Annotated in this window: 111 protein-coding genes, 6 tRNA genes, 3 other RNA genes and 1 riboswitch; of the genes, 82 read left to right on the top strand and 38 right to left on the bottom strand. The window is 60.9% G+C overall.

The genetic code is table 11. From position 1 onward, the window contains the following. The first annotated feature begins 60 nt into the window (after positions 1-60). The 3 genes from odhB (at position 61) to sucD (ending at position 3,439) form a co-directional block, all read left to right on the top strand. The gene (gene odhB, locus ACJ8MK_RS05095; RefSeq protein WP_033637469.1) at positions 61-1,278 is read left to right on the top strand and encodes a 2-oxoglutarate dehydrogenase complex dihydrolipoyllysine-residue succinyltransferase; all 1,218 of its coding nucleotides are present in this window, start codon (positions 61-63) and stop codon (positions 1,276-1,278) included. A 122-nt stretch (positions 1,279-1,400) separates the two neighbouring features. Continuing rightward, positions 1,401-2,567, top strand: coding sequence for an ADP-forming succinate--CoA ligase subunit beta (sucC, locus tag ACJ8MK_RS05090; RefSeq protein WP_015376978.1), 1,167 nt, complete (start codon positions 1,401-1,403; stop codon positions 2,565-2,567). After that, positions 2,567-3,439, top strand: coding sequence for a succinate--CoA ligase subunit alpha (sucD, locus tag ACJ8MK_RS05085; RefSeq protein WP_442517568.1), 873 nt, complete (start codon positions 2,567-2,569; stop codon positions 3,437-3,439). The genes sucC and sucD overlap by 1 nt, the downstream gene beginning before the upstream one ends. A gap of 72 nt (positions 3,440-3,511) precedes the next feature. On the opposite strand, the gene ACJ8MK_RS05080 is transcribed toward sucD, so the two are convergent. After that, a complete protein-coding gene (locus ACJ8MK_RS05080; RefSeq protein WP_421085031.1) occupies positions 3,512-5,410 on the bottom strand; it encodes a bifunctional metallophosphatase/5'-nucleotidase in 1,899 nt (632 codons plus the stop codon). 683 nt (positions 5,411-6,093) lie between these two features. On the opposite strand from ACJ8MK_RS05080, the gene cydA reads away from it, so the two are divergent. From cydA to pnuC, 22 genes are all read left to right on the top strand, one after another. Then, complete coding sequence (gene cydA / locus ACJ8MK_RS05075) at positions 6,094-7,662, top strand: cytochrome ubiquinol oxidase subunit I (protein WP_442517567.1); 1,569 nt, start codon at positions 6,094-6,096, stop codon at positions 7,660-7,662. Positions 7,663-7,676: 14 nt separating this feature from the next. After that, positions 7,677-8,816 carry a cytochrome d ubiquinol oxidase subunit II gene (gene cydB / locus ACJ8MK_RS05070; protein ID WP_019454033.1) on the top strand — a complete coding sequence of 380 codons (1,140 nt, stop codon included), beginning with the start codon at positions 7,677-7,679 and terminating at the stop codon, positions 8,814-8,816. Positions 8,817-8,833: 17 nt separating this feature from the next. Continuing rightward, positions 8,834-8,947, top strand: coding sequence for a cytochrome bd-I oxidase subunit CydX (gene cydX, locus ACJ8MK_RS05065; protein ID WP_004939868.1), 114 nt, complete (start codon positions 8,834-8,836; stop codon positions 8,945-8,947). Then, positions 8,947-9,243 carry a cyd operon protein YbgE gene (gene ybgE / locus ACJ8MK_RS05060; RefSeq protein ID WP_033647158.1) on the top strand — a complete coding sequence of 99 codons (297 nt, stop codon included), beginning with the start codon at positions 8,947-8,949 and terminating at the stop codon, positions 9,241-9,243. The genes cydX and ybgE overlap by 1 nt, the downstream gene beginning before the upstream one ends. 130 nt (positions 9,244-9,373) lie before the next feature. After that, positions 9,374-9,778, top strand: a complete 405-nt coding sequence (ybgC, locus tag ACJ8MK_RS05055; RefSeq protein WP_025160034.1) for a tol-pal system-associated acyl-CoA thioesterase — start codon at positions 9,374-9,376, stop codon at positions 9,776-9,778. Next, positions 9,775-10,458 (top strand): Tol-Pal system protein TolQ, encoded by a 684-nt coding sequence (gene tolQ, locus ACJ8MK_RS05050; protein ID WP_004939862.1) that lies wholly within the window; start codon positions 9,775-9,777, stop codon positions 10,456-10,458. Before ybgC ends, tolQ begins: the two co-directional genes overlap by 4 nt. Positions 10,459-10,470: 12 nt before the next feature. Then, positions 10,471-10,899, top strand: a complete 429-nt coding sequence (gene tolR, locus ACJ8MK_RS05045) for a colicin uptake protein TolR (protein WP_004939859.1) — start codon at positions 10,471-10,473, stop codon at positions 10,897-10,899. An 81-nt stretch (positions 10,900-10,980) separates the two neighbouring features. After that, on the top strand, positions 10,981-12,207 hold the full coding sequence (gene tolA, locus ACJ8MK_RS05040) for a cell envelope integrity protein TolA (RefSeq protein ID WP_442517566.1): 1,227 nt from the start codon (positions 10,981-10,983) through the stop codon (positions 12,205-12,207). A 132-nt stretch (positions 12,208-12,339) separates the two neighbouring features. Beyond that, positions 12,340-13,632, top strand: coding sequence for a Tol-Pal system beta propeller repeat protein TolB (gene tolB / locus ACJ8MK_RS05035; protein WP_004939856.1), 1,293 nt, complete (start codon positions 12,340-12,342; stop codon positions 13,630-13,632). A 44-nt stretch (positions 13,633-13,676) separates the two neighbouring features. Continuing rightward, entirely contained in the window at positions 13,677-14,186 is a 510-nt protein-coding gene (gene pal / locus ACJ8MK_RS05030) for a peptidoglycan-associated lipoprotein Pal (protein ID WP_025160033.1), read from the top strand. Positions 14,187-14,195: 9 nt separating this feature from the next. Further along, positions 14,196-14,990 (top strand): cell division protein CpoB, encoded by a 795-nt coding sequence (gene cpoB, locus ACJ8MK_RS05025; RefSeq protein WP_033647153.1) that lies wholly within the window; start codon positions 14,196-14,198, stop codon positions 14,988-14,990. Between the two features lie 178 nt (positions 14,991-15,168). Then, positions 15,169-15,244 (top strand) — tRNA-Lys (locus ACJ8MK_RS05020). Positions 15,245-15,273: 29 nt separating this feature from the next. Then, positions 15,274-15,349, top strand: a tRNA-Val gene (locus tag ACJ8MK_RS05015). 7 nt (positions 15,350-15,356) lie between these two features. Beyond that, a tRNA-Lys gene (locus ACJ8MK_RS05010) sits at positions 15,357-15,432 on the top strand. A 15-nt stretch (positions 15,433-15,447) separates the two neighbouring features. Next, positions 15,448-15,572: non-coding RNA, RtT sRNA (locus ACJ8MK_RS05005), on the top strand. A gap of 156 nt (positions 15,573-15,728) precedes the next feature. After that, positions 15,729-15,804: transfer RNA gene (locus tag ACJ8MK_RS05000), tRNA-Lys, on the top strand. A 69-nt stretch (positions 15,805-15,873) separates the two neighbouring features. After that, positions 15,874-16,009: non-coding RNA, RtT sRNA (locus tag ACJ8MK_RS04995), on the top strand. 36 nt (positions 16,010-16,045) lie between these two features. Beyond that, positions 16,046-16,121 (top strand) — tRNA-Val (locus ACJ8MK_RS04990). A gap of 6 nt (positions 16,122-16,127) precedes the next feature. Further along, a tRNA-Lys gene (locus ACJ8MK_RS04985) sits at positions 16,128-16,203 on the top strand. Positions 16,204-16,278: 75 nt separating this feature from the next. Beyond that, positions 16,279-16,403: non-coding RNA, RtT sRNA (locus tag ACJ8MK_RS04980), on the top strand. Between the two features lie 323 nt (positions 16,404-16,726). Next, positions 16,727-17,788: a quinolinate synthase NadA gene (gene nadA / locus ACJ8MK_RS04975; protein ID WP_015376982.1), complete on the top strand. Its 1,062-nt coding sequence runs from the start codon at positions 16,727-16,729 to the stop codon at positions 17,786-17,788. Between the two features lie 20 nt (positions 17,789-17,808). Next, positions 17,809-18,534, top strand: coding sequence for a nicotinamide riboside transporter PnuC (gene pnuC, locus ACJ8MK_RS04970; RefSeq protein WP_033637475.1), 726 nt, complete (start codon positions 17,809-17,811; stop codon positions 18,532-18,534). Positions 18,535-18,569: 35 nt separating this feature from the next. Here the strand turns inward: pnuC and zitB are convergent, their stop codons facing one another. The 3 genes from zitB to ACJ8MK_RS04955 are packed head-to-tail and all read right to left on the bottom strand — an operon-like array spanning position 18,570 to position 23,334. Further along, positions 18,570-19,532 carry a CDF family zinc transporter ZitB gene (gene zitB / locus ACJ8MK_RS04965; RefSeq protein ID WP_033637476.1) on the bottom strand — a complete coding sequence of 321 codons (963 nt, stop codon included), beginning with the start codon at positions 19,530-19,532 and terminating at the stop codon, positions 18,570-18,572. Next, the gene (locus ACJ8MK_RS04960) at positions 19,532-22,732 is read right to left on the bottom strand and encodes an ATP-binding protein (protein ID WP_442517565.1); all 3,201 of its coding nucleotides are present in this window, start codon (positions 22,730-22,732) and stop codon (positions 19,532-19,534) included. Before ACJ8MK_RS04960 ends, zitB begins: the two co-directional genes overlap by 1 nt. Beyond that, positions 22,729-23,334 carry a response regulator gene (locus ACJ8MK_RS04955; protein ID WP_074026693.1) on the bottom strand — a complete coding sequence of 202 codons (606 nt, stop codon included), beginning with the start codon at positions 23,332-23,334 and terminating at the stop codon, positions 22,729-22,731. Before ACJ8MK_RS04955 ends, ACJ8MK_RS04960 begins: the two co-directional genes overlap by 4 nt. Positions 23,335-23,546: 212 nt before the next feature. On the opposite strand from ACJ8MK_RS04955, the gene aroG reads away from it, so the two are divergent. From aroG to ACJ8MK_RS04940, 3 genes are all read left to right on the top strand, one after another. Further along, complete coding sequence (aroG, locus tag ACJ8MK_RS04950) at positions 23,547-24,599, top strand: 3-deoxy-7-phosphoheptulonate synthase AroG (protein WP_060387392.1); 1,053 nt, start codon at positions 23,547-23,549, stop codon at positions 24,597-24,599. Positions 24,600-24,862: 263 nt separating this feature from the next. Beyond that, positions 24,863-26,053: a YjgN family protein gene (locus ACJ8MK_RS04945; RefSeq protein ID WP_033647495.1), complete on the top strand. Its 1,191-nt coding sequence runs from the start codon at positions 24,863-24,865 to the stop codon at positions 26,051-26,053. Between the two features lie 7 nt (positions 26,054-26,060). After that, complete coding sequence (locus ACJ8MK_RS04940) at positions 26,061-27,095, top strand: M48 family metallopeptidase (protein ID WP_442517564.1); 1,035 nt, start codon at positions 26,061-26,063, stop codon at positions 27,093-27,095. Positions 27,096-27,144: 49 nt separating this feature from the next. Here the strand turns inward: ACJ8MK_RS04940 and gpmA are convergent, their stop codons facing one another. From gpmA to modE, 9 genes are all read right to left on the bottom strand, one after another. Further along, complete coding sequence (gpmA, locus tag ACJ8MK_RS04935; RefSeq protein WP_033647147.1) at positions 27,145-27,897, bottom strand: 2,3-diphosphoglycerate-dependent phosphoglycerate mutase; 753 nt, start codon at positions 27,895-27,897, stop codon at positions 27,145-27,147. Between the two features lie 216 nt (positions 27,898-28,113). Further along, positions 28,114-28,461, bottom strand: a complete 348-nt coding sequence (locus ACJ8MK_RS04930; protein WP_033637480.1) for a PsiF family protein — start codon at positions 28,459-28,461, stop codon at positions 28,114-28,116. Positions 28,462-28,658: 197 nt separating this feature from the next. Continuing rightward, the gene (gene galM, locus ACJ8MK_RS04925) at positions 28,659-29,702 is read right to left on the bottom strand and encodes a galactose-1-epimerase (RefSeq protein ID WP_039566918.1); all 1,044 of its coding nucleotides are present in this window, start codon (positions 29,700-29,702) and stop codon (positions 28,659-28,661) included. Then, a complete protein-coding gene (gene galK, locus ACJ8MK_RS04920) occupies positions 29,696-30,847 on the bottom strand; it encodes a galactokinase (RefSeq protein ID WP_047568850.1) in 1,152 nt (383 codons plus the stop codon). Before galK ends, galM begins: the two co-directional genes overlap by 7 nt. After that, positions 30,844-31,896, bottom strand: a complete 1,053-nt coding sequence (gene galT / locus ACJ8MK_RS04915; RefSeq protein ID WP_161726959.1) for a galactose-1-phosphate uridylyltransferase — start codon at positions 31,894-31,896, stop codon at positions 30,844-30,846. The genes galK and galT overlap by 4 nt, the downstream gene beginning before the upstream one ends. A gap of 285 nt (positions 31,897-32,181) precedes the next feature. Continuing rightward, positions 32,182-33,000 carry a CPBP family intramembrane glutamic endopeptidase gene (locus tag ACJ8MK_RS04910; RefSeq protein ID WP_047568848.1) on the bottom strand — a complete coding sequence of 273 codons (819 nt, stop codon included), beginning with the start codon at positions 32,998-33,000 and terminating at the stop codon, positions 32,182-32,184. A 166-nt stretch (positions 33,001-33,166) separates the two neighbouring features. Next, positions 33,167-33,739 carry a cysteine hydrolase family protein gene (locus ACJ8MK_RS04905; RefSeq protein WP_060387396.1) on the bottom strand — a complete coding sequence of 191 codons (573 nt, stop codon included), beginning with the start codon at positions 33,737-33,739 and terminating at the stop codon, positions 33,167-33,169. A gap of 95 nt (positions 33,740-33,834) precedes the next feature. Then, a complete protein-coding gene (modF, locus tag ACJ8MK_RS04900; RefSeq protein ID WP_060421718.1) occupies positions 33,835-35,322 on the bottom strand; it encodes a molybdate ABC transporter ATP-binding protein ModF in 1,488 nt (495 codons plus the stop codon). Positions 35,323-35,412: 90 nt separating this feature from the next. Further along, on the bottom strand, positions 35,413-36,204 hold the full coding sequence (gene modE, locus ACJ8MK_RS04895) for a molybdenum-dependent transcriptional regulator (RefSeq protein ID WP_049195922.1): 792 nt from the start codon (positions 36,202-36,204) through the stop codon (positions 35,413-35,415). Positions 36,205-36,392: 188 nt separating this feature from the next. Between modE and ACJ8MK_RS04890 the strand changes: the two genes are divergently transcribed. The 9 genes from ACJ8MK_RS04890 (at position 36,393) to modC (ending at position 45,099) form a co-directional block, all read left to right on the top strand. Further along, positions 36,393-38,555 carry a TonB-dependent siderophore receptor gene (locus tag ACJ8MK_RS04890; RefSeq protein WP_440481841.1) on the top strand — a complete coding sequence of 721 codons (2,163 nt, stop codon included), beginning with the start codon at positions 36,393-36,395 and terminating at the stop codon, positions 38,553-38,555. Positions 38,556-38,559: 4 nt separating this feature from the next. Beyond that, the gene (locus tag ACJ8MK_RS04885) at positions 38,560-39,549 is read left to right on the top strand and encodes an ABC transporter substrate-binding protein (protein WP_342133884.1); all 990 of its coding nucleotides are present in this window, start codon (positions 38,560-38,562) and stop codon (positions 39,547-39,549) included. A 1-nt stretch (position 39,550) separates the two neighbouring features. Then, entirely contained in the window at positions 39,551-40,306 is a 756-nt protein-coding gene (locus tag ACJ8MK_RS04880) for a class I SAM-dependent methyltransferase (protein WP_033647137.1), read from the top strand. Position 40,307: 1 nt separating this feature from the next. After that, positions 40,308-41,333 (top strand): FecCD family ABC transporter permease, encoded by a 1,026-nt coding sequence (locus tag ACJ8MK_RS04875; protein ID WP_041033936.1) that lies wholly within the window; start codon positions 40,308-40,310, stop codon positions 41,331-41,333. Then, positions 41,330-42,118, top strand: coding sequence for an ABC transporter ATP-binding protein (locus tag ACJ8MK_RS04870; RefSeq protein ID WP_197779190.1), 789 nt, complete (start codon positions 41,330-41,332; stop codon positions 42,116-42,118). The genes ACJ8MK_RS04875 and ACJ8MK_RS04870 overlap by 4 nt, the downstream gene beginning before the upstream one ends. 145 nt (positions 42,119-42,263) lie before the next feature. Then, positions 42,264-42,413: an AcrZ family multidrug efflux pump-associated protein gene (locus tag ACJ8MK_RS04865; RefSeq protein ID WP_004939813.1), complete on the top strand. Its 150-nt coding sequence runs from the start codon at positions 42,264-42,266 to the stop codon at positions 42,411-42,413. Between the two features lie 158 nt (positions 42,414-42,571). Further along, positions 42,572-43,345: a molybdate ABC transporter substrate-binding protein gene (gene modA / locus ACJ8MK_RS04860; RefSeq protein WP_033647133.1), complete on the top strand. Its 774-nt coding sequence runs from the start codon at positions 42,572-42,574 to the stop codon at positions 43,343-43,345. Next, on the top strand, positions 43,342-44,031 hold the full coding sequence (gene modB / locus ACJ8MK_RS04855; protein ID WP_033653514.1) for a molybdate ABC transporter permease subunit: 690 nt from the start codon (positions 43,342-43,344) through the stop codon (positions 44,029-44,031). Before modA ends, modB begins: the two co-directional genes overlap by 4 nt. Then, on the top strand, positions 44,032-45,099 hold the full coding sequence (gene modC, locus ACJ8MK_RS04850; protein ID WP_442517563.1) for a molybdenum ABC transporter ATP-binding protein ModC: 1,068 nt from the start codon (positions 44,032-44,034) through the stop codon (positions 45,097-45,099). It abuts the gene before it with no gap. A gap of 31 nt (positions 45,100-45,130) precedes the next feature. Here the strand turns inward: modC and ACJ8MK_RS04845 are convergent, their stop codons facing one another. Next, complete coding sequence (locus ACJ8MK_RS04845; RefSeq protein ID WP_047571674.1) at positions 45,131-45,949, bottom strand: pyridoxal phosphatase; 819 nt, start codon at positions 45,947-45,949, stop codon at positions 45,131-45,133. A 178-nt stretch (positions 45,950-46,127) separates the two neighbouring features. Here ACJ8MK_RS04845 and pgl point away from each other — a divergent pair, with 178 nt between their 5' ends. Further along, complete coding sequence (pgl, locus tag ACJ8MK_RS04840) at positions 46,128-47,123, top strand: 6-phosphogluconolactonase (protein WP_033637496.1); 996 nt, start codon at positions 46,128-46,130, stop codon at positions 47,121-47,123. A gap of 67 nt (positions 47,124-47,190) precedes the next feature. Here the strand turns inward: pgl and ACJ8MK_RS04835 are convergent, their stop codons facing one another. Beyond that, on the bottom strand, positions 47,191-47,673 hold the full coding sequence (locus ACJ8MK_RS04835) for a kinase inhibitor (RefSeq protein WP_033637497.1): 483 nt from the start codon (positions 47,671-47,673) through the stop codon (positions 47,191-47,193). Positions 47,674-47,829: 156 nt separating this feature from the next. Here ACJ8MK_RS04835 and ACJ8MK_RS04830 point away from each other — a divergent pair, with 156 nt between their 5' ends. Next, the gene (locus ACJ8MK_RS04830; RefSeq protein ID WP_016928691.1) at positions 47,830-48,231 is read left to right on the top strand and encodes a YkvA family protein; all 402 of its coding nucleotides are present in this window, start codon (positions 47,830-47,832) and stop codon (positions 48,229-48,231) included. A 4-nt stretch (positions 48,232-48,235) separates the two neighbouring features. Here the strand turns inward: ACJ8MK_RS04830 and bioA are convergent, their stop codons facing one another. After that, positions 48,236-49,510, bottom strand: coding sequence for an adenosylmethionine--8-amino-7-oxononanoate transaminase (bioA, locus tag ACJ8MK_RS04825; protein ID WP_033637498.1), 1,275 nt, complete (start codon positions 49,508-49,510; stop codon positions 48,236-48,238). Positions 49,511-49,598: 88 nt separating this feature from the next. On the opposite strand from bioA, the gene bioB reads away from it, so the two are divergent. From bioB to bioD, 4 genes are read left to right on the top strand one after another with little or no spacing between them, the layout of a single operon-like run. Then, positions 49,599-50,636 (top strand): biotin synthase BioB, encoded by a 1,038-nt coding sequence (gene bioB / locus ACJ8MK_RS04820; RefSeq protein ID WP_033653544.1) that lies wholly within the window; start codon positions 49,599-49,601, stop codon positions 50,634-50,636. Beyond that, positions 50,636-51,787 carry an 8-amino-7-oxononanoate synthase gene (gene bioF, locus ACJ8MK_RS04815; protein ID WP_197839255.1) on the top strand — a complete coding sequence of 384 codons (1,152 nt, stop codon included), beginning with the start codon at positions 50,636-50,638 and terminating at the stop codon, positions 51,785-51,787. The genes bioB and bioF overlap by 1 nt, the downstream gene beginning before the upstream one ends. After that, positions 51,771-52,538, top strand: a complete 768-nt coding sequence (gene bioC / locus ACJ8MK_RS04810; protein WP_033647122.1) for a malonyl-ACP O-methyltransferase BioC — start codon at positions 51,771-51,773, stop codon at positions 52,536-52,538. Before bioF ends, bioC begins: the two co-directional genes overlap by 17 nt. Continuing rightward, positions 52,531-53,205, top strand: a complete 675-nt coding sequence (gene bioD / locus ACJ8MK_RS04805) for a dethiobiotin synthase (protein ID WP_033653509.1) — start codon at positions 52,531-52,533, stop codon at positions 53,203-53,205. Before bioC ends, bioD begins: the two co-directional genes overlap by 8 nt. A 26-nt stretch (positions 53,206-53,231) precedes the next feature. On the opposite strand, the gene ACJ8MK_RS04800 is transcribed toward bioD, so the two are convergent. Further along, positions 53,232-53,954 carry an ATP-binding cassette domain-containing protein gene (locus ACJ8MK_RS04800; RefSeq protein WP_049195911.1) on the bottom strand — a complete coding sequence of 241 codons (723 nt, stop codon included), beginning with the start codon at positions 53,952-53,954 and terminating at the stop codon, positions 53,232-53,234. A gap of 144 nt (positions 53,955-54,098) precedes the next feature. Here ACJ8MK_RS04800 and ACJ8MK_RS04795 point away from each other — a divergent pair, with 144 nt between their 5' ends. The 3 genes from ACJ8MK_RS04795 (at position 54,099) to ACJ8MK_RS04785 (ending at position 57,442) form a co-directional block, all read left to right on the top strand. Further along, on the top strand, positions 54,099-54,278 hold the full coding sequence (locus ACJ8MK_RS04795) for a hypothetical protein (protein WP_139639887.1): 180 nt from the start codon (positions 54,099-54,101) through the stop codon (positions 54,276-54,278). A 784-nt stretch (positions 54,279-55,062) separates the two neighbouring features. Next, positions 55,063-57,075, top strand: coding sequence for an excinuclease ABC subunit UvrB (uvrB, locus tag ACJ8MK_RS04790; RefSeq protein ID WP_033647115.1), 2,013 nt, complete (start codon positions 55,063-55,065; stop codon positions 57,073-57,075). 100 nt (positions 57,076-57,175) lie between these two features. Next, a complete protein-coding gene (locus ACJ8MK_RS04785; protein WP_004939783.1) occupies positions 57,176-57,442 on the top strand; it encodes a VF530 family DNA-binding protein in 267 nt (88 codons plus the stop codon). Positions 57,443-57,448: 6 nt separating this feature from the next. On the opposite strand, the gene yvcK is transcribed toward ACJ8MK_RS04785, so the two are convergent. Further along, entirely contained in the window at positions 57,449-58,366 is a 918-nt protein-coding gene (gene yvcK / locus ACJ8MK_RS04780; RefSeq protein ID WP_033637504.1) for a uridine diphosphate-N-acetylglucosamine-binding protein YvcK, read from the bottom strand. Positions 58,367-58,625: 259 nt separating this feature from the next. Beyond that, a riboswitch (molybdenum cofactor riboswitch) is annotated at positions 58,626-58,770 on the top strand. Between yvcK and moaA the strand changes: the two genes are divergently transcribed. From moaA to ACJ8MK_RS04750, 6 genes are all read left to right on the top strand, one after another. Next, positions 58,757-59,743 carry a GTP 3',8-cyclase MoaA gene (gene moaA / locus ACJ8MK_RS04775; RefSeq protein WP_041033959.1) on the top strand — a complete coding sequence of 329 codons (987 nt, stop codon included), beginning with the start codon at positions 58,757-58,759 and terminating at the stop codon, positions 59,741-59,743. Its footprint overlaps the riboswitch before it by 14 nt. Before the next feature lie 24 nt (positions 59,744-59,767). Continuing rightward, positions 59,768-60,283: a molybdenum cofactor biosynthesis protein B gene (moaB, locus tag ACJ8MK_RS04770; RefSeq protein WP_033637505.1), complete on the top strand. Its 516-nt coding sequence runs from the start codon at positions 59,768-59,770 to the stop codon at positions 60,281-60,283. A gap of 3 nt (positions 60,284-60,286) precedes the next feature. Continuing rightward, the gene (gene moaC / locus ACJ8MK_RS04765) at positions 60,287-60,766 is read left to right on the top strand and encodes a cyclic pyranopterin monophosphate synthase MoaC (protein ID WP_428948788.1); all 480 of its coding nucleotides are present in this window, start codon (positions 60,287-60,289) and stop codon (positions 60,764-60,766) included. Continuing rightward, positions 60,763-61,008 (top strand): molybdopterin synthase sulfur carrier subunit, encoded by a 246-nt coding sequence (gene moaD, locus ACJ8MK_RS04760; protein WP_019453985.1) that lies wholly within the window; start codon positions 60,763-60,765, stop codon positions 61,006-61,008. The genes moaC and moaD overlap by 4 nt, the downstream gene beginning before the upstream one ends. A gap of 2 nt (positions 61,009-61,010) precedes the next feature. After that, entirely contained in the window at positions 61,011-61,478 is a 468-nt protein-coding gene (gene moaE / locus ACJ8MK_RS04755) for a molybdopterin synthase catalytic subunit MoaE (RefSeq protein WP_004939764.1), read from the top strand. A gap of 130 nt (positions 61,479-61,608) precedes the next feature. Beyond that, a complete protein-coding gene (locus tag ACJ8MK_RS04750) occupies positions 61,609-62,319 on the top strand; it encodes a Bax inhibitor-1/YccA family protein (protein WP_033637508.1) in 711 nt (236 codons plus the stop codon). A 75-nt stretch (positions 62,320-62,394) separates the two neighbouring features. Here the strand turns inward: ACJ8MK_RS04750 and ACJ8MK_RS04745 are convergent, their stop codons facing one another. The 5 genes from ACJ8MK_RS04745 to cecR are packed head-to-tail and all read right to left on the bottom strand — an operon-like array spanning position 62,395 to position 68,112. After that, entirely contained in the window at positions 62,395-63,501 is a 1,107-nt protein-coding gene (locus ACJ8MK_RS04745; RefSeq protein WP_033647114.1) for an ABC transporter permease, read from the bottom strand. 11 nt (positions 63,502-63,512) lie between these two features. Then, a complete protein-coding gene (locus ACJ8MK_RS04740; RefSeq protein ID WP_033637510.1) occupies positions 63,513-64,667 on the bottom strand; it encodes an ABC transporter permease in 1,155 nt (384 codons plus the stop codon). Next, the gene (locus ACJ8MK_RS04735) at positions 64,664-66,400 is read right to left on the bottom strand and encodes an ATP-binding cassette domain-containing protein (protein WP_049235001.1); all 1,737 of its coding nucleotides are present in this window, start codon (positions 66,398-66,400) and stop codon (positions 64,664-64,666) included. The genes ACJ8MK_RS04740 and ACJ8MK_RS04735 overlap by 4 nt, the downstream gene beginning before the upstream one ends. Positions 66,401-66,408: 8 nt before the next feature. Beyond that, positions 66,409-67,395 carry a secretion protein HlyD gene (gene hlyD / locus ACJ8MK_RS04730; RefSeq protein ID WP_033647110.1) on the bottom strand — a complete coding sequence of 329 codons (987 nt, stop codon included), beginning with the start codon at positions 67,393-67,395 and terminating at the stop codon, positions 66,409-66,411. Between the two features lie 18 nt (positions 67,396-67,413). After that, a complete protein-coding gene (gene cecR / locus ACJ8MK_RS04725; RefSeq protein WP_442517562.1) occupies positions 67,414-68,112 on the bottom strand; it encodes a transcriptional regulator CecR in 699 nt (232 codons plus the stop codon). A 297-nt stretch (positions 68,113-68,409) separates the two neighbouring features. On the opposite strand from cecR, the gene rhlE reads away from it, so the two are divergent. From rhlE to dusC, 3 genes are all read left to right on the top strand, one after another. Continuing rightward, on the top strand, positions 68,410-69,786 hold the full coding sequence (gene rhlE / locus ACJ8MK_RS04720) for an ATP-dependent RNA helicase RhlE (protein WP_033637514.1): 1,377 nt from the start codon (positions 68,410-68,412) through the stop codon (positions 69,784-69,786). A gap of 114 nt (positions 69,787-69,900) precedes the next feature. Then, a complete protein-coding gene (locus ACJ8MK_RS04715) occupies positions 69,901-70,860 on the top strand; it encodes a D-2-hydroxyacid dehydrogenase family protein (RefSeq protein WP_103829744.1) in 960 nt (319 codons plus the stop codon). An 84-nt stretch (positions 70,861-70,944) separates the two neighbouring features. After that, positions 70,945-71,877 carry a tRNA dihydrouridine(16) synthase DusC gene (dusC, locus tag ACJ8MK_RS04710; RefSeq protein WP_442517561.1) on the top strand — a complete coding sequence of 311 codons (933 nt, stop codon included), beginning with the start codon at positions 70,945-70,947 and terminating at the stop codon, positions 71,875-71,877. A 41-nt stretch (positions 71,878-71,918) separates the two neighbouring features. Here the strand turns inward: dusC and ACJ8MK_RS04705 are convergent, their stop codons facing one another. From ACJ8MK_RS04705 to ACJ8MK_RS04670, 8 genes are all read right to left on the bottom strand, one after another. Continuing rightward, positions 71,919-72,185, bottom strand: a complete 267-nt coding sequence (locus ACJ8MK_RS04705) for a hypothetical protein (RefSeq protein WP_033637517.1) — start codon at positions 72,183-72,185, stop codon at positions 71,919-71,921. 246 nt (positions 72,186-72,431) lie between these two features. After that, the gene (fbpC, locus tag ACJ8MK_RS04700) at positions 72,432-73,478 is read right to left on the bottom strand and encodes a ferric ABC transporter ATP-binding protein (protein WP_442517560.1); all 1,047 of its coding nucleotides are present in this window, start codon (positions 73,476-73,478) and stop codon (positions 72,432-72,434) included. 11 nt (positions 73,479-73,489) lie between these two features. After that, a complete protein-coding gene (locus tag ACJ8MK_RS04695; RefSeq protein ID WP_442517559.1) occupies positions 73,490-75,568 on the bottom strand; it encodes an ABC transporter permease in 2,079 nt (692 codons plus the stop codon). 67 nt (positions 75,569-75,635) lie between these two features. Further along, entirely contained in the window at positions 75,636-76,667 is a 1,032-nt protein-coding gene (locus ACJ8MK_RS04690) for an ABC transporter substrate-binding protein (protein WP_442517558.1), read from the bottom strand. Then, positions 76,664-77,992: an MFS transporter family glucose-6-phosphate receptor UhpC gene (uhpC, locus tag ACJ8MK_RS04685; RefSeq protein WP_225845470.1), complete on the bottom strand. Its 1,329-nt coding sequence runs from the start codon at positions 77,990-77,992 to the stop codon at positions 76,664-76,666. The genes ACJ8MK_RS04690 and uhpC overlap by 4 nt, the downstream gene beginning before the upstream one ends. Positions 77,993-78,052: 60 nt before the next feature. Beyond that, positions 78,053-79,594, bottom strand: coding sequence for an MASE1 domain-containing sensor histidine kinase (locus tag ACJ8MK_RS04680; protein WP_103829742.1), 1,542 nt, complete (start codon positions 79,592-79,594; stop codon positions 78,053-78,055). After that, positions 79,594-80,223, bottom strand: a complete 630-nt coding sequence (locus ACJ8MK_RS04675; protein ID WP_103798836.1) for a response regulator transcription factor — start codon at positions 80,221-80,223, stop codon at positions 79,594-79,596. Before ACJ8MK_RS04675 ends, ACJ8MK_RS04680 begins: the two co-directional genes overlap by 1 nt. Positions 80,224-80,346: 123 nt before the next feature. Further along, positions 80,347-81,111 (bottom strand): arylamine N-acetyltransferase family protein, encoded by a 765-nt coding sequence (locus ACJ8MK_RS04670; RefSeq protein WP_164096812.1) that lies wholly within the window; start codon positions 81,109-81,111, stop codon positions 80,347-80,349. Positions 81,112-81,262: 151 nt separating this feature from the next. Here ACJ8MK_RS04670 and ACJ8MK_RS04665 point away from each other — a divergent pair, with 151 nt between their 5' ends. Beyond that, positions 81,263-82,015: an SDR family NAD(P)-dependent oxidoreductase gene (locus ACJ8MK_RS04665; RefSeq protein WP_033653492.1), complete on the top strand. Its 753-nt coding sequence runs from the start codon at positions 81,263-81,265 to the stop codon at positions 82,013-82,015. On the opposite strand, the gene ACJ8MK_RS04660 is transcribed toward ACJ8MK_RS04665, so the two are convergent. Beyond that, positions 82,000-82,896, bottom strand: coding sequence for a LysR substrate-binding domain-containing protein (locus ACJ8MK_RS04660; protein WP_077038871.1), 897 nt, complete (start codon positions 82,894-82,896; stop codon positions 82,000-82,002). The genes ACJ8MK_RS04665 and ACJ8MK_RS04660 overlap by 16 nt on opposite strands. 116 nt (positions 82,897-83,012) lie before the next feature. Between ACJ8MK_RS04660 and ACJ8MK_RS04655 the strand changes: the two genes are divergently transcribed. Next, complete coding sequence (locus ACJ8MK_RS04655; RefSeq protein WP_442517557.1) at positions 83,013-83,792, top strand: HalD/BesD family halogenase; 780 nt, start codon at positions 83,013-83,015, stop codon at positions 83,790-83,792. Positions 83,793-83,829: 37 nt separating this feature from the next. Here ACJ8MK_RS04655 and ansP read toward each other — a convergent pair whose 3' ends face one another. Further along, positions 83,830-85,296, bottom strand: a complete 1,467-nt coding sequence (ansP, locus tag ACJ8MK_RS04650; RefSeq protein WP_033637529.1) for an L-asparagine permease — start codon at positions 85,294-85,296, stop codon at positions 83,830-83,832. Positions 85,297-85,732: 436 nt separating this feature from the next. Beyond that, on the bottom strand, positions 85,733-86,170 hold the full coding sequence (locus ACJ8MK_RS04645; RefSeq protein ID WP_033637530.1) for a PACE efflux transporter: 438 nt from the start codon (positions 86,168-86,170) through the stop codon (positions 85,733-85,735). Between the two features lie 112 nt (positions 86,171-86,282). Here ACJ8MK_RS04645 and ACJ8MK_RS04640 point away from each other — a divergent pair, with 112 nt between their 5' ends. Then, on the top strand, positions 86,283-87,176 hold the full coding sequence (locus ACJ8MK_RS04640; RefSeq protein WP_060420076.1) for a LysR family transcriptional regulator: 894 nt from the start codon (positions 86,283-86,285) through the stop codon (positions 87,174-87,176). A gap of 16 nt (positions 87,177-87,192) precedes the next feature. Here the strand turns inward: ACJ8MK_RS04640 and ACJ8MK_RS04635 are convergent, their stop codons facing one another. Both ACJ8MK_RS04635 and ACJ8MK_RS04630 read right to left on the bottom strand, forming a co-directional pair. Then, a complete protein-coding gene (locus ACJ8MK_RS04635) occupies positions 87,193-87,756 on the bottom strand; it encodes a DedA family protein (RefSeq protein ID WP_033647075.1) in 564 nt (187 codons plus the stop codon). 50 nt (positions 87,757-87,806) lie between these two features. Further along, positions 87,807-88,484, bottom strand: a complete 678-nt coding sequence (locus ACJ8MK_RS04630; RefSeq protein WP_161764967.1) for a DJ-1/PfpI family protein — start codon at positions 88,482-88,484, stop codon at positions 87,807-87,809. A gap of 91 nt (positions 88,485-88,575) precedes the next feature. Between ACJ8MK_RS04630 and ACJ8MK_RS04625 the strand changes: the two genes are divergently transcribed. The 3 genes from ACJ8MK_RS04625 (at position 88,576) to pbpG (ending at position 91,750) form a co-directional block, all read left to right on the top strand. Beyond that, positions 88,576-89,520: a GlxA family transcriptional regulator gene (locus ACJ8MK_RS04625; RefSeq protein ID WP_033653487.1), complete on the top strand. Its 945-nt coding sequence runs from the start codon at positions 88,576-88,578 to the stop codon at positions 89,518-89,520. Positions 89,521-89,565: 45 nt separating this feature from the next. Then, positions 89,566-90,669, top strand: a complete 1,104-nt coding sequence (locus ACJ8MK_RS04620; RefSeq protein ID WP_442517556.1) for an adenosylhomocysteinase — start codon at positions 89,566-89,568, stop codon at positions 90,667-90,669. A gap of 151 nt (positions 90,670-90,820) precedes the next feature. After that, positions 90,821-91,750 (top strand): D-alanyl-D-alanine endopeptidase, encoded by a 930-nt coding sequence (pbpG, locus tag ACJ8MK_RS04615; protein ID WP_041033978.1) that lies wholly within the window; start codon positions 90,821-90,823, stop codon positions 91,748-91,750. 34 nt (positions 91,751-91,784) lie between these two features. Here pbpG and ACJ8MK_RS04610 read toward each other — a convergent pair whose 3' ends face one another. Next, positions 91,785-92,240, bottom strand: coding sequence for a GNAT family N-acetyltransferase (locus ACJ8MK_RS04610; RefSeq protein ID WP_033647069.1), 456 nt, complete (start codon positions 92,238-92,240; stop codon positions 91,785-91,787). Between the two features lie 75 nt (positions 92,241-92,315). Here ACJ8MK_RS04610 and ACJ8MK_RS04605 point away from each other — a divergent pair, with 75 nt between their 5' ends. The 21 genes from ACJ8MK_RS04605 (at position 92,316) to ACJ8MK_RS04505 (ending at position 111,478) form a co-directional block, all read left to right on the top strand. Beyond that, positions 92,316-92,720 (top strand): VOC family protein, encoded by a 405-nt coding sequence (locus ACJ8MK_RS04605; RefSeq protein ID WP_442517555.1) that lies wholly within the window; start codon positions 92,316-92,318, stop codon positions 92,718-92,720. Between the two features lie 259 nt (positions 92,721-92,979). Then, positions 92,980-93,549: a methyltransferase family protein gene (locus ACJ8MK_RS04600; RefSeq protein WP_442517554.1), complete on the top strand. Its 570-nt coding sequence runs from the start codon at positions 92,980-92,982 to the stop codon at positions 93,547-93,549. A gap of 14 nt (positions 93,550-93,563) precedes the next feature. After that, on the top strand, positions 93,564-93,845 hold the full coding sequence (locus ACJ8MK_RS04595; protein ID WP_073529472.1) for a 2TM domain-containing protein: 282 nt from the start codon (positions 93,564-93,566) through the stop codon (positions 93,843-93,845). 4 nt (positions 93,846-93,849) lie between these two features. Beyond that, entirely contained in the window at positions 93,850-94,095 is a 246-nt protein-coding gene (locus ACJ8MK_RS04590; protein ID WP_442517553.1) for an acyl carrier protein, read from the top strand. A 7-nt stretch (positions 94,096-94,102) separates the two neighbouring features. Beyond that, positions 94,103-94,879: a hypothetical protein gene (locus ACJ8MK_RS04585; protein ID WP_442517552.1), complete on the top strand. Its 777-nt coding sequence runs from the start codon at positions 94,103-94,105 to the stop codon at positions 94,877-94,879. Further along, a complete protein-coding gene (locus ACJ8MK_RS04580) occupies positions 94,866-95,558 on the top strand; it encodes an ABC transporter ATP-binding protein (RefSeq protein ID WP_442517551.1) in 693 nt (230 codons plus the stop codon). The genes ACJ8MK_RS04585 and ACJ8MK_RS04580 overlap by 14 nt, the downstream gene beginning before the upstream one ends. Then, on the top strand, positions 95,551-96,231 hold the full coding sequence (locus ACJ8MK_RS04575; protein WP_442517550.1) for a hypothetical protein: 681 nt from the start codon (positions 95,551-95,553) through the stop codon (positions 96,229-96,231). The genes ACJ8MK_RS04580 and ACJ8MK_RS04575 overlap by 8 nt, the downstream gene beginning before the upstream one ends. Before the next feature lie 36 nt (positions 96,232-96,267). Continuing rightward, on the top strand, positions 96,268-97,161 hold the full coding sequence (locus tag ACJ8MK_RS04570) for an alpha/beta hydrolase (RefSeq protein ID WP_442517549.1): 894 nt from the start codon (positions 96,268-96,270) through the stop codon (positions 97,159-97,161). Next, on the top strand, positions 97,158-98,387 hold the full coding sequence (locus ACJ8MK_RS04565) for an ABC transporter permease (RefSeq protein WP_393961789.1): 1,230 nt from the start codon (positions 97,158-97,160) through the stop codon (positions 98,385-98,387). Before ACJ8MK_RS04570 ends, ACJ8MK_RS04565 begins: the two co-directional genes overlap by 4 nt. A 79-nt stretch (positions 98,388-98,466) precedes the next feature. Then, entirely contained in the window at positions 98,467-99,150 is a 684-nt protein-coding gene (locus tag ACJ8MK_RS04560; protein WP_193138568.1) for an outer membrane lipoprotein-sorting protein, read from the top strand. Positions 99,151-99,159: 9 nt separating this feature from the next. Continuing rightward, positions 99,160-100,077: an alpha/beta hydrolase gene (locus ACJ8MK_RS04555; RefSeq protein ID WP_442517548.1), complete on the top strand. Its 918-nt coding sequence runs from the start codon at positions 99,160-99,162 to the stop codon at positions 100,075-100,077. A gap of 13 nt (positions 100,078-100,090) precedes the next feature. Continuing rightward, a complete protein-coding gene (locus tag ACJ8MK_RS04550) occupies positions 100,091-101,239 on the top strand; it encodes a hypothetical protein (RefSeq protein ID WP_442517547.1) in 1,149 nt (382 codons plus the stop codon). 64 nt (positions 101,240-101,303) lie between these two features. Next, positions 101,304-102,779, top strand: coding sequence for a class I adenylate-forming enzyme family protein (locus ACJ8MK_RS04545; protein WP_442517546.1), 1,476 nt, complete (start codon positions 101,304-101,306; stop codon positions 102,777-102,779). A 36-nt stretch (positions 102,780-102,815) separates the two neighbouring features. Further along, on the top strand, positions 102,816-103,967 hold the full coding sequence (locus tag ACJ8MK_RS04540; protein ID WP_442517545.1) for a hypothetical protein: 1,152 nt from the start codon (positions 102,816-102,818) through the stop codon (positions 103,965-103,967). Further along, positions 103,954-105,015: a hypothetical protein gene (locus ACJ8MK_RS04535; RefSeq protein WP_442517544.1), complete on the top strand. Its 1,062-nt coding sequence runs from the start codon at positions 103,954-103,956 to the stop codon at positions 105,013-105,015. Before ACJ8MK_RS04540 ends, ACJ8MK_RS04535 begins: the two co-directional genes overlap by 14 nt. Continuing rightward, positions 105,008-105,835, top strand: a complete 828-nt coding sequence (locus ACJ8MK_RS04530; RefSeq protein ID WP_442517543.1) for a hypothetical protein — start codon at positions 105,008-105,010, stop codon at positions 105,833-105,835. The genes ACJ8MK_RS04535 and ACJ8MK_RS04530 overlap by 8 nt, the downstream gene beginning before the upstream one ends. Then, positions 105,835-106,356, top strand: a complete 522-nt coding sequence (locus tag ACJ8MK_RS04525; protein WP_442517542.1) for a hypothetical protein — start codon at positions 105,835-105,837, stop codon at positions 106,354-106,356. Before ACJ8MK_RS04530 ends, ACJ8MK_RS04525 begins: the two co-directional genes overlap by 1 nt. A 2-nt stretch (positions 106,357-106,358) precedes the next feature. After that, positions 106,359-107,330 carry a hypothetical protein gene (locus ACJ8MK_RS04520; protein ID WP_442517541.1) on the top strand — a complete coding sequence of 324 codons (972 nt, stop codon included), beginning with the start codon at positions 106,359-106,361 and terminating at the stop codon, positions 107,328-107,330. A gap of 10 nt (positions 107,331-107,340) precedes the next feature. After that, positions 107,341-109,152, top strand: coding sequence for an acyl-CoA dehydrogenase (locus tag ACJ8MK_RS04515; protein WP_442517540.1), 1,812 nt, complete (start codon positions 107,341-107,343; stop codon positions 109,150-109,152). Further along, complete coding sequence (locus ACJ8MK_RS04510) at positions 109,145-110,461, top strand: hypothetical protein (protein ID WP_442517539.1); 1,317 nt, start codon at positions 109,145-109,147, stop codon at positions 110,459-110,461. Before ACJ8MK_RS04515 ends, ACJ8MK_RS04510 begins: the two co-directional genes overlap by 8 nt. A gap of 96 nt (positions 110,462-110,557) precedes the next feature. Beyond that, positions 110,558-111,478 (top strand): DUF808 domain-containing protein, encoded by a 921-nt coding sequence (locus ACJ8MK_RS04505; protein WP_033653484.1) that lies wholly within the window; start codon positions 110,558-110,560, stop codon positions 111,476-111,478. A gap of 42 nt (positions 111,479-111,520) precedes the next feature. Here the strand turns inward: ACJ8MK_RS04505 and ACJ8MK_RS04500 are convergent, their stop codons facing one another. Further along, positions 111,521-111,604: a membrane protein gene (locus ACJ8MK_RS04500; protein ID WP_016928643.1), complete on the bottom strand. Its 84-nt coding sequence runs from the start codon at positions 111,602-111,604 to the stop codon at positions 111,521-111,523. Between the last annotated feature and the right edge of the window lie 64 nt (positions 111,605-111,668).

Here is a 111,668-nt window from a genome sequence, read left to right as displayed (position 1 = left end):
CGCTCGCTTGCCGGCCGAGGGGCCGGCAAGCAGATGATAAAAAACTTAAGGGAAAGCTAAATGAGTAGCGTAGATATTCTGGTTCCTGACCTTCCTGAATCGGTTGCCGATGCGACCGTAGCCACCTGGCACAAAAAACCGGGCGACAGCGTGCAGCGTGATGAAGTCCTTGTTGAAATCGAAACCGACAAAGTGGTGTTGGAAGTGCCGGCCAGTGAAGCGGGCATTCTCGATGCTATCGTGGAAGAAGAGGGCGCGACCGTACTGTCTCGCCAACTGCTCGGCCGCATCCGTCCGGGCGACAGCTCCGGCAAGCCGACCGCTGAAAAGAGCCAGGAGAAAGAAGCCACGCCTGCCCAGCGCGCTACCGCGAGCCTGGAAGAAGAAAGCAATGACGCGCTCAGCCCGGCGATTCGCCGCCTGATCGCCGAACACGATCTCGATGCCGGCGCCATCAAAGGCACCGGCGTGGGTGGCCGTATCACGCGTGAAGACGTGGAAGCGCACCTGGCCAAAGGCGGCGCCGCTGCCAAACCGGCCGCCGCCGCTGAAGCCGCACCGCAGCCTGCTCTGGCCGGCCGCAGCGAAAAACGCGTGCCGATGACTCGCCTGCGCAAACGCGTCGCCGAGCGTCTGCTGGAAGCGAAAAACAGCACCGCGATGCTGACCACCTTCAACGAAATCAACATGCAGCCGATCATGGATCTGCGCAAGCAGTACGGCGAAGCCTTCGAGAAGCGTCACGGCGTGCGTCTGGGCTTCATGTCCTTCTATATCAAGGCGGTGGTTGAAGCGCTGAAGCGCTTCCCGGAAGTGAACGCGTCGATCGACGGTTCCGACGTGGTTTACCACAACTACTTCGACATCAGCATCGCGGTTTCTACTCCGCGCGGCCTGGTGACGCCGGTATTGCGCGATGTAGACGCCATGAGCATGGCTGACATCGAGAAGAAAATCAAAGAGTTGGCCGTTAAGGGCCGCGACGGCAAACTGACCGTGGAAGAGCTGACCGGCGGTAACTTCACCATTACCAACGGCGGCGTATTCGGCTCCCTGATGTCCACCCCGATCATCAACCCGCCGCAGAGCGCCATCCTGGGCATGCACGCCATCAAAGATCGCCCAATGGCGGTCAATGGTCAGGTGGTGATCCAGCCGATGATGTATCTGGCGCTGTCTTATGACCACCGCCTGATCGACGGTAAAGAATCCGTCGGTTATCTGGTGACGGTCAAAGAGATGCTGGAAGATCCGGCTCGTCTGCTGCTGGACGTCTAGTAACCCTTGCCGGGCGCGGCATGCCGCGCCCGCACTCTGTGCTATGTGGCCGGAAAACCATGCGGTTTACCGCGTAATAATGGTCCGGCTAAAAACCTTCAGAACTGAATGGATAGAACATCATGAATTTACACGAATATCAGGCAAAACAGCTGTTTGCTCGGTATGGCATGCCGGCACCAACCGGTTACGCCTGTACCACTCCGCGTGAAGCAGAAGAAGCCGCATCCAAAATCGGCTCCGGCCCGTGGGTGGTGAAATGTCAGGTTCATGCTGGCGGCCGCGGTAAAGCGGGCGGCGTTAAAGTCGTCAACAGCAAAGAAGATATCCGTGCCTTCGCGGAAGCCTGGTTGGGCAAGCGTCTGGTGACTTACCAGACTGACGCGCTGGGCCAGCCGGTTAACCAGATCCTGGTAGAAGCGGCGACCGACATCGATAAAGAACTGTACCTGGGCGCCGTCGTAGACCGTGCGACCCGTCGCATCGTGTTCATGGCGTCTACCGAAGGCGGCGTGGAAATCGAGAAGGTGGCGGAAGAAACCCCAGAACTGATCCACAAAATGACCATCGATCCGCTGGCGGGTCCACAGCCTTATCAGGGCCGTGAGCTGGCCTTCAAACTGGGCCTGACCGGTAAGCAAGTCAGCCAGTTCGCCAAGATCTTCATGGGCCTGGCGACGCTGTTCCTGGAGCGTGACCTGGCGATGGTTGAGATCAACCCGCTGGTGATCACCAAGCAGGGCGATCTGGTGTGTCTGGACGGCAAACTGGGCGCCGACGGCAACGCCCTGTTCCGCCAGCCGGAACTGCGTGAAATGCGTGACCCTTCCCAGGAAGACGAGCGCGAATCCCGTGCGGCTCAGTGGGAGCTGAACTACGTTGCCCTCGACGGCAACATCGGCTGCATGGTTAACGGCGCCGGCCTGGCGATGGGCACCATGGACATCGTTAAACTGCACGGCGGCGAACCGGCCAACTTCCTGGACGTTGGCGGCGGCGCGACCAAAGAGCGCGTGACCGAAGCGTTCAAAATCATCCTGTCCGACGACAAGGTGAAAGCGGTTCTGGTTAACATCTTCGGTGGTATCGTACGTTGCGATCTGATCGCCGACGGCATCATCGGCGCAGTGGCCGAAGTGGGCGTTAACGTCCCGGTGGTGGTGCGCTTGGAAGGGAACAACGCCGAACTGGGCGCCAAGAAACTGGCGGACAGCGGCCTGAATATCATTGCTGCGACCAGCCTGACTGATGCGGCTCAGCAAGTTGTTGCAGCAGTGGAGGGTAAATAATGTCCATTTTAATCGATCAGAACACCAAAGTAATTTGCCAGGGCTTCACCGGTAGCCAGGGGACTTTCCACTCCGAACAAGCTATCGCTTACGGCACCAAAATGGTTGGCGGCGTAACCCCGGGCAAAGGCGGCACTCAGCACCTGGGCCTGCCGGTGTTCAACACCGTGCGCGAAGCGGTTGAAGCGACCGGCGCCACTGCCTCGGTCATCTACGTTCCAGCGCCGTTCTGCAAAGACTCCATCCTGGAAGCGATCGATGCCGGTATCAAACTGATCATCACCATCACCGAAGGCATCCCGACCCTGGACATGCTGACCGTGAAAGTGAAGCTGGACGAAGCCGGCGTGCGCATGATCGGGCCGAACTGCCCAGGCGTGATCACCCCAGGCGAGTGCAAAATCGGCATCATGCCTGGCCACATCCACCTGCCGGGCAAAGTGGGCATCGTTTCCCGCTCCGGCACCCTGACCTATGAAGCGGTGAAACAAACCACCGATGCCGGTCTGGGCCAATCCACCTGCGTGGGCATCGGCGGCGACCCGATCCCGGGCTCCAACTTCATCGATATCCTGAAGATGTTCCAGCAGGATCCGCAGACCGAAGCGATCGTGATGATCGGTGAGATCGGCGGCAGCGCTGAAGAAGAAGCAGCAGCTTACATCAAAGAACACGTCACCAAACCGGTTGTCGGCTACATCGCCGGCGTAACCGCGCCGAAAGGCAAGCGCATGGGCCACGCGGGCGCCATCATTGCAGGCGGCAAAGGCACGGCGGACGAGAAGTTTGCTGCGCTGGAAGCGGCGGGCGTGAAAACCGTTCGCAGCCTGGCGGACATCGGCGACGCGGTAAAAGCGGTGCTGAAGCGCTAAGCATTTAGTACGAAATAACACTATCTCGACATGTTTGGCCACCCATTGGGTGGCCTTTTTTATGGGCGACGATCAGAAGCCGTTGAGCGCCTTGATCAGCGCGATCCGATCCTGCAGGCGGCGCTGTTGCACCGGATCCACGGCGGTTTGGCGCTGTTGCTCCAGCGAGGTGAGGGCGGCGCGGTAATCGTCGGCGTTGCGGAACAGCGCGTTTTTGACGTTGATCGACGCGACGTTGGTGTAGCGGCCGTCGTCGGTGGTCGGTACCTGGATAACGCCCTCATTGAGCAGCCGTTTGACGATCGCCCGCTGCGGTTCGTAACCCTCCATGCCGACCAGCTTCCAGCGCTGCGGCGCCACGCCCTGATACTGGCCGTGTTTCACTTCCGTCAGGTAGCGCAGGGTCAGGTGGCGAATGGTGCCTTCTTCTTCACCGTATTGCGCTTTGCTGTCGAACAGCACCGGGAAGGATTGCCCCTCCAGCGCGCCACCCTTTTGCGTCAGGTGGCCCATGCGGTAACTGTTCATGCCCAGACGGATCGGCATATCGTCGGTGACCGGCGTGCCGTCCGTCAGGCGCAGATCGACGATGCGCGCGCCGGCGGGTTGGCGCAGATCGATGGTGTAAGTGACGCCGTCGAAGAAATCGTTGGTGGAATATTTGGACGATCGCCGCGCCGGGTTAAAGCTGTAGGTGACGTCGCCCGGCTGCAGCTGATTGAAATAGTCGGCGGACCACTCCATGTAGCGTTTAAGCGCTTTGCCGTTGAGCTGATACACGGTGATCTCGCCGCCGGCGTATTGGTAGTTAAAGGCGATGTCCTTGGCCTTGATGTCGCCGACGTCCAGTTTGGCGCGATCGTTGTCGATCTGCAGGGCGATCACCTGCGCCAGCGGCGCATAGTGGCGGGCGGCCTGCTGGAACAGCGCGCTGATGCCGGTATCCTGCACGTGCACCTGGGGAATGCCGCGGAATTCGTCGGCGGGCACCAGATCGCTGCCGCTCAGCTTCGCCACGACCCGGTTGGCATTGGCGCGCAAAATGTCATGGTACGGCTGGTAGAGAGCCTGCATGGCGCTGTCCGGCGTCATCCCCTTGATGGGGTAGGTGTAGCTGTTTTTGTCGATCAGCGTGAATTTGCCGTCGCGGCGTTCAAACTGCAGATCGATGCGCGACAGCGCGCGACCGTATTTATCCGGTTCGGTGATGATGACGCCGTTAACCACCGCTTTGTCGATCTTCACATGCATATGGCCGGCGACGATCGCCGCCAGCTCCGGGTTGGCGTTGGCGATGTCGGCCACGCCGGTGCCGGGGCGCTGGTTCTCATTGTCGATGCCCATATGCGCCACCAGCACGATGGCGTCGACCTGGCCGTCGATTTGCCTGATGACCTGCTTCACCGCCTGCACCGGATCGGTGAAGTTCAGCCCTTTGATGCGATCGGTGCCCTTGGCGAATTCCGCGGTCATCGGCGTGTCCATGCCGATAATGCCGATCTTCACGCCCTGGCGTTCGACGATGGTGTAGGCCGGCAGATAGGGCTTGCCGTTGTCCCAGACGATATTGCCCGCCAGCGCGGCGCCCTTGAACTGCTTGAGCGGCGTAGCCAGCACCGGCAGGCCGAAGTCGAACTCGTGGTTGCCCATCACCCAGACGTCATAATTGAGCGCGTTGAGGCCCAGCATCATCGGGCTGACGGCCTCATGCTTGAAGGTTTCGACGAAGTTGCCCTGAATGGTGTCGCCGGCGTCCACCAGGATCAGGTTGGGCTGCTCGGCGCGCACCTTTTTGACCTGGGTGGCTATCTGGCTCAGGCTGCCCGCCAGATTCTCCGTGTCGCTGGCGTAGTCCCAGGGCACGAAGGTGCCGTGCAGATCGGAGGTGCCCAGCAGGGTGATATTTACCGTTTCGGCGGCCATGGCGTTTCCCGAGAGTCCCAAGACAGAGGCAAAGATGATTTTTTTCATAAGTTATTGTCACTCAATGCAATTTTAACATAAGTGGTCATTCTGCTACAAAATCGCAACCTTTACGATCCCATCGCGAGAAATAGACTAATATTGGAGAGAGATTTGTTGTTTTGTGACTGCTATCACTGTCACGGCTTATTGGAAATAAAAGGTTAATTATGTCGCATAATAAGCGCGTAATAATACAATGGCGGCTCTTTTAAATTACATTTATTTAACACAAAAATATCATTAAAAAACAATTAAACCATTGCGCAACATGACCCTAAGAAAATTATGCGAAATGTGCTGATGAATATGGAAATAAGATGCGGATAGGCTTAAATTGTCTCAGATCAAATTAGCCCGAAGTACCTCTTTCGGCTAAGATTTGACCTGTAACCAAAAGTCTAACCCACGTCACGTAAAAACCTATTTATTGTGTGGGATTGGGCGAGTATCATCCATGTTGTGATTATGGATGGTTGATCTTGTTGCATTTGTTACCCGTTGTCGGTTTTCAGTGGCGTGCTTGTCGAGGGCCCGAGGGGCTATTGGCCGAGTGTGCGGTTGAAAGCGGAGAAGCTGGATCAAATTTGTTGTGTTTAAGGGCATTCACTGCGGGGCGTTACTGGCGGCTTTGAAAGAGGCGTGCCGATAACCGCGTGTCGGAGTCTTCCTGCGAGGAGCAAGGAGTCAAGATGTTTGATATTGTCGAACTGTCGCGCTTACAGTTTGCTTTAACGGCGATGTACCATTTCTTATTTGTCCCATTAACGCTCGGTATGGCGTTCTTGCTGGCAATTATGGAAACGGTATATGTCCTGTCTGGCAAACAAATCTATAAAGACATGACCAAATTCTGGGGAAAGTTATTTGCGATTAACTTTGCTCTGGGTGTGGCCACCGGTTTGACCATGGAGTTCCAGTTCGGGACTAACTGGTCGTATTTCTCTCACTACGTCGGCGATATCTTCGGGGCCCCACTGGCTATCGAAGGTCTGATGGCGTTCTTCCTTGAATCGACGCTGGTCGGCCTGTTCTTCTTCGGCTGGGATCGTCTGAGCAAGGTGCAGCACATGGCGGTAACTTGGTTCGTGGCCCTCGGCTCCAACCTGTCCGCGCTGTGGATCCTGGTCGCCAACGGCTGGATGCAGAACCCGATCGCGTCGGATTTCAACTTCGAAACCATGCGCATGGAGATGGTCAGCTTCTCCGAACTGGTGCTTAACCCGGTTGCGCAGGTGAAATTCGTTCACACCGTGGCTTCCGGCTACACCTGTGGCGCGATGTTCGTTCTGGGCATCAGCTCCTACTACCTGCTGAAAGGCCGCGACATCGCCTTCGCCAAGCGCTCCTTCGCCATCGCTGCCAGCTTCGGTATGGCTGCCATTCTGTCCGTTATCGTTCTGGGTGATGAATCCGGCTACGAAATGGGCGACGTGCAGAAAACCAAACTGGCCGCTATCGAAGCGGAATGGGACACCCAGCCGGCGCCGGCGTCCTTCACCCTGTTCGGCATTCCCGATCAGGACAAGATGGAAAACTCCTTCTCTATTCAGATCCCGTATGCGCTTGGCCTGATCGCCACCCGCTCCACGGACACTCAGGTCATCGGCCTGAAAGATCTGATGGCGCAGCATGAAGTGCGCATCCGCAACGGGATGAAAGCCTACCAGCTGCTGGAAGAGCTGCGCGGCGGCAACACCGATCCTGCGGTGCGCGCCGAATTCAACAAAACCAAGCAAGACCTGGGCTACGGCATGCTGCTGAAGCGCTATACCCCGAACGTCACCGACGCGACGGAAGCGCAGATCCAGCTGGCGACCAAGGACTCCATTCCGCGCGTGGCGCCGCTGTACTTTGCCTTCCGCATCATGGTGGCCTGTGGCGTGATCATGCTGTTGATCATCGGCCTGTCGTTCTGGAACGTGATCCGCGGCCGCATCGGCCAGAAAAAATGGCTGCACCGCGCGGCGCTGTACGGTTTGCCGCTGCCTTGGATCGCGATCGAGTCCGGCTGGTTCGTGGCGGAATACGGCCGTCAACCGTGGGCGATTGGTGAGGTGCTGCCGACGGCGGTCGCCAACTCTTCGCTGACCGCGGGCGACATTCTGTTCTCGATGGGGCTGATCTGCGGCTTGTACACCCTGTTCCTGGTGGCTGAATTGTACCTGATGTTCAAGTTTGCGCGTCTGGGTCCAAGCAGCCTGAAAACCGGCCGCTATCACTTTGAACAACCGACTGCCGCCGTGCAGGAAGCGCGCTAAACAGGAGTCCACGTATGTTTGACTATGAAGTACTGCGATTTATTTGGTGGGTCCTGGTTGGCGTACTGCTGATCGGCTTCGCCGTCACCGACGGTTTCGACATGGGCGTCGGCATTCTGGTGCGCATCATCGGGAAAACCGATACCGAGCGCCGGGTGATGATCAACTCCATCGCCCCGCACTGGGACGGTAACCAGGTGTGGCTGATCACCGCAGGCGGCGCGCTGTTCGCCGCCTGGCCGATGGTCTACGCAGCGGCCTTCTCCGGCTTCTACGTCGCCATGATCCTGGTGCTGGCCGCCTTGTTCTTCCGCCCGGTCGGTTTCGACTACCGTTCCAAGCTGGAGAGCAGCCGCTGGCGCAACATGTGGGACTGGGGCATCTTCATCGGCTCCTTTGTGCCTGCCGTGGTCTTCGGCGTGGCGTTCGGCAACCTGCTGCAGGGCGTGCCGTTCCACATGGACGAGTACATGCGCCTGTTCTACACCGGCAACTTCTTCCAACTGCTGAATCCGTTCGGTCTGTTGGCGGGCGTGGTCAGCCTGACCATGCTGGTCACCCAGGGGGCGACCTACCTGCAAATGCGCACCACCGGCGAGATCCACCTGCGTTCACGCGCTGCGGCGCAGATCGCGACGCTGATCATGGCGGTGTGCTTCCTGCTGGCGGGCGTATGGCTGGTGAAAGGCATCGACGGCTTCGTCGTGACGTCGGCGCTGGACACCCTGGCGGAATCCAACCCGATGCGTAAAGAAGTGGCGCATCAGGCCGGCGCCTGGCTGATCAACTTCAACAAGTATCCGCTGCTGTGGGCGTTGCCTGCGCTGGGCGTGGTGCTGCCGTTGTTCACCATCCTGTTCTCGCGTCTGGAGAAAGGCGCGCTGGCGTTCGTCACCTCGTCGCTGACCATCGCCTGCGTCATCCTCACCGCCGGGGTCACCATGTTCCCGTTCGTGATGCCGTCCAGCACCGTGCCTAACGTCAGCCTGACCATGTGGGACGCGACGTCGAGCCTGTTGACGCTGAAAGTGATGACCGTCGTGGCGGCGATCTTTGTGCCTATCGTTTTGGCGTACACCAGCTGGTCGTACTACAAAATGTTCGGTCGCCTCGACAAGAACTACATCGAAAACAACAAGCATTCGCTGTACTAAGGATAAGGAGCTAAACCATGTGGTATTTTGCCTGGATTCTCGGAACGCTTCTTGCCTGCGCCTTCGGCATCATCACGGCGCTGGCGCTTGAGCAGAGCGAAGCGACTAAAGCTCAGCAAGACGGTAAGTGATGAGCTCGTCCGTGATTGACAAGCTGTACGCTGTCACCGACAAGGGCCCGATCCGGGCCCTTTCCCTGGTGCTGGCGTTGGTTTTGGCGGGGTGCGTGTTCTGGGATCCGACGCGTTTCGCCGCCAAAACCAGTTCGCTGGAGATTTGGGAAGGGCTGCTGCTGATTTGGGCGGTGTGCGCCGGGGTGATCCACGGTTTCGGATTCCGCCCGCAGCGCAGCATTTGGCGGGCCTTTTTCGCGCCGCTTCCCGCAATTGTGATCTTGTGCGCAGGATTACTTTACGTTTCTTTATAATCTCCCCGATGTCCCCATGTTATGGGCCCTCACGGCCCATAATTATTTTCATTCCCATCTTGTAACCCATTCCCAACCCGATCCGTCTTGCGTATAGTAGCAGCGTTAAATTGCATTGCTGGGAAGTAGAGTGAGTAATACGTTGTTTCGATGGCCGGTTCGCGTTTACTACGAGGATACCGATGCCAGTGGTGTGGTCTATCACGCCCGCTACGTCGCCTTTTTTGAAAGAGCGCGCACAGAGATGCTGCGTCAGCACAACTTTCATCAACAGCAGCTGCTCAGTGAACAAGTCGCTTTTGTCGTCCGGCGCATGACGGTGGATTATCTGGCTCCGGCTCGTCTCGACGAGCAACTGGAGGTGCAGAGTGAAATCACCTGTCTGCGCGGGGCTTCTCTCACGTTTGCTCAACGCATTGTCAATTCTGACGGGGCCCTACTGAGCCAGGCAGATGTCCTGATTGCCTGTATTGATCCACACCAAATGAAGCCGAGAGCGCTTCCTAAGTCTATTGTCGCGGAGTTTAAGCAGTGACTGACATGAACATCCTAGATTTATTCTTGAAGGCGAGCCTGCTGGTTAAGCTTATCATGTTGATTTTGATATGCTTCTCGGTAGCCTCCTGGGCGATCATCATTCAGCGCACCCGCATCCTCAATGCGGCGACGCGTGACGCCGAAGCCTTTGAAGACAAATTCTGGTCCGGTATCGAGCTTTCCCGTCTGTACCAGGAAAGTCAGGCGCGTCGCGATAGCCTGACCGGTTCCGAACAGATCTTCCATTCCGGCTTCAAAGAGTTCGCCCGCCTGCACCGCGCCAACAACCATGCGCCGGAGTCGGTGATCGAAGGGGCGTCGCGCGCGATGCGCATTTCGATGAATCGCGAGCTGGAAACGCTGGAAACCCATATTCCGTTCCTCGGCACCGTCGGTTCGATCAGCCCGTACATCGGCCTGTTCGGCACCGTGTGGGGGATCATGCACGCCTTTATCGCGCTGGGCGCGGTGAAGCAAGCCACGCTGCAGATGGTGGCGCCGGGTATCGCCGAAGCGCTGATCGCCACCGCGATCGGTCTGTTTGCCGCCATCCCGGCGGTCATGGCCTACAACCGTCTCAACCAGCGCGTCAACAAGCTTGAGCAGAATTACGACAACTTTATGGAAGAGTTCACCGCTATTCTGCATCGTCAGGCCTTCTCCAGCGACAGCAAATAAGTAGGAGGTAGCATGGCGAGAGTACGTGGACGTAGTCGGCGCGAGCTGAAGTCCGAAATTAACATCGTTCCGCTGCTCGACGTGTTGCTGGTGCTGCTGCTGATCTTTATGGCAACCGCGCCAATCATCACGCAGAGCGTGGAGGTTGACCTGCCGGACGCCACCGATTCCAAAACGGTGTCCAGCGATGACAATCCGCCGGTGATCCTTGAGGTTTCCGGCGTAGGTCAATACACCCTGGTGGTGGATCACAACCGTATGGAGCTGTTGCCGCCTGAGCAAGTCGCGGCCGAAGCCAAGTCGCGTTTGGCGGCTAACCCGAAAACGGTCTTTTTGATCGGCGGTGCGAAGGAAGTCCCTTACGATGAGATTATCAAGGCATTGAATATTCTCCATCAGGCGGGCGTGGCTTCCGTGGGGCTGATGACCCAGCCAATCTGACCGTAAGGCGAACGGCAACCCGGTTCCTGCGCTGCGGCCCAGGAACCCCGTATAAGCAACACCAGTTTTTGGGAATCTATTTTGGTAAAGGCAACTGAGCAAAACGATAAGCTGAACCGCGCCGTTATTGTTTCGGTCGTTCTGCACTTCATACTGATTGCCCTGCTGATTTGGGGATCGCTGCAGGAAAATGTCGACATGGGCGCCGGCGGTGGCGGTGATGGCACCGTGGTGGGCGCGGTGATGGTCGATCCCGGCGCGGTGGTGGAGCAGTACAATCGCCAGCAGCAGCAGAGCAACGATGCGCAGCGTGCCGAAAAGCAGCGCCAGAAAAAGGCGGAGCAACAGGCCGAAGAGCTTCAGCAGAAGCAGGCGGAGCAACAGCAGCGCCTGAAAGAGCTGGAGAAAGAGCGTTTGGCGGCGCAGGAGAAAGCCGCGCAGGACGCCAAAGCGCAGGCTGAGCAACAGCAGAAGGCGGCGGAGCAGCAGAAACAGGCCGCCGAGCAACAAAAAGCGGCGGAAGCCGCCGCAGCCAAGGCCAAAGAGCAACAGAAGGTCGCCGAGGCCGCCGCCGCGAAGGCGAAGGCTGAAGCGGACAAGATAGCCAAAGCGCAGGCGGACGCGCAGAAGAAAGCCGAAGCGGAAGCCAAGAAGGAAGCGGCCGCCGCTGCCGCCGCCAAGAAACAGGCGGAAGAGGCGAAGAAAGCCGCGGCCGCCGCCGCAGAGCAAAAAGCCGCAGAAGCTGCGGAGAAGAAAGCGGCCGCTGAAGCCGAGAAAAAAGCCGCAGCGGAAGCCGAGAAGAAAGCTGCAGCGGAAGCCGAGAAGAAAGCTGCAGCCGAGAAAGCCGCTGCCGCCAAGAAAGCCGCCGCGGACGCCAAGAAGAAGGCCGCCGCTGAGGCTGCGAAGCAATCGGAGGAGGTCAACGATCTGTTTGGTGGCCTGGCGGACGGCAAGAACGCGCCGAAAGGCGGCGGTGCCAAATCGAAGGGCGACGGTAAACCGGCCGGGCAGGGCAATGCCAAAACGGCTGGGGCCAGCGGGGCGGATATCAGCGGTTATCAAGCACAGATTCGCACAGCGATTCAGAATAAGTTCTATGATGCCAGTTCGTTCGTCGGTAAAACTTGTGATCTACACATTAGGCTGGGGCCTGATGGCTTTTTAATTGATGTGAAGGCGGTGGGTGGCGATCCGGCTCTGTGCCAGGCGGCGGTAGCCGCAGCGAATCAGGCGAAGATTCCTAAACCGCCAAGTGACGCCGTGTATCAGCACTTTAAGAATTCGACCCTTGTATTCAAGCCACAATAAAGGTTGATTGAGTGAGTGATATCACAGGGATGTACTAAGGTAACCAACAGGGATTATGTAGTTTTACGTAAGTTGGTTTGTTAAAATTCTGCTAATTTATCGCAGGCATCCCGCCTGGATAAGGGAGATGAGATGAAGCAGGCATTTCGAGTAGCGCTAGGTTTTTTAATTCTGTGGGCGTCCGTGCTGCACGCGGAAGTTCGCATTGAAATCACCCAAGGGGTCGACTCCGCTCGTCCGATTGGCGTGGTGCCGTTTAAATGGGCGGGCCCAGGCACGCCGCCGGAAGATATCGGCAAGATTGTCGGCGCGGATCTGCGCAACAGCGGTAAATTCAACCCGATCGACGTGGCGCGCATGCCGCAGCAACCGACCTCCGCGTCTGAAGTGACCCCGGCGGCCTGGACTGCGCTGGGCATCGACGCCGTGGTTGTCGGCCAGGTTCAACCTGGCGCCGACGGTAGCTACCTGATCTCCTACCAGCTGGTGGACACCTCGGGTTCGCCGGGCACCGTATTGGCGCAGAATCAGTATAAAGTGACCAAACAGTGGTTGCGTTATTCTGCCCATACCGCCAGCGACGAAGTGTTCGAGAAGCTGACCGGCATCAAGGGCGCGTTCCGTACCCGTATCGCCTACGTCGTGCAGACCAACGGCGGGAAATTCCCGTATGAGCTGCGCGTAGCGGATTACGACGGTTACAACCAGTTTACGGTGCACCGTTCGCCTGAGCCGCTGATGTCCCCGGCCTGGTCGCCGGACGGCAGCAAACTGGCTTACGTGACCTTCGAGAGCGGCCGTTCCGCGCTGGTGGTGCAGACTCTGGCTAACGGCGCCATCCGCCAGATCGCCTCGTTCCCGCGCCACAACGGTGCGCCGGCGTTCTCGCCGGACGGCAGCAAACTGGCCTTCGCGCTGTCCAAGAGCGGCAGCCTGAACCTGTACGTGATGAACCTCGGCTCCGGCCAGATCACGCAGTTGACCGATGGCCGCAACAACAACACCGAACCGACCTGGTTCCCGGATGGCCAGTCTCTGGCGTTTACCTCCGACCAGGGCGGGCGTCCGCAGATTTATAAAATCAGCGCCAGCGGCGGTGCCGCACAGCGCCTGACGTGGGAAGGCTCTCAGAACCAGGATTCTGAAGTCAGCTCCGACGGTAAATTCCTGGTGATGGTCAGCACCAACAGTGGTGCGCAACACATCGCCAAACAAGATCTTGGATCGGGCGCCGTTCAGGTTTTGACCGGTACCTTCCTCGATGAAACGCCTAGTATTGCGCCAAACGGCACCATGGTGATCTATAGCTCCACGCAAGGTATGGGCTCCGTGCTGCAGTTGGTGTCAACTGATGGGCGTTTCAAAGCGCGTCTTCCGGCAACTGATGGACAGGTCAAATTCCCTGCCTGGTCGCCGTATCTGTGATGCATGTGTAAATATGTATGGCAAACTATAAAAGGATCAAAGAAATGCAACTGAACAAAGTGCTGAAAGGGCTTCTGCTGGCACTGCCAGTTCTGGCTGTAGCAGCTTGTAGTTCTAACAAAAGCGCAAACAACGACCAATCTGGTATGGGCGCTGGCACTGGTATGGAAAACGGCAGCAGCAACCTGTCTTCCGAAGAACAAGCTCGTCTGCAGATGCAAGAACTGCAGAAGAACAACATCGTTTACTTCGGCCTGGACAAGTATGACGTAAGCTCCGAATTCGCTCAGATGCTGGACGCGCACGCTGCATTCCTGCGTAACAACCCGTCTTACAAAGTGACCGTTGAAGGCCACGCTGACGAACGCGGCACGCCGGAATACAACATCGCTCTGGGTGAGCGCCGTGCTAACGCCGTTAAAATGTACCTGCAGGGTAAAGGCGTTTCCGCTGACCAGATCTCTATCGTTTCTTACGGTAAAGAAAAACCAGCAGTACTGGGCCACGACGAAGCGGCTTATGCTAAAAACCGTCGTGCCGTTCTGGTTTACTAAGAGAATCGCATGAACAGTAACTTCAGACGTCACCTGTTGAGTCTGTCGTTACTGGTTGGCGTAGCGGCCCCCTGGGCCGCTACTGCCCAAGCGCCAATCAGTAATGTCGGCTCCGGCTCGGTCGAAGACCGCGTCACCTCGCTTGAGCGCATCAGCAATGCTCAAGGCCAGCTTTTAAATCAACTCCAGCAACAACTCTCTGATAACCAACGCGACATTGATTCTCTCCGTGGGCAAATCCAGGAAAGCCAGTATCAGTTGAATCAGGTGGTTGAACGCCAGAAGCAAATCTATCAGCAGATGGATAGCCTCAGCCAGGGCGGCGCTCAGAGCGCCTCTGCGGCCGCGGGCGCTGCCGGCGGGGCAGCCGCAGGCGCATCTTCCGATGCGGGCGGCAGCGCTCCCGCAGCCGCCTCCGCCACGCCGAGCGGCGGTGATGAGAACAGCGACTACAACGCCGCTGTTTCTCTGGCACTGGAAAAAAAACAGTATGACCAGGCGATTTCCGCCTTTCAGTCCTTCGTAAAACAGTACCCGAAGTCTACTTACCAGCCCAACGCCAACTATTGGCTGGGCCAGTTGTTCTACAACAAGGGTAAAAAAGACGACGCGGCCTACTATTTTGCGGTGGTGGTGAAGAATTACGCTAAATCACCGAAGGCGCCGGACGCCATGTACAAGGTGGGTATCATCATGCAGGAGAAAGGGCAGGCCGATAAAGCCAAAGCCGTGTTCCAGCAGGTGATTAAACAGTACCCAACCAGTGCGGCGGCCAAACAGGCGAAAAGTCGCGTAGGCGGTTAACAGTCAGAAAAATGAGCCCAGAAGTTAGTCGATTTGACCGATTTCTGGGCTCATTCGCGTGAAGAACAAGCAGTTGAACGCATCGGTAAAAAATTTAGGTTGCGCTGCCAAGATAAATTAGTAATATATGCCGCCGTTGCCAAGACATCTTGCAAGATGTTAAAGCGGCAGGGAAATTGGGTCGTTAGCTCAGTTGGTAGAGCAGTTGACTTTTAATCAATTGGTCGCAGGTTCGAATCCTGCACGACCCACCAATTTCTGAAGTAGCAGTAACCACAACAGTGGGTGATTAGCTCAGTTGGTAGAGCATCTCCTTTACACGGAGGGGGTCGGCGGTTCGAGCCCGTCATCACCCACCACTGTTATGGGTCGTTAGCTCAGTTGGTAGAGCAGTTGACTTTTAATCAATTGGTCGCAGGTTCGAATCCTGCACGACCCACCATTCTTTAAGAATGGCTGTGATAGAGAATCGTAAAGGATGAGAACCGTAAAGGTTCGAGTCTCGCGTAGCGAGACAACATCACTCCGGTGATGGCCCGCAAGGGTGAGGCCAAAGGCCGAGTTATCCTGCACGACCCACCATTCTTTAAGAAAGAATGACAGCTTCAGAATCGGTTTGATGTGGCAAAGTAAAGGTCCGAGTCGAGTACCCGTCGAGTTGTCCTGAACATCCCCATCCTTGTTTTCCGCGAGTTGGTTTCAGTAACCCATTCGCCATCAGCAGTAAACCACATCAGTGGGTCGTTAGCTCAGTTGGTAGAGCAGTTGACTTTTAATCAATTGGTCGCAGGTTCGAATCCTGCACGACCCACCACTCTTTAATAGAGCAAGGTGTTAAATCGTCAGGATGAGACAAAAGCGTTTACGCTTTTGAACAGCGCTTGCGCTGGCCCGAAGGGGCCGTCTATGAAATAGACGGATAGCCGTAAAGGTTCGAGTCTCGCAAAGCGAGACAACATCACTCCGGTGATGGCCCGAAGGGCGAGGCCAAAGGCCGAGTTATCCTGCACGGCCCACCACTCTTTGAGAGTGAAAAATAGCAGTACCACAGCAGTGGGTGATTAGCTCAGTTGGTAGAGCATCTCCTTTACACGGAGGGGGTCGGCGGTTCGAGCCCGTCATCACCCACCACACTGCGGGTCGTTAGCTCAGTTGGTAGAGCAGTTGACTTTTAATCAATTGGTCGCAGGTTCGAATCCTGCACGACCCACCAATTCAGAAAAAAGCGCCTTTTGGCGCTTTTTTCGTTTCTGTAACACCCAAACCTGACTTTATCCTCTTGCCAACAGAGTTCACCGAGTCGTGCGGGTGAGAGCCTGCGCTCAGGTTCGAGCATCGCGCAGCGATACGACAACGCGCAGCGTTGCCCGCAGGGTGAGGCCACAGGCCGAATCAATCCTGCACGACCCACCAATTCAGGAAAAAGCGCCTTTTGGCGCTTTTTTCGCATCTGCAGCACCGTAATCTACATTCGTGCTTTCTCGTTTCAACACTGCACCGATCATCATCCCGCTGTTCTCTGAACGGGCTATACGGTCTCGTCAGGCCATTATCCGCTGTGAACTGCACGGCCAGCGTCCGTGTTTTTAATTCATTAAACAATGGATGCGCAAATATGAAAATATCAGCGGACTTTTCGCGCAAATTTAGGTATTTTGTTTAGTATATAAAACGAAGGGCGTTGCGGCAGGCGATATTCACGCGGCAGGCGCCCAGCCTAGCATGAGATTGCAGCGATGAGTGAAATGTTTGATGTCAATGCGGCGGTGTATCCCTTCCCGCCTAAACCGGTACCGCTGGACGTAGCCGAAAAAGCCTTTTATCGCGAGAAGATCAAAACCCTGCTCAAGCAGCGCAATGCGGTGATGGTCGCACACTATTATACCGATCCGGAAATCCAGGCGCTGGCGGAAGAAACCGGCGGCTGCGTGGCGGATTCGCTGGAAATGGCGCGCTTCGGCAGCGCCCATCCGGCTTCCACGCTGCTGGTGGCCGGCGTGCGTTTCATGGGGGAAACCGCCAAGATCCTCAGCCCGGAAAAACAGGTGCTGATGCCGACGCTGTTTGCCGAATGTTCGCTGGATCTGGGCTGCCCTGAAGAGGAGTTTCATGCGTTTTGCGACAGCCATCCCGATCGTACCGTGGTGGTCTATGCGAACACCTCGGCGGCGGTCAAAGCGCGCGCTGACTGGGTGGTCACTTCCAGCATCGCCGTCGAGCTGATCGAACACCTGGACAGCCTGGGCGAGAAGATCATCTGGGCGCCGGATCGCCATCTCGGCAGCTACGTGCAAAAGCAGACCGGCGCCGACGTGCTGTGCTGGCAAGGCGCCTGCATTGTCCATGACGAGTTCAAGACTCAGGCGCTGCGGCGCATGAAGGCGCTTTATCCGCAGGCGGCCATCCTGGTGCATCCCGAATCGCCACAGGCGGTGGTTGAATTGGCGGATGCGGTGGGATCGACCAGCCAACTGATCCAGGCGGCGAAAACATTGCCACATCAACAGCTGATCGTCGCCACCGATCGCGGTATCTTTTACAAGATGCAGCAGGCCTGTCCGGACAAGGAGCTGTTTGAAGCGCCGACCGCCGGAGAAGGGGCGACCTGCCGCAGCTGCGCGCACTGCCCGTGGATGGCGATGAATGGTCTGAAGGCGATTGCCGAAGGGCTGGAGCAGGGGGGCGCGCAGCATGAGATCCACGTGGACGCCGCGCTGCGTGAAAAGGCGCTGGTGCCGCTGAACCGCATGCTGGATTTCGCCGCTCAGCTTAAAATGCAGGTTAAAGGCAACGCTTAACCGTTTAAAAGGATGACTTCATGAGCTTCTTCAGTACCAGCAATATTCTGGTGCACATTCCGCTTGGCGCGGGCGGTTACGATCTGTCGTGGATCGAAGCCATCGGCACGCTGTTCGGGTTGCTGTGCATCTGGTACGCCAGCAAGGAAAAAATCATCAACTACCTATTCGGCCTGATCAACGTCACGCTGTTCGCGGTGATTTTCTTCCAGATCCAGCTGTACGCCAGCCTGCTGCTGCAGCTGTTCTTCTTCGGCGCCAACATTTACGGTTGGTATGCCTGGAGCCGCCAGACCCAGGATAATCAGGCTGAGCTGCAGATCCGCTGGCTGCCGCTGCCGAAAGCGTTGGCCTGGGCGGCGGTCTGCGTCATCGGCATCGGCCTGATGACCTTCAATATCGACCGCGTGTTCGCCTGGTTGACGCAGATCGCGGTGGCGGTGATGCAAGGGCTGGGGCTGAACGTGCAGATGCCTGAGCTGCAGCCGGACGCGTTCCCGTTCTGGGATTCGGCGATGATGGTGCTCTCCATCGTGGCGATGATTCTGATGACGCGCAAGTACGTGGAAAACTGGCTGCTGTGGGTGGTTATCGATGTCATCAGCGTGGCGATCTTCGCCTACCAGGGGGTGTACGCGATGGCGCTGGAGTATGTCATTCTGACGCTGATCGCCCTGAACGGCTCCTGGCTATGGATCAAGAGCGCCGGGCGCAATGGTTCCAACCCGCTCTCTTCCGCACCTTAACAACGCAGAGGGCGCCGTGATGGCGCCCTCTTGGCTTAGTGACGATGTCCCAGATGGGAGTGCGCTTCGGCATGTGAGTGTTCACTCGGCTCCGGCGCCCGGTTGATACCGCAGTCCGGTGTCTCGCAGTGCCGGTACTCCATCTGAATGGTCACGTGGCCAATCTTGTAGTGTTCCAACAGATAAGCCTGAATGCGTTGCAACAGCCCATCGTGGTCATGCGGCGGGATCACCTGCGCATGCAGCGTCATCAGCTTCTGTTCGCCGATCTGCCAGACGTGCACGTGATGGATGTTGCGCACTTCCGGGATATTCAGGCACAGGTCTTTTTGCAGCTTGGCGATATCGACCTCCTGCGGCGTGCCTTCCAGCAGCTCGTGGAAACTCTCCTTCAGCAGCCGCCAGGCGCTGCGCAGCACCAGACAGGAGACTAGCACCGACAGGATCGGGTCAATCGGCGTCCAGCCGGTGGCAAGAATGACGATGGCGGCGACGATGGCGCCCACCGAGCCGAGCAGGTCGCCCAGCACATGCAGCGCAGCGGCGCGCACGTTGATATTTTTCTCTTCGCTGCCGCGATGCAGCAGCCAGAAGGCGAACAGGTTCGCCAGCAGCCCCGCTACGGCGATGATCAGCATCGGGGTACCCATCACCGGCTGCGGCTCGAAGAAACGCCGTATCGCCTCCCACAGGATGAATACCACGATCACCAGCAGCGCCGCGGCGTTGAGGAAGGCCGCCAGGGTGGTCAGGCGCAGATAGCCGAAGGTGTGGCGCGCGTTGGGCTTGCGCTGGGAGAAGTGCACCGCCATCAGCGCCACCAGCAGCGCGGCGGCATCGGTCAGCATGTGGCCGGCGTCGGCCAACAGCGCCAACGAGCCGGACAACAGGCCGCCGACCACCTCGGCCACCATAAAGACGGCGGTGACTAAAAAAGCGGTCAGTAGGCGTTTACTATTACTGTCTTTCGGCAGGTGTACGTGTGGAGTGTCCGACATTATTCATCCTTATGCATAGCCAAAGTGGGGGCGGCGGCGAGCAGAGCGTCCAGCTCCGGCACTATCTGCGCCACTAACGCCTTTAATTTAGTATAAGCGGCGGCGGCAAGCGCGCCCCGACGTGCGGTTTCCACCAGCTGCTGGCACAGCTGCGCGGCTTCCGGCAGTTGCAGCATCAGCAGGCTGCCCTTGATGCGGTGCGCCGCCTGCTCCAGGCGCGGCCAGTCGTTCGCGGCGGCGGCGTCCGCGAGCCGCTGCCGGTCTTGCCGCAGCGTATCGCCGAGCGTCTGCGCCAGCCGCTGCAGCATGGCGCGATCGCCACCCGCCATTTCGGCCAGCGTTTGTCGCAGGTCAGTAAGGACTGACTTTGCTTCCTGCACCTGCGGTTGCTGAGCCAATACCTGGCCGATCGCCGCCAGTGAAATCGGTTTGGTCAGGAAGTGGTCGATCGCTACCAGCCCCGGAGGAATGCGGGTAAACTCCTGCACGTCTGCCGAACAGAGCACGATGCGGCAAGGCGGGCGTTGCAGCCGCTGTTCGTCGCGGCGGATCAGCCTGGCCAGCGTCAGGCCGTCCGGGCGCGGCATGTTATAGTCGATAAACAGCAGATCGAACGGTTGACGGCGCTGGGCTTTCAACAGCGCATAGCCTTGTTCGAAGCGGGCGGGTTGCAGCCCGAAGTGGCGCAGCTGGCGTTCCATCAGCAACAGATTGGTGGGGTGATCGTCGATCAGCGCGGTACGCAAGGCGGAAGACGGCAGAACAAAGGGGCTTTCCTCCGGGGCGGCAACCGGCGCCGCGCCGCTCAGCTCGACCGGTATCGCGACCTCGACGCGGGTGCCGACGCCCGGCTGCGAGTGCAGCTCGATGCGGCCGCCCATCTGTTCGACGATCTCTTTGCAGATCGACAGCCCCAAACCGGTACCCTGCACCGAGATGCGTTGCGCGCCGCGCGCGCGGTAAAACGGTTGGAACAGCTTGTCTATTTCATCGGCGGCGATACCGCAGCCGCTGTCGTTCACCGTCAGATGCAATTCCCCCTGCCGCTCATCCTGCGCGCGCCAGCCGATCTCGACCTGAATGGCGCCGCGCGGCGTAAACTTTATCGCATTGTTTATCAGGTTGTTAGCCACCTGAAGTAAACGCTCACCATCAATCACTACCGCCTCCGGCAATGCCGGATCCGCCACCACGCTCAGCGTCAACGGCCGCTCGCCGATCAGCGGCCGGTAGAGGGCGTCGATGCGCGCTACCCAAGGGCGCAGCACCACCGGTTTCGGCGCCAGCGTCAGCGAACCGGTTTCCAGCCGCGCGTGATCCTGCAGGTCGTTGAGCAGGTTGAGCAGCGATGAGGCCGAGCTGTATATCACCGGCAGGCCTTCCGGCGCGGGTTGGCGTTTGAGCTCCAGTTCCAGCAGGCCGAGGATGGCGTGCATCGGCGTGCGCAGCTCATGGCTGACGGTGGCGAGGAATTTGCTCTTCATGCGGTTTTCCGCTTCGGCGCGGCGGCGCGCGTGCTCGAGTTCTTCGCGTTCGCGTTTTTCACGGCGCTGCAGCATGAAACGGCGCAGCGTCAGCGCCAGCAGCAGCACGGTGGCGGCGGCCAGCAGCGCCAGCAGCCAGGTGGTCTGCGGCGGCATGCGGTTGTCGTTCACCGCGTCGATCAGGTTGCTGCGATCGACGATCCACTCGTCGCGCAGCGATTGCAGGGTGTCCGCCGGGATCTGCATCAGGTTCTTATCAAGGATCGCCAACAGAAGAGGTTGATCGCGGCGCACGCCGAAGGCCACCGGATAGGGAATGTTGTTGGCGGCGAAGGCCAGCTTGATGGCACCGGAATAGCGCGACAGCGCCAAAAAGTTGGCGGAGATGACGTTATCCACCAGCGCATCCAGTTGGCCGTTGGCCAGCGCGTCGTACATCGACTTGCTGTCGGCGAAGCTGATGGTTTGCTCCTGTTCCGGCACCAGCCCCTGCGCCAAATCGCCCTGCAGCACGCCGATGCGCTTGCCGGCCAAATCGCTCCAGGTGGAAATGCCGTCGGCGTGCTGGCCGACGTAAACCCCCCACAGCGAACGGTGGATCGGCATGCTGGCGCCGTAGCGCGCCTTGACGCCGCGCGCCAGCGGCAGGGCGGCGCGGAAGCTGGCCTGGCCGGACTGCACCAGCAGATCGGCCTGCTCGGCGTTGCGCGCCCACAGCGGCGCGAAACGCAGCCCGGTGTTTTGCGCGATGATGTTGAGAATGTCGATGGCGTAGCCGCGCGGCTGGCCGTCGGAGCCGCGGTAGGCGAACGGGAAGTTGTTTTCGATGGCGGCGTAGTAAACCACGCGGTGGCTCGCCACCCAATTCTTCTCCATCGTCGTCAGATCGGCATTGCCGGTGTCGAGGTAGCTGGGGATCTTCTTGCTCCAGCGGCCCTGCAGGGCGTTCATCAGCTCCATCGGCGCGTCGGCGATGGCGGTGTCCAGCGTGTCTATCAGCCGCGAGTCGTCGGCGGCGAACACGAAGGACAGGTTGCCCAGGTTCTCGTTGCTTTCAATCTGATAGAGCTGGCCGAGCTGCAGCTGATCGATGATAAAGCTGGCGCTGGCCTCGTCGGCGATAAAGTAGTCGCTGCTGCCGTTGAGCAGCGAGTAGACCGCCTGCAGATTGTTGTCGTAGCGCTGGATCTGCGACGCGACCGCCTGCAGAGCGCCGCCGGACTGCATGTCGGTCAGCGCGCCGATCGCGACGCGGGCGTTGGCGGAGTTGAGCATCACCGGCCGATCGTTGCTGCGATCGCGCAATACGCGCAGGTTGCTGACGTAATAGGGCTGAGAGATCGCCAGGCCGTGCAGCGCCTCACTCTGCGGGATGCCGTACAGAAGATCGATCTTGCCGTCGTGCAGCGCCTGCTCCAGCTGCGTCAGATCGGCAAAGCCGTAAATGGCGAAGCGAATGCCGGTCACCTGCTGGATATAGCCGAGGTAGTCGGCATTCAGCCCATACAGATCGTCATCCACGATGATGTTGTACGGGCTGGTGTTCTCACTGACGATGCCGACGCGCAGCGTACGGTCGCGCCAGGGGTTTTTCTCGCCGACGATCAGCATATTCTCGGGGGTATTCAGATTGCTGACCAGCTGATAGCGCACCGGCTCCGCCGCCTGCGCCAGACCGCACCACAGGAACAGCAACAGCAGGGCGCGGCGCATCATGGCGCCAGCTCTTTAAACACCGCCACCAGCTCCAGCAGGTTGCCGGCGCCGGTTTTGCGCTGGATGTTCTTCTTGTGGGTGCTGACGGTCTTGTTGCTGATGTGCAGCCGATCGGCAATCTGCAGGTTGGACAGCCCCTGGCTCAACAAGCCCAGTACCTCGAGCTCTTTGGGGGTGAGCAGCCCGCCGTCCGCCGTCGGCGGCTCTTCGGCCAGCGCGGCGGCGGGGAAGTGGGTTTCACCGTCCAGCACCTGCTCGATCGCCTGCAACAACTCTGCCAACGAGCTGCCTTTGTTGACGAAACCGTTGGCGCCGGCGGCATGCGCCATGCGCGCATAGACCTCGGCTTCCTGCGCGGTATAGATCAGGATCGGCTGCTGCGGGTAGCGGCGGCGGATTTTTTTCAACAGCTGCAGCCCGTCGACCTGCGGCAGGCCGATATCCAGGATCACCAGGCCGAAAGCGGCCTCGGCCAGCAGGGCCAGCGCCTGGACGTCGTCCTGCGCCGCCTGGAGGCGGTAGGGGCGGGATGATTTCATTAGCGCCGCTTCCAGTGCGACATGAACCACCGGGTGGTCATCAACTAATAACAGAGAGGGCATGTTCAACTCGGGTCGCTTTATATTCCGATCGCTAGCATAGCGAAAAAGGAGGCTCTGCGCTCCCCTGATGAAACAGCACAATCTGCTGTTAATTTGGCGGTTCCAGCGGCGGGGGGCAAAGGTGATTTACAGCGCCATTCCCACAGGCTAGATTGTTGGGATCTACACCGTTACGCACTGCGAAATACCCCTCGATACCGAATGGAAAAGCTATGAATTACCAAAACGACGATTTACGCATTAATGATATTAAGGAACTCCTGCCGCCGGTGGCTTTGCTGGAGAAATTCCCGGCCACTGAACGCGCAGCAAAGACGGTGTCCCAGGCCCGCAGCGCAATTCACAATATCCTCCGCGGCAGCGACGATCGCCTGCTGGTGGTGATTGGCCCTTGCTCTATCCACGATACGAAAGCCGCCAAAGAGTACGCGGGGCGCCTGCTGGCGCTGCGTGAAGAACTGAGCGGCGAGCTGGAAGTGGTCATGCGCGTATACTTCGAAAAACCGCGCACCACCGTGGGCTGGAAAGGCCTGATCAACGATCCGCAGATGGACAACAGCTTCAACATCAACGACGGTCTGCGCCTGGCGCGCAAGCTGCTGGTGGAGATCAACGACAGCGGCCTGCCGGCCGCCGGCGAATTCCTCGACATGATCACGCCGCAGTACCTGGCGGATCTGATGAGCTGGGGCGCCATCGGCGCGCGCACCACGGAATCGCAGGTGCACCGCGAGCTGGCCTCCGGCCTTTCCTGCCCGGTCGGCTTCAAGAACGGCACCGACGGCACCATCAAGGTGGCGATCGACGCCATCAACGCCGCCGGCGCGCCGCACTGCTTCCTGTCGGTGACCAAATGGGGCCACTCGGCGATCGTTAACACCAGCGGCAACGGCGATTGCCACATTATCCTGCGCGGCGGCAAAGAGCCGAACTACAGCGCGGCGCACGTGAAGGACGTCAAAGCCGGCCTGAGCAAAGCCGGGCTGCCGGCGCAGGTGATGATCGACTTCAGCCATGCCAACAGCAGCAAACAGTTCAAAAAGCAGATGGACGTGAGCGCTGACGTTTGCGGGCAAATTGGCGGCGGTGAAAAAGCGATCATCGGCGTGATGATCGAAAGCCACCTGGTGGAAGGCAACCAGAACCTCGAAAGCGGCGAACCGCTGGTTTACGGCAAGAGCGTGACCGACGGCTGCATCGGCTGGCAGGATACCGAAACCGTGCTGCGCGATCTGGCGGCGGCGGTGAAAGCGCGCCGCGGATAATCGCAAAAAATGAAACGGGCCCGGCAGCGGGCCCTTGTTTTATCCTTGTCATTGTACTTCTCTCTCCCGCTAATTTAAGGCTTACACTTAATAGGCCAATGAAATCATTAAGCGGCCACCTTCGCATTATTCCTATTTAATAAAAGAATAATTGTCACTGCTCGCGGCATTGTGCTTATATAAGACGCTTTTTTATTCCGCAAACCCCGCATGACGAATAAGCGGGGAGTGGTATGACCTATTACTTTCAGGACGAAAGAATTATGACAAGCAATACCTCGCAGCCGCTGGGGCTGCACCGGATTAAATTCCATGGGAAAGGCGGCGAGTACTTCGCGATTTGGTTGGTCAACGCATTATTGACCATCGTGACGCTGGGCATCTATTCCGCCTGGGCGACGGTGCGCCGCCGCCGTTATTTTTACGGCAACACGGAATTGGACGGCGATCGTTTCGATTACCATGCGCAACCGCTGCAAATTCTGAAAGGGCGGCTGTTGGTGATCGGCGGCCTCATCGTATTTTATATCCTGTTGGCGGTAACGCCACTGCTGGGGCTGCTGGCTTTGCTGGTGTTGCTTGCCCTGCTGCCGTGGATCGTTATCCGCAGCTGGCGCTACAATGCGATTATGTCGAGCTATCGCGGCGTGCGTTTTAATTATGTTTGCCGCACCGGGCGCGCTTATTGGGCGTTACTGTTCTGCCCGCTATTGCTGATTATCGGACTTTATGTCGCCTTAATCATTTTGCTCAGCATTGGCAGCGGTTTTGAAAGCATCAACGCCATCGGCCTGATGTTGGTGTTGACGCTGCTGTTGGCCGTGCCGGCATTCGCCGCCGTCAACGGTATTATTAGCGCGCTGCAGCACGATCTGTACGTTAATAACCTGTTTTTCGGGAATACGCCGTTTATTGCCGAGCTGAAAAAGTCGGCCTTTATCAAATTTGCCTTGATCGGCCTGCTCATTTTCCTGCCGTTTATGTTGGCGGCGCTGGTGTGTATGGGGTCGTTCATTCTGTCGCTGTACCAAATGGTATTGATGGGCATGCTGACGGATGAAACCGCCGATTTGCTGGTGTTGGAAAATATTGGCAGTCTGCTGCTGATGATGGTGGTGCTGCTGATTGGCGCCTTGATCGCCGGCAGCTATCAGGTCGTCGCCCAACGCAACTATCTGTTTAACCAGGCGACGCTGAACGGCAACGTTAAACTGCGCTCTTCCATGCAAACGCTGCCGTATATGGGGCTGTTGATCACCAATACCCTGATCACGCTGTTCTCGCTCGGTTTCGCCGTGCCGGTGGCGGAGGTGCGCCACGCCCGTTATCTGGCGGAGTGCACGGCGGTTGAAGGCGATCTGGCGTTGCTGGACATCGCGGCGCATCAGGAAACCGCCAACAGCGCGGTGGCCGAAGAAGCGGTGCAGGCGCTGGATCTGGGCGGCAGCTTCTGAGGCGCCGATGATCCTCGAGGGCGCCTATCAGTTGCCGGGGCGGGCCGCACGTGAGGCGGCTCGCCTGCTGGTGAACGAAAGTGGCGAGGGTGTGACGCTGCAGCGGCAGGATGAGCAACGTTACATCCCCTTGGCGGACATCACCGTCTCTGCGGCGCTGGGCAATATTCCGCTGACGCTGACCTTTAAGGACGGCGCGCGCTTTGTGCCGGATGACGATGCGGCCTTCCGCCGCTGGTTCTATCAGCGCCGTTCGCCGGGGTGGGTGCATCGCCTGGAGCGCCACAAACGCGGCGTCGCCGTGGCGCTGCTGATGACGCTGCTGGCGGTCGTGGCCTACGTTAACGTCGTGCTGCCGTGGGCGAGCAGCGAGATCGCCATGCGCATCCCTACCTCGGTGGAACAGACGCTGGGCGAACACACGCAGACGTTTTTGAGCCAAAGCGGCTTTGAACCCTCCGCATTGCCGGCCGAGCGGCAGCAGGCGTTGCAGCAGCTGTTCCGGCTGGTGATGCCGGCCGAGATGCGCCAGGAGCGCACGCCGCTGTCGTTGAAGCTGATGGCGGCGCCCGGTGCGCCGAACGCCTTTATGTTGCCGGACGGCACGCTGGTGCTCAGCGATGGGCTGGTCGCCTTGTCGAAAAACGACGATGGGCTGGCGGCGGTGATGCTGCATGAGATGGGGCATCACGCTTATCGCCATCCGATGCGCATGCTGGTGCGTTCGTCGCTGGTGGCCTTGACGCTGATGTGGATGACGGGTGACGTCAGCGGCATCGGCGACACGCTGCTGCAGTCCGCGTCCTTCGTGAATGAGATGCAGTTTTCTCGCGGCATGGAGCGCGAGGCGGATGCGTTTGCGATAGCGGAAATGCAGCGCCAGGGGCGTTCGCTGGCGCAAATGGCGGCGATCTACCGCGCGTTGGCGCAGGCGCCTGAACGCGAAAAGGCCGATGACTGGGCGTTGCCGGCCTGGCTCAGTACCCATCCGGCGATGCAGGAACGGCTGGACGCGGTGAACGAGGCGATGGCGCAGCAGTAATAAAAAAGCCCCCGGTTTTCACCGGGGGCTTTTTCGTTAACGGGCGAAATTACTTCGCTTTACCCTGGTTTGCCACGGCGGCCGCTTTTGCAGCGATCTCGTCGGCGTTACCCAGGTAGTAACGTTTGATTGGCTTGAAGTTCTCGTCGAACTCATACACCAACGGCACGCCGGTTGGGATGTTCAGCTCGAGGATTTCGTCTTCGCTCAGGTTATCCAGGTATTTCACCAGCGCGCGCAGCGAGTTGCCGTGCGCCGCAACGATCACGCGCTCGCCGCTCTTGATGCGTGGCAGGATCTCTTCGTCCCAGTAAGGAATAACGCGATCGATGGTCAGCGCCAGGCTTTCGGTCAGCGGCAGCTCTTGCTCGGTCAGCGAAGCGTAGCGCGGATCGTGGCCAGGGTAACGTTCGTCTTCTTTGGTCAGTTCAGGTGGGGTCACCGCGAAGCCGCGACGCCATTGTTTCACCTGCTCGTCGCCGTATTTTTCAGCGGTTTCCGCTTTGTTCAGACCCTGCAGCGCGCCGTAGTGACGTTCGTTCAGCTTCCAGGATTTTTCGGTCGGCAACCAGGCCTGATCCAGCTCGTCGAGGATGTTCCACAGGGTGTGGATCGCGCGCTTCAGTACGGAGGTGTAAGCGAAGTCGAAAGTGAAACCTTCCTCTTTCAACAGCTTGCCTGCTGCTTTCGCTTCGGTGCGGCCCTTGTCGGACAGATCAACATCGTACCAACCGGTGAAGCGGTTTTCTTGGTTCCACTGGCTTTCGCCGTGACGCACCAGAACCAGCTTAGTTACAGCCATAGCTTAACTCCTTAATAATCTGACATTTCAATGATAACGAAAATCATTATATTGCCGCGGGCCGGGGCTCGGCAATCGATAGTGTCTAACCATAGCCAATTTCTTGCCGCAAAGTAAGGGCTGGCGAAAGGAAAAAGCTGAATCGTTCAGGCTGGCGCTGCGAGGGGGGAAACGGCGCGCCAAAATCGCTTCGGGCGCGCCGTGGCGTGGGGAAAATCAGGCCGATTTTTTCAGGCAGTTGCTCATGAAGGTTTTACGCGCGTCGCCCTTCAGATCTTTGGTCTTGGCGTCGGCGTTGCAGTTCTTCATTTTCTGCTGCTGCGGCGTCAGGGTTTTGCCCGTCGCGGCGGAGCCTTCGGATTTCAGACAGGTGCTCATGAAGGTGGAACGATCGGCGCCTTTCAGCGATTTGGTGGATGCCTGCTGGTTGCAGTCGGTCATGCGTTTCTGTTGAGCCGCCTGCGCCGGCGAAGGCGTTTTCGTCGCCGTCGTCGCGTCGGCCGCCATCAGATTGGTGCTCAGCATTAAGCCAGCCAGCAATGGAAGTGCAGTAATCAGACGCATAGGTGTTCCTTCAGCTATTGATTGGCCGCCATCGGCCGAAAAAGGTGACGTTGCACAAGGCGTTGTGCTTATCACGGTAGCCTGAGTGTAGTGCGCGCTTTGGAATAAGGGAAGGCGGGCGCCGGTGGGGGGATAGCGTTAAAAGGTAAGCATTTATAACAAATTGCCCCCGGCCGCACGGCGAGGGGCGTGGCGGGTCAGATAGGATAAAACTGATAATGCGTGGCGCTGCGATAGCGGCTCCCCGGCTGCAGCCAGCAGTCCGGCTGCGGCCACTCGGGATGGTGCGGGCTGTCCGGCAAGAACTCGCTCTCCAGCGCCACGCCGGCATGGTCGGCGTAGCTGCCGCCATCGCGCGCCGGCGTGCCGGCCAGGTAATTGCCGCTGTAGAGTTGCAGCGCCGGCGCGTCGGTGAACACGCTCATTTGCACTTGCCCGTCGGCGGACCACAAATGGGCCGCCGGGCTCTCCAGCGCCCCACAGGTACGATGCAGCAGGAATGCGTGATCGTAGCCTTTCACCCGCTGCTGGTCGCTGTCGCGCAGGAAATCGTGCAGCAGCGTTTTCGGCTGGCGAAAATCCATGCCGCTGCCGTCCACCGGCGTCAGATCGGCGCAGGGAATGCCCTCGGCGTCAACGGGCAGATAGCGATCGGCGAACAGCTGCAGCCGCTGGGCGCGGGCGTCGGTGCCGGCGCCGTCCAGGTTGAAATAGGCGTGGTTGGTCAGGTTGACCGGGCAGGGTCGATCGACCTGCGCCAGATAGCTGATTTCCAGGCGATTGTCATGAGTCAGGCGGTAACAAACCTGCACGTCGAGATTGCCGGGAAAGCCCTGATCGCCCTCCGCCGAGTGCAGCACATAGCAGACCTGTTGCGCATCATGCTGTACCCGGCGCCAGCGGCGGGCATGAAAACCGTCGGGGCCGCCGTGCAGCTGGTGGGCGCCCTGATTGGCGGCCAGCGCATGGGGTTTCCCGTCGATGAGCAGACTGGCGTTGGCGATGCGGTTGGCGTAACGGCCGACGGTGGCGCCCAGATAGGCGCCCTGACGCGGGTAGTCCGCCGGGCTGCGGCAGCCGAGCAGCAACTCGCGTCTTTCGCCGGATTTGAGCGGCAAGACGGCGGACAGCCAGGTGGCGCCCCAGTCCATCAGCGTCACCGTCATGCCGCCGGCGTTTTGCAACTGCGTCAGCTGATAAGGTTGCCCATCGGGGGCAACTGCCGTGGTTGCGGTCAGCATAGGCCGGCGCCTTGCGAAGCCTGGCAGACATAGAAGGTTTCCTGTAATCCGCCGGTTTGCCGCGGATACTCGTGCGCTACGGCGGCACGCACCGTCTCCACGAGATCCTGCGGCATCAGCGCGACGACACAGCCGCCAAAGCCGCCGCCGGTCATGCGCACGCCGCCGCGCGGGCCGATCGCCGCTTTGACGATCTCGACCAGCTTATCGATCGGCGGCACGGTGATTTCAAAGTCGTCGCGCATCGAGGCGTGCGACTCCGCCATCAGCCGGCCCATGCGTTGCAGATCGCCGGCCGCCAGCGCGTCGGCCGCCGCCAGCGTGCGGGCGTTCTCGCTGATCACATGGCGCGCGCGTTTGGCCACTAACGGATCGAGCTGGTGTTGACGCGTCTCAAACTGTTCGGGGCTGACGTCGCGCAGCGCCTTGACGCCGAAGAACCGCGCCGCTTCCTCGCACTGTTTGCGGCGGGTATTGTATTCGCTGTCCACCAGCCCGCGTTGCACATTGGAGTTGACGATCACTACCGCGACGTTGTCCGGCATCGGCACCGCACGGGTCTCCAGCGATCGGCAGTCGATCAGCAGCGCGCTGTCGCGCCGGCCGAGCGCGGAGATCAACTGGTCCATGATGCCGCAGTTGCAGCCGACGAACTGGTTCTCCGCTTCCTGGCCGTTCAGCGCCAGCGCTACGCCGTCCAGGGGCAGCTGATAGAGCGCCTGCAGCGCCTGGCCCACCGCCACTTCCAGCGCGGCGGAGGAGCTGAGCCCCGCGCCCTGCGGCACATTGCCGGCGATCACCAGATCCGCGCCGCCGAAGTCGGCGTTGCGGCGCTGAAGGTGCTTCACCACGCCGCGCACATAGTCCGACCAGCGCTGATCGGGGTGGCTGACGATCGGATCGTCGAGCGAGAATTGATCCTGCTGATGCTGATAATCGGCGGCCAGCACGCGGATCTGGCGGTCGTCGCGCTTGGCGCAGGCGATGACGGTTTGGTAATCGATGGCGCAGGGCAGCACGAAGCCGTCGTTGTAATCGGTATGCTCGCCGATCAGGTTCACCCGCCCCGGCGCCTGGATGGTCAACGCCGGCGCGTAGCCAAAGTGTTCGGTAAACAGAGAATGGGTAAGCGGTTTCAGGCTCATGCTTGGGCTCCGGCTTCACGGTAATGAATATCGCTGACGGCGCGCAGACGCTCTGCGGCCTGTTCGGCGGTCAGATCGCGCTGGGCTTCCGCCAGCATCTCGTAACCGACCATAAATTTGCGCACGCTGGCTGAACGCAGCAGCGGCGGATAGAAATGGGCGTGCAGCTGCCAGTGTCGGTTGTCGGCGCCGTTGAACGGCGCGCCGTGCCATCCCATCGAATAGGGGAAGGAGCACTGGAACAGGTTGTCGTAGCGGCTGGTCAGCTTCTTCAGCGCCAGCGCCAGATCCTGGCTTTGCGCCGCGCTGAGATCGGTAATGCGCTGCACCGCCGCTTTCGGCAGCAGCAGCGTTTCAAACGGCCAGGCGGCCCAGTAGGGCACCACCGCCAGCCAGTGTTCGGTGTTTACCACGATGCGTTCGCCGGCGGCCAGCTCGCGCTGCGCATAGTCCAGCAGCAGCGGGGAGGTGTGTTCCCGCAAATACGCGTGCTGCAGGCGATCTTCGCGTTCGGCCTCGTTCGGCAGAAAACTGTTGGCCCAGACCTGCCCGTGCGGGTGCGGGTTGGAGCAGCCCATCGCCGCGCCTTTGTTTTCGAACAGCTGTACCCAGGGGTAGTGCTTGCCCAGCTCATCGGTTTGCGCCTGCCAGGCGGCGATCACCTGCTCCAGCGCCGGCAGCGTCAATTCGGGCAGGGTCTTGCTGTGATCGGGAGAGAAGCAGATCACCCGGCTGACGCCGCGCGCGCTCTGGCTGCGCATCAGCGGATCCTGGCTGTCGGGCGCCGGCGGTGTATCGCTCAGCAGCGCGGCGAAATCATTGGCGAAGACGTAGGTGCCGCGATAATCCGGATTGCGATCGCCGGTGATGCGCGCGTTGCCCGGGCACAGGAAACAGTCGGGATCGTGCGCCGGCAGCGTTTCCGTCGGGACGGCCTCCTGCTGGCCCTGCCAGGGGCGCTTGGCGCGGTGCGGTGAGACCAGCACCCACTGGCCGCTCAGCGGGTTATAGCGGCGGTGCGGATGATCGATAGGGTTAAATTCTGTCATACGGTTCCTTTCTTGGCGTCGACGAGGGTGTAATCGCTTCCAATTACCGTCTTAATACGCCCGTTGCTGAACAGGGAGAGGTCATTGCGCAAAAAGATAGCACGCCCGCGGCACTAAAAAGGTGATCTAACGCGAAAAATGGAATCGTTTACACTGTGATGAAAAGCGCCTGATGGGCGGAGAAAAGCCGGTGGCAACGTGATTGAGGGCATTGCGGTGCGCTACCGGTGATAGCGTTTTCACCCGACCTGCCGGCAGAGAAAGGCTCTCTGCCGGCGTCAGCCGTTAAGGATGCTGATACAGCGGGTAGGTAAAGAACAGCAGATGGGTCAGATTAAGCCCGAAATGGAACAGAATCGGCACCCACAGGCGGCCGCTCCACATCCACGCCAGGCCGTAGATTACCCCGGCCAGCGTCGCGAAGATCACCATCAGCATGCCGCCGGCCAAATGCGCGGCGCCGAACACCAGAGAAGCGACGATCAGCGCCGGCCAGGCGCCCAGCCACTGGCTGAGGCGCTGCTGCAGGTAGCCGCGAAACAGCGCTTCTTCGGCCATACAGACGAAGAACAGGTTCGCCATCACGAAAGGCAGGATCCAGGCGGGCGCATGCAGCTCGATTTTTAAGCCGCCCAGCGCCACGGCCAGCAGCAACAGCGCCGGCACGGCCAGCAGCAGCGCAATCCAGCCCGCTTTGCCGACGTTGCCGCCGCGTTCAGCGGAAAACAGCGTGGGCAAGCAGGCGAACAGCAGGAAGGGCACCATCGCCTTGTCGAAGTTGTAATACATAGTGAACGGCGCGCTGAGCGGGCCGGCTTTTTCACCGTCGATCATCAGCTGATTGTGGATGCCCGGCACCAGGTGCAAGAACAGCGCGATGCAGCCGGCGACCACCAACCCTTCGAACGCGATCGCCAGACTACGCCGCTCGCGAAAATGGTGACGTAGCCCCGCCAGCGCCACGATGGCCAACAGGCAACCCAGGCTGAGCGGCGTCAATACCCCATGATAAAGCCCCATGCCCGCCGAGGCGGCCAGGATAACCCAGGCTATCAGCCGGTTAAACGGTAAGAAAAATAACGAAGCAGCCAGTACGCCCCACATGATATGTCCCTTTAAAATATGTACACGGCGCTCAGCGCCTTTGCGGCGTGCGATGATGGCGAAATTGAGCGCTAGAGCGGATAGTAGCACACCAAGATGACGCTAAAGGTCGGGGCAGTGACGCATCCGTGCAGGGTGCCGGCCCACACGACCGGCGGTATTGAGGTCAGCCTTGCATCCAGGCCTGCGAACGGGCGATTTCCGCCAGGTTTTGCAGGGTGTCCAGGCTCTGCTGGTGGAGCTCCTGCGTGGGGGCTGCGCACAGATCGTGCAGCACGGTCACCTGGAAGCCGGCGTCGTGCGCCTGACGCGCGGTGCTCTCGATGGCGAGCGGCGTGCTGACGCCCGCCAGCAGCAGATGATGGCACCGATGTTGCCGCAGCCAGGCTAACAAATTGTTACCGGAGAAGGCGCTCACCGCCGTTTTATCAAACTGCAGATCGGTCTCCTCCTGATGCAGATCGGGCGTCCAGCGGCAGCCCGGGCCGTTTAGCCGCAGCGCGCCTATCTGTTTCAAATGGTTGAACAGCGGCGAGTGGAGCGGGATGTCATGATAATCGTCGGCAAATCCCGTCCGCACCCAAATCACCGGGATTTTTCGCACCCGGGCGTAGGCCGCGGCGGCATTGACGTTGGCGAGCAGGTGGCTTGCCGTCACCTGTTCGCGGCAGTGGTTGGCGCGCCCTTTGGGCCCGATCAGATCCTCGATCAGGTCGATGATAATCAACGCAGCGGACATGGCGTCTCCAGAAAATGGCCTTCTTTCTTTCTATGATAAAAGGCCAAATGTGATGTGCTGCGGTGAAGTGTTGCCGGATATGTTTACGCCGCGCTTCAGGCGGAAGCCGCCTCCAGCCGTTGCTGTTGGTAGCCGTAGCCGCCCTCGCCGTCGGGCACGAAGCTGAGGCGGTGTGTGATGCACTGCGGCGCGTCTTCGGCATGGTGCGAGACGAACAGCAGCTGGGTGGCGCCCTGGCCGATCAGCACGTCGATGAAGCGGCGCACCAGCTGGCGATTGAGCGGATCCAACCCTTGCAGCGGCTCGTCGAGGATCAGCAGCGCCGGGTGTTTCACCAGCGCGCGGGCGATCAGCGCCAGCCGCTGTTGGCCCCAGGAAAGGCTGTGGAACGGGGCGTCGCCGCGCGCGCCGTCGAGCCCGAGCAGCGCCAGCCATTGCTCGGTGAGCTGCCGCTGACGATCCGAAACCGCCTGATAAATGCCGATCGAATCGAAGAACCCCGACAGCACCACGTTGCGCACGCTGGTGTTGACGCGATAATCCAGATGCAGGCTGCTGCTGACGTAGCCGATATGGCGCTTGATCTCCCAAATGGTTTCCCCGCTGCCGCGGCGGCGGCCGAACAGCGTCAGATCGTTGCTGTAGCCCTGCGGGTGATCGCCGGTGATCAAGCTGAGCAGCGTGGATTTGCCGGCGCCGTTCGGGCCGACGATCTGCCAATGTTCACCGGGGTTAACCTGCCAGTCGAGATGATTGAGGATCGGCCGATCGTTATAGCTGACTACGCCGTCGCGCAGGACGATCAGCGGCCGATCCGCCGGCAGCGCCACCTTTTGCGTTGGATCCTCCTCCTCCGGCAGCGCCAGCCCGCTGAGGTTTTCGCTGTGCGCCAGCTGCGCCACCAGCGCGTCCGCCATCACCTGGCGGCGCGGCCCGCGGTTGGTCAGGGTACAGTCCGCCAGTACGCCCACCTGCCGGACAAAATCCGGGATATCGTCGAACCGGTTGAGCACCAGCACCACGGTCTGGCCCTGGGCGGAAAGCTCGCTCAGCAGCGTGGCGAGCTGCGCGCGCGAGTGCACGTCCAGACCGTCGAAGGGTTCGTCGAGGATCAGCAGGTCAGGCTCGGGCATCAGCGCCCGGCACAGCAGGGTTTTGCGCGTTTCGCCGGTGGAGAGGTATTTGAAGCGGCGCGTCAGCAGGGCGGTGATGCCGAACTGCGCGGCCAGCCGCTCACAGCGCGCGGCGTCTTGCACCTCTTCCTGAATGATTTCCGCCGCGGTGCGGCCGGTGTCGTCCTCGTCCGCGCTGAGCAGATCGGTGTTGTTGCGTTGCCACTCGTCGCTGACCATTTTTTGCAGCTGTTCGAAGGAGATGCGCACCGCGTGCTGAAAGTCGCTGCGGCGCTCACCGCTCAGCAGAACCAGTTCGTCGGCCAGCGCGCGCGCCAGGGCGGATTTGCCGCTGCCGTTGGCGCCGACGAAGGCCCAGCTGTCGCCGGCCTGGATTTCCAGCGCGTCCAGCGTCAGGGTGCGGGTATCGCTTAAGCGGAATGAACCTTGCGAAATGTGCAACGACGACATCACCTGTTCCTTTTTTTGCAATTATTTGCCTTAGGAATAGGCGCATTGCAGGGGGATGTCAATCAACAAAAACGCAACGTTACGTTGCGCTTAACACAACGTGGCGACAATCACGCGATCGGCGTTGAACAGGGCGTGTACGGCGGTGCCGACGCTCAGCTGCAGGCGCTGCAGCTCCGCCGTCGTCAGGGTGGCGCACAGGGTTTCGCCGCCCGCCAGCGTCACCAGCACCTCGCTGTGTTCGGCACCCGGCTGAATGCCGGCCACCACGCCCGCCAGCGCGTTATCCACGCCGGCATGCTCCGCGGTATCGACGCTTAACCGCACCCAGGGCGCCTTGATCAGCGCCAGCACCTCTTTGCCCGGCGTCAGCTGCAGCCGGTCGGCGCTTTGCTGGGTGACGGCCGCCGTCAGGCGAGTGGTGCCGTCATTCAACAAAATCGCCAGGTGCTGCTGCACCTGCTGATGATCGCGTTCGATGACGGTACCGAAGAACTGATTGCGCGCGCTGGTTTGCAGCGAGAAGCGCGAGATGGCCGCCAGCAGGCTGTCGAGCGGCAGATCGTCCTGCTGCAACACGTCGAAAGCTTTTTGCTGCACCTGGCCCAGCAGGTCATACAGCTGGATCAACCGCTGGCCATAGTGCGTCAGCTGTGCGCCGCCGCCGCCTTTACCGCCGGTGGCGCGTTCCACCACCGTTTGTTCCGCCAGCTGGTTCATCTCATTGATGGCGTCCCAGGCGCTTTTGTAGCTGATGCCCGCCAGTTTGGCGCCCTGGCTGATGGAGCCGGTGTGCTGCACCTGTTTCAGCAGCGCGATGCGGCGCGGATCGGCGAACAGCTTTTGCTGGAGTTTGAGAGTCAGAAGAATTTCGGCCTGCATAGCGCATCCTGTCGGCGGCAAAAATCTTATTGTCGCCGATTTGGCGGCAAAGCGCCAAGCGCAGTGCGCTGGAGGGCGGGGCAATAAAGACTGGCATTGCTTTGTTGTTATAATATAACATAACAGAAAAACGATAAGGCTTTACGCTGGCTGCGGCCGGTTTTTATTTCACCACAGGGATGCTTCACATGAGTACGACACGCTGGCGTCTTGTCACGCCCAGAAAATCGTTATGCCTTGCCGCCGCCTGGGTCGGCGGCGCACTGACGGCGCCGTTGGCTTTCGCCGCCGACTGCGATAAAGCCCGCAATGCCACGGGATGCGAAGAACAGCTCACCGTGGAGGCGGCGGCCCCCGCCGGGCGCTACGATGCGTTGAGCGCCGTGAGCCGCAGCGCTTCGCAGCTCGGGCTGACCGCTCGGGAGACGCCGCGCAGCGTCGATATCATCAGCGCAAGAGCGATCCAACAGCGGGGCGATCGCTCGCTGGCCGCCGCCGTCGAGCACGCCACTGGCCTGTCCGGCGTCGCTTCGCCGACGCTGTCCAACAACTTTTCCGCGCGCGGTTTCCGGCCGATCGCCTGGCTGTATAACGGCGTGGAGATGCCCGGCAGCACGCTGCAGCTGGGCGATCCGGTGCATTACGACAGCATCGAGATACTGCGCGGGCCGGGATCGGCCTTGAACGGCCTGAGCGCCGCGGGCGGCAGCGTCAACCTGATCTCGCGGCGGCCGACCTTCAGCCGCCAGCCGCTTGAGCTCGATTATGGCTTCGGCAGCTACCGCAGCCAGCGTCTGCATCTGGGGGCCGGCGGCGCGCTGGTGGACGATGCGGTGGCGTACCGGCTGGACGTCAGCGGCAACGACAGCGGCAGCAACGTGCAGTACGAACGCGATCGGCAGAAGCGGGTTTCCGGCTCGCTGCTGTTTAAACTGACGGACGATGCGCTGTTGACGCTGAGCCTGGACCGCATGCTCAACCGCACCAACAACCCTTACTACGGCACGCCGCTGCTGGACGGGCGCATTGCCGGCGAGCTGCGCGACATCAATTACAACAACCTGACCGACAGCCGCATCCAGAGCAACGCCACCGCATTTCAGGCCAGTCTGGACTGGTTTATGACGCCCGAAGTGGAGTGGCATAACCAATTTTATTATTACAGCGGCTTTCGCGAGTGGCGCAACGTCGAACGCTTTCGCGTCGCGGCGGCGGCCCGACCCGGCGACGTCAACCGCGACTCCTTCGGCGCCCTGGCGCACGACGACGATCTGATCGGCAACCGCAGTTCGCTGGTGTTCGATCGCGCCATCGCCGGTTTCGATAACCGGTTGCTGGTCGGCCTCGATCTGAGCAAGCGGCATTTTCAGTACTACTCCAACGGCTTCCCCGGCTCGGAAGACGTGCCGCTTGGCGCGCCGCCCCGAGAGCCGTTCGCCCAGGGAACCGACCGCCAACGCGCGCCGGTGCGCCACGTTACCCAGAACCAGTACGCCGCCTTTCTTGAAGATCGCTTCAGCCTGACCGAGCGTTTAGCGCTGCTGGGCCAGCTGCGCTACAACCATATGAACATGGACTGGCGCTTCCAGGGGCCGCAGGAAGAGAGCCGCGCGCATACCTACGTTTTCAGCACCTGGAGCCTGGGCCCCAGCTATGCATTGACCGATAACCTCACGCTCTACGCCAACTACACCACCGGCCAGGAGCCGGGCAACGATCTGTTCTTCCTCAGCCCAACGCAGACCGATCTGCCACTGACGCGAGCGCGCCAGTGGGAGGCCGGCGCCAAAGGGCAGTTCTGGGGTAACAAGGGTGAGGCGACGCTGGCGCTGTACGAACTGCGCAAGGACAACCTGTTTGTGCCCGACGCGCAGCGGCCGGATGCGTTGAACGCGGTAGGCAGGCAGACGTCGCGCGGCATCGAGCTTGGCGTGGTGCTGCGTCCCGACGAGCGCTGGGAGCTGGCCGGCAACGCCGCCTACACGCATGCCCGCTACGACGACTATCGCGGCGGCAGCCCGCTGCGCAGCTACAACGGCAATCGCCCGGCCTATATCCCGGACTGGACCGCCAACCTCAGCGTGCATTATCAGGCGACGGAGCGTCTGGGGCTGGCTTCTTCACTGCGCTACGTCGGCAGCAGTTACAACGACGACGCCAACCAGCGCAAGATGCGCGCGTATACCACGCTCGATCTGGCGGCGGACTATCAGCTGACGCCGATCGTCGATGTCGGTTTTCGCATTCGCAACGCCACCAACCAGCTGTACGCCTACCAGCGCACTTACCCGGATCAGGCGCTGATCGCGCCGCCGCGCAGTTATGAAACCTTCGTGTCGGTCAGGTTCTGACGGCGTGAAACGCTGGCTTGCTCTGCTGTTGTGCGCCCTGGGATTGGGCGGCGGCGCGCCGCTGCGCGCCGATGCCGTCAGCCTGCAAAATTGCGGGGTAACGCACGATTACCCGCAGCCGCCGCAGCGGGTGCTGGTTTACGCCAACCCGGCGTTGGAAAACCTGCTGGCGCTGGGGCTGGCTGGCCGCGCGATCGGCGTGGTCGGGTATGACCGCGCGCGCGATCCCGCGCCGACGGCCGATGCGCTGCAGGCGCCCACCAGCCCGGCGCCGCCCACGGCGGAAGCGTTGCTGCTGATGCGGCCGGATTTTGTCTATTCGGCCAGCTATTACTGGCTGCACAGCCCGGAAACGCCCGATCGGGCGCGGCTGGCAGAATGGGGCATCGGCACTTATCTCTCACCCGGCGCCTGCAGCGGCCAGCAAAGCGCGATCGCCGCCGCGCTGACGTTTGAAGACATTTTCACCGAGCTGCGGGAGCTGGCGCGCATTTTCAACGTCAGCCGCGCCGGTGAAGCGCTGGTCGAACGGCTGCGCGGGCAGCTGAGGGCGCTCGAACCACAGCGTGCTCAGCTGCCGCATATGCGCCTGCTGTGGTGGTATGCCGGCGCGCAAACGCCCTATGTGGCGGGCTGCTGCGGCGCGCCAGGTTTGCTGAGCCGCAGCGTCGGCAGCGAGAACCTGTTCGGCGATCGACCCGAGCTGTGGCCGACGGTGTCCTGGGAAATCATCGCCGCCCGCGATCCGGATGCGATCGTGCTTGGCGATCTGCCGCGTGGCGGCCTCGGCGACAGCGCGGCCGACAAGATCGCCTTTCTGGAGCATCACCCGCTGACCGCGACGCTGCGCGCCGTGCGTCAGCGGCGCTACGTGATCCTCCCCGGTTACGACATGGACCCTTCCGCCCGCACCGTGGCGGCGCTGGGCCGTTTGATTCGGGGCCTGGCGGCCTTGCCGCCGCAGGCGCCGACTTTTTCCAACAAGGAACCTTGATATGACTGCCGTTTCATTCTCTTCGCTGCTGGACTCCTGGGATCGCCAGCAGGCGGCCTACATCGCCGAACGGGAAGCGCGTTTTAACGCCCAGCTGGACGTGCTGGCGCTGGCCGCCGGCCAGGATTTTCACGTGGTGGATCTGGCTTGCGGCCCGGGCTCGCTGAGCCTGCGCATTTTGCAGCGCTTTCCGCAGGCCAGGGTGACCGCCATCGATCTCGATCCGCTGCTGCTGGCGGTGGCGCGCGGCGCGCTGGCGGCGTACGGCGATCGGATCCGCATTCTGCAGGCCGATCTGGCGGATCCGGCCTGTTTTTCCGCGCTGTCCGGCCCCGCGCCGCAGGCGGCGGTGTCCAGCACGGCGCTGCACTGGCTGATGCCCGAGCAGCAGCTGGCGCTGTACCGCAACGTCGCCGGGCTGCTGGCCGACGGCGGCGTGTTCCTGAACGCCGATCATCAGCGCTATGACCAGCGCCAGCCGCGGCTGAAAGCGTTGGCGGAGCGGCATGACGAGCAGACCCAACAGCGCGCCTGGGACAACGGCGTTGAGGATTGGGATCGCTGGTTTGCGGGCGCGCTGCAATCGCCGGCGCTGGCCGCTTATCAAGCCGAGCGTGAAGCGCTGTTCGCCGGCCGCCCGGTGCCGCCGCCGACGCCGGTGGATTTCCAGCTCGCGGCGCTTAGACAAGCCGGTTTCAGCGAGGCGGGGACGGTGTGGCAGCTGTTGGACGACTATGTGATCGCAGGCTGGAAATAGCATGATCCGGCGGTTACTGCCCGGCCGTGAGGCCGGCTGGCTGCTGTTGCTGGCGGCGGCGCTGCCGCTGGCCCTGCTGGGCGCCACCCTGTCGGGGCCCGCGCCGATCGCGTGGCACGACGCCTGGCGCATCGTGCTTGGCGTCAGCGGCGGTGCGGCGACCGACGCCGATGTGTATCAGCGCATCATCTGGTCGCTGCGGATGCCGCGCGCGCTGTTGGCGGCGCTGGCCGGCGCCGGATTGGCGCTGGCGGGCACCGTGCTGCAGTCGCTGACCCGCAACCCGCTGGCCGATCCCTGGGTGCTGGGCATCTCCTCCGGCGCCGGCGTGGGGGCGGTAACGGTGCTGGTATTGGGGCTGGGCGGCGGCCTGTTGTCGGTGTCCGGCGGCGCGTTTATCGGCGCGCTGGGGGCGTTTGCGTTGGTGATGCTGCTGGCCGGGCGTTCGCTGCAGGGGGAGTCCACGCTGTTTATTCTGGCCGGGGTGGCGGTGACGCAGCTGCTCTCCGCGCTGACTTCGCTGATCACCCTCTGGCAGGCGGACGCCAACGCCACGCGCGGCGTGATGTTCTGGTTGCTGGGATCGTTCAGCGACGCGCGCTGGCCGCAGGTCGGGCTGTGCGGGCTGGCGCTGGCGGCGGCGCTGCTGCTGTGTTGGCTGCGGGCGGGTGAGTTGGACGCGCTGGCGTTTGGCGGCGTGACCGCCGCTTCGCTGGGGGTGGCGGTGGCTCCGCTGAAGCTGCTGCTGTATGTGGTGACCACCGCGCTGACGGCGGCGATCGTCGCGTTCAGCGGCGCGGTGGGATTTATCGGGCTGACGGTGCCGCACGTCGCCCGGCGGCTGGTCGGCTCGCGGCATCGGCTGCTGTTGCCGGCCAGCGCGCTGTGCGGTGCGCTGTTCGCCGTGGCGGCGGACACCCTGGCCAGAACGCTGTTTGCTCCGCGCGAGCTGCCGGTCGGCGTGCTGACGGCGCTGCTGGGGGTGCCGGTATTCCTGCTGTTGCTGTATCGGAAGGTCAATGCATGACGATTGAAAAAGCGCGATCCGGCCTGTGCGCCGAGGCGGTGAGCTGGCGAGCGGGCGAACGCACGGTGCTGGAAAATCTGGATTTCTGCGCCTTGCCCGGTGAGATCACCGGCGTGCTCGGCGTCAACGGCAGCGGTAAATCCACGTTGCTCAAGCTGCTGGCCGGGTTGCAGCCCGCCGCCGGGGGCCGCGTTTGGCTGGCAGGGCGCCAAATTACCGCGTTTTCCGGGCGGGAGCGCGCCAGGCGCATCGCTTTTCTTGAGCAATCCGCCCCCGGCGCCTTCGCGCTGCCGGTGAAGGAGGCGGTGCTGCTGGGGCGCCTGGCCCATATCGGCCGCTGGCGCGGTTTCGGCCCCGAGGATCGCCGCCTCGCCGGGCAGGCGATGGAGCAAGTGGGCATCAGCCACCTGGCCGATCGCGATTGGCAGCGGCTGTCCGGCGGTGAACAACAGCGGGTGCATCTGGCGCGCGCGCTGGCGCAGCAAACGCCGTGGCTGCTGCTGGATGAGCCCGCCAACCATCTGGATATCGCCCATCAGCAGCAGTTTATGGCCTTGCTGCGGCGGCTGAAACTCAGCGTGGTGGTGACGCTGCACGATCTGAATCTGGCGGCCTGTTATTGCGATCGGGTGGCGCTGCTGCAGCAGGGCGGGATCTGTGCGGCGGGCACGCCGCGGCAGGCGCTGACGCCGGAGCACATTCGCGCGGTGTACGGGGTGGAAGCCCGGCTGGCGGCGCCCGCCGGCTATGCGCCGCCGCTGATCTACTATCCTGCGGCGGGATGAGCCGGTGGAAAGGGCACGTTTGGCCGATCACAATTTCGCCCCGCTGGCTAAAATAACTCCGGTTTTAGCGATTTTTTTGGGTTAGAATAACCCGATATGCGGTGAAAGGCATTTGCCGCTCAATGGGCAGTTAAGCGAGGCTATCATGTTGGAATTATTGAAAAGTCTGTTGTTTGCCGTGGTCATGGTGCCGGTGGTCATGGCGCTGATCCTCGGCCTGATCTACGGTTTTGGCGAAGTGTTCAACGTCTTCTCCAAAGTGGGCCGTTCGAAAGAAAACCGCACCCAGCACTGACCGTTCCCCATCCCGATACCCGCCGGCATCGCCCGGCGGGCATTCCTCAAGTTATCTCACGCTTTGCCGATAAACCGCATGACAAGCTTTCGCGCAACGTTATATTATTTTTTATATAACGAAGAGTGATAATGCACGTTAACTTGCGGAGAAAAACAATGAAACAGCAATGGACCAAATGGGTTGGCGGGATCGTGTTGGCATCGGGCCTGGTGGCACAGGCTTCGGCGGCGGAAAAGATCACCGTGTTCGCCGCCGCGTCGTTGACCAACGCGCTGCAGGACATCGCCACCCAGTATCAAAAAGGCAAGGACGTGCAGGTGGTTTCCTCCTTTGCGTCCTCTTCGACGCTGGCGCGCCAAATTGAGCAGGGCGCCCCGGCCGATCTGTTCATCTCCGCCGATCAACAGTGGATGGATTACGCCATCGACAAACAGCAGATGGTGAAAGACACCCGCTATACGCTGCTGGGCAACGAACTGGTGCTGATCGCCGCCAAGAGCGATAAGCAAGACAAGATCGCCATCGACAAGCAGACCGACTGGGCCAAGCTGCTCAACGGCGGCCGTCTGGCGGTGGGCGATCCGGATCACGTGCCGGCCGGCATCTACGCCAAAGAGGCGCTGGAACACCTGGGTGCCTGGAGCGCGCTGGAGCCGAAACTGGCGCGCGCCAACAACGTGCGCAGCGCGATGGCGCTGGTGGAGCGCGGTGAAGCACCGCTCGGCATCGTCTACGGCTCCGACGCGGTCGCCAGCGACAAGGTGAAAGTGGTGGGCGTATTCCCGGAAGACAGCCACAAACCGGTTGAATATCCGATGGCGATGGTGAAAGATCGTCAAAATCCGACGGTCAGCGCTTTCTATACCTATCTGAAGGGCCCGGAAGCGGCCGCTATTTTTGAACATTATGGATTCACCCCGCGTAAATGATTCTGAGTGAGTACGAGTGGCAGGCGGTTGAGCTGAGCCTGAAAGTCTCCGGTTTGGCGGTGGTCTGCAGCCTGCCGTTCGGCATTCTGATGGCCTGGGTGTTGGTGCGTTGCCGCTTTCCCGGCAAGGCGCTGCTGGACGGCGTCATTCACCTGCCGCTGGTGCTGCCGCCGGTGGTGGTCGGCTATTTGCTGCTGATCGCCATGGGGCGGCGCGGCGTCATCGGCGAGTGGCTGTACGACTGGTTCGGCTTCAGCTTCAGCTTTAGCTGGCGCGGCGCCGCGCTGGCATCGGCGGTGGTGGCGTTTCCATTGATGGTGCGCGCCATCCGGCTGGCGCTGGAGGCGGTGGATACCCGGCTGGAGCAGGCGGCGCGCACGCTGGGCGCCAACCCGTGGCGGGTGTTTTTCACCGTCACGCTGCCGCTGTCGCTGCCCGGCGTCATTGTCGGCGTGGTGCTGGCCTTCGCCCGCTCGCTGGGGGAGTTCGGCGCCACCATCACCTTTGTCTCCAACATTCCCGGTGAAACCCGCACCATTCCGCTGGCGATGTATACGCTGATCGAAACGCCGGGAGCGGAAGCCGCCGCCGCGCGGCTGTGCGCGATCGCCATCGTGCTGTCGCTGGCTTCGCTGATGGTGTCCGAATGGCTGGCCCGCTGGGGCCGCAAACGGATGGGGGTGTAAATGCTGGAGCTGGATTTCTCGCAGCAGCTGGGCGACCTTAATCTCAACGTCCGCGCCGATTTGCCGGCGCAGGGCATCACCGCGATTTTCGGCCTGTCCGGCGCGGGCAAAACTTCCCTGATCAACGCCATCGGCGGCCTGACCCGTTTGCAGCAGGGGCGCATCGCGCTCAATGGCCGCACGCTGGTGGATACCGCCGCGGGCCTTTGCCTGCCGCCGGAAAAGCGCCGTATCGGCTACGTGTTTCAGGATGCGCGGCTGTTCCCTCACTATCGGGTGCGCGGCAACCTGCAGTACGGCATGGCGGCCGGCATGCACGCACAGTTCAACACTATCGTCGAGCTGCTGGGCATCGGGCCGCTGCTCAATCGGCTGCCGCTGACGCTCTCCGGCGGTGAAAAACAGCGGGTGGCGATCGGCCGCGCGCTGCTGACCGCGCCGGAACTGCTGCTGATGGACGAGCCGCTGGCCTCGCTCGATCTGCCGCGCAAACGCGAGCTACTGCCGTATCTGGAGCGGTTGGCGCAGGACGTCAACATCCCCATCCTCTACGTCAGCCATAGCCTGGACGAGATCCTGCGCCTGGCCGAGCAGGTGATGGTGCTGGATCGCGGCGAGGTGCGCGCGTTCGGCGGGCTGGAAGCCGTTTGGGCCAGCAGCGCGCTGCGGCCGTGGCTGCAGCGTGAAGATCAGAGCAGCGTGCTGCGCGTCAGCGTGATTGAGCATCATCAACGTTATGCCATGACCGCGCTGGCGCTCGGCGATCAAAGGCTGTGGGTCAGCGGCATCGACGCCGAACTGGGCACCCAGCTGCGCATTCGCATCAACGCCGCCGACGTCTCGCTGGTGCTGCAACCGCCGGTCAACAGCAGCATTCGCAACGTGTTGCCGGCCAAGGTAAGCGAGTGTCTGGACGTGGACGGGCAGGTGGAAGTGAAGCTGGCGGTCGGGGAACACGTGCTGTGGGCGCGGATCACGCCCTGGGCGCGCGATGAACTGGCGATCCGCCCTGGGCAGTGGCTGTACGCGCAGGTGAAGAGCGTGTCTATCAGCCGCGAGAGCCGCTAAGACAGACCCTCCCGGCGGGAGGGCGAAAAAACTAGAGTACGCGGGTGCGGATCACCTCGGCGATGCCCGGCTGCAGGTTATCGGCGATCACCAGATCGGCGCGTTCCTTGATCGCGTCATCGGCGTTGCCCATCGCCACGCCCAATCCGACCGCTTCCAGCATGCTGATGTCGTTGTAGTTGTCGCCGAACGCCACCACCTGATCCATGCTCAGCCCCTGCGACTCCACCCATTGGCGCAGGCGCTTGCCTTTGCTGTTGCCGCCTTTGGCGATATCCACCTGATCGTGCCAGGACCATTCGCACGCCAACCCCAGCTCTTTTTCCACCGTGTCGGCAAACTCGCGCAGCGCCGGAATATCGGCGTGCGAGGTGGCGAATTTCCAGATCGCCTGCGCGTCGTCGGCCGCCTGCGCCAGGCTGCCGACCTGCAGCAGCGTCGGGCGCTGCGCCGCCGGCAGGGTTTCGGCCCAGGCCAGCGAGCGGATCACGTGGCCGCTCGGCTCCTGATACAGCATGGCGTCGTCGACGTACATCAGCCCGTGAATATCGGTCTGTTTGAGCATCTGCAGCACCTGCCTGGCCTGATCTTTCGCCAGCGGATCGGCCGCCAACACCTTCTTCTGCTGAAAATCATACAGGTAGGTGCCGTTGCAGCAGATGGCCGGGGTGTCTATCTGCAGCGCCTGGTAGAACGGATGGATAGCGACGTGATGGCGGCCGGTGACCACCACCACCTGGATGCCGGCGGCGCGCGCCTGCGCCAGCGCTTCCAGCGATTGCGGTAAGATGCGTTTTTGGTTGTCCAGCAGGGTGCCGTCAAGATCGAGGGCGATGACGCGGTAGCTCATAGGGTTCTCGTTATCGTTAGCCATAAAATTAATCCGATGGTACACCGGATAGCCAACGGAGAAAACCGCGTGAGCTTCCGGTGCTAAGCGGGGTTGCCATGCGACGGATGTGCGGTAAGCTAGGGGCAATCGAACGGCCTGAAACCGGTTCCTCTTTTACCCTTTGCAAGGAGAACACATGAAGCAAATCGTTTATGTCGCCAGCCCGGAGAGCCAGCAGATCCACGTCTGGCAGTTGGACGACGCCGGCGCGCTGGCGCTGCTGCAAACCGTTGACGTGCCGGGACAGGTGCAGCCGATGACCCTTCATCCGGACAAGACCCACCTGTACGTCGGCGTGCGTCCGGCGTTTGGCATCGTCAGCTACCGCATCGAGGCGGACGGCACGCTGCAGCAGGCCGGCATGGCGCCGCTGCCGGGCAGCCCGACCCATATCTCCACCGATTTGCAGGGGCGTTACCTGTTCTCCGCCTCCTACAGCGGCAACTGCGCCAGCATCAGCCCGATCGGCCACGACGGCGTGGTGACGGCGCCTATTCAGCAGATCGACGGCCTGACCGCGCCGCACTCGGCGAACATCGATCCGACCAACCAGCTGGTGCTGGTGCCTTGCCTGAAAGAAGACCGCATCCGCCTGTTCAACCTGAGCCTGGCGGGCCAGCTGACGCCGCACGCGCAGGAAGCGGTGGCGACCGCCGCCGGCGCCGGCCCGCGTCATATGGCGTTCCACCACAACGACAAGTTCGCCTACTGCGTCAATGAGCTGGACGGCACGGTGGACGTGCTGGCCATCTCGGAAAACGGCGGCAAATACACCGTCACGCAGACGCTGGACATCATGCCGGCCGACTTCGACGGCACCCGCTGGGCGGCGGACATCCATATCACGCCGAACGGCCGCTTCCTGTACACCAGCGACCGCACCGCCAGCATTCTGACCATCTTCAGCGTTTCCGCAGACGGCGGCACGCTGAGCGTGGTCGGCTATCACCCGACCGAAGCGCAGCCGCGCGGTTTCAACATCGATCACAGCGGCCGTTTCGTGATTTCGTCCGGCCAGAAATCCGATCACATCGCGGTGCATGAAATTGACCAGGCCAGCGGTAAGCTGACCACGCTGGCGCGTTATCCGGTGGGCAAAGGCCCGATGTGGGTGAGCGTGCTGGCGAAGTAATTCGGCGGTCAGACGAGTATGGAAAAAGCGCGATTCGGTGGAATCGCGCTTTTTTATTGGCGGGGGATCAGTTGAACGTCACCGTCAGCGTGGCGCTGCCGAGGCTGTGGAAATGGACGTTAAAGCCCACCAGCGCGCCGCTGGAACCCTCATCCACCTCGATGCGCTCCACGTCCAGCGCATGCACGGTGAACTGGTAGCGGTGGCTTTCGCCACTCGGCGGCGCCGCGCCGCCGTAGCCGGCTGAGCCGAAGTCGGTGCGGGTCTGCAGCGCGCCGGCGGGCAGCGGGGCTTTGCCGGAGCCCGCGCCCTGCGGCAGCTCGCGCACGTCGGCGGGAATGTTGGCCACGATCCAGTGCCACCAGCCGGAGCCAGTCGGGGCATCGGGATCGTAAACGGCGATCACGAAGCTTTTGGTGCCGGCCGGCACGCCGTCCCAGGCCAGGTGGGGCGACAGGTTATCGCCGTGATAGCCCATGCCGTTGAAAACCTGCTGCTGCGGCAGTTTGCCGCCGTCCTGCAGATCGTTGCTGTACAAACGAAAAGCCATAGTGACTCCCAGTTGTCGGTAAACGCGAACCCTTAAGCTAGATCGTTTCGTCGTGACAATACAAGCGGGATTGCCATTCGCCAACGGCGGCGCGGATCGGTTACCATGGCCGCATCTTCCTTCCTACAGACCGCCGGATAGCCAAACAACGCCACCATGATCTCACTGAAAAAACGCACGCCGTGGTTCGGCTGGCTGCGCCGTTGGGCCAAAGGCATCAAGCGCGATATTTACGCGCTGTGGCTGGCCGCCCGTGATAAGCGCACCCCGTGGTACGCCAAACTGATCGCGCTGCTGGTGGCCGGCTATGCGATCTCGCCGATCGATCTGATCCCGGACTTCATTCCGGTGCTGGGCTATCTGGACGACGTGATTATCGTACCGTTGGGCATCATGCTGGCGGTGCGCCTGATCCCCAAGCCGCTGATGGCCGAGCTGCGCGAGAAGGCGCAAAAGCGCGTCGATAACCCCACCGGCCGCATGGCGGCGGTGATGATCATTTTACTCTGGCTGCTGTGTCTGGGATTGCTGGCCCGCTATCTGGACCAGCATTGGTAAGCCATTAACGCGCGGCGGCGGCCACGGCGGCGGTCAGGCGGCTGAGCTGTTCCGCTTCGATGATGTAAGGCGGCATCAGGTAAATCAGCTTGCCGAACGGCCGGATCCACACCCCGCGTTCGACGAACCCGCGCTGCAGCTCGGCGACGTCCACCGGTTCGCGCATCTCCACCACCCCAATCGCGCCCAGCACCCGCACGTCCGCCACCTTCGGCAGCGCCGCGAGCGGCAGCAGCTCCTGCTTCAGCTGGGCTTCGATGGCGCTCACCTGCGCCTGCCAGCGATTTTCCGCCAGCAGAGCCAGGCTGGCGTCCGCCACCGCGCAGGCCAGCGGGTTGCCCATAAAGGTAGGGCCGTGCATAAAGCAGCCGGCCGCGCCGTTGCTGATGGTCTCCGCCACGTGGCGGGTGGTCAGGGTGGCGGACAGCGTCATGTAGCCGCCGGTCAGCGCCTTGCCCAGGCAGAGAATGTCCGGCACCACCTGCGCGTGCTCGCAGGCGAACAGCTTGCCGGTGCGGCCGAAGCCGGTGGCGATCTCGTCGGCGATCAGCAGCACCTGATGGCGATCGCACAGCTCGCGCACCCGCTTGAGGTAGCTTGGGTGGTAGATACGCATGCCGCCGGCGCCTTGCACCACCGGTTCCAGGATCACCGCCGCCACTTCACCGGCGTGCTGCTCCAGCAGCGCGGCGAACGGCGCGATGTCCTCTTCGCGCCATTCCTCGTCGAAGCGGCACTGCGGCGCGGTGGCGAACAGGTGCGGCGCCAGATAGCCCTGATAGAGGCTGTGCATCGAGTTGTCCGGATCGCAGACCGACATCGCGCCGAAGGTATCGCCGTGATAGCCGTGGCGTAGCGTCAGGATGCGCTGCCGCCGCTCGCCGCGCGCCTGCCAATACTGCAGCGCCATCTTCAGCGACACTTCCACCGCCACCGAACCGGAATCCGCCAGGAACACGCACTGCAGCGCTTCCGGCGTCATCTCCACCAGCCGACGGCACAGCGAGATGGCGGACGGATGGGTAATACCGCCGAACATCACGTGCGACATCTTCTCCAGCTGCTGGCTGGCGGCCTGATTCAGGCGAGGATGGTTGTAACCGTGGATCGCCGCCCACCAGGAGGACATGCCATCCACCAGACGCCGGCCGTCCGCCAGCTGCAGCTCGACGCCGCTGGCCGACTCGATCGGGTAACAGGGTAACGGGCGGCTCATGGAGGTGTAGGGGTGCCAGATATGACGTTGGTCAAACGCCAGGTCGGAAGCGGTGACAGACATACTTGTAAACCAAATTGAATTAAGATTGGTTGACAGTATATCCACAATATTTAAACTGGCGACACTTTTTCGTTTTGGAGACGCCATGATGGCCGATCGCATTCACTGGACAGTAGGGCAAGCCCAGGCCCTGTTTGATAAACCGCTGCTTGAACTGCTGTTCGAAGCGCAAACCGTACACCGCCAACACTTTGACCCGCGTCAGGTGCAGGTCAGCACGCTGCTGTCGATCAAAACCGGCGCTTGCCCGGAAGACTGCAAATACTGCCCGCAGAGTTCGCGCTACAAGACTGGCCTGGAGGCGGAGCGGCTGATGCAGGTCGAGCAGGTGCTGGAATCGGCGCGCAAGGCCAAGGCGAACGGCTCGACCCGTTTTTGCATGGGCGCGGCGTGGAAGAACCCGCACGAGCGCGATATGCCTTATCTGCAGCAGATGGTGCAGGGCGTGAAAGCGATGGGCATGGAAACCTGCATGACCCTGGGCACGCTGGACGGCACTCAGGCTGAACGGCTGGCGGAGGCCGGGCTGGATTACTACAACCATAACCTCGACACCTCGCCGGAGTTCTACGGCAGCATCATCACCACCCGCAGCTACCAGGAACGCCTGGATACGCTCGACAAAGTGCGCGACGCCGGCATCAAAGTGTGCTCCGGCGGCATCGTCGGGCTGGGTGAAACGGTGCGCGACCGCGCCGGGCTGCTGGTGCAGCTGGCCAATTTGCCGAAGCCGCCGGAGAGCGTGCCGATCAACATGTTGGTGAAGGTGAAAGGCACGCCGCTGGCGGATAACGACGACGTCGATCCGTTCGATTTCATCCGCACCATCGCGGTGGCGCGCATCATGATGCCGTCTTCTTATGTCCGCCTTTCCGCCGGCCGTGAACAGATGAACGAACAGACGCAGGCGATGTGCTTTATGGCCGGCGCCAACTCGATCTTCTACGGCTGCAAGCTGCTGACCACGCCGAACCCGGAAGAAGACAAAGACCTGCAGCTGTTCCGCAAGCTGGGGCTGAACCCGCAGCAGACCGCCACCGAACACGGCGACAACCAGCAACAGCAGGCGCTGGCTAAGCAACTGCTGACCGCCGATACCGCCGAGTTTTACAACGCGGCGCTGTGATGAGCTGGCAACAACGCATTGAGCAGGCGCTGGCAGAGCGGCGCCTCAACGCCGCCTACCGTCGGCGACAGACCACCGAGGGCGGCAATGGCCGCCAGATTCGGCTCGGCGATCGTCTCTACCTGAATTTCTCCGGCAACGACTACCTGGGGCTGAGCCAGGATGCGCGGGTGATCGCCGCCTGGCAGCAGGGCGCGCAGCGCTACGGCGTCGGCAGCGGCGGTTCCGGCCACGTCACCGGCTTTAGCGCGGCGCATCAGGCGCTGGAGGAGCAAATGGCGGCGTGGCTCGGCTATCCGCGCGCGCTGCTGTTCATCTCCGGTTACGCCGCCAACCAGGCGGTGCTGGCGGCGTTGATGCAAAAGGGCGATCGCATTTTGGCCGATCGCCTCAGCCACGCCTCGCTGCTGGAGGCGGCGGCGCAATCGCCGGCCGAGCTGCGCCGCTTCCAGCACAATCAGCCGCAGGCGCTGGCGGATCTGTTGGCCAAACCCTGCGACGGGCAGCGGCTGGCGGTGACCGAAGGGGTGTTCAGCATGGACGGCGACGGCGCACCGTTGGCGGAACTGCATCGCCTAACCCGCGCGGCGGGCGCCTGGCTGATGGTAGACGATGCCCACGGCGTCGGCGTGCGCGGCGAGCAAGGCCGCGGCAGCTGCTGGCAGCAGGGCGTGCGCCCTGAACTGCTGGTGGCCACCTTCGGCAAGGCGTTCGGCGTCAGCGGCGCGGCGGTGCTGTGCGATGAGGCGACCGCCGAGTATCTGCTGCAGTTCGCCCGCCATCTGATTTACAGCACCGCGATGCCGCCGGCGCAGGCCTGCGCGCTGCAGGCGGCGCTGGCCCGCATTCGAGAGGGCGATGAACTGCGCGCCCGGCTGCAGGACAACATCCGCCGTTTCCGCCAGGGCGCCGCGCCGCTGGCGCTGACCCTGACGGACTCCGACACCGCCATCCAGCCGCTGCTGGTGGGTGACAATCAGCGCGCGCTCGATCTGGCGGCCCGCCTGCGCGAGCGCGGGCTGTGGGTGAGCGCCATCCGCCCACCGACGGTGCCGCCGGGCGGCGCGCGGCTGCGCATCACCCTGACGGCGGCGCATCAGCCGCAGGATATCGATCGCCTGCTGGAGGTATTGCATGACGTCAGCCAATGACTGGGTGAACAAACAGGCGGTCGCTTCGGCCTTCAGCCGCGCCGCCGGCAGCTACGACGCCGCCGCCGCGCTGCAGCGTGACGTTGGCGAGCGCTTACTGGGGATGGGGAGTGCCCATCCGGGTGAACGGCTGCTGGATGCCGGCTGCGGCACCGGCTATTTCAGCCGCCTGTGGCGCGAGCGCGGCAAGCAGGTGACCGCGCTCGATCTGGCGCCGGGCATGCTGGATGTCGCCCGTCAACGGCAGGCGGCGCATCATTATCTGCTGGGCGATATCGAACAGGTGCCGCTGCCCGACGCGGCGATGGACATCTGTTTCAGCAGCCTGGTGGTGCAGTGGTGCAGCGATCTGCCCGCCGCGTTGGCGGAGCTGTACCGCGTGACCCGCCCCGGCGGCGCGATCCTGTTTTCCACGCTGGCGGCGGGATCGCTGCAGGAACTGGGGGATGCCTGGCAACAGGTGGACGGCGAGCGCCACGTGAACGCCTTTCTGCCGCTGGCGCAGATCCGCGCCGCCTGTGCTGGCTATCGACACGAGCTGGTCACGGAGTTGCGCACTCTGAACTACCCGGACGTGATGACGCTGATGCGTTCGCTCAAGGGCATCGGGGCCACGCACCTGCATCAGGGGCGCGAGGGCGGCCTGATGTCGCGCGGCCGTCTCGCCGCGCTGCAGGCGGCTTACCCGTGCCGGCGGGGGCAGTTCCCGCTCAGCTATCATCTGGCTTATGGAGTGATTTATCGTGATTAAACGTTGGTTCGTAACCGGCACCGACACCGAAGTGGGGAAAACCGTCGCCAGCAGCGCCTTGCTGCAGGCCGCCAACCGGGCGGGCTACCGCAGCGCCGGGTATAAGCCGGTGGCTTCCGGCAGCGAGATGACCGCCGAGGGACTGCGCAACGGCGACGCGCTGGCGCTGCAGGCCAACAGCGGCGTGGCGCTCAGCTACGATGAAGTGAACCCTTACGTTTTTGCCGAACCCACCTCGCCGCATATCGTCAGCGCCGATGAAGGCCGGCCGATTGACGCGGCGCGGCTGTCCGACGGCCTGCGCCGGCTGGAGCAGAGTGCCGACTGGGTGCTGGTCGAGGGCGCGGGCGGGTGGTTTACCCCGCTGTCGGCGGAGTACACCTTTGCCGACTGGGTGCAGCAGGAGCAACTGCCGGTGATCCTGGTGGTGGGCATCAAACTGGGTTGCATCAACCACGCGGTGCTGACGGCGCAGGCGGTGCAGCAGGCCGGGCTGACGCTGGCCGGTTGGATCGCCAACGACGTGGCGCCGCCGGGACGAAGACATCAGGAATACCTGGCCACGCTGCGCCGCATGCTGCCGGCGCCGCTGCTGGGCGAAATCCCGCACCTGCCGCAGGCCGAACGGGCGCCGCTGGGGCAGTATCTGGATATCAGCCTGCTATAAACCTTCCATGAGGGAGGCTTTCTCCCTCATTCTCCTTCCTGGCGCGCCAACCCGGCGCCGATCAGCGCCTCATCCAGCTGCGCCAGCGCGCCGTGCGCCACCGTGCGCCCGCTGTCCAACAGGCAGAAGCGATCCGCCACCCGGCGCACGAACGGCAGCTGATGCTCCACCAGTAAAATGGTCATGCCCAGTTCGCGGTTGAGCCGGCGGATCACGTTGCCGATGTCGGCGGCGATCGAGGGGGGGACGCCCGCCGTCGGTTCGTCGAGGATCAGCAGCGCCGGCTCCTGGGCCAGCGCCCGACCGATCGCCAGTTGGCGCTGAGCGCCCACGCACAGATCGCCGGCGCGGCGCGCGCGCATCTGGCGCAAATGGGGAAACAGGCTGTAGATCAGCGGCGGAATACGGCGAGGGGCGCCGCGCCCGGCCATTTGCGCCACCTGCAGATTCTCCTCCACGCTCAGCTGCGAGAAGAGCTGCCGCCCCTGGGGCACGTGGCTGATGCCCAGCGCGGCGCGGCGCTCCATCGGCTGCAGCAGCAGGTTTTGCGGCGGCTGATCCGCCGGCTGCCAGGTCATGCTGCCGCTCACCACCGGCACATGCCCCATGATGCAGTTGACCAGCGTGGTCTTGCCCACGCCGTTGCGGCCGAGCAGGACGGTGCACTGGCCGCGTGGTAGCTCCAGGTTGATGTCCCACAGGGTGTGGTTCTGCCCGTAAAATTGATTGACCGATCTCAGGCTCAGCATTTGGCATTCTCCTCATAGACGCTCGTTTCACTCGTTGGCGGGGGCTGCAAAGGCCGCATGCGCGGCGAATTTCCCGAGTGTGGCAATGTCTGGAACAAAATGCCGTCCGTCCGAAGAGCCAGAGCCAGGTCTGCGGTGGACGGAATGACAGTCAATATGTCGTTAAAAACGACGCTTGTGACGACTTGGTGTCGTTCTTGCGTTTTTACGGGCGATAACGCCGCGGCGGTGAAACTCCGCGGCCGGCAGCGCATCATGCTGCCGCACCGCATTTATACGCAGGAAGATAAAGCAACTCCCAGGCCAATTTTTGCCGCCGAGTGAAAACGGGGGATTGTTATCGCCTTGTTAACCGCACGTCAGGCCTGACGCGCGCTGCCGTGACGGCCTGAAAATACGCGGGCAAGTTAACCCGGACGTTTTTTGCACTCTTGTGGTGCTGTTCGGTGTGGGCATGGTGCAAGGCATTGCGCCGCCGTTAAGAGCGATCCACGTGAAAGGAGCCAATGCGATTTTGGCAATGGGGATTTTTAGTATTAATCGGCATAAACAAAGCGATATTTTTATGAAAAAATAACTAAAAAAGGCATTTTGGCCAGTGTAAAGGGCGAAAAGCTTTCTTTCTGTAACTCCCGCCCCGGGCGGGGCGGTGAGAGTTATCCACTATTCCTGTGGATAACCTTGTGTATTAGATTTAGAAAAACGCTGTAAAGCGAGAGCGGACGCGGGTTCTGTTCGCTTTGTCCGCATTCTCGTCTTTTTATTAAAGTAATTAATTATCAATAATTTAATTAAAATCAAGACGCGAGGGTATTGATCAGGTCTCTATGTATGATTTTTCGACGCGGTGCTATCAATAAGTTAATTCGCGGCAAGTTCTGGGGATAAATCTGTTATTGACAATAAAAATGTCACCGGACTGTAACGCCACGGTGCAACGGCGTTGCCGCGGCATCGGGCGCAGCGACGAATCCGCTTGAAGCTGGTTTTATATCCAGTATCATGGGCACTGGCGCAAATCGCCGACACTTTCCATAATTAGGGGCCATGCCCGGCGCAGAGCCGGCTGGCCGCCTGAGCGCGCGCATCTCCACAGGGTAGCCGAGCAATGAGTAAACTTTTCAAACTGCATTCAGAGTTCAAACCGGCCGGCGATCAGCCGGAAGCCATCCGCAAGCTGGAAGAGGGGCTGGAAGACGGCCTGGCGCACCAGACGTTGCTGGGGGTCACCGGTTCGGGCAAGACATTCACCATCGCCAACGTGATAGCCGATCTGAATCGGCCGACCATGGTGCTGGCGCCGAACAAGACGCTGGCGGCGCAGCTGTACGGCGAAATGAAAGAGTTTTTCCCGGAGAATGCGGTGGAATACTTCGTCTCCTACTACGACTACTACCAGCCGGAAGCCTATGTGCCCAGCTCCGACACCTTCATTGAAAAAGACGCTTCGGTGAACGAGCATATCGAGCAGATGCGCCTTTCCGCCACCAAGGCGCTGCTGGAGCGGCGCGACGTGGTGGTGGTGGCGTCGGTGTCGGCGATCTACGGCCTGGGCGATCCGGATCTTTACCTGAAGATGATGCTGCACCTGACCCAGGGGATGATCATCGATCAGCGATCCATTTTGCGCCGCCTGGCGGAGCTGCAATATTCCCGCAACGATCAGGCCTTCCAGCGCGCTACCTTCCGTGTGCGCGGCGAGGTGATCGACATTTACCCGGCGGAGTCGGACGAGCTGGCGCTGCGCGTCGAGCTGTTCGACGAAGAAGTGGAGCGGCTGTCGCTGTTCGATCCGCTGACCGGGCAGATCGAGCAGGTGGTGCCGCGCTTTACCATCTACCCGAAATCGCACTACGTGACGCCGCGCGAGCGGATCATGCAGGCGATGGAAGAGATCAAGGTCGATCTGGCGGACCGCCGCAAGGTGCTGCTGGCCAACAACAAGCTGCTGGAAGAGCAACGCCTGACGCAGCGCACCCAGTTCGATCTGGAGATGATGAACGAGCTGGGCTACTGCTCGGGCATCGAAAACTACTCTCGCTACCTGTCCGGGCGCGCCGAGGGCGAGCCGCCGCCGACGCTGTTCGACTACCTGCCGGCGGACGGCCTGCTGGTGGTCGACGAATCCCACGTCACCATTCCGCAGATCGGCGCGATGTTCAAGGGCGACCGCGCGCGCAAGGAAACGCTGGTGGAGTACGGCTTCCGCCTGCCGTCGGCGCTGGACAACCGCCCGCTGCGCTTCGAGGAGTTCGAGGCGCTGGCGCCGCAGACCATCTATGTCTCCGCGACGCCGGGCAAATACGAGCTGGAGAAATCCGGCGGCGATCTGATCGATCAGGTGGTGCGGCCGACCGGGCTGCTGGATCCGATCGTGGAGGTGCGGCCGGTCGCCACCCAGGTGGACGATCTGCTCTCCGAGATCCGCAAGCGCGCGGCGATCAACGAGCGCGTGCTGGTGACCACCCTGACCAAGCGCATGGCGGAAGACCTGACCGAATACCTGGAAGAGCATGGCGAGCGCGTGCGCTACCTGCACTCGGATATCGATACCGTGGAACGGGTCGAAATCATTCGTGACCTGCGTCTGGGCGAGTTCGACGTGCTGGTGGGCATCAACCTGCTGCGTGAGGGGCTAGACATGCCTGAGGTGTCGCTGGTGGCGATTCTGGACGCCGACAAGGAAGGCTTCCTGCGTTCCGAGCGTTCGCTGATCCAGACCATCGGCCGCGCGGCGCGTAACCTGAACGGCAAGGCGATCCTGTATGGCGATCGCATCACCGATTCGATGGCCAAGGCGATCGGTGAAACCGAGCGGCGCCGCGCGAAGCAGCAGGCCTACAACGAAGCCAACGGCATCGTGCCGCAGGGGCTGAACAAGAAGATCGGCGACATTCTGCAGATCGGCCAGCCGGTCAATCGCGCCAAGAGCAAAGGCAAGGGCAAGGCGGCGGACGGCGGCGCTTCGCTGCAGAACCTTACGCCGAAAGCGCTGGATCAGAAAATCCGCGATCTGGAAGCGCAGATGTACACCCACGCGCAAAACCTGGAGTTCGAGCAGGCGGCTGCGCTGCGCGACCAGATCCACCAGCTGCGCGAGCAGTTTATTGCGATTTCCTGACCGTTGGATGGCGCCCGCGCGGCGGGCGTCGAAATTCCTTGTCGGCCGCGTCAAAGCTGTTAAGGTGTGCGGCCCGATTTGACCACGAAGAGTACCGAACATGAGCCAACACCAGTCCAAAGACCCGCTGCACGGCGTGACGCTGGAGCAACTGCTGAATAAGCTGGTGGATCACTACGGTTGGTCCGAGCTGGGCGCACGCATTCGCATCAACTGCTTCCGCAGCGATCCGAGCATCAAGTCCAGCCTGAAGTTTTTGCGTCGCACGCCCTGGGCGCGCAAAGAGGTGGAAGATCTGTATATCGATATGGTCAGCCATCCCGCCCCAGCGAGCGATAACCCTTGGCTGCGCGGGCGAGACGGTTAAATTCGGTCAGCGGCGGGCGGCCAGCGCCACCAGCGCCCGATCCAGCGCCTGGCGCAGCAGCTGGCGATCGTGGCGGTAGGGGATGTCGCTCGCTTCCAGCGGCTGTTGAATCACCACCCGATCCTGCACTTCACTGGCGTCTACCGCCGGGCCGACGATCAGCGCATCGATCATCCGGCGGCCAATCTTCTCTTCCATCAGCGTCAGCTTATCCTGTAGCGACAGCGCCGCGGCGGCCACGCTCAGCTCGCGGCCGAGGTTGCCGATATAGATCATGCTGGCGCTGCTGCGGCGCAGCGCCTGGGTGAGATCGTCCAGCAGCAGCAGCGGCATCAGGCTGGTGAGGAAACTGCCCGGCCCGATCAGGATCACGTCGGCCTGCGCGATGGCGTCCAGCGCTTCGCGCGTGGCGCTGACCGGCGGCGACAGCATCAGCTCCTGCGGCATATGGGCCAGCTGATCGACATTCACTTCACCGTAAACGTGATTGCCTTCGTGATCGTGCGCCATCAAATCCACCGGCTGTTCCGACATCGGGATCAGCGCCGCGTCCACCTTCAGCAGGCTGCGCACCAGGTTGATCGCTTCCAGCGGGCGCACGCTCAGGTGATCCAGCGCTTTCAGCATCAGGTTGCCGAGGTTGTGGCCGGCCAGTTCGCCGTTGCCGCTGAAGCGGTATTCGAACATCGCCGAGGCGACGCTCGGTTCGGTGATCAGCTGGTTGAGACAGTTACGGGTATCGCCCCAGGCAATGCCGCCTTCCGAACGGCGGATGCGGCCGGTGGAACCGCCGTTGTCGGTGGTGGTGACGATGCCGGTCAGGCGGGAGCCTAAGGACGACAGGGCCGACATCACACGGCCCAGGCCGTGTCCGCCGCCTAACGCCACCACGCGGTCGAGATCGGCCAGGGTACGATTACGCATAAATTTCCTTACAAAGGGGCTGAACTGCCCGCATAAGGTAACGGATCCGGCATAAAAACGCGATAAGAGTGTCATTTGCGTGATTCCGGTCAATTCGTCCGCGCAAGTGATGTTTATCATGGTTTACCAGAATACGCGGCGTCTAAAAACGCTGTATAGACAATTATATAGCGAATTTACGCGTTGGCTATCGTTGCCGATTAGCGCTAGAATTCTGCTGAAAACCACGGTTTCGTTCCGGCTACTCAAGGTAGCGGGAAGAGAAATCAAACTCCTAGCCCCTGCGCCTACGTTGTTCATCCGGAACGATATGGCGCCTGGGCCGTGGCGAAGTCAGCCACCAGGGTGCAGAGGGGAAACGCTCGCATCTCCCGACTTTGGAAAGGTGTTATGGTGCCGCAACTCATTGATGCTTATGAGCGCAAGTTCTATTACCTGCGCTTGTCGATCACCGACGTGTGCAACTTTCGTTGCACCTATTGTCTGCCCGACGGCTACAAGCCGAGCGGCAGCCCGAAAAGCTTCCTGTCGCTGGATGAAATCCGCCGCGTCAGCCGCGCGTTCGCCGAACTGGGCACCGAAAAGGTGCGCCTGACCGGCGGGGAGCCTTCGCTGCGCCGCGATTTTACCGAGATCATCGCCGCCGTGCGGGAAAACCCGGCCATCCGTACCCTGGCGGTCACCACCAACGGCTACCGTCTGGCGCGCGACGTCGCCGCCTGGCGTGACGCCGGTCTGACGGCGATCAACGTCAGCATCGACAGCCTGGATCCCCGCCAGTTTCACGCCATCACCGGTCAGGACAAGTTCCGCCAGGTGATGGACGGCATCGACGCCGCCTTCAGCGCCGGTTTCAGCAAGGTCAAGGTCAACGCGGTGCTGATGCGCGACGTTAACCACCAGCAGCTCGGCGCCTTTCTCGCCTGGATCAAGGACCGGCCTATCCAGCTGCGCTTTATCGAACTGATGGAAACCGGCGAGGGCGGCGAGCTGTTTCGCAAACACCACGTTTCCGGCGAAGTGATTCGCCTGCAGTTGGAGCAGCAGGGCTGGCAGCGCCAGGCACGCGGCCGCAGCGACGGCCCGGCGCAGGTGTTCAGCCACCCGGACTACCAGGGCGAGGTGGGGCTTATCATGCCGTATGAAAAAGACTTCTGCGCCAGCTGTAACCGGCTGCGCGTCTCTTCCATCGGCAATCTGCACCTGTGCCTGTTCGGTGAGCAGGGGGTGCCCCTGCGCGATCTGCTGGCCGAGGACGGCCAGCTCGACGCGCTGAAGGCGCGCATCCAGAGCGGGCTGCTGAGCAAGAAGCAGACCCATTTCCTGCATCAGGGCAACAGCGGGATCACCCAGAACCTGTCGTTTATCGGCGGCTGACAGCCAATAGGAGCCTATTGAACCATGAGCCATGCGAGCAGCGAGTTTATTGCGGCGCATATCGCCATCCTGACCGTCTCCGACAGCCGCGGCGCGGCGGAAGACACCTCCGGCCACTATCTGCAGGAAGCGGCGCAGGAAGCCGGCCACCAGGTGGTGGATCGCGCCATCGTCAAAGATGACATTTACCAGATCCGCGCGCGGGTTTCCGCCTGGATCGCCGATGACAACGTGCAGGCGGTGCTGATCACCGGCGGCACCGGTTTTACCGCCCGCGACAACACGCCTGAAGCGCTGCTGCCGCTGTTCGACAGAGAGGTGGAAGGATTCGGCGAACTGTTCCGCATGGTGTCGTACGAAGAGATCGGCACCGCGACGATCCAGTCGCGCGCGCTGGCCGGCCTGGCCAACCGCACGGTGATCTTCGCCATGCCGGGCTCCACCCGCGCCTGCCGCACCGCCTGGGAGCGGATTATCGAAGAGCAGTTGGACGCGCGCCATCGCCCGTGCAACTTCCAGCCCCACTTGAAGAAGCCCTGAGTCATGACACAGCTAACCCACATTAACGCCGCCGGCGAAGCCCATATGGTCGACGTTTCCCCCAAGGCCGAAACGGTGCGTGAAGCGCGCGCCGAAGCCTTCGTCGAGATGCTGCCCGCCACGCTGGCGATGATCGTCGACGGCAGCCATCACAAGGGCGACGTGTTCGCCACGGCGCGCATCGCCGGCATTCAGGCGGCCAAACGCACCTGGGAGCTGATCCCGCTGTGCCACCCGCTGATGCTGAGCAAGGTCGAAGTGCAGCTGGAGGCGCAAACGCAGCACAGCCGGGTGCGCATCGAAACCTGCTGCCGGCTGACCGGCAAAACCGGCGTCGAGATGGAGGCGCTGACCGCCGCCTCGGTGGCGGCATTGACCATTTATGACATGTGCAAAGCGGTACAGAAAGACATGGTGATCGGCCCGGTGCGCCTGCTGGCGAAAAGCGGCGGCAAATCCGGCGATTTTAAGGTGAACGTATGATCGATATTCTTTTCTTCGCGCAGGTGCGCGAACTGGTGGGCACCGGCGGCCTGTCGATGCCGGCGGATTACCCGACCGTCGAGGCGCTGCGCCAGGCGCTGTGTGCGCGCGGCGATCGCTGGGCGCTGGCGCTGGAGTCCGGCAAATTGCTGGCGGCGGTCAATCAGTCGCTGGTGGCGGCGGACCATCCGCTGCGCGCCGGCGATGAAGTGGCCTTCTTCCCGCCGGTCACCGGGGGGTAAGCATGGAAAATACCCGCATTCGCGTGGGCGAAGCGCCGTTCAACGTCGGCGACGAGTACCAGTGGCTGGCGCAGTGCGACGCCGATGGCGCGGTGGTGACCTTCACCGGCAAGGTGCGCAACCATAATCTGGGTGACGACGTCAGCGCGCTGACGCTGGAACACTACCCCGGCATGACCGAGAAGGCGCTGGCGGAGATCGTGGCCGAGGCGCGCAGCCGTTGGCCGCTGCAGCGGGTGACGGTGATCCACCGCGTCGGCGCGCTGTATCCCGGCGACGAGATCGTGTTCGTCGGCGTGACCGGCGCACACCGCAGCATGGCGTTCGCCGCCAGCGAGTTCATCATGGACTACCTGAAGACCCGCGCGCCGTTCTGGAAGCGAGAAGCCACCGGCCAGGGCGATCGTTGGGTGGACGCCCGCGACAGCGATCGCGAGGCCGCGCAGCGCTGGCACGACGCGGCTAAATAACGCGTCAACAGCGGAAACAAATCAAGACCTTTGCCGCTTTCGCCCGGCATATTCTGTGGTACGCTTATAGCAGGCGAAGCCCCGTTCGCGGGGCTTCGGAATCTTGTTTACAACGCAAAAGGTAACCGTCATGGACCGATATCCACGCTCTAATGGTTCAATCGTCGAACGTGCCAACAGCGGCATTCAGGCCTACATGGCGCAGGTTTACGGCTGGATGACCTGCGGTCTGCTGCTGACGGCGTTCGTTTCCTGGTATGCGGCCAACACGCCCGCGATCCTCAACTTCATCTTCTCCAGCCAGATCACCTTCTTCGGCCTGATCATCGCTCAACTGGCGCTGGTGTTCGTGATCTCCGGCATGGTCAACCGCCTGAGCGGCGCGGTGGCCACTTCGCTGTTCATGCTGTACTCGGCGCTGACCGGGCTGACGCTGTCGAGCATCTTCATCGCCTACACCTACAGCTCGATCGCCAGCACCTTCGTGGTCACCGCCGGCATGTTCGGCGCCATGAGCCTGTACGGTTACACCACCAAGCGCGATCTGAGCGGCTTCGGCAGCATGCTGTTCATGGCGCTGATCGGCATCGTGCTGGCCTCGCTGGTGAACATCTGGCTGAAAAGCACCGCGCTGATGTGGGCGATCACCTACATCGGGGTGGTGGTGTTCGTCGGCCTGACCGCGTACGACACGCAAAAACTCAAGGCGATGGGCGAGCAGCTGAACGCCGATGATAAAGACAGCTTCCGCAAGTACGCCATCGTCGGCGCGCTGACGCTGTATCTCGACTTCATCAACCTGTTCCTGATGTTGCTGCGTATCTTCGGCAACCGTCGCTAAATCCGTGGCCTTTCAAGCAGCAGCTTGAAATCCCTAGGACTTACCAGGCTCTGCATGTGACATGCAGAGCCTTTTTTATGCGATTTTGCGGCGGAACAGCGCGTAGGCGGCGCTGCCGGTGGTGGCGGTGATCACCAGCAGCGGCCACAGGCTGTGCCAGATGATGCTGAAACTGGCGTCCTTCAGGTAGATCTGCTTGGTGATGTCGGTGAAGTGGCGTATCGGGTTAACCCAGGTCAGATCCTGCAGCCACACCGGCATATTCTCTACCGGCGAGACGTAACCCGAGAGCAGGATCGCCGGCATCATGAACACGAACACGCCGATGAACGCCTGCTGCTGAGTGGCGCACAGCGACGAGATCAGCAGGCCGAAACCGACCAGCGACAGCCCGTAGATCAGCATGGTGGCATAGAACAGCAGCAGCGATCCGGCAAACGGGATCTGATACAGGAAGATGCCGATCAGCAGCACGATGCTGGCCTGGAAGCTGGCGACGATCAGCGCCGGCACCGCCTTGCCGATAAAGATCTGCCAGGTGGTGAGCGGCGAGACCAGCAGCTGTTCCAGCGTGCCCTGTTCGCGTTCGCGCGCCACCGACAGCGAGGTGACGATCAGCACGCCGATGGTGGTGATCATGGCGATCAGCGACGGCACCACGAACCATTTGTAGTCCAGGTTCGGGTTATACCAGTTGCGCACCACCAGCTCGCTGTTGTTGGGTTTAGCGCGGTTGCCGAGCAGCTCGTTCTGATATTCCTGCACGATCTGCTGCACGTAGTTGGCGGCGATCTGCGCGCTGTTGGAGTTGCGCCCGTCGAGCAGCAGCTGCAGCGGCGCGGTGTTGCCGGTGGCGATATCGCGCGAGAACTGCGCCGGGAAGCGGATCAGCAGCAGCGCCCGCTGATTGTCGATGGTGGTCTTTATCTCCTGCGGGCTGCGCAGCAGCAGCACGTGTTGAAAGGCCTTGGCCTTGGCGAAGCGCTGGGTCAGCTCTACCGAGGCCTGGCCGCTGTCCTCGCTGTAGACCGCGATGGTGGCGTTGGTGACTTCCAGCGTCGCGGCGAACGGGAACAGCAGCACCTGCAGGATCACCGGCATGATTAAAATGGCGCGGGTTTGCGGATCGCGCAGCAGCGCCTGCATTTCCTTGATGATGAGCGTCAACAGACGATGAAACATCGCTTTTCTCCTCAATCCAGCCGGCGCTGGGTTTTCCAGGCCGTCAGGCCGATGAACACCACCGCGGAAGCGATCAGGAACAGCAGATTGATCAGCAGCACGGTGCCGACGTTGCCCGCCAGGAACAGCGTTTGCAGCGTGCTGACGAAGTAGCGCGCCGGAATGATGTAGGTCACCGCGCGCACGATGGCCGGCATGCTGTCGATCTGGAAGATGAAGCCGGACAGCATGATCGACGGCAGGAAGGCGGCGTTCAGCGCCACCATCGCCGCATTGAACTGATTGCGGGTGAGGGTGGAGATCAGTAGGCCCATGCCGAGGGTGCTGGCGAGGAACAGGCTGCTGATCAGCAGCAGGATCAGCAGCGAGCCGCGATAGGGTACGCCGAGCACCCACACCGCCACCGCCATGCACAGCGCCATGGCGGCCATGCCGAGGAAGTAATAAGGGATCAGCTTGGAGAGCAGCAGCTCGCTGCGCGTCACCTGGGTGGACAGCAGGGCCTCCATGGTGCCGCGCTCCCATTCGCGGGCGATCACCAGCGAGGTGAGGATGGCGCCGATCACCGTCATGATGATGGTGATGGCGCCGGGAATGATGTAGTGCCGGCTGATGGCCGCCGGGTTGAACCAGTAGCGCATCTGCACGTCAATCAGCGGCTTGTCGCTGTTACCCCGATCGGCGGCGCGCTGCTGCTGCCAAACTTGCCATACGCCCTGGGCGTAACCCTGCACGAAGTTGGCGGTGTTCGGCTCGCTGCCGTCGGTGATCACCTGGATAGGGGCGCTGTCGTGCGGGCGCGCCATGCGCTGGTCGAAATCCACCGGGATCACCACCAGGCCGCGGATCGTGCCGGCCTGCATCTGCTGGATCAGCCGTTGGCGGTTGTCGCTGATGGTCGGTTCGATATAGGGCGAACCGGCGAAGGCGTGGGCCAGATCGCGCGCGTCTTCGCTCTGCTGCTCCATCAGAATGCCCAGATGCAGCTTGCTGGAGTCCAGGTTGATGCCGTAGCCGAAGATAAACAGCAGCATCAGCGGGATGACGAAGGCGATCAGGCCGCTGCTGGGATCGCGCAGTATCTGCCGCGTTTCCTTCAGGCACAGCGCGCGCAGCCGGCGCCAGGAGAAGCCGCCGTCGTCGATTGGGGTGCGGTTATCGCTCACCGTGATTCCTCCTCATCGTAGCCCTGCACCAGCTCGATAAATGCCTGCTCCATCGAGGGGTTGGGATTGTCGTCGCGCGCCACCTGCTGTTTGAGATCGTCCGGCGTGCCGGCGGCGATGATCTTGCCGCGGTACACCAGGCCGATGCGGTCGCAGTACTCCGCCTCGTCCATAAAGTGGGTGGTCACCATCACCGTGACGCCCTTGTCGACCATGCCGTTGATGTGCAACCAGAACTCGCGCCGCGTCAGCGGATCGACGCCGGAAGTCGGTTCGTCGAGGAACAGGATATCCGGTTCGTGCATCAGCGCGCAGGCCAGCGCCAGGCGCTGTTTGAAGCCGAGCGGCAGCGCGTCCGGCGTCTGATCGAGGATCGGCGCGAAGTTGAAGGCGCGGGACATCTCGTCGATTTTGTCGCGCTGCGCCTTGCCGCCCAGGCCGTAGACGCCGGAGAAGAACTTCAGGTTCTGCGCCACCGTCAGGTTGCCGTATAGCGAGAATTTTTGCGCCATGTAGCCGAGCCGCTGGCGCGCCTTGCCGGAGCTGGTCTTCAGATCCATCCCCAGCACCAGCGCCTTGCCGCTGGAGGGGATCAGCAGGCCGCACATCATTTTGAAGGTGGTGGACTTGCCGGCGCCGTTCGGCCCGAGCAGGCCGAAAATTTCGCCGCGCCGCACCTGGAAATCAACGTGATCGGTAGCGGCGAAGTCGCCGAATTTTTTGGTCAGCTGCACCGCTTCGATCACCGTTTCACCGCTTGCGCCGTTGACGGTCGGCATGATCTCCGCCAGCGCCGAGCGGTGATTGGGGCCGCCGCCGAGCAGATCGATAAACGCATCCTCGAAGCGCGGATCCGCTTCGTCCAGTTCGGCGTCCGGTAGATCCAGCGCTTGCAACAGCCGGCGGTGATCTTCGCCTTCCTTCAGGATCAGGCGCAGATACTTGCCCTGGATCACCCCGTCGGTGACCGCCGGCAGGCAGATCGCCCGCTGCAGCAGCGATCGATGGCTGCCGGGGGGCGCGGCGATCAACACCGTGCGCCCGGCCATACGGCGGGTCAGCGCCTGCGGCGCGCCGCTGAACAGCAGCTCGCCTTCGTTGAGCAGCAGCACTTCGCGGCACTGCTCGGCTTCGTCGAGATAAGACGTGCTCCACAGGATCAGCATGCCGTCGTTGGCCAGTTCGTGCACCATGCGCCACAGCTCGCGGCGCGAGATCGGATCGACGCCGACGCCCGGCTCATCCAGCAACAGCACCTGAGGTTCGCCCAGCAGCGTGCAGGCCAGGCCCAGCTTTTGCTTCATGCCGCCGGACAGCTTGCCCGCCAGGCGCTCGGTGAAGCGGGTCAGATCGGTGAATTTCAACAGCCGCTCGAAGGTCTGGCGGCGAAGATCGCCGGTGACGCCGCGCAGATCGGCGTACAGCGTCAGGTTCTCCATCACCGTCAGATCCTCATACAGCCCGAACTTCTGCGGCATGTAACCGAGGATCGCGTGCAGTTGACGATCCTGCGCGATCGGATCCAGCCCGGCGACCCGCAGTTTGCCGCTGCTGGGCTGCAGCAGCCCGGCCAGCATGCGCAGCAGGGTGGTTTTGCCGGCGCCGTCTGGGCCGACCAGCCCGATCACCGCGCCGCTGCGCAGGGTGGTGGTCAGGCTGGCGACCGCCGGTTTCTCAAGCGACGGGAAGCGCTTCTCCAGCCCTTCCAGCTCAATGGTGTGCGCCTGTTCCATGGCCGGCCTCAGGGTTTGGCGAAGCGCAGAGTGACCGGCATGCCCTGGCGCAGCGCGTCATCGGCGTCGGTGACGATCACCCGCAGGCGGTACACCAGATCGGTGCGCAGATCCGGCGTTTCAACGCTTTTCGGCGTGAATTCGGCGGTCGGCGAGACGAAGCCGATCTTGCCGTGATAAGGCTTGCCGGGGCGGCCGTCGGTGTAGATCTCCAGTTCGGTGCCGGGCACCGCCTGGCTCAGGCTGGTTTCGTTGACGTAGGCACGCACCCACACCGGCCGGGTCAGCGACAGGGTGAAGACCGTGCCGCCGGCGCCGAGCATGGTGCCCGGCTCCACCGCGCGGGTCAGCACCGTGCCGGCGGAAGGGGAAACCAGCGTGGCGTCTTGCAGGTTCAACTGTGCCTGCGCCAGCGCCGCCTCGCTCTGCGCCACGTCGGCCTTGGCCTGTTCGATTTCTTGCGGGCGGTTGCCGCTGCGGTATTGCGACAGCTTGTCCTTCGCCGCCTGCAGGTTGGCCTGCGCCTGATTGCGGGCGGTGCGCGCATCCTCCAGCGCGTCGGCGGAGGTAGCGTTTTTCGCCCACAGCCCCTGCTGGCGTTTCAGGAAGCTGTCGGCGTAGGCGAAGGCGGACTGGCGCTGCGCCATTTCCGACCGCACCTGGGCGATCTCTTCGGCGCGGTAACCGGCCTGCAGCAACGACAGCTTGGCGCGCGCGCTGCCGACGTTGGCTTCGGCCTGCTGCAGCGCGTTGCGGTAGGGGGCGTCGTCCAGCTTACCGAGCAGCTGGCCCGGCTGAACGGCATCGCCCTCATCCACCGTCAGCGACGCCAGGCGGCCGTCGACGCGAAAGCCGAGGTTCACCGTGCGGATGTCGACGTTGCCATACAGCGTCAGCGGCTTATCCTGCTGCTGTTGGTAATGCCATACCCCGTAAGCGGCGGCCGCGATCAGCAGAATTAACAACACGATCAAGGCACTGCGTTTTTTGTTCATAACACTCCCTGCCTGAATTTACGCGCCGTGACGTTGGCGCAGCCCAACAACCAGAATCTCGATATGTTCGCTCAGCACCGCCGCGATTTGCGCCGCTTCGCCCTCGCCAATCTCTTGCCAGCCGGCCTGACGGCGGATGGTTTCGCGCGCCACGCGGAACGACAGCACCTCGCCGATCAGCGCATGGGTATGTAGCACGAGGCGGGGGGCGCGTTCGTCGATGCCGGTGGCGGCCGCCAGCAGGCGGCACAGCCGCTCGTGCATCGGCGCGATCACCTGGCTGTGGATCAGCGGGTAGGCGTCGGTCGGGGCGAGCTGTTCGCGCGACATGATTTTGCTCAGGTTCAGCGTGTGCGGCTGGGTCATCAGTTCGCTGAAGGCCAGCAGGCCACGCTGCAGCAAACGCAGCGCCGCGTCGGGTGAGCGCAGCGCGACGGGCTGTTGCCAGAAGCGATCGACCTCTTCGGCCAGCGGGGCGAACGCCTGCTGGATGAAATCGGCGAGCGACTGCACCACGGCCAGGTACAGCCCCTCTTTGGAGCTGAAGTAATAGGTGATGGCGGCGATGTTCTGGCCGGCGCGCTGGGCGATATCGCGGGTGGTGGCGCCCTGCAGGCCATATTCGCCGAACAGGTGGGTCGCCGCGGCGAGCAGCTGCCGGCGCGCTTGCTCGCCGCGCGCTCGGCCGGCGGCCTGATGAGGGACGGAAGCTGGCATGGGTCACGCTCGAAGTTAATCAATCATATGATTAACTTTATGCCAGATTGTTTAAAACGCAACCGCTAATCACAATGAGTTATGTGATCGGCTTCAGACAATGCTGAATTTACGGCAGATTGTGCTCTGGGTGCGTAAAAGTGCTTTTTATTGCGCGACTTCTGTTACAATCGCCGCCTGGTGCACTGCAGTTTGTGCCAATCCCTCGTGGTCATGCTTAATGCCCCGTCTGATCATCCTCCCAGGAAACTGCACCGAACACCGTTAGGTTAGGGGGGATCTGGAGTTTTTCTCTTTATGTCATTTGAAACCCTCGGCTTAAGTGCTGAAATTGTGCGCGCTGTTGAAGAACAGGGCTATCGCGAACCGACGCCAATTCAGCGTCAGGCTATTCCTGTCGTGCTGGAAGGTCGTGACCTGATGGCCAGCGCCCAGACCGGCACCGGTAAAACCGCCGGTTTTACCCTGCCGCTGTTGCAGCTGCTGAGCAAGCATGACCATCCGGTCAAGGGCCGTCGCCCGGTGCGCGCGCTGATCCTGACGCCAACCCGTGAGCTGGCGGCGCAGATCGGCGAAAACGTCGATGCCTACAGCAAACACCTGCGCCTGCGTTCGCTGGTGGTGTTTGGCGGCGTGAGCATCAACCCGCAGATGATGAAGCTGCGCGGCGGCGTCGATATCCTGGTGGCGACGCCGGGTCGTCTGCTGGATCTGGAACATCAGAACGCGGTTGACCTGTCCAAAATCGAAATTCTGGTGCTGGACGAAGCGGACCGCATGCTGGACATGGGCTTTATCCACGACATCCGCCGCGTGCTGGCCAAGCTGCCGGCCAAGCGTCAGAACCTGCTGTTCTCCGCCACCTTCTCCGACGACATCAAGGCGCTGGCCAACAAGCTGCTGCACAACCCGGCTTCGGTAGAAGTGGCGCGCCGCAACACCGCGTCCGAGCAGATCGAACAGAGCGTGCATTTCGTCGACAAGAAGCGTAAGCGGGAACTGCTGTCGCAGATGATCGGCGAAGGCGACTGGAAACAGGTGCTGGTGTTTACCCGCACCAAGCACGGCGCCAACCACCTGGCGGAGCAGCTGAACAAAGACGGCATCACCGCCGCGGCGATCCACGGCAACAAGAGCCAGGGCGCCCGTACCCGTGCGCTGGCGGACTTCAAAGACGGCCGCATCCGCGTGCTGGTGGCCACCGATATCGCGGCGCGCGGTCTGGATATCGACCAGTTGCCGCACGTGGTGAACTACGAGCTGCCTAACGTGCCGGAAGACTACGTGCACCGTATCGGCCGTACCGGCCGCGCGGAGCGCACCGGCGAAGCTATCTCGCTGGTGTGCGTGGACGAGCACAAGCTGCTGCGCGACATCGAGCGTCTGCTGAAGCGTGAAATTCCACGCATCGCGCTGCCGGGCTACGAGCCGGATCCGACCATCAAGGCCGAGCCGATCATCAACGGCCGCCAGGGTGGCGGGCGCGGTGCGCCGCGCGGCAACGGCGGTGGCCAGCGTTCCGGTAACGGCGGCGGTCAGCGCAGCGGTAACGCGAACGGCGGCCAGCGTGAAAACCGCGGCAACGGCAACGGTAACGCCCGCCCGCAGGGTGACGGCCAGCGCCGTTCCGGCGCGCCTTCGCGCCGCCCGCGCAATCGCAAACCGGCCGAATAAGCCTGATTGCTCTAAGAGTAAGCCGCCGATACGGGCGGCTTTTTTTTTGCCTGGCGGAAAGGCATTTTCGTACTAGGCTGGACGGTGGCTACCCCTAGATTCCAGGAGACGGAGATGAAATTGAAGTGCGCAATTCTCGATGATTACCAGCAGGTGGCGCTCAAGATGGCGGACTGGTCGGCGCTGGCCGAGCGGGTGGAGGTGTCCGCCATCAGCGCGCACTTTACCGATGAGGCGGAGCTGGCGGTGCATCTGCAGGAGTGCGACATTCTGGTCATCATGCGCGAGCGCACGCCGATGACCGCCTCGCTGCTGGCGCGGCTGCCGAAGCTGAAGCTGCTGATCACCTCCGGCATGCGCAACGCCGCTATCGATTTGGCCGCCGCCGCCGAGCGCGGCGTGGTGGTGTGCGGCACCAGCAGCGGGTCGGCGGCGCCGATGGAGCTGACCTGGGCGCTGCTGCTCGGGCTGGCGAAGCATATCGTGCCGGAAAGCGTCGGGCTGCAAAACAACGGCCCGTGGCAGCGGGATCTCGGCGTCACCCTGCAGGGGAAAACGCTGGGGCTGCTGGGGCTGGGCAAGATCGGCGGCCAGATGGCCCGGGTGGCGCAGGCGTTCGGCATGCGGGTGCTGGCCTGGAGCCAGAACCTGACGGCGGAAAGGGCGGCGCAGGAGGGGGCTGAACTGGCGCCGTCCAAACGGGCGTTGTTCGAGCAGAGCGATTTTGTCTCTATCCACCTGGTGCTGAGCGATCGCAGCCGCGGGCTGGTGGGGCGTGACGAATTGACGGCGATGAAGCCCACCGCTTACCTGCTCAACACCTCGCGTGCGGCGATCGTCGATCGGGCGGCGTTGGTGGACGTGCTGCAACAGCGGAAGATCGCCGGCGCCGGGCTGGACGTGTTCGAGACGGAGCCGCTGCCGGCCGACGATGTGTTTCGTCAGTTGCCCAACGTGCTGGCGACGCCGCACGTGGGCTACGTGGCGGACGACAACTACCGCGCCTACTTCACCGAGGCGGTCGAGGACATTGCGGCGTTCCTCGCCGGCCAACCGATCCGCCGGCTGGGCTGACGGCGCTTTTAATGCCCGCAGAGGCTTGTCTGGCGCGGGCATTCACCCGTATCATTGCGGGTCTTTTTTTAGCTGGGATTGGTCATGCGCGTATTATTGGCTCCGATGGAGGGCGTTCTCGATTCTTTGGTGCGTGAGTTGCTCACCGAGGTGAACGACTACGATCTGTGCATCACCGAATTTTTGCGCGTGGTCGATCAGCTGCTGCCGGCCAAATCGTTCTACCGGCTGTGCCCGGAGCTGCGCCACGCCAGCCGCACGCCGTCGGGCACGCTGGTGCGCGTACAGCTGCTGGGGCAGCACCCACAGTGGCTGGCGGAGAACGCCGTGCGCGCGGTGGAGCTGGGCTCTTACGGCGTCGATCTCAACTGCGGCTGCCCGTCCAAGCTGGTGAACGGCAGCGGCGGCGGGGCGACGCTGCTCAAAGATCCGGAATTGATCTACCAGGGCGCCAAAGCGATGCGCGCGGCGGTGCCGACCCATCTGCCGGTCACGGTGAAGGTGCGTTTGGGTTGGGACTCCTCCAACCGTAGTTTTGAAATCGCCGATGCGGTGCAGCAGGCGGGCGCCAGCGAGCTGACGGTGCATGGCCGCACCAAAGAGGACGGCTACAAGGCGGATCGCATCAACTGGGCGGCGATCGGCGAGATCCGTCAGCGGCTGAGCATTCCGGTGATCGCCAACGGCGAGATCTGGGATTACCGGAGCGCGCAGGATTGCCTGCAGACGACCGGCTGCGACGCCATCATGCTGGGGCGCGGCGCGCTCAACGTGCCGAACCTGAGCCGGGTGGTGAAGTACAACGAACCGCGCATGCCCTGGCCGCAGGTGGTTGAGCTGCTGCAAAAATACGTCCATCTGGAAAAGCAGGGCGACACCGGCCTGTATCACGTGGCGCGTATCAAACAGTGGCTGGGCTATTTGCGCAAGGAATATGAAGAAGCCACCGAACTGTTCAGCGAAATACGCGCGCTGACGACCTCAGGGAATATTGCGCGCGTCATCTGCCGCAGCTAAAAATAAACCCGCACGCGGCGGGTTTATTTAAATCGGTATTATCAGGCGGCGTTGTCGAGACGGTTCAATTCTATCTCGATATCCTGAATGGTTTTTTCCAGCCCTTCCAGACAGGCACCCTGTTTATTCAACAGGTCGTTAATGGCTTCGGCGAATGCCTTATTTTTGCATTCCCCCTGATCGAAGGCCAGCCAGTGTGCGGAGAGCGTCTCGGTATTCGACTGCGCATAGTGGCGCATTTCCTTCAGCTGGGAAGCGACGTTGCGTAAATTATCCAGCTGCGCCTGTGCGTTTGCATTGTTGCTCATGAATTTCTCCTTGAGTTGGCCGTTAAATAATTTCGACTGCGGGATAAAGCTTACCCTATCTAAATAAAAATATCACCCTTGTCGGCCCTGGTAGTTATTTTTGAATGAATGCGGCTGTATTTATTTTTCGATTGAACAAGGACTTGGGTGGAATTGTAAAAATAGATAAATACGGTTTTTGAGACGGTTATTTCCGGCCATTCTATGCGGAATGGCCGTTATTCTAACGCTTAAGAGTGATGCTTATTATGCTGCGTCCGCCAGCATAAACATGCCGTAGGGGTGAATTTCCAGATAATAATGTTCGCCGACGTTCGGCTGCAGGCGAGTGGCGTTAACCTGCAGCAAAATCTGCTGCCCATGCCACGCCACCGTCACCTCATACTGCGGCCCCATGTAGGCGACATGCTGGATCACGCAGCGCTGGCTTTCCTCGCCGTGCTCGCTCAGCGTGATCGCTTCCGGCCGCACGCCCACCGTGCCGGCGCCTTCGGTGGCAAAGTGCGCCGGGCGCGGCAGGCGATAGCCGCTGATATCGACATAGTCCGCGCTGAAGCCGGCCCGGAACAGGTTGGCGTCCCCCATGAAGCTCGCCATAAAGCGCGACGCCGGCTGCCGATAGAGATCCTGCGGCGAGCCTATCTGCATGATATGCCCCTTGTTCATCACCAGCACGGTGTCTGAGACCGCGAAAGCCTCGCTCTGATCGTGGGTGACGTACAGCGACGTGATATCAAACTGCTTTTGCAGCTCGCGGATCTTTTCGCGCATGCTGCGGCGCAGGTTGGCGTCGAGGTTGCTCAACGGCTCGTCGAACAGCAGCACTTTCGGCTTGAGGATCAGCGCGCGCGCCAGCGCCACGCGCTGCTGTTGGCCGCCGGAGATCTGATCGACATAGCGATCGTCGAACCCCGCCAGATCCACCATCGCCAGCGCTTCCTGCACGCGCGCTTTCACTTTGGCGCGCGGAATGCCGAGCATCTTCAGGCCATAGCCGACGTTTTCCCCCAGCGACATGTGCGGGAACAGGGCATAAGACTGGAACACCATGCAGATGTCACGCTGCTGGATGGAACGATGGGTGACGTCTTCGCCATCAATGAATATCTGCCCGTCGCTCGGTTTCTCCAGCCCGGCGACCAGGCGCAAAATGGTGGTCTTGCCGCAGCCGGAAGGGCCGAGCAGCGTCACCATCTGCCCCCTAGGGATGGTGAGCGCGATGTTATCGATCACCGTGTTGCTGCCGAACCGTTTGGAGACGTTGCGCAGTTCAACGAAATTTTTCTGGCTCATCATGGGCTCCATTACGCCTGGTTTTTGGCTTTTGAACGGGAGATGCGTGCCTCGCCGATCAGCCAGTCAAAGAGGAAAATAATCGCCAGCATCACCACGATCAGAATTGAACCGTAGGCGATCGCCACCCCGTATTCGCCGTCTTCCACGCGGTTGAGGATGTATGCGGTGGCCACGCGGGTATCGGGGGTGACCAGGAAGACGATGGCGCTGACGGTGGTGATGGCGCGCACGAAGCTGTAGATCAGCGCCGACAGGATCGCCGGGCGCAGCAGCGGCAGCAGGATGTGCGTGATGGTGCGCAGCGAGCCGGCGCGCAGGCTGAGCGAGGCTTCGTCCAGCGATTTGTCTATCTGGCCCAGCCCGGCGATCCCGGCGCGAATGCCCACGGGCACGTTGCGCATCACCATCGAGATAATCACGATGGCGGCCGTCCCGGTGAGGTACACCGGCGCGCTGTTGAAGGCGAGAATGTAAGAGACGCCGGCCACGGTGCCCGGCACCGCAAAGCACAGCATGGTGGTGAACTCGATGGTCTTTTTGCCCTTGAACTGCTGGCGCACCACGATCCAGGCGATCAGCAGGCCGAAGGCGGCGGTGATCGGCGCGGCGATCCCGGCGTACAGCAGCGTGTCGAGCAGCGAAGGCCACGCGCCGTCGCTCATACCCTGGCCGAACAGCTTGATGAAGTTATCCAGCGTCAGCGTGTAATCCACCCCCCAGTTGACGGTGAAGCTGCCGTAGAAAATGCTGCCGTAGAGCAGGGCGTTAAAGGCTACCCACACCGCCAGCAGCGCGATCACGCTCCACACCAGCGTGACCGGCAGCGGCTGTACGTCGCCGCGGTAGGATTTGCCGGACACGGTGACGTAGGAACGCTTGCCGATCCACAGGTACTGAATGCAGAACACCAGCAGCGAGAACAGCAGCAGGAAGGCGCCGAGGGTGCTGGCGGCCTGATAGTCGAGCTGTGAGCCGGTGATGTAGAAATAGATTTGCGTCGCCAGCACGTCGAAATTGCCGCCGAGCACCAGCGGGTTGCTGAAGTCGGCCAGCGATTGCACCACCACGATCAGAAACGCGTTGGCCAGCGCCGGTTTCAGCAGCGGCACGAACACGCCGTTAAAGGTTTGCCAGCGGCTGGCGCGCAGGGTGTAGGAGGCTTCTTCCAGCGAAGGATGAATGGTCTTGATCGCGCCGTCGAGGATCATGAACGCCATCGGCGTGAACGCCAGCACCTGCGCCAGCCAGATGCCGGTAAAGCCGTACAGCCAGTTGGTGTTGGTCAGGCCGAACCAGGCCACCATCCACTCGGTGACGTAGCCGGAGCGCCCCATCATCAGCGTGACGCCCAGGCCGACGACGAACGGCGGCGTGACGATGGGCAGGATGGAGAAAATGCGGCCGATAATGGCGCTGCGCTTGGCGATGCGGGTGGTGTAAATCGCCAGCACCAGGCCGAAGAAGGTACAGCCGGCGCCCACCGCGATCGACAGGGCGATGGAGTTGAGGATCACCTGAACGATATGCGCCTGCGACAGCACGTTCATAAACGCCAGCGGCGCGAACGCACCCGTCTGGTCGGTGAACATCGGAATGAAAATCGCGATGCTCGGCCAGACGATGAAGACGCCGATCAGCGCCACGATGGTGACCAGCGCACCGATAACGAAACGGTCGCCACCCAGCCATTCGAGGCGGGTCAGCGCCAGCGTCATGATGGCGCCCAGCGCGGTCAATTGCACCAGGGTGGCGTAGCCTAAACCGCGCCCCGCCACCGTGGCGCTGACGACGATAAAGGCCATGCACAGCAGCGCCCAACCGGCATCGAACGCGTGGCGCCGCCGCCGTTCACCGCCCGCCGGGGCGTAGGGGCGAAGCAGCAGCAGGCTCGGCAACAGGCACCATAGCCAGCTGACATTGCGGTGTGACCAGCCGTAGGCCGCGAGGATTTCATCGCCGGTGGACTCCAGCAGGCCGTAATCCAGGCTCCAGCTCGGCAGCAGGGCGAACGCCAGCCAGCCAAGCAAGACCCAAAGGAATATCGCATCTCGTTTTTTCACGAGATGGAGAGCATGTGTATGTGACATAAGTTTCCCGGATGTTCAGGCCGGGTAAGGCGTGAGGCTTACCCGGCAACAGGCGCAGAATGCGGGCTTATTTACCCATCTTGACTTCGCTGACCCATTTATTGATCAGCGCCTTGCGGACCTCGGTCGAGCCGTATTTGTCCATGTCGTAGTTGATCAGCTTCAGATCGTCGAGCTTCAGCGAGTTCGGCGAGGTAGCGGCGGTGGTATTGGTCAGGATCTGATAGGACTTGCCTTTCTGCCATGCCAGTTCCTGCGCCTCTTTCGACAGCACCCAATCCACGAACAGCTTGGCGTTGTCGAGGTTGCGCGCGCCTTTGAGGATGCTGACGCCGCCGATTTCGTAGCCGGTGCCTTCACAAGGCGAGATCAGCTCAAGCGGCGCGCCCTGTTCCTTTTCGAGCGAGTAGTCATGCAGGAAACCGATGCCGATCGCCGTTTCACCGCGGGCGGCGTTGCGCGCCGGGGCAATGCCGGACTTGGTGTACTGCGAGACGTTGGCGTTCAGCTGCTTGAGGTAATCGAACGCCTGATCGTCTCCCCACAGCTGGGCAAAGGTCGCCAGCGCGGTGTAGGCGGTGCCGGAGCTCTGCGGATCGGCGATTTGAATCTCGCCTTTGTATTCCGGCTTGGTCAGGTCTTTCCAGCACTTGGGCACCGGCAGGTTTTTCTCTTTCAGGCGCTGGGTATTGACGCCAAAGCCGAGAATGCCGACGTAGACCGCCGAGGAGTAGTGGCCTTTCAGCTTCGCCGGATCGCGGAATTGTGGCATCACCTGTTCGAGGTTCGGCGATTTGTACGGCTGCAGCAGCCCCATTTCACCGGCCTGGGATTGCGGATCGAGCGTGCCGCCGTACCAGACGTCCGCCTGCGGGTTTTTCTTCTCGGCGTCCACTTTCGCCAGTGTGCTGCCGGAGCCGTTGCGGATGAACGAGGTTTTCACGTCATATTTCTCGCCGAAGGCTTTGGTTTCCGCTTCGCACATTTCATTGGTGGCGCTGCAGTAGACCACCAGGCGGCCCTTGGCGTGCGCGGCGCCGCTCAGCGTGGCCAGCACGATGCCGGAAGCTATCAGGGTAGTGACTAAGGTTTTTTTCATTGTTTTATCCTTCTCTCGGTAGAGGTGGTAACGCTCGCCATCAGCAGCGGCATCAGCAATAAACCCATAAGAACGGCGGCGATCGACAGCAAACTGAACATGCCTGACCAGCCGTAGCCTTCGATGATCTGCGACAGCGGCCAGCCCGCCAGCGCGGCCCCCAGGTAAGCGAACAGGCCGAGAAAACCGGTGATGGAGCCCGCTGCGCCTTTGTGCCCGCATTCCACGGCGGCGAGGCCAATCAGCATCTGTGGGCCGAAGACAAAAAAGCCCACCGTAAAGAAACAGCCCGCCAGCAGCGCGTAGTGATGCACCGGCGCCAGCCACAGCGCGGCGACGGAAACCATCAGCCCGAGCGTGAACAGCAAAATCATCGGCGCGCGCTGCCCGCCGAACAGCAAATCCGAGCCCCAGCCGGCGAACAGCGCGCCGAGCAGGCCGCCTACCTCGAACAGCATCACCGTGGCGTTGGCGCTGAGCAGGTTGACGCCGTGGCTTTCCGTCAGCCAGAGATTGCCCCAGTCGTTCAACGCGATGCGGATCAGATAGACCAGTACGTAAGAGACGCCGAGCAGCCAGATCATCGGGTTCTTCAGCATCGTGGTGCGCAACATCTGCCACAGCCCCATCGGCGGGCTTTGCTGTTCCTGGCGCAGCTCCAGCGGATCGTGGCGCCACCGGCCGACCGACGGCAGGCCTTCTTCTTGCGGCGTGCCCGTCAGCCGCCGCGTGAGCCAGATGCCCAACACCATGCTGACGGCGCCCGGGATCAGCATCGCCGCCTGCCAGCCCCAGCGCTGGGCGGCGAAGGCGCTGATCAGCGGCACGATCGCGCCGCCGAGGTTGATCGACATATTCCAGCAGCCCCACCAGAAGCCGCGCTCGTTGCGCGAATACCAGTGGGTCAGCAGCCGCGCGCAGGGCGGCCAGCCCCAGCCCTGAAAGAAGCCGTTCAGCGCCCAGACCGCCAGCAGCAGCGTCAGCGATTCGCCGAAGGCGAACGCCACGTTCAGCAAGCCGGTGGCGAACAGGCCGATCCCCATAAACCTGCGCTGCCCGTGGCCGTCGTGCCACAGTCCGGCGGCGAATTTCGACAGGCCGTAGCTCAGGTAAAACAGCGAGCCGAGCAGGCCGATGTCCCCTTTATCCAGCCCCAAATCCGTTTGCAGCGCCGGCAGCACGTAATTCACGCTTTTGCGCGTCAGGTAAAAGGCGGCGTACCCGATGACCATGTACAGCAGCAGTCGCGGGCGCAGCGCGCGGTAACGATGATCGATTTCAGATGCCGAGCGTGCCTGCATAGCCGCCTCCCTGGTGCTGACTATAAGAAGGTGAAAGGGAAAGTGGATGAGAGAAAGTCCGGAGTGGCTAAGACTTTTTCCTAGTTAGTCGATGGTTTGTTGCAAATTTGTGGGCAGGTTAACAATTACCCGCGTGCCGCAATGCGTTTCCAGCGTCAGCTCGCCGCCCAGCGCGCTGACCCGCTCGCGCATCCCCTGAATGCCGAGGCCGGGCGCCTTGTCCGCGCGGATGCCGATGCCGTTGTCCCGCACCTCGAGGTGCAAAAGCGCGCCCTGTTGATACAAGACGATGGCGACCTCGCTGGCTTCGGCATGTTTGCACACGTTGTTGAGCAGCTCTTGCAGCAGCCGGTAGAGGGTGAAGCGCACCGTTTCGCCGGCGGGCGTGTCTATGAGCCGGTAGTCGAAACGGCAGCGGATGCCCCGTTCGGCAAAGGCGAATTCGCTCAGCAGGTGGTGAAGCGCCTCTTTGAACGCCAGCTCGTCCAACGCGGGCGGGCGAAGCTGGCGCAGCAGCTGGCGCGTGGAGTGATGAATGCGCCGGGCGAGCTCGCTTATCTGGTGCGCGGCGGCCTGGGTTTGCGCCGGATCGCGCGCCCGTTTGACCATCTGCGACTGGATTTGAATCGCGGTGATGTTCTGGCCGATTTCATCGTGCAGCTCGCGCGCCAGATTTTTCCGCGTGTCTTCTTCGGTGTGGATCAGTTTTTCGGTCAGCGCTCGCCGCGCCGCCAGCTCTTCTTCCAGGCGACGCTGATAGTGGTGCAGGTTTTGCGCCAGGTGCTGCTGGCGGCTGATGGCGATGCCCAGGCCGATGCCGAGCAGCGCCTGCGTCGCCAGAAAGATTTCCAGCTCGACCAGATTGCCGAACCCCACGCCGACCTGCCGGGCGAGGGTGATCATCATGCTGCCGAGCAGGCCGGACAGCACGCCGCCCTGCCAGCCGAACTTCCACGCCATCACCACGTTCGGCAGAAACACCACGATCAGCAGCAGGCGTTCGATTTCCGGCGACAGCACCATCTGCGTGCCGATGCCGATAACGAAGAACAGGCTGCACCAGATGATTAAGGACGCGCGCAGCGGCGGGTTGGGGGTGTCCAGCCCCAGCAGGTGGTAACGGTGCTGCTGGCGCAGAAATTCAAAGATCAGGTAGACGAACGGGGTCAGCAAGACGCCGCCGGTAAACGACGCCAGGCCAAGCAGCATCGCCGGGCTTGGCACAAACGGCGAAAGCAGGGTGGTATTGAGCAGCGAGGCGGCGGTCACCGCAGCCAGCAGCAGCGTCAGCCGCTGCCAGTAGAGCGGAAAACGGTGCCAGAGTCGTTGCGCGACCGCGGCCGGAAGCAGGGTGATAAACGGCGCGGCCAGCAGGCCGTAGCCGCTCAGCAGGCGTTCGCCGTGCAGCCAGAACAGCAACAGCACCGGCGGAATTATCAGGGCGGGCCAATAGCGGCGCGCCAGCAGGATCAGCAGCGCGAGATAGACGCCGTGCGGCAGAAACAGCGCCGCCTGATTGCCGTTGTGGGTTAGATAGAAACCAAGCGTCCACAGCATCAGCCAGCCGCTGCCCCAGGCCAACAGGATAAACAGCGAGATAACCCAGGGCCGGAGTTTGGGCGACATCAATGCCCCGCCAGCAGCTGATGGTCGAGGGCGAAATGCACCAGCTCGATGGTGCTGTTGCACTGCAACTTGCCCAGGACGTTAGCGCGATGCACGTGCACCGTTTTATGGCTGAGCGCGAGCTTGAAAGCGATCTCCTTTACGCTGTCGCCTTTGACCAGCAGATCGAAGATTTCACGCTCGCGTGGGGTCAGCACTTCCAGCGCCGTGGCCGGCTGCTCGCCGCCGCGCAGCGCCCGCAGCGCGTCGGCGCACAGGTAATGGCCGCCCATATCGACGGAACGCACCGCCTGCACCAGCTCTTCCGGCCCGCAGCGTTTGGTCAGATAGCCGCTGGCGCCGGCGTCCAGCGCGCTTTGCACGAAGGTGGGGGAGTCATAGATGCTGAGGATGATCGCGCGGAACTGCGGCTTCTGCGCCCGCAGGCGCTTCAACAGGCTGAGGCCGTTTTCATCCGGCATGGCGATGTCCATCAACGCGACGCTGACGTCGTCGCGCAGCAATGCCGGCCAGGCCGCCGCCGCGCTGCTGTATTGCCCCACCACGTCGAGATCGTCCTCGAGGCTCAGCAATTGCGCAAAGCCGGAGCGCACCACCACATGGTCATCCACCAGTATCACACGGATCATTTTTCGCACTCTGTTGCCGAATCATGGCCCTATGATGCCTGCCGCCGCGGTGCTGGCAATCAGCCAAGCGCGGTTATGCAATCGGTGTAACAGAATCGTAATAAAAGGGCGCCGCCTGCGCCGTCAACGATCCAAATCGATGGCGAAATGCTGCCACAGCGCGGTGCGCCGCTCCTCTTCCGAATGCAGCGTCGTTTCGTGGCGCTGATGATCTTCGGTCACGATCAGCTTCATGTCGCTGAGGGTCACCCGGCCGTGGTCCGTCGGCCGTGAACACACCAGGCGCTGGGTGAAGTGCGACTGCGGCGAGGTGCTGTGGAAGCGGCACATCTCGTCGAACTCATGCAGCTCGCGCGGCTGAACGGTAAAGCGATACAGGGTTTTGGCATGCGAACGTTGGTCGCCGTTGCGGCGCTCCAGCAGGTAATAGTCGCCTTCCCGCTCCAGGTGGAAGGTACCGCTGGCCTGCGGTTGCGGCTCGGCGGCGACGATCTTCAGCGGCGTCAGGAAGGAATCGCCGAAACCGACGTCCACCAGCCAGGCCTGGCCCGCCAGATCCACCCGCAGCGCCAGATGGTCGTAGGGCGGGCCGAAATGGCCGTCGCGCGCGCGGATCTCGCCGGAGATGAAGCTCACCTTAAAACCGATCTCCCGCAGCAGCAAGGCGAACAGCGCGTTCAGCTCATAACAGAAACCGCCGCGGTTGCGCTCGATCACCTTGCTGAACAGCGCCTCCGGCGCCAGCTGAATACCCTGATGATAAATAATGCTCAGGTTCTCGAACGGGACGCTCAGCATGTGGCGATGGTGCAGCTGTTGCAACGTGGGGAGGTCAGGGCGGGCGGCGCCGGTAAAGCCGATATGCTGCAGGTAGCGTTGGGTATCCACAGGGAGTCTCGCATGAGAAAAAGTAGGCATAAAATAGCGGGCTTTGCGGCTTTTGTGAGCGCATTACGTGCTGCGCTGTCGCTGCTGCCGCAAACTGTCACTGGCCGGCGCTAGCCTGTTCCCCTGAGTTCAATCTGGCAGGAGAACGGCTATGCAAGATTTCAAACATCGGGTGGCGCTGGTGACCGGCGCTTCCACCGGCATCGGCGAAGCGATCGCCGCCGAACTGTTTCGGCGCGGTGCCACGGTGGTGATGACCGGCCGCCACGCCGCGCCTCTCGCCGCTGCCGCCGCGCGGCTCGATCCCGAGGGCCGACGGGTGATGACGTTGCGGATGGACGTGCGCGAGGCGCCGTCGGTGCAGCAGGGCATTGAAGAGACGGTGCGGCGCTGCGGCGCGCTGCATCTGTTGGTCAACAACGCCGGGATCACCGGCCCGCATGAGGTGGACATCGATCGGTACGCGGTCGAAGATTGGCATGAGGTGATCGCCACCTGCCTGAGCGGCACGTTTTTCGGCATGAAGTACGGCCTGCCGGCGATCGTCGCCGGCGGCGGCGGGGCGGTGGTGAACCTCTCTTCCGCCAACGGCGTGGTGGGCATTGCCGGGATCGCGCCTTATACCGCCGCCAAGCATGGCGTGTTGGGCCTGACGCGCTCCGCGGCGCTGGAGTTCGCCACGCGCGGCGTGCGCATCAACGCCGTCGGGCCGGGCTATGTGGAGACGCCGGCGATGAGGGAACTGCCGGCGTCGGCGCGGGCGCAGATGGCCGCTTCGCACCCGATGGGGAGAATGGCGACGCGTGAAGAGGTGGCGAAAACGGTGGCTTTCCTGCTCTCGGACGACAGCAGTTTCACCACCGGCGCGTTTTACAGCATCGACGGCGGTTATACCGCGCGCTGAGCCAGCGCCTGCAGCCAACGGAGAAACGCCGCTGCGCCGGGTTTTTCCAGCGTGCGCGGCGGGTAAACCACGTAGTAGGGTTTGCTGAGCGGCAGCGCCGGTTCGGCCAGGGTGACCAACTGGCCTGCCGCCAGTTCACGGCCGATCAGCCGCCGCTGGCCGAGCAGCACCCCGCGCCCTTGCACGGCGGCGTCGATGGCCAGCGAGGTCAGGTTATAGGTCAGCCCGCGCCGCGCCGGCGGCATTCGATCGGCGGCGGTGAACCACTCGTGCCAGCCCGGCAGAAACTGGCTCTCCTTGCCCCAGTCGACGTGGATCAGCGGCAACTGCGTCCAGTCGCCGCGATCGCGCAGCGCCGGGCTGCACACCGGCTGCACCCGATCCTGAAACAGCCGCACCTTTTCCAGCAGCGGATAGTCCTGATCGCCGAAGCACAGGGCGAAGTCCGCCGCCGAACGGGCGAAATCGACCGCCGCATGGGTGGCGTGCAGCCGCAGATCGCCGTCGGGGCACTGCGCCAACCAGTCGCCCAGCGCCGGGTTCAGCCACTTGGAGGCCAACGCCGGCAGGGCGAACACCGTCAGCGTCTGTTTGCCGCGCTGGCGCTCGACGTGCTGCTGCGCCACGCGCAGCGTTTCGAACGCCTCCTGCACGTAGGCCAGGTAGTCCGCGCCCTGTTCGGTCAGCGTGACGCCGCTTTTGGCGCGGATGAACAGCGTGATGCCCAGATGCTGTTCGAGCTGGCGGATCTGCTGGCTGACGGCGGCGGCGGTCAGCGCCAGCGTATCCGCCGCGCGGGCCAGGCTGCCGGTGCGGGCGGCGGTTTCGAACGCCAGAATGGCGCTCAGCTTGGGCAAGCGCGCGCGGGACGGTGAGTGCATGGGCAGGGCTATCGCTAAGAATTGGTTAGCTTATCCATAACGTATTTTTGTTATGGCGGCAATGCGCCATTCGCTACAGTGAGAGGCATCCGGCTATCGCACACGAGGGGAACGCCATGCCGCAACTTGCCGATATTATCGATCTGTCCGCTCATCCCATCGACGACGCCGCATTCCGCGCCCGTTGCCGGCAAACGCTGGAGCGCGCCGGCGCGCTGGTGCTGCCGGGATTTCTGCGTGCCGCCGCGCTGGCGACGGTGCGGTTGGAAGGTGCCGAACAGCACCATGCGGCGTTTTACGCCACCAGCAAACACAACGTGTATCTACGGCCACAGGACGATACGCTGCCGGCCGATCACGCGCGCAACCGGCTGGTGGTGTCGTCCAAGGGCTGCATTACCGACGAAGATATTCCGCCGCAGTCGCCGCTGCGTGCGCTGTACGACGCCCCGGCGTTTCGCGCGTTCCTCTGCGCGGTGTTGGATGAGGCGCAGCTGTATCCCTACGCCGATCGGCTGTCGTCGATCAACCTGCATTACGCCCACACCGGCCAGGAGCTGGGCTGGCACTTCGACAACTCGTCGTTCGCCATCACGCTGCTGATCCAGAAACCGGCGGCGGGCGGCCGTTTCGAATACGTGGAGAACCTGCGCGACGCCGATCGCGGCGAGATGAACTATGCCGGGGTCACGCAGGTGCTGGACGGCGAGCGGGCGGTCAAAAGGCTGGCGATGGAGGAGGGGGATTTGGTGCTGTTTCGCGGGCGCAACGCCATGCACCGGGTGACGCCGACCGAAGGCGACATCACGCGCATGCTGGTGGTGCTGGCCTACAATGCGCAGCCGGACGTGATGCTGTCGGAAAGCGCCAGAATGACGTTCTACGGCCGCTTATAGCGGATAAAAAAACCGCCCCGGAGGGCGGTTTGTCGATTCAGTGCGGGTTCTGCTCTTCGTGAGCCTGCTGTTCCCGCTTCACTTCCTGCGCGCGCTTGCGCAGGCCGAACCAGCCCAGCGTCAGCAGTACCGCCAGCACCGGAATGGTGGCGATGGTCCAGGTACCGTTCGGGTAGTCGAACGCCATCATCACCACCACGATCAGCAGGAACGCCAGCGTCAGCCAGGAGGTGAACGGCGCGCCCGGCATTTTGAACGATACCGGCTGCGCGCGGCCTTCACGCACGGCTTTGCGCAGGCGCATCTGGCAGACGATGATAAACGCCCATGAGGCGATGATGCCCAGCGAGGCGATGTTCAGCACGATCTCGAATACCTGCGAAGGCACCAGGTAGTTGAGCACCACGCCGATCACGTAGATGCCGCAGGTGACCAGGATGCCGGCGTAAGGCACCTGCTGGCTGCTCATTTTGGCCATCAGCTTCGGCGCCGAGCCGCCCATCGCCAGCGAACGCAGGATGCGGCCGGTGGAGTAGAGGCCGGAGTTGAGGCTGGACAGCGCGGCGGTCAACACCACGATGTTCATGATGGTGCCGATGTAAGGCACGCCCAGCTTGCTGAAGAAGGTGACGAACGGGCTTTGGCCGGCCTGGTAGGCGTTCCACGGCAGCAGCAGCACCAACAGCACCACGGAGCCGACGTAGAACAGGCCGATACGCCAGATCACGCTGTTGATCGCTTTGGGCATCATTTTGGCCGGATCTTTACACTCGCCGGCGGCGGTGCCGATAAGCTCGATGCCGGCGAAGGCGAAGATCACCCCTTGCACCAGTACCAGCGCCGGCAGCAGGCCGTGCGGGAACATGCCACCGTTTTCGGTGATCAGGTGCATACCGGTGGTGTGCCCGGCGACCGGGGTGCCGGTGCCGAGGAAGACGACGCCGACAATCAGGAACAGCGCGATGGCGACCACCTTGATCAGCGCGAACCAGAACTCCATCTCGGCGAACCACTTCACGCCGATCATGTTCATGGTGGCGACGATGCCGAGCGCGCCGAGGGCGAACAGCCACTGCGGCACGTCGGCGAAGGTGCCCCAGTAGTGCATGTACAGCGCCACCGCGGTGATGTCGACGATGCCGGTCATCGCCCAGTTTAGGAAGTACATCCAGCCGGCGACGTAAGAGGCTTTCTCACCGAGAAATTCGCGGGCGTAAGAAACGAAGCTGCCGCTGGAAGGGCGATGCAGCACCAGCTCGCCCAGCGCGCGCAGGATGAAGAAAGAGAAGATCCCGCACACCAGATAGACCAGCGCCAGCGCCGGCCCGGCCAGTTCGAGACGGCCGCCGGTACCGAGGAACAAGCCGGTGCCGATCGAACCGCCGATGGCGATCATTTGGATCTGCCGGTTGCCCATGCTTTTGTGATAACCGGATTCATGAGAGTCTAGCCAGCGTCTTCTGGCGGCGTGTTTATCGTCCGCCGACTTTTTTTGTGAGTGCATTATCCGTCCTGTTTACCTGTCTATGATGAACGCCGCCCTGAGCTGCAGGGCAAACGATTGCCATCAGCAATCGTAATGAGAATGAGGTCGTGGCATCATTCCGCTGTTTATTGTGTATACAGCCGCCGTTAAATAACGGCGTGGCATGCTACCGTTTCCCGATAAAGGTGGCAAAAAAACCTGCGTACAAAGCGTGAACAATTGTGTGTATTTTTTAAACTGAAAACAAAAGCGCATATTATTCAGTAAGATGAGTCTCATTATCAACACGGAAATATCGAACGATAAAAGTGATTGAAATCACAGAATAATAATTACCGCGCAAATTAAAGGGATTTGGACGTTATTTTGCGTGAGGGGGAAGGCGGGCGGAAAATAAAGCGATGGCGCCTGCGCAGTAATTAGCGTGCGCAGGCGAATCGGACGCGGGGGCTTTTTAGGCGGATTCACCGGCCGGCAGAGCCGAAGCCGGCAGGCCGAACAGCTTGTCGAACGCCCAGTTAAACAGGAAGGTGTAGCAAGGAATGATGACGATCAGCGCCATATCCAGCAGCAGCGCCTGCCACAGCGTGATGCCCATCCACCAGGCGATCAGCGGGATCAGATACACCACCAGCGTCAGCTGAAAGCCGACGGCGTGCAAAATGCGGCGCTTGAGCGTGCGGGTGCGCGACAGCTGGCGGCTTTCCCACCACTCGAATAAAGAGTTGTAAATAAAGTTCCAGCTGACCGCGATGGTGGTGATCACCACCGCCAGCGGCCCGGTGCTGCTCGGCGCATGGCCCGACAGCAGCGCCAGCCCCAGCGCCGAGATCGCCATGCCGATGATTTCATAAGCGGTGACATACACCAGTTTGCGTTTGACGCCTTGCATTGTTTTCTCCCGATCTGTTTTTAGTTGCCTCTGTGGCGGCGGCGGCTAAGATAACGTCAATCATATTGATAGAAAAAGTCAGGAGCTGTCAGTTTTACTGACAGGTTAAACGATGAACTTTTCCAGCGACAATATCGAGCTGTTTCTGGCTGTGCTCGATCGCGGTTCGTTTTCCGCCGCCGCCCGCGCGCTGCGGCGCGTACCGTCCGCTGTCAGCATGGGCATCGCCAACATGGAGGCGGAACTCGGTTTCGCCTTGTTCGATCGCTCGCACCGCGAACCGACGCCGACCGCGCTGGCGTTGGCCTTGGCGCCGCACGCCCGGCTGATCGCCGGGCAGCTCAAGCAGCTGCAGGTGCACGCTATCGAACTGTCTCAGGGGCTGGAGAGCCGGCTTTCGATCGGCGTGGCGTCTGACATTAACGGCGCCGGCCTGCTGGCGGCGGTGAAGACGCTGTCGCAGCGTTATCCGTTGCTCAACATCGAAGTGCTCAGCGCGCCGCAGGACGACGTGCTGCACATGCTGCACCAGGAGCGCATTGGCGTCTGCCTGGCGTTCGGCGGGCTGAACATCAACAGCGCGGAGCAGTTCCACTCCGTTGGCGCGGAATCGCTGGTGGCGATGGTCTCGCCGCAGCATCCGGCGCTGGACGGCGCGGCGGGCGAACTGTTTCTCGAGGATCTGGTCAACGTGCGGCAGATCATGGTGGCCAGCCGCGATCTGCCGATCGGCGATCTGCGCCCGCAGGTGGCGGAGGCCTACTGGCGCACCGACAGCCTGCCGATGGCGCTGAACATGGTGGAAGCGGGCCTGGGGTGGGGCAATTTCCCGCTGTCGCTGGCCGAGCCGCTGCTGGCGCAGGGGCGGCTGGTACGGCTGAAATTCAAAAACACCAAGAACGAGCTGCGCTTGCCGATGCATTTGATCTGGCTGAAGAATCGCCCGCTGGACAAGGCGGCGCGCGAACTGGTCGAGCTGATGCGCGCGGCACCGCAGGAAGGCTGACGCCAGGCGCGCTGGCTTATTCCGCGTGGCGTTTGCGCCACCAGAAGCGCACCAGCAGGATGGCGGCGATCGCCAGCGCGACAAACAGCAGGCTGGAGAGTTTTTTGTCGAAGCCGGTAACGAAGCGTTCGATCGCCTGGCCGCCAAAATAGCCGAGCATGACGAAGATCGTCGCCCACAGAATGGCGCCGAGGATATTGAGCGGCACGAAGCGCGACGGCGGCAGGCGGCTGGCGCCGATCAGCACCGGGCCGATGATGCGGAAACCGTACATAAAGCGCACCCCGATAACGAACAGCATTGGGTGGCGGGCGATCAGCTTTCTGGCGCGCGCGATGCGCTTTTCCTGCCCCTTGAGCCGCGAGATGACCCGGCCTTCGAACCGGCGGCCGGCGAAGTACAGCAGCTGATCCCCCAGCGTACCTCCCAGCGCCACCACCGCGATCACCCACGGCCAGTGCAGCAAGCCTTCATGGGCGGCGATGCCGCCCAGCAGCGTGATGGTTTCTCCCTCAGCCAGGCAGCCGATAAACAACGCCCAGTAGCCGTAGTCCGTAATGTAGTGGGCCAAATCGGTCATTCCTTACTCCTTATGTGACTGACGCATAAGGGCAAGTATACGCCCGATCGCTAGCCTTGGGCGATCTGGGCCACCAATGCTCTGCGCCGCGCCAGGCTTTCCGCCATCTGCGCCTGTACCCTGGCGTAAATGTGCGGCGGGGCCAGTTCCGGCGTGCCGCCCGTGAACGGCGGGGCCGGGGCGTATTCCAGGTAGAGTTGGATCGTTTGGGCGGTGTCTTCGCCGTGCAGTTCGGCGATCAGCGCCAGCGCGAAATCGATGCCGGCGGTGACGCCGCCGCCGCTGATCACGTTGCCGTCGCGCTCAACGCGTGCAGCGCTGGGGATGGCGCCGAACAGCGCCAGGCTGTCGCGCATCGACCAGTGGCAGGCGGCGCGTTTGCCCGCCAGCAGGCCGGCGGCGGCCAGGATCAGCGAACCGGTGCACACCGAGGTCAGGTAGCGGGCATCGGCGCCCAGCCGCCGGATTTGCCGCATGAACGCTTCATCCTGCAATGCCTGGGTGCAGCCGCTGCCGCCCGGCACGCACAGCACGTCGCAGCGCGCGATCTCCGGCAGCGGGCGCAGCTGGGTGAAGTGCAAGCCTTCCGATTCGACATCCGCGCCGTCTACCGAAGCGACGATGATTTCCGCCCCCGGCATGTGGCGCAGAAACTGCAGCGGGCCGGTGAAGTCGAGCTGGGTGACGCCTTGATAGATGGGAAATACAATCACGAGTGGTTCAGACATGACATTCGCCTCATTTTTATCGTTGGACCTGGGCCATAATAGCCGCCCTGTTTTTGGCTGGTATGACAAATAACCCTCAAAAAGCGCCATCATGAAAACGATCGGTTTTGTGGTTTTTCCCGGTTTCAACCTGCTGGACTTTGCCGGCCCGCTGGCGGCGTTCGATAACGTCAGCCAGTTTACCGATCCGCCGGCCTACCGCTGCGTGGCGATCTCGCCGCAGGGCGGGATGGTCGCCAGCTCGGCCGGGGTGGAGATCGCCACGCAGCCGTGCGGCGACGAGCGTTTCGATACGCTGGTGGTGGCCGGCGGCAGCGGCAACGTGATGGCGGCGCAGTCGCCGGCGCTGGTGGCGTTTCTGACCACCCACAGCCGGCGGGCGCGGCGCATCGCCAGCGTGTGCACCGGCGCGTTTATTCTGGCGGCCTGCGGTTTGCTGGACGGCAAGCGCGCCACCACCCATTGGTATCACGCGGCGCGGCTGCAGCAGAGTTATCCGCGCATCCGCGTCGACAGCAACCGTATCTTCATTCGCGACGGCGATATCTGGACTTCGGCCGGCATCAGCGCCGGTATCGATCTGGCGCTGGCGTTGATAGAAGACGACCTTGGCGCCACCCTGGCGGCGGCCGTGGCGCGGCAGCTGGTGGTCTATCATCGGCGCCCCGGCGGGCAGTCGCAGTATTCGCTGCTGCTGGCGTTGAACCCGTCGTCGGATCGCATGCGCGCCGCGCTGTCGTTCGCGCGCGAGCACTTGCACCTGCCGCTGTCGGTGGCGGATCTGGCCGACGCCGCCTGCCTGAGCGAGCGCCAGTTCGGCCGGCTGTTCCGCGCCGAAACCGGGCAGACGCCGGCCAAGGTGATCGAACAACTGCGGGTGGAGGCGGCCAGGGTGCGCATCGAAGAGAGCGCCGAGCCGCTGGAGGCGATCGCCCGTTCGGTGGGGTTCAGCGATCCGGAGCGCATGAGGCGGGCGTTTATCCGCGTATTTGGCCTGTCGCCGCAGGCGATCCGCCGGCTCGGCCGCGCGGGATAACTTTTTTGCCACGCCTGGCGGCGGGGCACACCAGAGGAGCAACGGATGTATCAGGATTTCGAGAGCGAATTGAACTGGGCGATGCGCCATATGCCACGCACCCGGGCGGCGGTGGCGGCGTTGCCGGACCTGCACGGGGTGCGGCTGGCGTGCAATATGCACCTGGATCTGAAAATGGCGCCGCTGGTGGCCGGCCTGCTGGATAAGGGCGCGGCGATCTTCCTGACCACCTGCAATCCCACCACGGTGCAGAACGACGTGGTGGCCTGGCTGGAACGGCGGGGCGCGCAGGCCTATGCCTGGCGCGACATGAACGCCGGCGAATGGTCGGAGTCCTTCGACCGCGCGCTGGCCTGGCAGCCGACCCACCTGTGCGAAATGGGGGCGGATCTGACCACCCGTTTGCACCAATCGCCGAGCGGCCCGCAGATCGTCGCCGGGCTGGAAGCCACCGGCTCGGGCATCAGCCGGTTAAACGGCGTGGCGCCGCGCTACCCGATCTTCAACTGGGACGATCTGCCGGTGAAAGAGGGGCTGCACAATCGGCATATGGTTGGGCTGACCGCCTGGCACACCTTCTTCCAGACCACCCACTTGACGCTGCACGAAAAGCGCGTGCTGGTGATCGGCTACGGCCTGGTCGGGCAGGGGACAGCGGCGGCGGCCAGGGCTTACGGCGGCCAGGTGATGGTGGCGGAAATCGATCCGGCGCGCGCGCTGCAGGCGCGTTATGACGGCTGGCAGGTGGTGGATCTGGCGAGCGCCGTCGCGCAGGCGGACGTGATCGCTACCGCGACCGGCGCGAAAAACGTGCTCTCGGCGCAGCATTTGCAACAGGCGCAGGACGGCGTGTTTATCCTCAACGTCGGCCACGTGGCGGAAGAGATCGACGTCGGCTTCCTGCAAGGCCTGCCGCACCACGAGCCGATGCCTTATGTGAACGCTTACCAACTTAATGAGAAGACGGTCTATTTGCTGGCCAACGGCTCGATGTTCAACCTGACCGCCGGCTATGGCGACAGCCTTAACGCCTTCGATGTGACGCTGGCGGTGATGACGGCCGGCATCGGCCATATCGTCGGCGCCGGGGCGCGGCAAACGCCGGGGCTGTACCTGTTGCCGCAGTCGGCCTGGCAGCCGGCGCTGTAACTTTTTTCACGCGGGCGTTCATCCCAGAGCGCCCGCGGGCTGCGTCGTTTTTCAGCGGACAGAATTTGTCACAAATCCGCCATACAATCCCAGTGCCAAGCGCTGAACCCTCACATATAATTCGCTGAGTTCAAGCCCCCATTTCAGAGTAATGCCTGTGAAAATACGTGTTTTGGTTCTGACCCTGCTCGCTTTGCAGGCGGGCGCAGGCTTTGCGCCGCGCGCGTTGGCCAGCGACAACGCCGCCGCCCTGCACGCCACCCAACCGGAGCTGGCCTCCGGCAGCGCGATGGTCGTCGATATGCAAACCCATAAGGTGATGTACGCGCGCAACCCGGATGAAGTGGTGCCGATCGCCTCGATTACCAAGCTGATGACCGCCATGGTCACGCTCGACGCGCACCTGCCGCTCGACGAGATGCTGGCGGTGGACATCCGCCAGACGCCGGAGATGAAAGGGGTGTATTCACGGGTGCGGCTGAACAGCGAAATCAGCCGTAAGGATATGCTGCTGCTGGCGCTGATGTCGTCGGAAAACCGCGCCGCCGCCAGCCTGGCGCACCACTATCCGGGGGGCTACAACGCCTTCATCAAAGCGATGAACGCCAAGGCTAGGGCGCTGGGCATGACCAATACCCATTATGTGGAACCGACCGGGCTGTCTATTCATAACGTGTCGACGGCGCGCGATCTGACCAAGCTGCTGATCGCCACCAAGCAATATCCGTTGATCGGCCAGCTCAGCACCACCACCGAACGCATGGCCAGCTTCAAGGATCCGAACTACACGCTGCCGTTCCGCAACACCAACCATCTGGTGTACAACCCGAAATGGAACATCCAGCTGACCAAAACCGGCTTCACCAACCAGGCGGGCCACTGCCTGGCGATGCGCACGGTGATCGGTAACCGCTCGGTGTCGCTGGTGGTGCTGGACGCCTTCGGCAAATATACCCACTTCGCCGACGCCAACCGTCTGCGCAGCTGGATTGAAACCGGCAAGGTGACGCCGATCCCGGCCGCCGCCCGTGACTATCGCCGCCAAAAAGACGCCCGTCTGGCGAAGAACGACAGCGAATAACCCGCCTGGCGGCCTGCCCGTTTGCGGCAGGCCGCTATCGGCCCTCGGGCCGCCTGATGACAAATCCCCGCTCGCGATCGCCGTCGAAACCCGCCTTGAGATAAAGCTGGTGCGCGCCGGTGCGTTGCTGCCCCGACAGCAGCATCACCTTGTAACAGCCCTTGCGCCAGGCCAGCTGCAGCGCGTATTCGATCATCGCGAGCGCCACGCCGTGGCCGCGATAGGGCTCCGCCGTCACCACGTGTTCGATGACGCCGAACGGCTGCGCCTGATGCGCCAGCCCCGGGATCAGCGCCAGCATGCAGGTGGCGATCGGCTGTTCCTCTTGCGCCGCCACCACCAGACGGATCGCCGGATCGTCCAGCAGGCGTTGCAGGGCACGGCGCGCGTCGTCGCTGCGCAGCGGCGCATCCTGTGGGCGCAGCTCGCGATACAGAGCCAACAGGCCGTTGAGATCGTCCGGCTGCGCCAGGCGATGAATGATGCTCATGGTTGCTCCTTTCGCCGCTTCAAGGGTAATCCGCTATCCTCCATTAATACCACAACGATTACCGAAGGGGATGTTATGAGTCAGGTTTCGACCTTTGTCATGTTCCAGGGGGAGGCGCAGCAGGCGATCGACCTCTACAGCCAGGTGTTTGAGCGTTTTCGGCTCATGCAGGTGCAGCATTACGACCCGACGCCGGACGGCCGGCGGTTAATCAAGCATGCCACCATCGATTTCGATCGGCAGAACCTGGTGTTTATCGACAGCCCGATCAGCCATGATTTCAGCTTTACCCCGGCGGTGTCGCTGTTCATCAATCTGCCTAACGAAGAAGCGTTGGAGAGGGCGTTCCACCGCCTGGCGGAGGGCGGTAAGGTGCTGATGCCGCTCGACGACTACGGCTTCAGCGCGCGTTTCGGCTGGCTCAACGATCGCTTTGGGCTTTCCTGGCAGCTCAATGTGCCGGCGGGGGATTTGGGATGACGCCCGCGGCGCCTGGATTTTCTGGGGAATGCTGCCCTGCGGGCGGCATCTCTGTACGCAACGCGGTATTGAAACGGCTGTTTTTCAGTAAAGTATGACACGTCACACAAATTACCGGTTCTCATTAAATTTTTTAACATTTGGGGTTGAATTTACAAATTAAGATGTTATCTTACATTTGAAATATTTTGTTATCATTCTGTATTTGTTTTTCCGTCTTATTTGACGGGTATTTAATTTTTTCTAGGGATAATATTAAATGCTTTTCAATTATGCATTTCTTGCAATCGGATTGCTGTGGATTATTTCTGAATCATGCATTGGCGCAACAAAAAATGCGAATTCAGATTCTGCAAATATAAAAGACAAAGGCTCGGTCAGGTTGCTTAATGTGGTGACCTATAGCGCCCTCTTGCTTGCCTTTTGGATTAACACCTTAAAACTCCCTCGTTTTGCAAAGCCGGATGACATTATATCCTGGTGCGGCTTGTCCATTATTATCCTCGGCCTGACGTTGCGCTGGTGCGCCATTTTGAAGCTGAAGAAATATTTTACGGTAAACGTCGCCATTTTGCATGACCACCAGTTATTGACCAGCGGGTTGTACCGCTACATCAGGCACCCTGCGTATTTGGGGGTGATCGTTGCCTTCGGCGGCATGGGGCTGGCCCTGGGAAGTTACCTGGCGATGGCTGTGCTGGTCGTTCCGGTGACGCTGGCTTTTCTTTGGCGCATTCGCATTGAAGAACGGGTTCTGCTCGCGGCTTTCCCTGAGTCCTATCGGTCGTATCAAAGAAACAGCTGGCGTTTGATTCCTCTTGTTATTTGAAAGGAACAATTACCGTGCACCCTGAAAATGAATATGTGGTTGCGGCAAGAAGAGCCAGAAAGAAACTGGCATTTTACTTTCACTTCTTTATCTATTTAATTGTAAATATTCTATTGCTAACGATTAATCTGATACAGGGCGGGAAGCTTTGGTTCTTCTACCCGTTATTGGGGTGGCTGTTAGGGATATTGATTCACGCCTTCTTTACTTTTTCAAATCTGCATGCGCGTTGCTGGCGAAAAATGGTCGAGAAGGAAATTAACGCACTTGAGAAAAGTAAGAACATAAGGAGATAACGCGATGACTACACCAACGGTTTTGGAACAACTGTGTGAAGAAGTGGCCAAGATTTTAAAGGTAAACACGGTCGATGCAGATTGCCCACTGGGTCAATTAGGCATTGATTCATTAAATGTGGTTGAGTTAATCCTGGCTTGCCAGCTGCTCTACCCGAACGTGATGGATTTCGACGATCTCAGCTTTGACGAACACTCTACGCTGCGGGAGATCGATAGCCGCATGATGGAAAGCAGCGTTACGGTCTGAGGTCATTATGCAAACTATCGCAAAGAAAAAGGTCGGGTTTATCGTAGTGAGAGTGTTGCTCATTACGTTTGTCGTGGGCAATGCCATTGCCTGGCTGTCCGGCGCCAAACCCATTGATTTCCCCAAGTTGCCTTATGCGGCGGCTGACCAGACTGCCGTCAAGCAACTGGAAAGCACCCCGATGGGGGAGATGTCCAGCGAACACGCACAGAACCTGGGCATGCACTATTTCCTGCACAATCACCTGGAGGAGGCGCATCAGATCCTCCAAAGCGCATTGAACAGGGATGAGAGCAATGCTTCCTTGCGGGCGTTGAAGGCGGCAAATGACGTTAAACGCGCGGGAGAGCGTCTGGATCTGCTGTTCGGTCAGATCAAGCTCTATGACCTGAAGCAGGCGCTGCACACACTAAAATCGGTGTCTGACGCTTTGCCGGAGCAGTTGGATATCCAACTTTTGGCGCTGTGGGCGTTTACCTCGGTTCCCGATATCAATGACAGCGCGCAAAATGCCGTTGTTATTGCCAAACGCATCGAGCCGATACTGAATGCCGAGCAGTCGATGCCGCAGGCGCTGTCCGCCTCCAGCTGGTTGGCGATGGCGAGACTGTATCTGCACATGGCTGAATCGGCAGACGGCGCCACTCCAGCAGCGAGCTGGCAGCTGCAAGCCAGGAACGCTTGGCAACATTACCAGGCACTGAAGAACCCGCCGATCTGGTTGGAGCGGGAGAGCGCGGTGGTTGCGCAGGGTATTGCCGGGTTACCCGATGTTAAAGCCTGACAGCATGGAAATCGCAGTGGCCGAGCGGGTGGGGAAGCACTATCAGCGTGGCGACGTGCGCGTTGAGGCGCTGCAGTCAGTTTCTTTCTCATTGCGTCAAGGCGAGTTTCTGATTATCACCGGTGAAAGCGGCAGCGGAAAAAGCACCTTGCTGAATCTGTGCGGTGCGCTGGATGTGCCGGACACCGGGGTATTGCGGCTGTTTGGCCAGGATGTCGGCACGTTAAGCGATAGTGAGCTGTCGCGGCTGCGAAAAGAAAAAATCGGGTTCATTTTCCAGGATTTTCACCTCATCCCGGTATTAACGGCGCAGGAAAATGTCCGCTACGCCTTGGACATTCGTCACAGCGCCAACGCCGGCAAGAAAGCGCAGGCGCTGCTGGCCTCCGTCGGTTTGGCAGATAAATGCCAGGCCTTGGTGACCGAACTGTCGGGGGGGCAAATGCAACGGGTGGCGATAGCCAGAGCGTTGGCCGGTTCGCCGGCCTTGATTGTTGCCGATGAGCCGACCGCTAACCTGGATAGCAAAAACAAAGCTATCGTAATGACGTTGCTTAAAAATTTGTGCCGTGAAAGGAATGTCGCCGTGGTGCTTGTGACTCATGACCGCTCTTTGGTCAGTTGGGCGGATCGGGTGCTGGTCATGCAGGATGGGAAGGAGTGTGACAAAGATGAATAGGTTCTTTTACGCGTTAGGTTTGCTGTGTTTTTCCTTTCTGAGTTACGGGCAAAGCGCCGTCTTGTACCCAACGGCCATTCCCGATTCGGAGCAGGAACAGCGGGCGTTGAAGCAACAGCTGTTGTCGACGCTGGCGGCGCAACGCACTCAACAACAGTGGCGGCAACTGGCCATCGTCAGCATTTCATTGATTGATAATGCCGACGCGCCCGAGGTAAAAGAGGCGACGGCGGTTTTGCACCAGGCACTGACGATGTACCCTCAGGACGCTGAGCTTATGGCCGTTCAGGGGAGCCTGTTTTGCATTCAGGCAGGCAGTCGCAATATTGATGGCATGCAAGCCATGACCTTGGCGAATAAGGGATTCCGCCAGTTGGACCGAGCTGTGATTATGGCGCCTGATTGGCTGGGGCCGCGTTTACAACGTGCGATCACCGCCAGCCGAGCGCCGGTTTTTCTCGGCAAGCGCCCGCTGGCGCGGGAAGATTTCACTTATCTCATAGCGGCGGTACCGGCCACCCCTGAGACGCAGGTGCTGAGGGCGATGTTGCTTTATCAATTTGGCGAGCTATCGCAGCAGGATAAGGCATTGGCCAGCTCTCTGTGGCAACAGGCGGCGGCTCTGGAAGGCGGTGTCTGGAGTGAGCGAGCCAGAGGGCGTCTGTCGCCCTGATATTGGAACTCGAATAATAATACGGAAGAACCGACATTGATTGATTTCAACAGCTACACCGAGCAGGCGAAGCATTACGATGAGACGATTGAAATCGTTGCCAAAATCACCGCCGGAAGCGTCGAAAATCTGAGCTATCGGTTGTATCGGCAGAGCGCCGAGCCAACTGACGTGATCATCGTTTATCACGGCGGCGGCGTTAACCGTGACGCTGGTTACGATATTCTTGCGCGTCAACTTGCCGCCTTTCAAGGCGTGGCGGTTTGCCTGGTTGATATTCGTGGGCATGGCTGTTCCGCCGGTGAACGGGGAACCGTCGAGCAGCCTGAGCGTATCTGGCGCGATGTCGATGTGATGATGGTGGAGATGCGGCGCTATTTCCCTCAGGCACACAGGCATCTGTTCGGCCATTCCAGCGGCGCTGGAATGTTGCTTAATTATTTTACTCGTTATCCTTTCGAACAGCGTGCTGACAGCTTGATTATGCTGGCTCCGGAACTGGGGCCGTTCGCGGGCACGACGCGTAATGCGGCATTGAGCTTTGCGCAAGTGCGCCAATGGCCCTTTATCGTCAATGCGCTGAGCGGCGGGCGGTTATGCGGGCAGTTCCGCGCCGTCAAGTTGAATTTCACGCCAGAGGTGCTGGAAATGGCCCCCAGCTTTGTGCGGCAATACAGCGTCAACATGGCCAATGCGCTAACGCCGCGCCACCCCGGCAAGCAGTTGGCGGAGTTGCCGATTCCGACGTTGCTGTTGGCCGCTGCGCAGGACGAATTATTTAGTCCGCAGGCGATGCGTGACTTTGCCGGGAAGTATGGCAACGGCCAGCTTGAGTTTCGCTTTATTGAGAATAGTACGCACCTGGACTGTGTGTTTAAAGCCCACCGTTATATCCATCAGTACATTGCCGGCGAGCTGCGGGGGGCATGATGGTGCGGTTAAAGTTGGCTTTGCGAAACCTGTTTCGAAACAAAAGAAGAACGCTGGTTTCCGTCACCAATCTGGCGTTGGCGTTGGCCGCAATCCTGCTGTTTTCCGGCTTTTGCGAGTCAATGTATCAAGGGTTGCGTGAGAGTATGATCCGCTCTCAGCTTGGTCATATTCAGTTATTCAAACAAGGTTTCAATCAATTCGGCGCTTTGAGCGATGCCGGCATGCTGCTGCCGGAACCGTTGAAAAATCGCATTGTGGCGCAGGCGCAGGCTTTGCCCGACGTAGAAATCGTTACACCGCGGCTGGAAACCGACGTTTTAATTACGAACGGTGATGCGCAAATGTCGTCGCATATCGTCGGGATCGATCCTGACAAGGAAGCGGTGCTGAGTTCGGCGATCCAATTGCTGCAGGGAAGCAACCTGTTTCCTGAACAGCAGGACGGCGTATTGTTGGGCGCGGCTCTGGCGAAGGCGCTGAAGGTTAAAGTGGGTGATAGCCTGACGCTGTTGGGCACGGCGGCGAACCAAACCATCAACGCGATGGACGTGACGGTGATCGGCATTGTCACCACTGGCGTGCAGGAGCGGGATCTGCGGACGGCCTACGCCAATTTGTCGTTGGTGGAGAATTTTCTCTTGAGCAAAGGGGCGACTCGCGTCGTGATTCTGCTTAACGATACGGCGAAAACCGATCGGGTATCCCGGCAGCTGCTCCACAGCTTGCAGAATGACGGTTCGGACTTTGAACTGCGCACTTGGAGCGAACTGGCTACCTATTATCATCAGGTTGTGGGCCTCTTCAGCGCAATTTTCACCTTTGTTAATGTGATTTTGCTGGTGGTTGCGGCCTTTGCCGTCTCTCATGCCCTGTCGATGAATGTGGTCGAAAGAACGCGGGAGATCGGCGTGATCAGAGCAATTGGCGCCAGCCGTAGTGAAGTCGTCGGTCTGTTCGTTATGGAAGGGGGAATGCTGGGCGTTGCGGGAGGCGTGCTGGGTGTTCTGCTGGCTTGGACGTTGGCGGCTCTGCTGAATCAATCCGGTTTGATGATGCCGACGCCACCCGGCAATACCGTGACGTATCCACTGAGAATTCTGCTTACACCGCACATGTGTCTGTATGCATTTGTCGCCAGCGTATTCACTGCGTTGGTCTGTAGCGTATTGCCCGCGGCGCGGGCTGGAAAACTGATCATCATAAGAGCGCTCAACCATGCATAGTTCAATAAGCCGACGCCGGTTAATCCAGTTGGGTGTCGCTGCGTGTTTACTGCCCGCGATAGTATTTAACGGCCAGGCGATGGCAGAACAGAAAGAGGCTCAACAGTGGTTCCGTCAACTTGGTCTGTTACGCGGCTTGCCCGGAGCCTTTAGCTTCACGCTGGACGTCACGTCTTACCGCAACGATGCGGTGGACGGTGAAAACCGTTTGGAGGTGATGTTTCAGTCTCACCAGCAGGTTTTGGTGCTGTTCCGCCAGCCCCAGAGCGCGGCCGGCCGGCGGATATTGGTCGACGGTGACAACATGTGGCTGACCTTGCCGAGTTCACGGCGGATACTGCGGATCTCTCCGAGTCAGCGCCTGCTGGGGGAAGCGAGTAATGGGGATGTCATCAACACCAACTTTGCGGATTACGTGCTCAAGCAACAGCGCGATGTCGTAGAGAACAATGCGCGGTTCATTGAGTTGACGCTGGTGGCGCAAAGCAGCAATCAAAGCTATCAGCGCGTGGTTTATCTGATCGATCCGGCGACGTCGTTGCCGCGTGTCAGCCGCCATTACACCGCAGCCGATAAGTTGATCAAAGAAATTCACTACGAACGTTATGTGACGGAGCAGGGGCAGCCGCGAGTTGAGCGTATGCGCCTGGTTAATCCGATCTTCAGCGATCGCTATACCGTCATGACGTTGGGAAAATTTACGCCTAAAGATTTTCCCGTCGGCATCTTCAAAAAAGAGAACCTGCTGAATTTGGTGATTTAGGGAGCCGGCATGCAGAACGAAGATGAAATTGACGATTTTCCGGTTCGGGATGGGTGTCGCATTAGCTGTCGTATCTACCGCCATGCGCAGCCACAGTCAGTGCTCTTGCTCTTGCCGGGATTTGGTTTAAGCAGCGACGATTATATTTCATTTTGCGAGCGTCTGGTGAAAACCAGCCCGACGGTTGTCTACAGCCCTGACTTGCGAGGGCATGGGAAATCACAGGGCGCGCCGGTGGATGTCGCCTATATCGGCCAATTGCAGGATGACTTGAGCGACCTGTTGACGGCGATCAAATACCGACACCCAGGGATACCGCTGGTGTTGGCGGCCCATTCCGGCAGCAGCTCTTTGGCGATTGCCCATCTGGCTGCACGGCAGGATTCGGCGGTTCGGGCGTTATATCTGATCGCGCCGGTATTCTTTGGATACATGGAGTTTGATAGGCAGGTTAAACCCGCGTATCGCTACATTTACTATGGCCGATACCGTTGTTCGCCGCATGAAAATGTGGCTTCGCAGTTTAACGTCAATCAGCAGTTCCGCTATTCGCTGAAGCGGCACCTGATCGCGGCAGCATTGCCGTTTCAGCGCAAAATATGCGTGTTGCAGGTGCGGCGCGACGAAGAGCAGCCGTGGAAAAAATACAGTTTTCGCTTTTTGCAAAGTTACCGTTGCCCCCACCTTCAGAGCGCTTTGGAGAAGATCTCGGTGCCGGTACGGGTTTTGGTGGGCGCCGAGGATGAAGTGATGTTGCCTGATGCCGTGGTCAGCACGTTGAACTGGCATCTGGCCCCCGACATTTTACGTGAAATGCGGTGCCTCAGAGGCATGGGGCATTTCAGCATTCTGGCCGTGTCCGCTCTCTTGGTCAGCCAATGGTTGCGCATGACCATGGCTGAAATAGATGGCAAGAGACAACAGTAAAGGGGGGAGCCGCATGGAGAGAATCTATGGTTGGTTTGGTGCAAGCGGCCCTGCTATACCGGGCGAAATGCAGCAAACGGTTTATCATATTGATGGGAGTGTAGCAGGGCAACTCTCTGAGTCGGCTTTAGTTTATTGCCAGTGGGACGCCGGGCGGCGTCTGTTGATCCTGTCGCGAACGACAGAGGCGGCCTTGCCGCTGTATTACTTATGCCGGCATGGGCAGCTGTTGTTTTCCAATCACTTGCCGTGGCTATTGTCGCAGCTGGGCGATGTGGCTTCGGCAATCGACATGAACTGCCTGGCCGATCTGGCGATCGTCGGTTTCGTTGCGGCACCGCGAACGCAGTATCGGGATGTATTCCAACTGCCGCCCGCCGCACAACTCCAGTGGTGCTGGGGAGAGGCCACGCCCAACGTGGCCTTGTTGCAGGCATCGCGAGCTGCACCACCGGCCGTCGGCGTTACTCTCAGGCAGCGGCAGGGCGGGAAATCGCCCGACATGGTGCAGTTGTCCGATAACGTGATGATGTATAACGCGATTCCGCATGGCGCTGCAATTCTTGGCGAGTCGCATGGCGATCCGGCATTGTTGCGGTTGTCATTACATATGCGCCAACTGCGCACAGAGGCCGCGCATTTTCGGCTGGGGGCAGGTGCGCAGGCGCCTGAGGCTTCGGCTCTGCAACGGTTGTCGGTGCCCTGGCTGAAACGTCGATGGCAACGCCGTTTGCATGATTATTGGCAAACCACCCGAGTGCCTGAAATAGCGCGATGGTTTGCCGCAGAAGAAACGATGTCGGAAGCCGAATGGCTCAGTGCGCTGATTGCCAGTGAACGGCAACGCATCATTCGTCTTATGGCGCAAGCTTATCAACAGCAGGCCGATTTCTATTACGCCGCCAAGGAGACGGAACTGCATTTATCCGCGGAACAAGTGGATGAAAGTTTTAATTTGGATGCGCCAGAGGCCGGCAACTTATTCTGCCATGCCGTTCTGCTGGGAAAGTCATCGCTAAAGGTGAAACGATATATGACGTTATCACCCGACAAAATACGGCGTGAATGGGGTAAAGAAAGCAATAGGCAATTGATAGGGATGATCTGCGCGATTTCATCGTTGGACTATCTTGACAGATTTTATTATCGCCTGCCTGTTTGATGCTTGAATAATTATTAACTCGCTGTTAATTCAATTTAAACAAACTATTTTTACAGTAGGGATTATGCACAGCCATATAAAGCATTCACTCGCAGATATATATAACGAATTAGCCAATGGTTTGCCGATGCCAGATATTCGCGCCGTTGGTGAACAACCGCTGACATTGGCCATGATTGAACGCTGGCGCGCGGCGCTGATCGCGCGCGGTGTGATGCACGGCGATCGTTTGCTGCTGTTGGCTCACCCGAGCGCCGCCAGCGTAGCGATAATGATCGCCGCCTGGCATGTGGGCGCGGTCGTTTGCCCGTTGCCGCCGCAAACGCCTTCGCCGGCGCTGAACGTTATCGCTCACGACTGCGGTGCGGCCTTTGCTCTCGATGGCGCCAGTGAAGCGTGGTTGGAGACGGAGGGCGAGCCTTCGCCGCGGCAGTTTATCTACCGCACGGCGCCGGCGGTAACCGGCAGCGATCTGGCGTTGATCATCTACAGTTCCGGCAGCACCGGCGCACCTAAGGGGATCATGCTGTCCCACAACAATGTGCTATCGGCGCTGCGTTCAATTACGGCCTATCTGCAATTGCATGACAAGGACACGATCCTTTCCGTACCGCCGCTGCATTTTGATTACGGTCTGTATCAGGTGCTGTTCGGTTTCGCGGTGGGATGCCGGGTACTGCTGGCGCCGCCGGGCTGCAACGCCATGCAGCTGTTGAAGTTGATCAAAACGGAACAGCCGAGCGTGTTGCCGCTGGTGCCGGCTATCGGCGGAGGTCTCGCGAAGCTGGGCAATGCGCTGCGCCAGCAGCATGACTCGATTCGGCTGATCACCAATACCGGCGGCCATTTGCCCGTGGCCGTCGTCCAGAACCTGAAACGCGTGTTTCCGCAGGCGGCGGTATTGCTGATGTACGGCCTGACGGAATCCAAACGCGCTTTGTTCTTGCCCGCAGAGTTGGCGGCCAGTAAGCCTGACTCGGTGGGGAAACCCATGCCGGGTTTGGAGGCGAAAGTTTTCATTCAAGAGTGGCATGACGGGCGCCAAATTTTCCGCGAGTGTGCGCCTGAAGAAGTCGGCATGCTTTATGTGCGGGGCAGCTCAGTCATGCAGGGTTATACCCGAGAAGAAAATGGCGCTGGCGCACGCATGATTGACGGTGCCTACCGTGACGATAATTGGTTGGCGACCGGCGATCTGTTCCGTTATGACCTGGACGGCGACTTCTATTTTTGCGGGCGAGAAAAGGAATTGATCAAGCAAGCAGGGTATTGCCTGTATCCGCGCACGCTGGAAGCGGTTGCCGAAAGCCATGAGTTGGTCATCGATTGCGCCGTCGTTGGCGTGAGCGATGCGGATGGCGATGAACATGCCTGTTTGTTCGTCAGGGCCGAAGGCCACTTGGAAAAGCATGATCTTTTGGCGTGGCTGAAAACCCATTTTGAACACCACTACTTACCCCGCCGTATCGAAATCATCGAGCACTGGCCGATCAATCAGAATGGGAAAGTCAATAAAAAGGCATTGTGTGAGTTGCTATGAAAATGGTTAATCAAATTATATCTATTCGAGGGTAATGTGACAGAGCTAATAAAAAAACTGGCTGACGGCCTGGCAGGGGGGCATTATTCTTTTGAGTCTCCGTGCTATATCTTTGATCCCTGCCTGATTAATAAGAATTTGGATGAACTTGAAGACTGCCTGGGGACTAAGGTCATTATTTCCATTAAGGCAAACCCGAATGTGGATGTGAATTTGCGTTTGGTGCATCGTCAGGGCGGGGTGGAGGTCGCCTCATTGAAGGAGTTGAACCTGGCGGCGCATTCTGCTCAGGTTTATATCAATAATCCGTCAATGGACAGAAACCTGATGCGTGCGGGGATTGCGGCGAATGCTTATTTCATCGTCGATACGCTGCAGCAACTCAATAGCCTGGTGGAATTGGCGGGTAAGCGGCCGCTGAAGCCGGTGATTCTGCGCTGCAACGTTGCGGTGATTGCTCAGCTGCAATCCGGAGCGCCTGCGATTCGCAAAGATCATTTCGGCATGGATTTGGAAACGCTATTCGAAGCAGTACGTATTATTCGGCAAAGCGACAAGCTGAAGCTGCATGGATTCCATCTGTTTGCCGGCTCTCATACCTTCCTGCGTTTTGGCACTTTGGTGGCCGAAACCGCATTGTTGTTACTGCCGCAGATCGAAGCGCGTTACGGCGAGAAGATATCGTTGATCAATCTGGGCGGCGGTTTCGCTGAACGCTGGTCGGAACAAACGGCAGGCTTCGAAGCCTATCGTTCTCTGCTGGCGAAGTTTCCGAGCCATGTCACGTTGGTCCATGAGGCCGGACGGGCGGTGTTTGCCTCCAGCGGCGTCTTTATGACCAAAGTGGTGGCGACCAAGCGGGTGGCCGATCAGCACTACACCATTTGCGACGGCGGCATGAATCAGAGCTTCCTGCTCTGCCAGACGGAAAACAACTTTCGGAAGTTACGCCAACCTTATCTGGTGCGCCAAAACGAAGGTGAGGCGTGCCTCCCGGCGGGCGGTGCGGAGCATACGGTCTTGGTGGGATCGACCTGTAGCCGTGACGATGTCATCGGTCAATACGGCGACCGGAATGTGAAAGCGGGCGACATCTTCCTGTTTGACCACTGCGGCGCTTATCACAGCACGTATACCGTTAGCCGCTTCCTGGGGTTAAAGGAGGCGACGCATTATGTCATCTCATGAAACGTTAGCGAGTATGCATAGTTATGGTGAATGCATCACGCGGCATCTGGCGCGGTATGTCGCGATGCCGGCGGCGACGCGCCGGTGCTTGAATGACAGCGTATTGCGTCATCTGGACTCGCGCATGTTGATTGAAGATCCCCTGACGCCGTTGCAGCCTTTGCTAGAGGCGACCCCATTTCCTCTGCCGGCGATGGCCAGTCTGCCGGTGCTGGATGAGCATGTGGATGCCGTCGGCAGAGAGGGATTTGGCGGCCATTTCCTGAATATCATCGGCCTGTTCGGCCATATCATGCTGACGCTTGCCGGGAGCGAGCGGCAGAATGAGCAGGTCAGACAGTGGGTTGCCGAAGGGAAGCGCGGCGCATTCCTGATGACAGACGCCGGTGGTCCATCGCTTCATCAGTGGCGTTCGCAGGTTATCGGCGATGCGGCGCAAGGCAGCCGGATAACCTTGGATAAAGAGTGGGGCATCGGCGCCCTGGAATGCGAGTTCGCGATCGTCGTGTTGGCGCGTCCGGGGCAGATGATCCCCCAGGCCTATCTGTTGCCGCCTGACGCCTGCGCTCAACTGAATCGCCAATCCATAGGCGCCGCTTATCTCGACGGCCGCGTTCAGCTGGGCAACTGCCAGGGGGATATGGCAAGCGATCCCGATTGGGCCTTGCGCCGTGGCGGGCTGATGGCGGTGAAACAGTTTTTGACCTTTGTGCGCCCGCGATTTGTGCGGGCGTTAATGCAACATCTGCATTGGCTGGAGGCTCAAGGCCGGTTGTCGCTTGACGAGCAGCAAAACGAGATGCGCACCTATCTTGAGGATGTGGCGCGTCAGCTGTCTGAACAACAGAGCTTCACCCGTTATTCCGAAGATGATGTGATGGCGCTGAAGTTCAGTTCTAACGCCTTGTTGTTCGATTTGGTCGAGAAGCAGCGCGTCCCCCAGTTGATGGATCAACGCGACCTGCTGGGATTCACGAAAATGGAGGGGAGTTCTTACCGCTGTCTGTTGGAGATTTGGCAACGCAATCGGGGGAAGAAGCATGCATGAGCTGCGTCTGGCCCGAGCGGCCTTTACACGTTATTCTCGCCCGCTGATCTCCACGTCGGCCGCGTTGGAGCAGCTGTCGCCCGCATTGGCGGAGGCGGTTGGGCAGCAGGTCGCCCATTGCTTGACCGGTTATGACGGACCTCCGCCCGATCGGCACTTTCTCTGTTCCACCATCATGGACTTGCCCTTCGCCAATCGGCTTATCGATTGGCGCACGTTGCAACAACAGATGCGTCGTTATACCGACGCCGCACCGGATACGCTGGTGAACGCGTATGAATGCGCCAGCTGGGGATACTGCCTGCGGCAAGCGCTGATTGCACCGCAACCGGTCTCTCGCGTGATGTGCACCATTGTCGATCTCAACCTTATGGATCTCTCTTTTTGGCAGCAGAACCCCAACTGGGGCGCTTCCGGGTTTGGCATTGCGACGCTGTTGTTTAACGTCGAACCCGGTGCGGCGAAGCATCTGAATGTCGGCGTGGCGAAAAGCGCGAACTTCATCGCCGAGTTCAGCATCGCGGTGCGTCAATGTTTGGAAGACAAAGCGGCGTGCAAACTGGCCCTGCCGTTCTTTCCTGAACAGGTGACCCAGCTGTTTCAACGTTTATTGCCACAGGCCGACGCGCTGCCGGATCTTCACCCGCAGCTGGGGCACTGTTTTGGCGCCGATCCCTGGATTTCCTTAATCGAGCACGCCAAAGAGGCCAGAGACGGTCAACGGTTTTTGGCCACGTCTGTCGCGCTGAACGGCTATTGGGCGATGGCGGATGTCAGCCTTGAACTCGGCGGTGTTTATCGTTTTACGGAGGTCGGGTGATGACTGACTGTCTGGCTTTTTACGGTAAGTTTTTAGGGCGTCCGTTCCCTTACGGCGTCAGCCGGGCGAACGCAATGGTGTTGCCGATGGAACAGGCGGAGGATTATGAATCGCTCAGCCGGATGCCTAAGCCAATGCGCCAATCGCCGGTACTGTGCAGCTTCTCGGAAAAATACCTGTTGCTTGAACAGATCGTCATTGCGGCATTCGCCCACCTGCATTCGCTGGATCGCTGCGTCATGACGGCCATGATGCCGGGCGGCGTTCGGCTTCCGGCGCGTTTGCTGATGGAGGACGTTTTTCTGGTGCATCACGTCGACGATGAGGCCGAGCGACTGCGGCAAGGCGGGTGCAGTGTGTTGGTGATAGAAGAGTCGATCATTCGTCATCCGCTGGAGGCAGGGGACAACACCTTGCATCTGCGCTGGCTTGGCGCTGAGCAGGCAACCGCGCGCCAGGACTGGAGTGGGTTTTTGCGCGTCTTATCCGGGCTGAACATTGCGCCGGCGGGCGGAGCCTGACGATGAACGGCGTTGCATTACATGGGATACGGCTTTTTCCCTGGCCGAAATCACGCTCTTTCCTGCCGACGTTGCCCCCACCGGGAAGCGAGTTGCCCGGCGCTGAGCTCATCCTGTTTTGCAGTTCCGGCGAGGTTGAGGTGCTGCAGCAACCTTGGGTGGTTGAATGGATGGCGAGAGAAGTACGGCGGGGGACGGCGCCGCGACGCGCTTTTGTCTCGATGGCTTGCGCAAGCTGGTACGCCGCAGTGCTGGAGTTCATGCGGAGCGATTGCCGCAGCGCCGAGATTTGGGTCATTGAAGCCTGCGCGGATTTTATTCAGGAACGCTTGGATTGCGCGGGGTTGGGGCGAGGCGGCGAGGGATTATTGGCCAACGGCGGCGTGGCGTGCATCAGCCTGTGCAAGGGCGAGGCGCGGGAAAGCGGTGTGCGTCTCGGTGACTGTGCGCTGTTTTCCAAACCGGCGGGGTTACGGGGAACCGAACTGCTGATCAAACGTTATGCACAGTGGCTGTTGGCGCATCAATGCGGAGATGAACGCGCCGACTGGGTGTCCTTCGCCATCGAGACCCACTGGTCCAGGCAACTGCAGGCCGGTTTGGCGCTGTGGGGGAAAGACGCCATGAGAACGTTAGTCTCCCAACCGAGCCTGGAACAGGGGAAAGACCATTATATGGCGCTGAAACCCCTGCATGAACTGGCCACTCATCTTCAGCGTCCCCTGGTTCGCCCGGTGATCCTGACCACGCTGGCCGCCGGCGGGCGAATTGGCTGCGCTATTTTTCGAGCCTGTGGAGATGATGCGGTGAACGCCGCGCCGGCGGGGGATATTTTGCCGATTCGTCTGCCCCCCGTCGCGCTGCCGAGCGGCGCCCCTCCCCGTTACTGCGAGCGGGAATACCGTTATCGCGACAACGAATATTTTCTGACTGAGCTGGATGAGTCCGGGCCAGCCTTACTGATGCATTCATAATGGAGCTTATATGAAAAACTTACCTGTTTATCGGGCGCCGTTGGCTGACATTCGTTTTGTCATCTGGGAACAAAACCAGCTTGAAGAGAGCCTGGTCATCAACTATCCGCATCTGACGCGCGCCAGGGTTGACCGGGTGTTGGAAGAGGCTGCCGCTTTCGCGCAAGACGTGCTTGCCGACAGCTATCAGCAGGCAGACAGTCAAGAATGCTGGATGGATGAGCAGGGTAAGGTGCATGTGCCTGAGAGCTATCCGTCGCTGTTGGCCCAATTCCGGCAAACCTGGGGCGAGCGGCTGAAGCCGCAAGACCAGGGCGGATTGGGGCTGCCTCCTCTGGCGCAATATGCGGTATTGGAGATGTTTATGGGGGCTCATCCCGCCTTCATGACCTATGTCGGTTTCAATGGCCCGGCCATTCAGCTGTTGACGCGCTATGGCACGCCGGAGCAATTGGCGGAGTACGGGCCGGCCTTATCCGAGTATCGCTGGACCTCCTGCTTATGCATCACCGAAGCCGAAGCGGGTAGCGATCTCAGCCGCCTCGTTACCCAGGCTGAACGGCAAAGCGATGGCCGTTACCTGATCTCCGGGGAGAAACGCTTTATCTCGGCGGGCATGCATTCGTTGGCTGAAAACATTCTCTATTTCGTGTTGGCTCGGGTTAAAAACGGTCCGCAGGGCATGTTGGGCTTATCGTGTTTCATTGTGCCCCAGTTTGATCATGGCGCGGATAATCAGGTTCGCTGCCGTGAGGTGGTGAAGAAAATGGGCCTTAAGGGATGCGCCAATACCCATTTGCAGTTTGGTGAAAACGGGAAGTGCTACGGCTATCTGATGGGCGGGAAAGAGAACATCGGGTTGGTGCAACTGCTGAGCATGATGACCCCGGCGCGCATCAGTACGGGTATTTATGCCCTTGGGATGGCTTCCAGCGCCTATCTGAATGCGCTGGACTATGCGCAAAAACGGGTTCAAGGCAAACAGTTCGATCGGGCTATGAGCGCCAGCGCGCCTTCTCTGCCCATCATTGCGCACCCTGATATTCGCCGCATGCTGTCAAAAATGAAAGCGCAAACCGAAGGGTGCCGTGCGCTGTTGGGCAAACTGGGCATGGCGGAAACGGATTATCGCACCGCGTTACAGCGTGGGGAGCAGACGGCGGCGGAGAAACACCTGGCCTTTTTTGAACTGCTTACGCCGTTGGTGAAAGCCTACTGCTCCAACGAGGCCTGGAACGTGGCGGAGAACGCTATCCAGGTGATGGGGGGAAAAGGGTACCTTAGCGCGTATCCGGTTGAGCAATATGCACGCGATTGCAAAGTCCTGTCGATATGGGAAGGCACCAACCATATTCAGGCGCAGTTCTTGTTGCGTGACAAGTTGGGGATGGGGCTGCGAGAAACGCACGCCTTGCGGGAGCTACGCGCGCGGCTGGATGCGTTCGTCGCACAGGTGAAGTGCCAGGCTGAGCTGGCGCCGCTGACGGAGGCGTTGTTGACGGCGCAACAGGCCTTGGAGGGGAGTTTGACCGAATTGGGTGACGCCGTGCGGCAGGGGCACTTACTGAGCGTACCGGCCTGCGCCAATGTGCTGATGGAAATGGTGGCGGAACTGATTATCGGTTGGTGCCTGGTTGAGGCGGCGTATTGCGCTCGCACCCTGACCGATCCCGTTTTGCGCGACGGGAAGCTCGCCACGGCGCGTTATTTCCTGTCTACGGTATTGACGTTAAGCGGGGCGAAAGCGCAGCAGGTACGTTATCTGATCCAGGCGGACAGCGTTTCCAACGTGGCCTTCTCGTGGAATACGGCTGATGCCTGAGCGGATGATCAAAAACGCGGCTTTAGCCGCGTTTTTCGCAGCCGGAGTGACGCCGGTTTTCGCAATGGAATGGCGGCCTGAACTGCAGGCTCAAGGGCGTTACTCGCAGCAAGAGTACAACGCGGGATCCGCCCTCTCTCCCCAACGTTTTAGCTCTGCCGGCCGCGCGTTTTCGGACGTGGATGTGCTGTTTTCCCCGACGCTGATTGTCGACCAAAATCTACAGGGATTTTTGGGCGCGGCGGCGGGCTGGCAGAGGGCGGGGGACCATGAGTCCCACGAGCTCCGGTTACTGGAGGCGGGAGCCTCACTGAGTAACGATCAACAAACGGAACGTTTTACGCTCGGTAAAATGAAGGTGCGTTGGAGCCAGGATAGCGTCTATCACCCGCTGGATCTTTTCGGCCGGTATAACCAGCCCAAAAGCAGTCTGGGGGTTAATGAGTTCGACGATTTTAAAAAAGAAGGCAACGTCATGGCTCGCTGGCAACGTACCGGCGACGTCCTGTCCCATGACGTTCTCTTGGTTGAGGCGGATAACAACGCGTGGATGCCCGCCGCGCATCAGGTCGCATGGCGAGGCGTCATGCAAAGCGGAGAAAGCGAGTTTAGTCTGATTGCGGAAAAATCGGCGAACTACCGCCCGCGCTGGGGGGCGGGGCTCAGCCAGGGGATGGGTGAGCAATGGACGTTATACGGTGAATATTTGCTCAGTCGCGATCGGGACATTCCGGTCTTACGGCAGGTACAGCCTGAAATTCCGTTGGCGCCGGGCGTGGCGTTACCGGCGCTTTACGATTACCAGCGGGATGATAAACAGAGAAATTGGCAAAAATTATTGCTGACTTTGCGCTATTACGCCCAGGTTGGCGGCAGCGTTGAAGGCAGCCTGTTTTACAACGGCCACGGCCTCAATCGTCGCGAGTGGTCACGGTGGGAAAGCCGACAATGGAGCGCCGCGGAAACCTTGACCGATGCTCAATTACGGCCCTACCTGGCCGGGGGGAATCCTTATATCCCCATGTTGGGCGACTCCGCTCGCCTGATGCAGGATTTTTACTTGCGCAGGTTCTATGCTTCGGTGCGCCTGGATAGCCTGGAGCATTTTACCCAGGGGCGGATCGAAATGAATATGATCTTCGGCCTGGAAGACGGTAGCAGTTCATTGTGGATGGCGGGGGAATATCCGCTGAACGAGAAATTGCTCGTTAAACCCTACCTGATGCTGCAAAGCAACGTGCGTGGCGAAGGGCAGATGGCGCCGTTGAGCGCGTTGTTCGGGCTTAATTTTACTCTGGCGCTGCTTTAATGTTGCGTGGTGATTTCGTCCATCCGCCTATTTGAATCCCATTGCAGCTATGCTAAAGAGAATGTGATTGCAATGATTTCAATAAGGATACGCACTTTGGCCGGAAGCAGTTTATTGACCCTCATCGACGACATCGCCTCGTTGCTGGACGATGTCTCTTTGATGACCAAGATGGCGGCAAAAAAAACCGCTGGGGTGCTGGGGGACGATCTGGCGCTCAACGCGCAGCAGGTCACTGGCGTTAAAGCTGACCGCGAACTGCCGGTGGTGTGGAGCGTCGCCAAAGGTTCGCTGATCAACAAGGCGATCCTGGTGCCGCTGGCGCTGCTGATCAGCGCTTTCGCGCCCTGGGCGATCACGCCGCTGCTGATGGTGGGCGGCGCCTACCTGTGCTACGAAGGGTTCGAAAAGGTGTATCACAGCCTGAGCCAAGACAAGCAGGCGCATGAGGATAAGCAAGACGGACCGGGCGCCAATGAGGATGTGGCGGCCTATGAAAAGCGCAAGATAAAAGGGGCTGTGCGTACCGATTTCGTGTTATCCGCCGAGATTATCGCCATTACGTTGGGCACCGTCGCCGGCGCCACTTTCAGTCAGCAGGTGATCGTGCTGTGCGGCATCGCGCTAGTGATGACGCTGGGGGTTTACGGCATCGTCGCCGGTATCGTCAAGCTGGATGATTTGGGGCTGTACCTGAGCCGCAAGGGCAGCGCGTTGGCGCGCGCCGTCGGCGGCGGCATCGTGCGCGCCGCGCCTTATTTGATGAAAACGCTGTCGATCGTCGGCACAGTCGCCATGTTTATGGTCGGCGGCGGCATCCTGACCCACGGTCTGCCGCCGGTGCACCATCTGTTTGAGGACTGGGCTTCCTACGCTACGGTGGTGCCGACGTTGGGGCATATTTTGCAGGGTGTCATTCCAGCTCTGCTGAACGTGGTGTTCGGCGCGATTGCCGGCGGCGTGGTGCTGGCGGTGGTGTCGGCGCTGGGCGCGGTGCGCGCGCGTTTCAAGGCATGATGAAAAGTCTCGCCCCGCAAGGGGCGGGACGGAGCTGACGCTTTAAAAAATCAGTTTGAGAACGCCGGTAATCGTCAACAAACCCACGATGAAGATGATGGCGACAATCCACAGAATAATTTTCATTTACTTCTCCCTTACCGGTTAAATGTGGCGCACGATTGGCGCTAACTTAATGAAATCACTCTTC

It is taken from the genome of Serratia sp. CY38905, from assembly GCF_052168875.1.
Classification (GTDB): Bacteria; Pseudomonadota; Gammaproteobacteria; order Enterobacterales; family Enterobacteriaceae; genus Serratia; species Serratia sarumanii.
This window is presented reverse-complemented; position numbering and strand designations above follow the sequence as displayed.

Coding starts and splice junctions, on each gene's coding strand:
- ACJ8MK_RS04625 (WP_033653487.1), top strand. CDS start 88,576: ATGAAAACGATCGGTTTTGTGGTTTTTCCCGGTTTCAACCTGCTGGAC.
- odhB (WP_033637469.1), top strand. CDS start 61: ATGAGTAGCGTAGATATTCTGGTTCCTGACCTTCCTGAATCGGTTGCC.
- bioC (WP_033647122.1), top strand. CDS start 51,771: ATGACGTCAGCCAATGACTGGGTGAACAAACAGGCGGTCGCTTCGGCC.
- zitB (WP_033637476.1), bottom strand. CDS start 19,532: ATGTCGGACACTCCACACGTACACCTGCCGAAAGACAGTAATAGTAAA.
- gpmA (WP_033647147.1), bottom strand. CDS start 27,897: ATGGCTGTAACTAAGCTGGTTCTGGTGCGTCACGGCGAAAGCCAGTGG.
- ACJ8MK_RS04590 (WP_442517553.1), top strand. CDS start 93,850: ATGACTACACCAACGGTTTTGGAACAACTGTGTGAAGAAGTGGCCAAG.
- ACJ8MK_RS04530 (WP_442517543.1), top strand. CDS start 105,008: ATGCATGAGCTGCGTCTGGCCCGAGCGGCCTTTACACGTTATTCTCGC.
- galM (WP_039566918.1), bottom strand. CDS start 29,702: ATGCTGACCGCAACCACGGCAGTTGCCCCCGATGGGCAACCTTATCAG.
- ACJ8MK_RS04605 (WP_442517555.1), top strand. CDS start 92,316: ATGAGTCAGGTTTCGACCTTTGTCATGTTCCAGGGGGAGGCGCAGCAG.
- galK (WP_047568850.1), bottom strand. CDS start 30,847: ATGAGCCTGAAACCGCTTACCCATTCTCTGTTTACCGAACACTTTGGC.
- moaA (WP_041033959.1), top strand. CDS start 58,757: ATGGTGCCGCAACTCATTGATGCTTATGAGCGCAAGTTCTATTACCTG.
- ACJ8MK_RS04500 (WP_016928643.1), bottom strand. CDS start 111,604: ATGAAAATTATTCTGTGGATTGTCGCCATCATCTTCATCGTGGGTTTG.
- ACJ8MK_RS04695 (WP_442517559.1), bottom strand. CDS start 75,568: ATGTCACATACACATGCTCTCCATCTCGTGAAAAAACGAGATGCGATA.
- ACJ8MK_RS04580 (WP_442517551.1), top strand. CDS start 94,866: ATGTTAAAGCCTGACAGCATGGAAATCGCAGTGGCCGAGCGGGTGGGG.
- bioB (WP_033653544.1), top strand. CDS start 49,599: ATGGCCGATCGCATTCACTGGACAGTAGGGCAAGCCCAGGCCCTGTTT.
- pal (WP_025160033.1), top strand. CDS start 13,677: ATGCAACTGAACAAAGTGCTGAAAGGGCTTCTGCTGGCACTGCCAGTT.
- ACJ8MK_RS04600 (WP_442517554.1), top strand. CDS start 92,980: ATGCTTTTCAATTATGCATTTCTTGCAATCGGATTGCTGTGGATTATT.
- ybgE (WP_033647158.1), top strand. CDS start 8,947: ATGAGCTCGTCCGTGATTGACAAGCTGTACGCTGTCACCGACAAGGGC.
- ACJ8MK_RS04535 (WP_442517544.1), top strand. CDS start 103,954: ATGTCATCTCATGAAACGTTAGCGAGTATGCATAGTTATGGTGAATGC.
- moaE (WP_004939764.1), top strand. CDS start 61,011: ATGGAAAATACCCGCATTCGCGTGGGCGAAGCGCCGTTCAACGTCGGC.
- yvcK (WP_033637504.1), bottom strand. CDS start 58,366: ATGCGTAATCGTACCCTGGCCGATCTCGACCGCGTGGTGGCGTTAGGC.
- ACJ8MK_RS04910 (WP_047568848.1), bottom strand. CDS start 33,000: ATGTGGGGCGTACTGGCTGCTTCGTTATTTTTCTTACCGTTTAACCGG.
- ACJ8MK_RS04565 (WP_393961789.1), top strand. CDS start 97,158: ATGATGGTGCGGTTAAAGTTGGCTTTGCGAAACCTGTTTCGAAACAAA.
- ACJ8MK_RS04520 (WP_442517541.1), top strand. CDS start 106,359: ATGAACGGCGTTGCATTACATGGGATACGGCTTTTTCCCTGGCCGAAA.
- tolB (WP_004939856.1), top strand. CDS start 12,340: ATGAAGCAGGCATTTCGAGTAGCGCTAGGTTTTTTAATTCTGTGGGCG.
- ACJ8MK_RS04655 (WP_442517557.1), top strand. CDS start 83,013: ATGCCGCAACTTGCCGATATTATCGATCTGTCCGCTCATCCCATCGAC.
- ACJ8MK_RS04640 (WP_060420076.1), top strand. CDS start 86,283: ATGAACTTTTCCAGCGACAATATCGAGCTGTTTCTGGCTGTGCTCGAT.
- ACJ8MK_RS04515 (WP_442517540.1), top strand. CDS start 107,341: ATGAAAAACTTACCTGTTTATCGGGCGCCGTTGGCTGACATTCGTTTT.
- rhlE (WP_033637514.1), top strand. CDS start 68,410: ATGTCATTTGAAACCCTCGGCTTAAGTGCTGAAATTGTGCGCGCTGTT.
- ACJ8MK_RS04690 (WP_442517558.1), bottom strand. CDS start 76,667: ATGAAAAAAACCTTAGTCACTACCCTGATAGCTTCCGGCATCGTGCTG.
- pbpG (WP_041033978.1), top strand. CDS start 90,821: ATGCCTGTGAAAATACGTGTTTTGGTTCTGACCCTGCTCGCTTTGCAG.
- ACJ8MK_RS04560 (WP_193138568.1), top strand. CDS start 98,467: ATGGCAGAACAGAAAGAGGCTCAACAGTGGTTCCGTCAACTTGGTCTG.
- modB (WP_033653514.1), top strand. CDS start 43,342: ATGATTCTGAGTGAGTACGAGTGGCAGGCGGTTGAGCTGAGCCTGAAA.
- hlyD (WP_033647110.1), bottom strand. CDS start 67,395: ATGAACAAAAAACGCAGTGCCTTGATCGTGTTGTTAATTCTGCTGATC.
- pgl (WP_033637496.1), top strand. CDS start 46,128: ATGAAGCAAATCGTTTATGTCGCCAGCCCGGAGAGCCAGCAGATCCAC.
- ACJ8MK_RS04750 (WP_033637508.1), top strand. CDS start 61,609: ATGGACCGATATCCACGCTCTAATGGTTCAATCGTCGAACGTGCCAAC.
- galT (WP_161726959.1), bottom strand. CDS start 31,896: ATGACAGAATTTAACCCTATCGATCATCCGCACCGCCGCTATAACCCG.
- tolR (WP_004939859.1), top strand. CDS start 10,471: ATGGCGAGAGTACGTGGACGTAGTCGGCGCGAGCTGAAGTCCGAAATT.
- bioF (WP_197839255.1), top strand. CDS start 50,636: ATGAGCTGGCAACAACGCATTGAGCAGGCGCTGGCAGAGCGGCGCCTC.
- ACJ8MK_RS04930 (WP_033637480.1), bottom strand. CDS start 28,461: ATGCGTCTGATTACTGCACTTCCATTGCTGGCTGGCTTAATGCTGAGC.
- pnuC (WP_033637475.1), top strand. CDS start 17,809: ATGAGCTTCTTCAGTACCAGCAATATTCTGGTGCACATTCCGCTTGGC.
- ACJ8MK_RS04715 (WP_103829744.1), top strand. CDS start 69,901: ATGAAATTGAAGTGCGCAATTCTCGATGATTACCAGCAGGTGGCGCTC.
- cydX (WP_004939868.1), top strand. CDS start 8,834: ATGTGGTATTTTGCCTGGATTCTCGGAACGCTTCTTGCCTGCGCCTTC.
- modE (WP_049195922.1), bottom strand. CDS start 36,204: ATGCAGGCCGAAATTCTTCTGACTCTCAAACTCCAGCAAAAGCTGTTC.
- dusC (WP_442517561.1), top strand. CDS start 70,945: ATGCGCGTATTATTGGCTCCGATGGAGGGCGTTCTCGATTCTTTGGTG.
- ACJ8MK_RS04735 (WP_049235001.1), bottom strand. CDS start 66,400: ATGGAACAGGCGCACACCATTGAGCTGGAAGGGCTGGAGAAGCGCTTC.
- ACJ8MK_RS04875 (WP_041033936.1), top strand. CDS start 40,308: ATGATCCGGCGGTTACTGCCCGGCCGTGAGGCCGGCTGGCTGCTGTTG.
- ACJ8MK_RS04620 (WP_442517556.1), top strand. CDS start 89,566: ATGTATCAGGATTTCGAGAGCGAATTGAACTGGGCGATGCGCCATATG.
- ACJ8MK_RS04675 (WP_103798836.1), bottom strand. CDS start 80,223: ATGATCCGTGTGATACTGGTGGATGACCATGTGGTGGTGCGCTCCGGC.
- cydA (WP_442517567.1), top strand. CDS start 6,094: ATGTTTGATATTGTCGAACTGTCGCGCTTACAGTTTGCTTTAACGGCG.
- ansP (WP_033637529.1), bottom strand. CDS start 85,296: ATGCACTCACAAAAAAAGTCGGCGGACGATAAACACGCCGCCAGAAGA.
- cydB (WP_019454033.1), top strand. CDS start 7,677: ATGTTTGACTATGAAGTACTGCGATTTATTTGGTGGGTCCTGGTTGGC.
- ACJ8MK_RS04610 (WP_033647069.1), bottom strand. CDS start 92,240: ATGAGCATCATTCATCGCCTGGCGCAGCCGGACGATCTCAACGGCCTG.
- ACJ8MK_RS04660 (WP_077038871.1), bottom strand. CDS start 82,896: ATGCACTCACCGTCCCGCGCGCGCTTGCCCAAGCTGAGCGCCATTCTG.
- ACJ8MK_RS04665 (WP_033653492.1), top strand. CDS start 81,263: ATGCAAGATTTCAAACATCGGGTGGCGCTGGTGACCGGCGCTTCCACC.
- aroG (WP_060387392.1), top strand. CDS start 23,547: ATGAATTACCAAAACGACGATTTACGCATTAATGATATTAAGGAACTC.
- ACJ8MK_RS04800 (WP_049195911.1), bottom strand. CDS start 53,954: ATGCTGAGCCTGAGATCGGTCAATCAATTTTACGGGCAGAACCACACC.
- ACJ8MK_RS04880 (WP_033647137.1), top strand. CDS start 39,551: ATGACTGCCGTTTCATTCTCTTCGCTGCTGGACTCCTGGGATCGCCAG.
- moaD (WP_019453985.1), top strand. CDS start 60,763: ATGATCGATATTCTTTTCTTCGCGCAGGTGCGCGAACTGGTGGGCACC.
- sucD (WP_442517568.1), top strand. CDS start 2,567: ATGTCCATTTTAATCGATCAGAACACCAAAGTAATTTGCCAGGGCTTC.
- ACJ8MK_RS04510 (WP_442517539.1), top strand. CDS start 109,145: ATGCCTGAGCGGATGATCAAAAACGCGGCTTTAGCCGCGTTTTTCGCA.
- ACJ8MK_RS04845 (WP_047571674.1), bottom strand. CDS start 45,949: ATGAGCTACCGCGTCATCGCCCTCGATCTTGACGGCACCCTGCTGGAC.
- ACJ8MK_RS04955 (WP_074026693.1), bottom strand. CDS start 23,334: ATGCCCTCTCTGTTATTAGTTGATGACCACCCGGTGGTTCATGTCGCA.
- ACJ8MK_RS04525 (WP_442517542.1), top strand. CDS start 105,835: ATGACTGACTGTCTGGCTTTTTACGGTAAGTTTTTAGGGCGTCCGTTC.
- ACJ8MK_RS04585 (WP_442517552.1), top strand. CDS start 94,103: ATGCAAACTATCGCAAAGAAAAAGGTCGGGTTTATCGTAGTGAGAGTG.
- ACJ8MK_RS04630 (WP_161764967.1), bottom strand. CDS start 88,484: ATGTCTGAACCACTCGTGATTGTATTTCCCATCTATCAAGGCGTCACC.
- ACJ8MK_RS04635 (WP_033647075.1), bottom strand. CDS start 87,756: ATGACCGATTTGGCCCACTACATTACGGACTACGGCTACTGGGCGTTG.
- cecR (WP_442517562.1), bottom strand. CDS start 68,112: ATGCCAGCTTCCGTCCCTCATCAGGCCGCCGGCCGAGCGCGCGGCGAG.
- ACJ8MK_RS04945 (WP_033647495.1), top strand. CDS start 24,863: ATGACAAGCAATACCTCGCAGCCGCTGGGGCTGCACCGGATTAAATTC.
- ACJ8MK_RS04795 (WP_139639887.1), top strand. CDS start 54,099: ATGACAGTCAATATGTCGTTAAAAACGACGCTTGTGACGACTTGGTGT.
- moaC (WP_428948788.1), top strand. CDS start 60,287: ATGACACAGCTAACCCACATTAACGCCGCCGGCGAAGCCCATATGGTC.
- sucC (WP_015376978.1), top strand. CDS start 1,401: ATGAATTTACACGAATATCAGGCAAAACAGCTGTTTGCTCGGTATGGC.
- ACJ8MK_RS04830 (WP_016928691.1), top strand. CDS start 47,830: ATGATCTCACTGAAAAAACGCACGCCGTGGTTCGGCTGGCTGCGCCGT.
- modC (WP_442517563.1), top strand. CDS start 44,032: ATGCTGGAGCTGGATTTCTCGCAGCAGCTGGGCGACCTTAATCTCAAC.
- ACJ8MK_RS04745 (WP_033647114.1), bottom strand. CDS start 63,501: ATGTTTCATCGTCTGTTGACGCTCATCATCAAGGAAATGCAGGCGCTG.
- cpoB (WP_033647153.1), top strand. CDS start 14,196: ATGAACAGTAACTTCAGACGTCACCTGTTGAGTCTGTCGTTACTGGTT.
- ACJ8MK_RS04940 (WP_442517564.1), top strand. CDS start 26,061: ATGATCCTCGAGGGCGCCTATCAGTTGCCGGGGCGGGCCGCACGTGAG.
- modA (WP_033647133.1), top strand. CDS start 42,572: ATGAAACAGCAATGGACCAAATGGGTTGGCGGGATCGTGTTGGCATCG.
- ACJ8MK_RS05080 (WP_421085031.1), bottom strand. CDS start 5,410: ATGAAAAAAATCATCTTTGCCTCTGTCTTGGGACTCTCGGGAAACGCC.
- uvrB (WP_033647115.1), top strand. CDS start 55,063: ATGAGTAAACTTTTCAAACTGCATTCAGAGTTCAAACCGGCCGGCGAT.
- fbpC (WP_442517560.1), bottom strand. CDS start 73,478: ATGAGCCAGAAAAATTTCGTTGAACTGCGCAACGTCTCCAAACGGTTC.
- ACJ8MK_RS04575 (WP_442517550.1), top strand. CDS start 95,551: ATGAATAGGTTCTTTTACGCGTTAGGTTTGCTGTGTTTTTCCTTTCTG.
- ACJ8MK_RS04545 (WP_442517546.1), top strand. CDS start 101,304: ATGCACAGCCATATAAAGCATTCACTCGCAGATATATATAACGAATTA.
- ACJ8MK_RS04705 (WP_033637517.1), bottom strand. CDS start 72,185: ATGAGCAACAATGCAAACGCACAGGCGCAGCTGGATAATTTACGCAAC.
- moaB (WP_033637505.1), top strand. CDS start 59,768: ATGAGCCATGCGAGCAGCGAGTTTATTGCGGCGCATATCGCCATCCTG.
- ACJ8MK_RS04680 (WP_103829742.1), bottom strand. CDS start 79,594: ATGTCGCCCAAACTCCGGCCCTGGGTTATCTCGCTGTTTATCCTGTTG.
- ACJ8MK_RS04960 (WP_442517565.1), bottom strand. CDS start 22,732: ATGATGCGCCGCGCCCTGCTGTTGCTGTTCCTGTGGTGCGGTCTGGCG.
- ACJ8MK_RS04890 (WP_440481841.1), top strand. CDS start 36,393: ATGAGTACGACACGCTGGCGTCTTGTCACGCCCAGAAAATCGTTATGC.
- ACJ8MK_RS04870 (WP_197779190.1), top strand. CDS start 41,330: ATGACGATTGAAAAAGCGCGATCCGGCCTGTGCGCCGAGGCGGTGAGC.
- nadA (WP_015376982.1), top strand. CDS start 16,727: ATGAGTGAAATGTTTGATGTCAATGCGGCGGTGTATCCCTTCCCGCCT.
- bioA (WP_033637498.1), bottom strand. CDS start 49,510: ATGTCTGTCACCGCTTCCGACCTGGCGTTTGACCAACGTCATATCTGG.
- ACJ8MK_RS04645 (WP_033637530.1), bottom strand. CDS start 86,170: ATGCAAGGCGTCAAACGCAAACTGGTGTATGTCACCGCTTATGAAATC.
- ACJ8MK_RS04555 (WP_442517548.1), top strand. CDS start 99,160: ATGCAGAACGAAGATGAAATTGACGATTTTCCGGTTCGGGATGGGTGT.
- ACJ8MK_RS04785 (WP_004939783.1), top strand. CDS start 57,176: ATGAGCCAACACCAGTCCAAAGACCCGCTGCACGGCGTGACGCTGGAG.
- ACJ8MK_RS04905 (WP_060387396.1), bottom strand. CDS start 33,739: ATGTCCGCTGCGTTGATTATCATCGACCTGATCGAGGATCTGATCGGG.
- ACJ8MK_RS04550 (WP_442517547.1), top strand. CDS start 100,091: ATGGAGAGAATCTATGGTTGGTTTGGTGCAAGCGGCCCTGCTATACCG.
- modF (WP_060421718.1), bottom strand. CDS start 35,322: ATGTCGTCGTTGCACATTTCGCAAGGTTCATTCCGCTTAAGCGATACC.
- ACJ8MK_RS04865 (WP_004939813.1), top strand. CDS start 42,264: ATGTTGGAATTATTGAAAAGTCTGTTGTTTGCCGTGGTCATGGTGCCG.
- ACJ8MK_RS04835 (WP_033637497.1), bottom strand. CDS start 47,673: ATGGCTTTTCGTTTGTACAGCAACGATCTGCAGGACGGCGGCAAACTG.